Source organism: Streptomyces cucumeris, assembly GCF_024295805.1.
Lineage (GTDB): Bacteria > Actinomycetota > Actinomycetes > Streptomycetales > Streptomycetaceae > Streptomyces > Streptomyces cucumeris.
Genome location: NZ_JANCLX010000016.1, coordinates 1 through 113,841 on the forward strand (window position 1 = coordinate 1; position 113,841 = coordinate 113,841).

The window sequence follows — 113,841 nt, forward strand, 5'->3', positions numbered from 1 at the left end:
ACCTGGCCAAGACGCGCGTTGAGGAATGGCCCGACGCTGAGACAGCGCACCCCGGCCAAGGCGTGAGACAACCCGCTAAATCGCAGGTCAAGCGACCGCGATATGCCACGAGCCGCGAGATCCTACAGCTCGTCCGCTCATCGTTGATCCGGCAACAACCAGCGGTGAAACCCGTACAACCAGCTCCGCCCCTCGACGGTCACACCAGATGACCCGTACCCGTCGAACGACCCGAGTGGGGGCCTCCGTGCCACACAGCTGCCGCACCCTGACGTATGCCATCGCGGCCGCCGCCGTGGCCACTGCCGGGTTCGTGTTCCCGTCCGGCGCCACCGCCGCACCCCGTACCGCCACCAGCGACTTCAACGGCGACGGTTACGCGGACGTCGCCGTCGGCGTCCCGGACGGGACCGTCGGCGGCCGGGCCAGGGCCGGTTATGTGAACGTCGTCTGGGGCGGTCCCAAGGGCGTCGGCGCCCATGGAAGCATCCGTGTCAGCCAGGCCACTCCCGAGGTACCCGGCACCCCGGAGGCGGGTGACCGCTTCGGCGCGTCCGTGGCCCTGGTGGACCTCAACGGCGACGGCATCGCGGAACTGCTCGCCGGTGTCCCCGGCGAGGATGTCACCGACCGCGGTACGGACGCGGGCATGGTCATCGCGGTGGGCGGCTCGGCGGGCGGGCCGGGACCGGGCTCGACGGTCCTGACCGGGCGGTCGCCGTCGGCCGCGTACGGCAGGTCGGTCGTGGCGGCCGAGCTGACCGGCGACGCCAACAAGGAGATCGTGATCGGCGGCACGGACAAGGTGGTCGCCCGGGTCATCCAGGGCGAGGACAGCATGGTCACCACCGTGGTCAGCGCCCCCATGGGCGGCCGCGCGCCCGTCCTGACCACCGGAGACTTCGACAGCGACGGTACGGCGGACCTGGCCTTGGCGTACTGGACCGCGGGCAGCCCCAGCACACAGTCCCATGTGCGGCTGTGGAAGTGGGACGCCGACCGGTCCGGGATGGCCAACTTCTGGAACACGGACAACGCCGGCGTGACCGCCCTGGCCGCCGGCGACTTCGACGGCGACGGCCACGACGACCTGGCCCTCGGTGAGTGCCGTGAGATCGCCGACGAGAACATCGACGATCCGTGCGGCCCCGAGGAACTCGCCAAGGGTGGCGGCATCCACGTCCACTACGGATCCCCCGCGAGCGGCTCGTTCGGCACCCGGGCCCAGACCCTCCACCAGGACACGGCGGGTGTCCCGGGCGTGGCCGAGGACGGCGACCGCTTCGGCGCCGCCCTCGCCGTCGCCGACGTCAACCGTGACGGCCGCGACGACCTGATCGCGGGCGCTCCCGGTGAGGCCATCGGAAGCAGGGCGGGTGCGGGCGCCGCCTGGCTGCTCTCCGGCGGCCCCCAGGGCCTGCTCGACGCGGCCGACGCCGCCAGGTCCGTCTCCTGGAACCAGGACACGGTGGGTGTCCCGGGCGTCGCCGAAGCGGGCGACGCCTTCGGCGCGGCGGTCGCCTCGGCTGACCACAACGCCGACGGCGTACCGGATGTCACCGTCGGATCCCCTGGCGAGAACGCCTCCCTGGGCGCCGCATGGCTCCTCCGCGGTGGTTCGGCCGACGGCTCGACGGCCTTCTCGCCCCGCACGCTCGACCTTCCGTACCCGTCCGTGGCCCAGAAGTACGGCAAGCCGCTGAGCAGCCGAGCAGCCGTTGAACCGCCGCTGAGCGTCGGCTGAGATCCCGTACCGCCCGCCCGGGCGCCGCCGCGCCCGGGCCGCGGGCGGGGTGCTACAGCACGTCCGCGAGTTCCTCCAGCAGACGGCGCTTGGGACGGGCGCCGACCGTCGAACGCAGCGGTTCGCCGTCCCGGAACACCATCAGCGTCGGCATCGACAGCACCCCGTACGCCGCCGTGGTGCGCGGGTTCGCGTCCACGTCCAGCTCGACCACCTTCAGCCGGTGCGCCTCCTCCCGCGCGATCTCCGCCAGCACCGGCGCGAGCATGCGGCACGGCGGGCACCACGCGGCGGTGAACTCCACCAGCACCGGCACCCCGGCCGCCAGGACCTCCGACGCGAACGTCCCGTCCGTGACCGTGACCACTCCCCCGTGCCGCGCCGCTCCCGCGGTCCGCGTCCCTGGTGTCATCTCAGTCTCCTTCTCCCGTGGGGTCATCGAGTGGGGTCGTCGAGGGACAGCGGCGGTACCAGCGCGCAGCGCGGCTCGGGCGCTCCCTCCGGCGCCGTCGCCTCCGCCTCCAGCGCCGCCCGCGCCCGCTCCGCCTGGCCGAGCTGCTCCTCGACGCGTCGGCGCACACCGGTCAGCCGGGCGATGCAGTCGTCCAGTTCGGCCAGCTTGCGCCGGTACACCTGAAGTGAGGCGGGGCAGGAGTCACCGGCCGGATGGCCCGAGCGCAGGCACTCCAGGAACGGCCGGGTCTCCTCCAGACCGATGCCGAAGTCGCGCAGCGTGCGGATCTCCCGGACCAGCCGCAGGTCGTCCTCGTCGTACGCCCGGTACCCGTTGCCCGTGCGCCGCGCGGGCAGCAGCCCGAGCGACTCGTAATAGCGCAGGGTGCGGGTGGTGATTCCCGCCCGTTCGGCCAGCTCTCCGATCCGCATGCCAGGACGGTAGACCTTGACCCCGGCGTCAAGGCCAGAGAGATTCCGCGCCCGGTGTCCCGGGCCGTAGGGTGCGGACATGAGCGCACCGGAAGACGCCGCCGACTGGACCGAGTTGCTGCCCGCCACCCGCCGCGCCCTGCTGCACCGGGTCGCGGTCGCCCAGAACGAGGGACGGACCCCCTCGCTCGTGGGCGCGGTGATGCGGGAGGGGCGGATGGTGTGGTCGGCCGCGCGCAGCGGCGTGGAGGGCCTCGCTCCGGACGCCGACACCCAGTACCGCATCGGCTCGCTCACCAAGGTCTTCGTGGCCGTGCTGGTCATGCGGCTGCGGGACGAGGGGCTGCTCGACCTCGCCGATCCGCTGGCCAAGCACCTGGAGGTACCGGAGGCCGAGGGCGCGACCGTGGCCCAGCTCCTCGCCCACACCTCGGGACTGGCCGCCGAGACGCGCGGCCCCTGGTGGGAGCGGACGCCCGGCACCCTGCGGCCCGGGACGGCGGACCTCTTCGGCGACCGTCCGCTGGTCCACCCCGCCGGTCGTCGCCATCACTACTCCAACCCCGGGTTCGCGCTGCTCGGCGCGCTCGTGGAGCGGCTGCGCGGCGCGCCCTGGGGCGAGGTGCTGCGGAACGAGGTGCTGGAGCCGCTGGGGATGGCGCGCACCTCCCTGGAGCCGCGCTCCCCGTACGCCGGGGGCTGGGCGGTGCACCCCTGGGCGGATGTGCTGCTGCCCGAACCGGCCGAGGACACCGGACTGATGGCCCCGGCCGGGCAGCTCTGGTCCACCGCCGCGGATCTGGCCCGCTTCGCCGCCTTCCTCCTCGACGGGGACGACCGGGTGCTCGCTGCCGCGACCCTGGCGGAGATGCGGACGCCCGCCGTCGCCCCCGACGGCCGGGACTGGGACGGCGGTTACGGCCTCGGGGTGCAGCTCGTGCGGCGCGACGGCCGGTTCCTGTACGGCCACGGCGGTTCCATGCCGGGCTTCCTGGCCACGCTGTGGGTGAGCGCGGAGGACCGGCTCGCCGGGATCGCACTGGCCAATGTGACCGCGGGGCCAGCCGTCGGCGCCGTCGCCGCCGATCTGGTGCGGATCACCGCCGAGCACGAGCCCCGGATCCCCGCCCCCTGGCGGCCCTTGACCGAGGTGGATCCGGCGCTGCTGGCGCTGACCGGGCCCTGGTACTGGGGTGCCGCCCCCTATCAGCTACGGCTGTGCGCGGACCGGGCGCTGGAACTGTCCCCGGCCGGAGGTCAGGGGCGCGGATCGCGGTTCCGTGCCGAGGCCGACGGAAGCTGGACCGGACTCGACGGCTACCACGCGGGGGAGACGCTGCGGGTGGTGGCGGGCGAGGACGGCGGCCCCGCCCATCTCGACCTCGGCACCTTCGTGTTCACCCGGGAGCCCTACCCACGGGACGGTTCGGTCCCCGGCGGGGTCGATCCCGCCGGCTGGCGCACCCCCTGACGCAGGCTCTTTTCGTAGCCTGACCCCGCCAGTGGTACGCACGGCGGAGGGCTGGGTGCGGCGTGCGCGGCGGCGCAGGGTGGTTCCCGGACGGGCCGCCCGGCCCGCCCCCTCCCGCCTCCTCCAGGAGATCCGCCGTGCGTTCCCCGCTGCTCCGCCTCAGTACGTCCCTGCTCGCGCTCTCCGCCGTCGTGGCCGCCTCCGGGGTGGCCACGGCCCGGCCCGGCGGTCCGGCCGACGGCCGCGAACGGCCGCGCACCGGCTGGACGGCCGGATGGGCCGCTCCCGTCCAGCGCCCCAGCGCGGGCTTCGAACCCAACTGGGCCGAGACCGGTTTCGCCGACCAGACCGTGCGCCAGGTGGTCCGGGTCACCGGCGGCGGCACCGCGGCCCGCATCCGGCTCTCCAACCGCTACGGCACCGCTCCGCTGCGGGTCACGGGCGCGACCATCGCCCGTACCGCGCACGGTCCGGCCGTCCACCCCGCGACCCTGCGCGGACTCACCTTCGGCCACCGGAGGTCGGTGGAGATCCCGGCGGGCGGTGAGACGGCGAGCGACGCGGCGCCGCTGCGGCTGGCCCCGTTCGAGTCGGTGACGGTGACGCTGTACTTCCGGCGGCCGACCGGCTCGGCCACCTTCCACGCCCAGGCGTACGCCACCAGCTACCGCGCCGACGGGGACCACCGGGACGACCGCACCGGAGCGGCCTTCACCGGGCGGACCCACTCCTGGTACTACCTGTCCGACGTCGAGGTCACGGGCGGTGCGAAGGGGCACGGGAAGAGGCACGCGAACGGACACGGGAAGGGCCGCGACACCGTGGTGGCCTTCGGCGACTCCCTCACCGACGGCTTCGGTTCCGGGAACGACACCCACCACCGCTGGCCCGATCTGCTGGCCGAGCGCCTCGCCGCCGCGGGCACCCCGCGGCCGGTCCTCAACTCCGGGATCGGCGGCAATCTGCTGCGCAACGACTCGCCCTGGTACGGGGAGCGTGCCGCCGCCCGCTTCGAGCGCGATGTGCTGGACAAGCCGGGCGTACGGTCGGTGATCGTGCTGGAGGGGCTCAACGACATCGGCTTCAGCGAGGTGGACCTGCCCACCTACCGGCCGAACCCGCAGATCTCCGCCGAGGAGGTGATCGCCTCCTACCGGGAGCTGATCGGGCGCGCCCACGCCCGGGGCGTCCGGGTCATCGGCGGGACGATCCTGCCGTTCAAGGGCGCCGAGTACCACACCGCGCGCTCCGAGGCGAAGCGAGCGGCGATCAACGAATGGATCCGCACCTCCGGAGAGTTCGACGCGGTCGTCGACTTCGCGGAGATCATGGCCTCGCCGTCGGACCCGCTGGCCCTCGACCCGGCGTACGACTCGGGGGACGCCAAGCACCCCAACGCGGCGGGCTACCGGCGGATGGCCGCGGCCGTCGACCTCACGGCGCTCTGAGGCCGCCGCTTCTCCCGCTCTCCTTCAGGAGAGCGGGAGTTTGAAGCCGATGTGGCTGGCCTCGAAACCGAGCCGCTCATAGAAGCGGTGGGCGTCGATCCGGGTGGCGTCCGAGGTGAGCTGCACCAGGACACAGCCCTCGCGGCGCGACTCCGCCACCGCCCACTCGATCAGCCGGGTGCCGAGTCCGCTGCCGCGCTCGTCGCCGTGGATCCGGACCCCCTCGATGATCGAGCGGGTGGCGCCGCGCCGCGACAGTCCGGGGATCACGGTGAGCTGGAGGGTGCCGACGGTCCGGCCGTCCCGGACCGCGACCACCAGCCGCTGGTTCGGATCCCGGTCCAGCCGGTCGAAGGCGGCGCGGTAGGGCACGGGGTCGTCGGCCGACTCGCGCTGGGCGCCGAGCGGATCGTCGGCCAGCATCGCCACGATGTCGGGTATGTCGTCGGCGGTCGCGCGCCGGATCTCGAAGTCGCTCACGACCGCGAGCCTACGGCCACCTCGTGGGGCGCCCGCCGCCAGGCGGCCGGACCGGTCATGCCGGGGCCGGGGTCCACAGCCCCTCGACGGCGGCGACCAGCGGTGCGAGCTCGGGGCGCCGGGCGGCGTCCTCGAGCGCCTCGCGCAGCGCGGTGTCGTTCGTCGGCCGGGCTTCCTCCAGCAGCGCCAGACCCTCGGGGCTGACGTTGGTGTAGATCCCGCGGCGGTCGGTGGGGCAGATGTAGCGCGCGAGCAGACCGCGGTCCTCGAGCCGGGTCACCAGTCGGGTGGTGGCGCTCTGGCTGAGCACGACGGAGTCGGCGACCTGCTTCATCTGGAGATGGCCGCCCTCGCCGTCATGCTGGCCGCTGAGCACGTTGAGCACCGAGAACTCGCGGACGCTCAGCCCGTGCCGGGCCTGGAGGGCGCGCTCGATATGCGCCTCGATCCGGCCGTGCAGGGAGGACAGGGCGCACCAGCCCTGGGCGAGGGCCTGACCGGCGGCCGGGGTGGCGGCGCACGCCGGGGCGGTGGTCCCCTGCGGCTCGTCCGGCATGGAACCCCTCCTTCGTCGCTGGCTCGATGGCCCGGAGTGGGCCGGTGGCTCGGCGGTGAGCCGGGTTCCAGGATAGTCCAGCGATGAAATTGACCGCGTTTGCAAGTATTGCCGGGCTCGGCCGGGTGCTCACCGCGCGGTGCTCACCGCCGGGCGCCGCGCAGCCGCCGCCCCCGGGCCGTGAGCCCCCACGGCTTGATCACCGAGATCGCGGTGAGGAAGACGTAGACGCTCAGACTGACCGACGGGGCCGTCACCAGACTCGCGGTGGCCCCGACCTCCCGGCCCGCCGCGACATCGGCCACGGCGTCGTCGATGCCGGGGCGCAGCGCGAAGGCCGTGGCGCCGGTGGTGATCAGCGTCAGCCAGAGCTTGATGTGCACCCAGTGGTACCGGACCAGCCCCCAGGGCGTGCCCAGCGACAGCACCACCCCGCTGATCAGCGCCAGCAGACTGATGGGGATCAGGAGCCAGTCGCCGATGACGTCCATCGACCGGTACGCGGCTCCGGCGGACTCGGCCGACCCGGCCGTGGCGCCGGTGATGCCCAGGGCCAGCAGCCCCAGGGACAGGCCCAGCCAGCCGACCGAGACGATGACGTGGACGACGAGGAGGGCCCGGCGGACGGGGCGCTTGAGCTGCTGCATACCCCTCACGGTGGCGCGGCGCGGCGGATCCGGCGTCCGGCGCCGGGAGTATCCCCGGGTACTCCCGTGGGCGGTTCCGCGGCGTGTCCCTCTACCCTCGGCTCCCATGACCAGACTGCATCTGTTCGATCTGGACGGGACGCTGATCCACGGTTCGGCCGCGGCCGTCGAGATCTCGCGTCAGCTCGGCCTGGAGCGGGAGATCGGCGAACTGGAACGGGCCTTCGCGGAGGGACGGCTGAGCACGGCGCAGTTCGCGCAGCGGGCCGTCGCGCTGTGGGGCGAGCTGACGGAGGCGCAGGTGACGGCGGCCTTCGAGGGCGCGCCATGGCTCACCGGCATACGTGAGGTGTGGGCGGACATCCGGGCCCGCGGCGAGCGCTGCGCGGTGATCTCGCTGTCCCCCGGTTTCTTCGTGGAACGGCTGCTGGAGTGGGGTGCGGACGCCACGCACGGTTCGGCCTGGCCGTCGGTGCCGTTCCGGGAGCCGCTGGATCCGGCGGGCATCCTCACCCCGGCCGCGAAGGTCCGTATCGCCGATGAACTGTGCGCGAGGTTCGGGTTGACGAGAGCCGACTGTGTGGCCTACGGCGATTCGATGTCGGACGCCGAGCTGTTCGCCGTAGTTCCCCACTCGGTCGCGGTGAACGCCGACCATCATGTGAGCCATATCGCATCGTGTGCGTATACCGGACGTGATCTCTGGGGTGCTTACGAATTGACGGGCAACCAGCGGTAACTACGGGTATTACCAGAGTTGGCGGGTGTAATGGAGGCCCCCTGCTCAGGGCTTGTGCATTTAACTACGCCCGGTAGGGTCGAGTCCGGTTCCGTGCAGGACGCTGCCGCGGGGCCTGGCCGCATCCGGGCAACCCCGGCCGAACAGCCTATCGGGAACACGGTCCGTGCTTCCTGGACTTCGGTCATGTTGCCGGTGCCGAGAGCATGCGTGGCAAGCTGCTTGAACAGAGAGTTATGGAGCGGGACGTCAGGATCGATCTCACATGAACCAGCGCGCCAGAGCGGTGAATTGCGGGCACTTTCCCTCCGGGGAAGTGCGAAGACCGACAGAAAGATGTTCGAGGCGAGGCAACCATGGACGCTCCGACCACCACGTCGTCGGCCGGTAACGACGGTTCCGGCGGAAACAGTGGCGCATGGGGTTGGTTCACCCCGAGCAGGAAACCGGCCGAGGACCAGTCTCCGACCCCGGGCCACGACGGCGCTCAGGACCACGGCGCGCCCGGTCGCCCCGCTCAGGACCGGGAGGCCGAGGAGGCCGCGCCACGGCGGCCGGTGAGCCCGATACGTCCGGTTGGCACCGGAGCCGAACGCCGCACCCCGCCCCCGGCGCCCGCGCGGCCCGACGCTCCCGCGGCGGCCTTCGTGCCGCAATCGCCCGCGCCACAGCAGTCCGCGCCACAGCAGCGCGTGCCGCAACCGCCCGCGCCACCATCCTCCGCGTCATGGCCGTCCGTGTCACCGCCCTCCGCGCGGCCCGACGACTCCGCGGTGCCACCCCCCGCGGCCCCACCGGCCGAGGCTCCCCGGCGTGAGACCTCCCGGTACAAGGCCCCCTGGCGCCAGGAGCACCAGCGCCCGGCCGAGGCGCCCGCCCCCGAGAACGCCCGCCCGGCCCCGGGACCCGCCGCGCCCAGCGCCCCCGCCCCGGCGGCGACAGCTCCGGCAGGCCCCGCGCCCGCCGCCCCCGAAGCTGCAGCCGAGGCCGACGCCGCGCCGTCCGGCTCCCCGGACACCGGCGCGACCTTCACCGCCTCCGAGAGCGCCTCTCCCGACGCGATCCTGCTGCGCCGCACCATGGCCGAGATCGAGCCGGTGAGCGACAAGGTCACCGCCTACTTCTACGCGCTGCTCTTCGTCCGGCACCCCGAGCTGCGGCCGCTGTTCCCCGCGGCCATGGACGCCCAGCGCGACCGCCTCTTCCGGGCGCTGCTGACCGCCGCCAAGCTGGTCGACGACCCCGAGGTGCTCACCACGTACCTCGGCGGGCTCGGCCGCGGCCACCGCAAGTACGGCACCCAGCCCGAGCACTACCCGGCGGTCGGCGAATGCCTCATCGGGGCGCTCACCCACTACGCGGTCAACTCCTGGGGCGCGGAGACGGAGGCGGCCTGGGTGCGCGCCTACACCGCGATCTCCCAGATCATGATCGACGCGGCCGCCGAGGACGAGCGGAACGCCCCGCCGTGGTGGCAGGCCGAGGTGGTCGAGCACGAGCGGCGCACCTCCGACATCGCCGTGGTGACCGTCCGGCCGGACCAGCCGTACCCCTTTCTCGCGGGCCAGTACACCTCCATCGAGACGCCGTGGTGGCCGCGGGTGTGGCGGCACTACTCCTTCGCCTCCGCGCCGCGCTCCGACGGGCTGCTCTCCTTCCACGTGAAGGCGGTTCCGGCCGGGTGGGTGTCGTCCGCGCTGGTCAACCGGGCCCGTACCGGTGATGTGATCCGGCTCGGCCCGCCCACCGGTTCGATGACGGTGGACCACTCCAGCGACAACGGGCTGCTCTGCCTCGGCGGCGGCACCGGGATAGCGCCGATCAAGGCCATGGTCGAGGACGTCGCCGAGCACGGCCGCCAGCGGACCGTCGAGGTCTTCTACGGCGCCCGCAACGATCACGACCTCTATGACATCGACACCATGCTGCGGCTGGCCCAGGCACACCCCTGGCTCGCGGTCCGTCCGGTCGTCTCCGACGGACCGACCAACGGACTCAGCGGCAGGCTCCCCGACGCCGTGCGGGAGTACGGCCCGTGGGGAGCGTTCGACGCGTACCTCTCCGGGCCGCCCGGGATGATCCGCAGCGGGGTCGACACCCTGAGGGGCATCGGCATACCGTCCGACCGCATACGGCACGACTCGATCGAGGAACTGGTGGCGGCGGGCGGCTAGGCGCGGTGCGGATCCGCGGTCACAAGCCGCGCGGTCACGCACCGGCGGCCGGCAGCCCAGAGGTCGGCAAGAGACGGTCAACGGTGATCGGGAACGGGGGACGGCAGACGGTGGACAACGAGGGGCACCGGGTCCGGACCGGACGTCCGGGCAGCGACGGCGAACACGTCCTCCAGACGCGTCTGGGCACCGCCGACCGCGCCGACCGTTTCTACGACGAGCAGGTGCTCGACCACCTCAACGTCCGGATGCGGGAGTTCATCGGCCGTCAGGAGATGTTCTTCCTGGCCACCGCCGACCGGCACGGGGAGTGCGACAGCACCTTCCGGGCCGGGCCGCCCGGGTTCCTGGTCGTGATCGACGAACGCACCCTGGCCTATCCCGAGTACCGGGGGAACGGGGTGCTCGCCAGCCTCGGCAATATCGAGGAGAACCCACACCTCGGCATCCTCATGATCGACTTCCTGCGGGACCGGATCGGTCTGCACGTCAACGGCCGGGCCCGGGTGGTGGAGGACTCCGAGATGCGCGCGGCCCACCCCGGTCTGCCGGTCGATCCGGTCCCGGGGCGGCGGGCCGTGGTGTGGGTCGAGGTGACGGTGGAGGAGGCGTACATCCACTGTGCCAAGCACATCCCGCACCTCCAGAAGGTGCCCGCCCAGCGTCGGGACGGCGGCCACGGCCAGCGGCGCGACCGTGACCGGAACGGTGAACGGAACCAGGGCCGCGACCAGGACGCCGAATCCGGGCAGGAGCGGGCCTGGGGCACGGATGACGTCAAGCGCAAGGGTGGCGACTTCTTCGGTGCCGCGGCCGAGGCGCGCGAGGGCCGCCGGGCGGTCCCGTCGGCGCGGGAGCGGGCGGCGGACGGAACGGCCGGACCGTCGCACCCCGAGGCGTGGCGGGAGGAGGCCGAGCGGGTGCTCGCGGAGGCGCGGCAGCGGGCCGCGCACGCGGGCGGCCAGCAGCCGTTCGGCGGCTGGTTCCGCTGAGGCGCCCCGCCGGGCGGCGGGAAGGCAGGACGGAACGGGCTCAGCCGAGGTCGTCGGCGAGCAGCGCCAGCACCCCTTCGATATTGGCGTCGAGATAGGCGCGCAGCGACGGCGGCACCACCCCGACCGAGGCGATGCCCTCGCGGGTGAAGGGGACGCGCACCACCTCGTACTCCCCTCGGGGCTCGTCCACCTCCGGGCCGTGTCGCCGGGAGAGGTCCATCGAGGCCAGTCGGCAGACGAAGAAGTGCTGCACCTTCACGCCCTCCGGCCCCTCCTCCCCCTCACCGGGGTACGGGACGGTGTCCACGAAGGCGGGCACCACGTCCGTCACCTTCGCGCCCAGTTCCTCGTCCACCTCGCGGTGCAGGGCGTCGACGACGGTCGAGTCCTCGGGCTCCACCCCGCCGCCGGGAGTGATCCAGTACGGCGCCAGACCGGGCTTGGTCCGCTTGATCAGAACCATCCGGGGGTCCGGCTCGCCGTCGAGCAGGATGGCACGGGCGGTGCGCTTGACCACGGGTCGTTCGGTCATGCAGGACATCTGCCGCAGCCGTCCGCCGATGAAACCCGCTACTCACCAGTCCACAGCGGAGCGCAGCAGCCAGTCGTACGCCTTGGCGATATGCGGCAGCGCGAGCGCACCGGACCGCACCGCCAGGAAGTAGGTGCGCAGCGGTGGCACCGGCGGGTTGAGCAGCGCCACGACCTCCCCGGCGTCCAGCGCGTCCATGCACAGATAGCGGGGGAGCACACCGAGCCCGGCGCCGCGCGCGACACAGGTGAGCACGGCCCGCAGATCGGGCGCGATGATCGTGCCGGAGGTGACCGGCCGGGTGTCGAAGACCGTCGACCAGTAGCGGGTGACCAGGGGCAGGCTCTCGTGCACCTCGACGACCGGCAGCGCCTCCAGCACCCGGGCGCCCTTGGCCCGGATCACGGCAGGGCCGCCGAGCCGGGCGGCCCAGCGCGGGGACGCGATCAGCACATGTTCCTCGTCGCACAGCGGCGCGGCCTCCAGCAGCCGTCCGCGCGGGCGGGAGGTGGCGATGGCCAGATCGTGGTGGCCCGCGCCCAGCCCCTCGAACAGTTCCTCGGTGCCGCCGAACGCACAGCGCACGGCGAGCCCCTGGGCGACGAGTGCGGTGAGCGCCGGCAGCGCGCGCAGCGCGGTGAACTCCGGTGGCCCCGCGAGGTGCAGGGTGCGCAGGGGGACGTTGTCGTCGAGGCCCGCCTCGGCGACCTCCAGCAGCGCGTCCAGGTGCGGGGCGACCTTGTGGGCCAGTTCATCGCCGACGGTGGTGGGGACGACACCGCGTGCGGTGCGGAGGAAGAGCGGACGGCCGAGCTGTCTCTCCAGGGTGCGGATCTGGCCGGTGACGGCGGGCTGGGAGAGCCCCAGCAGTCCGGCGGCACGGGTGAACGATCCGGCCCGGTGCACCATCACGAACGTGCGTAAGAGGGCCAGATCCATGCGTTCCCCTCGCCTCGACGCACCTCCGCCGCATGACAACTATAAGAATGCCGATAGGCCCATGTCGCTACTGTGATTGGACACTGACGCTGAGTCAACTAGCCTTAATCAAGCGGTTCTCCCTATGGGGCACCGGGGCGTCTCAAGCCACGAGGGGGGAGGCTTGAGACGCCCGTACGCGTGTGCCCATCGGCTTTCAGCCACCCGCCGGGGTGCGGGCCGAGTCGAGCGCACGCAGCACATCGGCGATCAGATCGTCCGGATCCTCCGCGCCCACCGAGAACCGGATGAAGCCTTCGGGGACCGCGTCACCGCCCCACCGCCCGCGCCGCTCCGCGGTGGAGCGCACACCGCCGAAGCTGGTGGCGTCGTCCACCAGCCGCAGCCCGCCGAGGAAGCGCTCCGCGTGCTCCCTGTCCGGGAGCGTGAAGGAGACCACACAGCCGAAGCGTCCACCGCGCATCTGCGCCGCCGCCACCGGATGCGCGGGATCGTCCGGCAGTCCGGGGTGGCGCAGCCCGGTGATCTCAGGGCGGCCGACGAGCGCTCCGGCCAGGGCGAGGGCGGTCGCGGCCTGGCGGTCCACCCGTAGCTGGAGGGTGGCCAGCGAACGGTGTGCGAGCCACGCCTCCATGGGGCCCGGGATGGCGCCGACCGTCTTGCGCCAGGCGCGCACCGAGGCGGCCAGCTCCGGATCGCGGCAGGTGACATAGCCGAGCAGCACATCGCCGTGGCCGGTGAGCGCCTTGGTGCCGCTGGCCACCGAGAAGTCCGCGCCGAGCTCCAGCGGGCGCTGGCCGAGTGGCGTGGCGAGGGTGTTGTCGACGGCCACCAGCGCACCGCGCGCCCGGGCGGCGTCGGCGAGGCGGCGGATGTCACAGACGTCCAGACCCGGGTTGGACGGCGTCTCCAGCCACAGCAGCCGCACACCGTCGTCCAGCGCGGCGAGCTGGGCGTCGTTCCCGGTGGGCGCGGTGCGCACCGTGATGCCGAAGCCCTCCAGCCGCTCGATCAGCGCGGGCAGGAGCTGATAGCCGTCCGACGGCAGGACGGCCGTGTCGCCCTGGCGCAGCCGGGACAGCAGGACCGCCGAGATCGCGCCCATACCGGAGGCGAAGACGACCGTCTCGGCACCGGAGCCCGGCGCCTCCAGCTCGGTGATCGCCCGCTCCAGCAGGGTCCAGGTCGGGTTGGCGTCCCGGCCGTAGGTGTACGGACCGGCGGCGTCCCCGGGCAGGTGGTAGTGGGCGGCGAAGACCGGGCCCGGCAGGGCCGGCTCATACGCCTCGGCCTCGGGGAGCCCGGCCCGTACGGCGCGGGTGCCGTCGCCGGTCATACGGCCTCCTTCCCGGCGGTGGTCCCGGCGCCCGGCTCCGGGCCCGTCCCGTCGGCGGCGACGGCGGCCTCGACGGCCGCCAGCAGTCCGCCGCTCGCGCCCTCGACCATCTCCAGGCACTCCGCGAAGTCGTCCGGCCCGCCGAAGTAGGGGTCCGGTACGTCGAGGCCGCCCGGGGCATCCGGATCGGCGTCCGGGTCGTACGTGCGCAGCAGCCGCACCTTCGCGGCGTCGCCCGGGGTCGGGGCCAGGGCACGCAGCTCGTCCAGGTGGCCGCCGTCCAGGGCGATCACCAGGTCCAGCCGGTCGAACCACTCGGCACGGAACTGCCGGGCGATGTGGTCCTGCTCATATCCGTGGGCCGTGAGCACGGCCACGGTGCGGTGGTCGGCCCCGTCGCCCTCGTGCCAGGCACCGGTGCCCGCGCTGTCCACCTCGACCAGGCCGTCGAACCCGGCCTCCCGGACATGGGCGCGGAAGACGGCCTCGGCCATCGGCGACCGGCAGATGTTGCCGGTGCAGACGAAGCAGACACGGTAGGGCGGGGGGTTTGTCATGTCGTCCATCATCCCCGGCCGTGATCAGTCGTCGTCGGGCAGCACCATGTGGAGCGCCCAGGCGACTATGGAAATGATCAGGCCACCGAGTACGGCGGTGCCGAAGCCGTCGACATGGAAGGTCAGGTCCAGCTTTCCGGCCACCCAGGAGGTCAGCAGCAGCATCAGGGCGTTGATCACCAGGGTGATCAGCCCGAGGGTCAGGATGAACAGCGGGAACGCCAGTACCTTGACGATCGGCTTCACCACCACGTTCACCACGCCGAAGACCAGGGCGACCAGAATGAGGGTGAGCGTCTTGCGGCCGGTGTTGTCACCGGTGAGCGTGATGTCCTTGAGCAGCCAGATGGCGACGCCGAGGGCGCCTGCGTTCGCGAGCGTCTTGACGAGAAAATTCTTCATGGTTGAGATCGTCGCAGACAGGCCCCGCGACAGTCAGGGGCCCGGCAGGCAGGGGTGGAGAGACAGATGAAGGCGTTCCGGCTGGATGAGCTGGAGGCGGAGCGGGCCGCGAACGACGGCGCGTATCTGCAGTTCGTGCGGGAGCGGAACATGTCCGTGGGGCTGTACGCGCTGGACGCGGGCCAGAGCGACCCGCAGTCACCGCATGCCCAGGACGAGGTCTACCTGGTGCTGAGCGGCCGGGCCTCGATCACGGTGGGGATGGAGACGACCCAGGTGGCGCGCGGCAGCGTGGTCTACGTACCGGCCGGGGTGGCCCACAAGTTCCACCACATCACCGAGGATCTGCGGGTCATGGTCGTGTTCTCTCCGCCTGAGAGCTGACGGGAGGGTTCCGGTCCCGTAGGGGTCCGGTCAGGGGAGTACGGGGGACGCGGACGCCCCGCGGGCTTCCGCCCCGCCCTAGCATCGGTGGCAGGGGGAATCCCGTCCGACGGCGAAGGACCGAGCGCCGGTCGGGCCCAAGACGAAAGCAGGGATCAGCGTGACCACGAAGGGCATATTCCAGGGCTTGCCTTGGTGGGTGACCTGGATCGCGATACCGGTCCTCGTCCTGGCCGTGTTCGGCGGACTGATCCTGACCGTGCTCGGGTTCGTCGTGGAACTGGTCTTCAAGGCGCTGCTGCTGGTGGCGCTGATCGCCGGGCTGATCTATCTGGTGCGGAAGTTCAGCTCCTCCTCGTCCTCCCGCGGCGACTGGTGACCCGGGGCCGCTGATCCCGGCCCCCGGCCCCCGGCACCGCGGCCGATGCGTCCGGCCGTCGGCCCGGAGCGTTCCCGCGCGGGTACGCCGCGCGAGGGACACCGCGGGGCGGACACCGGCCCCGTGGCACCCCTCCCGTTAGAGTGCGAGTCCTCGGCGTTCTTCACCCGGCGTCTGCCTCGCAACACACCCCGGGGGTGCCTGTTGACGACAGCGAACATCGATACGGGCCGCGCACCGGCCCCGGACTCCCGCGCTCCGGCCGGATGCCGCCCGGATCGGCGTGACAAGCACGATCGCCCGCCCGCAGCGCTCCGGCCGACCGCCGCCGCGGGCTCGCCCACCGCCTTCGCCACGGCAACTCCGGCGATTTCCGTTCCCTCACATGAGGCAAACCGACTCCGCCCCGCAATCGAGTCGCTACGCTCCAGAGTCGGCCAAGCCTTCAACTCCCTGCCGATCGGCTCACACCTGGCCACTCGCAAACAACTCGGGGCGGCGAACGATGCGTGATATGCGTGACACAGTCCAGGCGGAAGTGACGATGACCTTCCTGGTCTCGCAGGACCTCTCCTTCCGGATCCCGGTGGAGCTGTCCTATGACAGCGGTGATCCGTACGCGGTGGAGATCACCTTCCATCTGCCCGGTGACGCCCCGGTGAGCTGGGCGTTCGCCCGGGAGTTGCTGCTGGACGGGCTGAGCAGACCCACAGGTGAGGGCGATGTGCGGATCGCGCCCGCCGCGCCCGAGGGCCTCTCCGACGTCTTCATCAGACTCCAAGTGGGCGGCGAGCGGGCGCTGTTCCGGGCCGGGGCCGCCCCGCTGGTGGCGTTCCTGGACCGTACGGACCGGCTGGTCCCGTTCGGTGAGGAGCCCAAGGCCTGCGATCCGGTCGGTGACCTCGACGCGGAGTTGGACCGCATCCTCGCCGAGGACCGGTACGCGGGCTAGGTCCTGTCCGGACCGGGCCCGTCCGGGCGGGGCGGCGGGGCCCGGTCCGTCCGGTGCGCCGTCCGGTTCCGTGGCCGCCGTCGCCCGGCGTCCCTGAGCGCGCCGTCGCTCAATGCGCCCGGGCCCGGCGGCGCTTGCCGCGCCCGCCCCGGCCACCGCGCGGTCCCGGCTGCCCCGGTACGTCCGCCCGTCCGGCCGGGCCCGCGCCCGCCGCCGCGCCCGGCGGGGTGCGGTCCGCGGAGACCACCAGCACGGCCAGCGCCGTGGTCACCGGCACCGAGGCCACGAGCCCGATGCTGCCCACCAGCGTCCGTACGATCTCCTCCGCGACGATCTCGCTCGTCGCCACCGTCCCCACACCGCTGTCCGCGATCGAGAACAGCAGCAGCAGCGGAAGCGACGCGCCCGCGTACGCCAGCACCAGGGTGTTCACGACGGACGCGATGTGGTCCCGGCCGATCCGCATCGCCGCCGCGTAGAGCTTCCGGCGGCTCGCCGTCGGGTCCGCGTCGCGCAGCTCCCACACCGCCGAGGTCTGGGTGACGGTCACATCGTCCAGCACGCCCAGCGAGCCGATGATCACTCCCGCGAGCAGCAGACCCCTTATCTCGATGTCCGGATAGAGGCCGTGCACCAGACCGGTCTGGTCGTCGGTGTTGCCGGTCAGACTCGCCCAGCTGATGAACACCGAACCCAGGACGCCGATCAGCAGCAGGGAGACCAGGGTGCCGAGAACGGCAACGGACGTTCTCGCCGTCAGCCCGTGGCACATGTAGAGCGCCAGCAGCATGATCGCGCTACCCCCGATGACCGCGACCACCAGCGGATTGGAGCCCTGGAGGATCGCCGGGAGGATGAACAGGGTCAGCACCCCGAAGCTGATGGCCAGCGCCACCAGCGCGAAGACCCCGCGCAGCCGGCCGACCGCCACCACGGCGAGCGCGAAGAGCCCGGCGAGCAGCGCCATCGGCATCGAACGGTCCACATCCGAGACGGAGTACTGGAGGTTCTCCGGTGCCTTGGGCGCGTACGCCAGCTTCACCTCCTGTCCCGCGCTGAGCTTCCGCGAGGAGCTGGGCTGGATGATCTCGGGGAACCGGCGGCCCTCGTCCTTGCCCGAGGTGACCTCGATGGTGGCCTTCTCACAGCGGCTGCCCTTGCCGCCGTTCGCACCGCCGCCCGCGCCGCCGCCCCCGTTCGGCGCCGCGCCGTCCTGGCCCGGTTCGCTGGGCGCCTGGGGCTGGGCCCCCGCGTCCGCGCAGTTGATCTCCTCGACCTTCACCACCCGTCCGGAGACGGTCTGTTGATCGAATCCGAGTCCGCTGCGCTCCCCCGCCGAGTGGTCGGGGGCGCCGCCCGGCCAGAGCACGATCAGCCCGGCGGCCACGGCCGCCGCGAAGGGGATGAGCACCGCGGCGATCACCTTGCGGAGCCGGGCGGAGACGGGGGTGGCCGGACCGTGGGCATGGCTGTGGCCATGGCCGTGACCAGCGCCGGACGGCCGGCCGTGGCCGTCGTCGGGGTGGTGGTCATGGGCGGGCGGCGGACCGGGCGTACCGTCCGGTCCGGCCTGGGGGTGCTGTGGCGTCGGGGTCACGCCCGCATCATCGCAAGTCGCCATGGGCAGGGTGGGCCCCCTGTTCAGTTCCGCCGGAGAACCGTTAGCGTGGGGGCACCTTTGCAAACGCGGGAGCTCGGAGCACCGGGCTGAGAGGGCGCTGACGCGACAGCTGCGCCGACCGCTGAACCTGTTACCGGGTAATGCCGGCGTAGGGAGTGGGTCTCATGACTCAGCAGGATGCACGCATGCGCGGACACGCCACCGACATCGGGTGGCACAAGGGATATGTCACGGGTTCCCGCCCCGACATCCAGGTCCCGGTCCGCCGAGTGCACCTCACCAATGGCCGCGATGTGACGCTCTACGACACTTCCGGTCCGTACACCGACCCCCAGATCGACACCGACGTCCGCCGCGGTCTCCACCCGCTGCGACAGAACTGGATCATCGCCCGCGGCGATACCGAGGAGTACTCGGGCCGTCCGGTCCGGCCCGAGGACGACGGGCTCAAACACACCTCTCCCCGGGGCGGATTGCGCAATCTCGACGCCGTCTTCCCCGGCCGTCCGCGCCAGCCGCGCCGCGGCCGGGACGGCGCCGGGGTCACCCAGCTCGCGTACGCCCGGCGGGGCGAGATCACGGCCGAGATGGAGTACGTGGCCGTACGCGAGAACGTCTCCCCCGAGGTGATCCGGGAGGAGATCGCGGCGGGCCGGGCCGTACTGCCCGCCAACGTCAACCACCCCGAGATCGAGCCGATGATCATCGGCAAGCGGTTCCTGGTGAAGGTCAACGCCAACATCGGCAACTCCGCGGTCACCTCCTCCATCGAGGAGGAGGTCGAGAAGATGACCTGGGCGACCCGATGGGGCGCCGACACGGTCATGGACCTGTCCACGGGGCGCAACATCCACACCACCCGTGAGTGGGTGCTGCGCAACTCCCCCGTGCCCATCGGCACCGTGCCGCTCTACCAGGCCCTGGAGAAGGTCGACGGCAAGGCCGAGGAGCTGACCTGGGAGATCTACAAGGACACGGTCATCGAACAGGCCGAGCAGGGCGTCGACTACATGACGGTGCACGCGGGTGTCCGGCTGCCGTACGTACCGCTCACCGCGCGCCGCAAGACCGGCATCGTCTCGCGCGGTGGCTCGATCATGGCGGCCTGGTGTCTGGCCCACCACGAGGAGAGCTTCCTCTACACGCACTTCGAGGAGCTCTGCGAGATCCTCGCGGCCTATGACGTCACCTACTCGCTGGGCGACGGACTGCGTCCGGGGTCGATCGCGGACGCCAACGACGAGGCGCAGTTCGCCGAACTGCGCACCCTCGGCGAACTCAACAAGATCGCCAAGGAGCACGGTGTCCAGACCATGATCGAGGGGCCGGGCCATGTCCCGATGCACAAGATCAAGGAGAATGTCGACCTCCAGCAGGAGATCTGCGAGGAGGCGCCCTTCTACACCCTGGGCCCGCTCACCACGGATATCGCCCCCGCCTACGACCACATCACCTCGGGCATCGGCGCGGCGATGATCGCCTGGTGGGGCACGGCGATGCTCTGCTACGTCACGCCCAAGGAGCACCTGGGCCTGCCGGACCGTGACGACGTCAAGACCGGCGTGATCACCTACAAGATCGCCGCGCACGCCGCCGACCTGGCCAAGGGCCATCCGGGCGCCCAGGAATGGGATGACGCGCTGTCCGACGCGCGGTTCGAGTTCCGCTGGGAGGACCAGTTCAACCTGGCCCTCGACCCGGACACCGCACGCTCCTTCCACGATGAGACCCTCCCGGCCGAACCCGCCAAGACGGCGCACTTCTGCTCGATGTGCGGGCCGAAGTTCTGCTCCATGAAGATCAGCCGGGATATCTCCGAGCGCTTCGGCTCGGACGGGGCCTCGATGGAGGAGGTCGAGGCGGGGATGCTCCAGAAGTCCCAGGAGTTCGCGGAAGCGGGCAACCGCGTCTATCTGCCGATCGCGGACTGACCTCCCGGGGGACCGGCCGAGCGGTGGAGGCCGCCACGCCTCCACCGCTCAGTGCGTTGCCGCACCCTGCCGGAGTGGACGGTCGGCTTCAGGCGGTCCGGACCTGGCTCCGGAACGGCATCGGCCGGCGGACCGCGGTGAACAACCGGGCCAGCGTGGCCGATCGGCCGCTGTCCGCTGTGTGGGGCGTGATGGCGTTGACGCCCTCCGTGATCCACCGCTCCCAGTGCGGCCGGTCACTGGGCGACAGACGGCCGTGCGCGACGGCCATGTCGAGGATCGTCTTGCCGATCTCATGAGCCATGCTGCCGCCGTTGTACCGGAATCGGCTCTCGATGACGTCCAGATGGCAGACATTCACCGTGCCGCCGGCGAGAGCGGTCGAAATGTTGAGAAACGCTTCAACACCGAAGTCGGCCGGCAGGGGGTGCTGGATGCGTGAAGTCCGAATCGCGCGGAATCCCGTCAGGGAGTTGGCGCCGTGGAAGCCGACTTCGGGAAAGAGTTCAGCGGTGAGGGGTTCATAGATCGTGAACGTGGCGCTCAGTATCGTGCCCGGGTAGTCGTACTCGTAGTCGCCTATCACATGGTCGCCGTTGCCGGATGCCGCCGCTTCGCGGAGCGTGGCCGGTACGTTGGTCTTCGACGAGACCAGGTCGGAGTCGAGAAAGCAGACCCACTCGGTCGTTACGCCGGCAAGAGCGGCGTTCATGGCCGCGCCCTTGCCGCGCGGCCCGAGCAGGACCTCCGCCCCGGCCCTGGCCGCTTCCTCCGCGGTTCCGTCGGTCGAAGCGCTGTCGACGACCAGTACGCGGTCCCCGGGTTGCGCGGCGATGCGTGCCTGCTCCACGATCGATGCCACAGTGGGCTCTTCGTTGTATGCGGGTATGACGAAGGTGAACATCACTTTCCTTTCCCCCGAACAGACTTACGAAGAGTAAGTGTATTGGAAAATGATCTTTGTGACGACGCGGAATATTTCCGTGGGAGGCGGTGTCGGTTGCCGTCAAGGACCGTCGTCCATCGAGGACTTCGCGCCGGAAAGCGCTGTGCGCTCAAGAGGTCGGCCTGACCGTCGATGGCGGACCGTCGATTGCGGACCGGCGTCGGCGGTGGCTTTCACGCGGATTCAGGAGGGTCCGGTGCGGGCCGTCCCGAAGGGGACGTCGATGAGGTAGCGCCAGAAGCCGTCGGGGCCGCGGCGGGCGACGTCGGTCGCCGTGCCCTCGATACGGACCTCGCTGCCGTCGGCCGCGGTGCCCTCCACGGTCCAGTCCACGATCAGGAGGGCCACGTCGCCGACGATGTAGGTATGGCGGGGGGCCACCCGGATCGGCACCCGCAGCCGCTGGAACTCCGCGTTGGCGCGCCGCCGTTCGGCTCCGGTGACGGTACGGCCCGGTTCGGGGGCGAAGGCCGCGCCGGGTTCGTAGACCTGGTCGAGGGCGTCGGGGTCGTAGGTGTTGAAGGCGTCGGCGAAGACATGAGGGTGCGCGGCGGCCTCGGTCGCCAGCCGCACACTGGGAGGATGCGTCATATGGCCAGCCAAGCCCCCGCCGGAGTGGGTCACCAAACGGAAACCCACGCCGATGACCGGGACGACGGGGGTGACTGGGACGACGACCTGGTGCCGAGCCGCTCGGGCCGTACCCGCCGGCCCGAACCGGACTGCCCGGTCGAGGCGGCGCTCGCGGCGGTCTCGGGGCGCTGGGCGACCTTGCTCCTCCGCGAGCTGATGGGCGGTCCGCGCGGCTTCACCGAGCTGCGGGCCCTGCTGCCGGAGCTGTCGCCGAAGGTGCTCAGCGACCGGCTGCGCGCCTTGCGGGAACGCGGGCTGGTGGCGGTGGAGCGGCAGCCCGGCTTCCCGGTCCGTACCCGCTACACCCTGACCGAGGCGGGCCGGGCGCTGCGGCCCCTGCTCATCGAGCTGTATGCCACCGGAGAGGTGCTGCTGCGGCTCACCTCCGCCGCGGCACCGCCCGGTCCGTCGCCGGTCAGGCGGCCTCCAGCCGGTGGACCACCGCTTCGGCCACCGCCTTCGCACTGCCCGGGTTCTGACCGGTGATCAGCCGCTCGTCCTCGACCACATAGGTGTCGAAGGGCCTGGCTGCCGTGCGGTAGTCGGCGCCCAGCTTCGTCAGCTCCTCCTGGAGGCTGTACGGCACCGCGTCCGCGCGCGCCGCCAGTTCCTCCTCCGGCCAGGAGAAGCCGGTCACCCGCTTCCCCCGCACCAGCGGCTGTCCGTCGCTGAGCACCACGTTCAGCAGACCGGTCGCGCCATGGCAGACGGTGGAGACCACCCGGCCGGTCTCGTAGAACCGCGCCATCAGGTCCTCCAGGTCCTGGCTCTGCGGGAAGTCGAACATCACCCCGTGGCCGCCGGTGAGGTAGATGGCGTCGTAGTCGTCCAGGTTCACCTCGGAGACCTTCTTGGTGTCGTCGAGGAGGTCCATGTACTCCCGGTCCGCGTAGCGCTTGCCGGTGCCCAGCTCGCCCAGTACCTCGTGGGACAGGCTCTCCGGGTCGATCGGCACCTTCCCGCCGGACGGACTGGCGATGTCCATGGCGTAACCGCCCCGCTCGGCGACATCCCAGAAGTGGGTCAGCTCGCCCAGCCACAGCCCCGTCCGCATCCCGGTCTTCTCGTACTCGTCCACATTGGTGACGACGACCAGGATCTTCTTCGTCGCAGGCATCCCATTGCCCCTCGTGTCGATGTCATCGATAGAGGCGCGCCTATGGTCAATTCGAGCCTAGACCCGGCGGATTCGGGCGGCAACGCGGCCGGGTGGCCGCTCTGCCGGGGCGGCGTCATGCTGGAACCGTGTCCACATCCGCATGCACCGCCGGGCACCCATGACCGGGCCGGGGGCGACTGCCGGTCGTCTCGAGGGGCGGGTCGCGATCGTGACCGGAGCGGGATCAGGGATCGGACGGGCCACGGCGACCGCGTTCGCGGAGGAGGGCGCGCGGGTGCTGGGGGTCGGGCGGCGGGCGGAGGCCCTCGCCGAGACCGCGGCCTGCCATCCGGGCATCGCCTCGCACCCCGCGGACGTCACCGCGGACGGCTCCGCCGAGGAGGTCGTCCGGGCCGTGCTGGAGCGCTGGGGCCGACTGGACGTCCTGGTCAACAATGCGGGGGTATTCGCGGCGATGCCGCTCGCGGAGGTCACCTCGGCCCGGGTGGTCCGGCTGCTGGACGTCAACGTGGTCGCGCCCAGTGTGCTGGCGGGCGCGGCGCTGCCGTCGCTGCGCACGGCGCGGGGCGCGATCGTCAATGTGTCCAGCACCTTCGGACACCGTCCGCTCGCCGGTGCCGCGCACTACGGTGCCGCCAAGGCCGCGCTGGAGGCGCTGACCCGGAGCTGGGCGCTGGAGCTGGCGCCCGACGGGGTCCGGGTCAACGCGGTGGCCGCCGGTCCGACCGAGAGCGAGGCACTGGCCGCCTCCGGTCTGCCGTTCGCGGTGATCGACCAGATCACCGCGGACGAGGAGGCCCGTATCCCGCTGGGGCGGCGCGGGGACCCGGACGAGGTCGCGGGGTGGATCCTGCGGTTCGCCGACTCCGGGGCGGCCTGGCTCACCGGCCAGGTGCTCACGGTGGACGGCGGGCTGGAGCTCACCTGAGCTCCAGCCCGGCACGGGACACGACGCCGCCCGGTCAGTCCGGCTGGTGCTCCGGGCCGCCGTAGTCCGGGCTGGAGTAGTCCGGACTGCTGTAGCGCGGGCGGGCCTTGGGGCCCTCGTCGTCCGTGCTGAAACCGGGGCGGCTGTACCCCAGGTGCGGGGTCCGGCCGACTGCTTCCGACCGGCTCGGGACATAGGCGTCGGACGCCTTGGCCGGAGCCGACGGATTCGCCAGCGCCTCACGCAGGAAGGGCAGCACACCGCGCTCCATCAGGGCCCGGCGCCACACCTCCCGCGCCTGGTCCAGCTCCTCGAGATCCTCACTGCGCGCCCCGCCCCTGATCGCGCTGGAGCCGTTGCGCAGCGCGGTCAGCAGCAGACCGACCGCGGCGATCAGCATGGCCGCGGCGGCGAGCGCGGCGAAGAACCAGCCCGCGGTGACCATGGGGTGGGCGATGGACGGCGTGGGGTCCAGGACGCTCAGCACATAGCCGACCAGCAGGAAGATGATCGCGGCCGTCCCCGCGAGCACCGGGGCCAGCACGGCGAGCATGGCCACCAGCCCCGCCCCCGCGGCGTCCTGCACCGCCCCGGCCAGGCCCGTGGCGCCGTCCTCCGCCGCCGGGTCCGCGAGCCCCGCGAGGGGACGGGCCGGGGCGGGCTCGCGCAGCCGGGCGCGCGCCGCCACGAAGTCCTGGTACTCGGGCGCGGCGCAGGCCGCTATCGCGGCCGAGGCGCCGAGCGCCATCGTGCGGAGCTGGTCGGCGGTCAGCCGTCCGGTACCGGTAAGGTCCGGATGGAGGTCCGCGGTACGCAGCGCCTCGTCGAGGACGCGCTCGAACTCCGGGCGGTCCTCGATCAGCAGGTGCGGAGTGCTTTTCATGGTGCATCCCCCGATACTCCGTAGGGCCTTGTGACCCGGCGTACACCGGGCCGTCCGGCGGAAACGGAGGAGAGCCTGCGACGGATAGGCCGATGGTAGAGCCGATCCGGCACGAGGTGACAGCAAGTTTCGCGAATTGCTTCCGCGTCGGTGAAACCCTCTATCTTCCCGCGTAAGCGCTCGCTGAACCCTCAGTCGTCCAGCGGAAGTTGCACGACCAGCAGTTTCCCGGCCATCGTGACGCCGCCGTCCATGGCCACGGCGAGCTGATCGGCATAGACATGCGGTCCCTCGACGACCGGCGCGCCGCCGTCCTCGTCGTCCTCGGAGCCGACCTCGCCGAGCAGATACGGAATCGGGCTGTGGCCGTGGACGATGCGCTGTCCGCCGTAGGCGTCGAGCAGTTCGCGGGCGGCCAGCGGACCGGAGTCCTCGTCCCGGAAGGCGAACCGCTTGGTGAACTTGCGGAACATGTCCCAGCACTCATCGGCGTCCCCGCGCTGGAGCGCCTCGGTCACGGCGTCGTTGACCGCCTCGATCGAGTCGCCGTACTCCAGATAGGCGGTGGTGTCGGAGTGGACCAGCAGATGGCCGTCCTCCTCGGCCATCGCGTCCAGCCGGGACATCCACTGGAGGTGGTGGTCCTCCAGCCGCTCCATATCGCTGCGCTGGCCGCCGTTGAGCAGCCAGGCGGCCTGGAAGGAGGCGGTGCCCGCACCGGAGTTGACGGGGGTGTCCCCGAACCGCTTGGCGCCGAGCAGCAGCAGCTCGTGATTGCCCATCAGCGCCTTGCAGTAGCCACCGGCTGCGGCGGCCTCGGCGGAGAGCTGCATGACGAGGTCGATGACCCCGATGCCGTCCGGACCCCGGTCGGTGAAGTCGCCCAGGAACCACAGGCGGGTGTTGCCCGCGGACCAGTTGCCCTTGGCGTCGATCAGGCCCTCGGCGGCGAGTGCCTCGCGCAGCTCGTCGTAGTAGCCGTGGACATCGCCCACGACATACAGCGGGCCGGGCCCCTCGTCCTCGGCGAGCGGCCCCTCCTCGGGCTCGGGCACCGGGGTGAAGGCCACGGTCGGCCGGTCCTGCGGGGGGACCAGCGGGGTGTCCGGGATGGTGTGGCCCGGGCCCATGATGGGCAGCCGCTCGGTCGGTGTGTACTCGCGTGGCGGCGGCGCCTGGGCGGGCGCGGCCGGGGCGGGCTCCGGTGCGGACGGCGCGGGCGCCGGGGAGGCGGGCGCGGGCGCCGGGGCGGGCGCCGGTGACTGACCGCGTGGCACCCGCCCGTGCGCCACGGGCACCGGCGGTGCGGACGGCCCGGACGGCACCGGAACGTGGCCCCCCGGCACGGATGGCAGGGGGGCGGGCGGAACCGCTCCGGGCGGCGTGGACGCCCCGTACGCGGGCACGCGCGGAGTCGCCGCCGTGTTCCCTGCCGTGGCTTCCAGACCGGCCCCCTGAGTCATCGACCCCTCCACCATTGCGCCGCCGTGCCACCTTGTGGACCTTGCCTGGTCGACGGCGGTCCGCGGTGTCGTCCGCCCATCATAGGAATGACGGTGAGGGCTTGTGACGCACCAGGGGGCTGTCAATCGGTACTCGATCCTGCTCGGGCGGACTTTTATCCCGGATTGGCCCGGTAGGGGAAGTCCATTGGCCCCAGGTCCTGCTCGGGTCATCCTTGAGTCGCTCTCAGATCAGCCTCCGGCACGGCTGCGCGGCGCGCTGACCGTCGTACGGGGCGGGCGGCGCTGTGACGACGCCCGCACCATCAATTCCGTGGGTATGACCTGCTCCACCGGTTGGTCGGTGTCGACCCCCTCGATGGCGTCGATCAGCAACTGTACGACCGCGGTGCCGATCCGGCGCGGTTTGAGGGAGAGCGTCGTGACGGGCGGCTCGGTGGTCCGGTAGACCGCGGACTCGCTGCAGCACACCAGCAGCAGGTCCTCCGGGACGCGCAGACCGTAGCGGCGGGCGGCGGCGAGCAGATCGGTGCCGTTGGGGTCGAAGAGGCCGTAGACCGCGTCGGGGCGGTCGGGCCGGGCGAGCAGCCGGTCGGCGGCCACGGCCCCGGCACAGGGGTCGTGCGCGGGGTACTCCTCGTAGACCGGGTCCTGGCCCACGCGCTCGCACCAGTCCAGATAGGCGGTGGTGGAGAGCCGGGTGTAGGTGTCGGTGGAGGTTCCGGTGAGCAGACCGATCCGGCGGGCCCCGGCCTCGGAGAGGTGGTCCAGCAGCCCGAACACGGCGGCCTCGTGGTCGTTGTCCACCCAGGCGGTGACCGGGAGGGTGCCGGCCGGACGGCCGTCGCTGACCACCGGGATGCCCTGGCGGAGCAGTTCGGTGACGACCGGATCGTGGTCGGAGGGGTCGATCACCACCGTGCCGTCCAGCGCGACGTTGGACCACACGTCGTGACGGGAGGTGGCGGGGAGGATGACGAGGGCGTAGCCGCGGGCCAGCGCGGCGGAGGTGGCGGCCCGCGCCATCTCGGCGAAGTAGGCGAACTCGGTGAAGGTGAAAGGTTCATCCCCGTACGTGGTCACGGTCAGGCCGATCAGGCCGGACTTTCCGGTACGGAGGGTGCGGGCCGCGGCGGACGGGCGGTAGCCCAGCCGCTCGGCGACTTCGCGGACATGGCGGCGGGTGGCGTCCGGGAGCCGGCCCTTGCCGTTGAGCGCGTCGGAGACGGTCGTGATGGAGACCCCGGCGGCGGCGGCCACGTCCCGGATGCCCGCCCGCCCTAACCGGCGGCCGGTCGACCGGCTCACCTGGTGCTTCCCTGCTGCTGTCATGGCCAGCCGATAGTAGGGCGCGCGCGGGGAGTCTGCGCGAATTCGCCATCGGTATTCGGAAGGCACGTTTCTGCATGAGCGCTTTCCTCAATCCCCTTGGAAGTGAAGCCAGTTGAGGGATTCGGAGGATTTCTCATCGCCTCTGGCATATCCACGCCTGCTGATTGCTCCATGTCTCGAAGAGGTCTCAACTCACCTTCACGGGTGACGCGCGCCACGGCGCTCGCCACCGGCGCGCATCCAAAAACGGGGCGCTCCCCCCGTTCACCGCGCGGGCCCGGGCGGCGGCTACGCGGACCGCTCCGGCGGGTACGCGGGACGGGGGAATCCTCATAAGGTGTGCAGTATTGCCGTGCGCGCCCGCTGCGCACGGGACGCGACGGGATGGGTCGAGGAGGACTGTCGGTGACCGAGAAGAGCCCCAAGCTGCGCGCCGCGCTGGATGACGTTCCGACGTACAAGCCCGGCAAACCGGCTGCCGCGGGCGGCCCGCGCGCCTTCAAGCTGTCCTCCAACGAGAACCCGTATCCGCCGCTGGCCGGGGTGCTGGAGTCCGCGGTCGGCGCGGCCGCCTCCTTCAACCGCTACCCCGACCTGGCGTGCACCGGGCTGATGGCCGAGCTGGCGAGCCGGTTCGACGTGCCGCTGGACCACCTGGCCACCGGGACCGGGTCGGTCGGCGTGGCCCAGCAGCTCGTCCAGTCCACGGCCGGACCGGGGGACGAGGTGATCTACGCCTGGCGGTCCTTCGAGGCCTATCCGATCATCACGCAGATCGCGGGGGCGACCTCGGTACGGGTGCCGCTGAACGAGGCCGAGGAACACGATCTGGACGCGATGGCGGCCGCGATCACCGACCGGACACGGCTGATTTTCGTCTGTAACCCCAACAATCCGACCAGCACCGTGGTGCGCCGGGCCGAGCTGGAGCGCTTCCTGGACCGGGTGCCGTCCGATGTGCTGGTGGTGCTGGACGAGGCGTACATCGAGTTCATCCGGGACGACCGGGTGCCGAACGGCATCGAGCTCTACCGGGACCGGCCCAATGTCTGTGTGCTGCGCACCTTCTCCAAGGCGTACGGCCTGGCCGGGCTGCGGGTTGGCTTCGCGATCGCCCATGAGCCGGTCGCCGCGGCCCTGCGCAAGACGGCGGTGCCCTTCGGCGTCAGCCAGCTCGCCCAGGACGCGGCGGTGGCCTCCCTGCGCAGCGAGGACGCGCTGCGCGAGCGGGTGGACGCGCTGGTGGCGGAGCGCGCCCGGGTGCGGGAGGCGCTGACCGGCCAGGGCTGGACGGTCCCGGACTCACAGGCGAACTTCGTGTGGCTGCGGCTGGGGGAGCGGACGGCCGATTTCGCGGCGGCGTGCGAGGCGGCGGGTGTGGTGGTGCGGCCGTTCCCGGGTGAGGGGATGCGCGCGACCATCGGTGAGCGGGAGGCCAACGATCTCTTCCTGACCGTCGCCGAGCGGTTCCGCAAGGAGCTCTGAGCCCGGCGGTCCGGGCGCCCGGACCCGGCGCTGTCAAGGGGTTCACCGGCCCCTGACCGAAGCGCAAAGGATATCCCTACGTACCCCCTTCGCCCCCTACCACCCCCAGGTGGGAGGGGGCGAAGGCATGTGCGATGATTGCTTGTGAATGTGAATACGTTCACAAGCTCCCCCCGGGGGTGCAGGCAAGACCGTAAGGAGAGATCCGTGAATCTGGCTCTGGCGCCGGAGTCGCTAGCGCGATGGCAGTTCGGAATCACCACCGTCTACCACTTCCTCTTCGTCCCGCTGACGATCTCTCTCGCCGCGATCACCGCCGGTCTGGAAACCGCCTGGGTCCGCACGGGCAAGGAGAAGTACTTCCACGCCACCAAGTTCTGGGGCAAGCTCTTCCTGATCAACATCGCGATGGGGGTCGTGACCGGCATCGTGCAGGAGTTCCAGTTCGGTATGAACTGGTCCGACTACTCGCGCTTCGTCGGTGATGTCTTCGGCGCCCCGCTGGCGATGGAGGCGCTGCTCGCCTTCTTCTTCGAGTCCACCTTCATCGGGTTGTGGATCTTCGGCTGGGACAAGCTGCCGAAGAAGATCCACTGCGCCTGTATCTGGATCGTCTCGCTCGGCACGGTGCTGTCCTCGTACTTCATCCTGGCCGCCAACTCCTGGATGCAGCACCCCGTCGGCTACACGATCGACAAGGCCACCGGGAAGGCGCAGCTCACCGACATCTGGGCGGTGCTCACCCAGAACACCACCCTGGTCGTGGTCTTCCACACGCTCACCGCGGCCTTCCTCACCGGCGGCGCCTTTGTGATCGGTATCGCCTCCTTCCACCTGTGGCGGGCCAAGCGCGCCACGCTGCGCGGTGAGCGGCTGAGCGAGAAGCGCACCCAGCAGATCGGCGCCATGCGCAGCTCGCTGCGGGTGGGTCTGGTGATCGCCGTCATCGCGGGGCTCGGTACGGCGATCAGCGGTGACCAGCTCGGCAAGGTGATGTTCGAGCAGCAGCCGATGAAGATGGCGGCGGCCGAGGCGCTGTGGGAGACCCAGGCGCCCGCCCCCTTCTCGGTCTTCGCCGTCGGCGATGTCGGTGAGGGCCACAACAGCGTGGAGCTGGAGGTGCCCGGACTGCTCTCCTTCCTCTCGCACAGCAACTTCACCGACGCGGTGCCCGGGATCAACGACATCGCCCGCCAGGAGGCCGCCGCCTACGGCGGTGAGCCCGAGGACTACATCCCCAGCATCTTCATGACCTTCTGGGGATTCCGGCTGATGATCGGCTTCGGGATGACCTCGTTCGCCGCCGGACTGATCGGACTGTGGACGACCCGCCGTAAGCGATGGCTGGACCCCGCGTTCCGCACCGGTGAGTACGAGGTGCCGCGGCTGATGCTCACCAAGAAGCGCGAGATGAGCCCGCTGTTCACCACCTGGTCCTGGCGGATCGGCATCCTCACTATGGGCTTCCCGCTGATCGCCAACTCCTTCGGCTGGATCTTCACCGAGATGGGCCGCCAGCCCTGGGTGGTCTACGGCCTGATGAAGACCTCCGACGCGGTCTCCCCCGGGGTCGGCCAGACCGAGGTGCTGATCTCACTGGGCGTCTTCACCCTCCTCTACGGGGTGCTCGCGGTGGTCGAGATACGGCTGCTGGCCAAGTACGCCAAGGCTGGACCGGACACCGACGAGAAGCCGCCCGCGAAGGACCCCAGGCTGCGGCTGCCCTCCGGCGGCCCGGGCGGCGGGGCCGCCGACGCCGAGGCCGACGCGGATGCCGACAAGCCGCTGACCTTCGCGTACTGACGGACCGCTGACGGATCGCGCGGACGAGACGAGTGGAAGAGAGCTGAGAGAGCCATGTCACCGGACCTGCACGACATCTGGTTTGTGCTGATCGCCTTCCTCTGGACGGGCTACTTCTTCCTCGAGGGCTTCGACTTCGGCATCGGTGTGCTGACCAAACTGCTGGCGCGCGACCGCACCGAACGCCGGGTGCTGATCAACACCATCGGCCCGGTGTGGGACGGCAACGAGGTGTGGCTGATCACCGCGGCCGGGGCGACCTTCGCCGCCTTCCCCGACTGGTACGCCACGCTCTTCAGCGGTTTCTATCTGCCGCTGCTGGCCGTCCTGGTCTGTCTGATCCTGCGCGGCGTCGCCTTCGAGTACCGGCACAAGCGGCCCGAGGAGCGCTGGCAGCGCAACTGGGAGAACGCGATCTTCTGGTGCTCGCTGCTGCCCGCGTTCCTCTGGGGTGCCCTCTTCGCCAATCTGGTGCGCGGGGTGCCGATCGGCTCGGACAAGAACTACACCGGCGGGCTGATGGACCTGGTCTCCCCGTACGCCGTACTCGGCGGTGTGATGACCCTGGTGCTCTTCACCTTCCACGGCGCCGTCTTCGCTGCGCTCAAGACGACCGGTGACATCCGGGTCAGGGCGCGGCGCCTGGCGGGTGTGCTCGGCCTGGCCACCGTCGCGGTCGCCCTGCCGTTCCTGGTCTGGACCCAGGCCCACAGCGGTAACGGGCGCAGTCTGGTGGCCATGGTGATCGCCGTTCTGGCCCTGGCCGTGGCGCTGGTGATGAACCGGCGTGGACGGGAGGGCTGGGCGTTCGCCCTGTCCGGGGTGACCGTGGCGGCGGCGGTGGCCATGCTCTTCCTCGCGCTCTTCCCGGACGTCATGCCGTCCTCGCTCGATCCGCGGTGGAGTCTGACGGCGGCCAACGCGGCCTCCAGCCCCTACACGCTGAAGATCATGACGTGGGTCGCGGTCATCATGGCGCCGCTGATCATGGCCTACCAGGCGTGGACGTACTGGGTGTTCCGCAAGCGGATCGGTACCCAGCACATCCCCGAGCCGAGCGCTCACTGAGTCTCGCGGGAGGGCGTGTTTCACGTGAAACCAATCGACCCCCGGCTGCTGCGGTACGCACGGGCCACCCGGTTCTTCCTCGCCGCCTCGGTGGCGCTGGGCCTGGCCGGAGCGGGTCTGGTCATCGCGCAGGCGATGCTGATCGCCGAGGTGGTGGTCGGTGCCTTCCAGCGCGGTGCGGGCGTGGACGCGCTGACCCGCCCGCTGATCCTGCTGGCCGTGGTCGCCACCGGCCGGGCGGCCGTCTCCTGGCTCACCGAGCTGGCCGCCCACCGGGCGAGCGCGGCGGTCAAGTCGGAGCTGCGGGTACGGCTGCTGGACCGGGCGGTCCGGCTGGGGCCGGACTGGCTGGACTCACGGCGTACCGGTGAGCTCACCACCCTGGCCACCCGGGGGATCGACGCGCTCGACGACTACTTCGCGCGCTATCTGCCGCAGTTGGGTCTCGCGGTGGTGGTGCCGGTGGCGGTGCTCGCCCGTATCGTCACCGCCGACTGGATCTCCGCCCTGGTGATCGTGGTGACGCTGCCGCTGATCCCGCTGTTCATGATGCTGATCGGCTGGGCCACCCAGGGGCGGATGGACCGTCAGTGGCGGCTGCTGTCCCGGCTCTCCGGGCATTTCCTCGATGTGGTCGCCGGACTGCCGACGCTCAAGGTCTTCGGGCGGGCCAAGGCCCAGGCCGAGTCGATCCGCACGATCACCGCCGACTACCGGCGGGCCACCCTGAAGACCCTGCGGCTGGCCTTCCTCTCCTCCTTCGCCCTGGAGCTGCTCTCGACGGTCTCGGTCGCGCTGGTCGCGGTGGGCATCGGAATGCGGCTGGTCCACGGCGAGATGGAGCTGTACACCGGGCTGGTGGTGCTGGTGCTGGCGCCCGAGGCGTATCTGCCGCTGCGGCAGGTCGGCGCGCAGTACCACGCGGCCGCCGAGGGACTGGCGGCGGCGGACGAGGTGTTCGCGGTGCTGGAGCGTGAACCGTCGGCCGGGGGGCGGACGAGTGCCCCCGATGCCCGGGAGGCCACGCTCACCGTCGACGGACTGGTCGTCCGCCATCCCGGACGCGGTGAACCGTCCCTGTCCGCGACGTCGTTCGCGCTGCGGCCCGGGGAGACGGTCGCCGTCGTCGGCCCCAGCGGCGCCGGGAAGTCCACCCTGCTGAACGCCGTGCTCGGTTTCGCGGAGCCGTCCGCGGGCCGGATCCTGCTCGGGGGGCAGGATCTGAAGTCGCTCGACCCGGAGAGCTGGCGGCGGCAGATCGCCTGGGTGCCGCAGCGGCCGTACCTCTTCGCCGGGACGATCGCGGAGAACGTCCGGCTGGCCCGGCCGGACGCCGATGACTCGTCCGTACGGGCCGCCTTGCGGGACGCGGGCGCGCTCGACTTCGTCACCGCGCTCCCGGAGGGGACCGCGACCCGCCTCGGTGAACTGGGTTCCGGTCTGTCCGCGGGGCAGCGCCAGCGCATCGCGCTGGCACGCGCCTTCCTCGCCGACCGGCCGGTGCTGCTGCTGGACGAGCCGACGGCCAACCTCGACGGGGAGACCGAGGCGGCGGTCGTGGCGGCGGTCCGCCGCCTGGCGGCCGGCCGCACGGTTCTGATGGTGGTCCATCGCCCGGCCCTGCTGCCGCTGGCCGACCGCGTGCTGAGCCTGCCGGGCGGGGACCTGGCGGCGGGCATCGGTGAGGCGTCGGCCGCCGTGGCCGTCGGTGCGGTGGCGCATGACGCGGACGTGGTGGAGGACGCGCGCGGGTCCGGTGCGGGCGACGCGCTCGGGCGGACCGGCCGCGACGCCGATGGCGCCGCGGGCGCCGTACCCGCCGCAGGGGCGGCCGGGTCCCCGCGTGACGAGACACACGGGGTGGCGGACGGCGCGGCGGCGGGGGCCCCAGCCGCCACCGGGGAACGGCCCGGCACAGACCGCGCCGTCGCGTCCGGTGTGCTGGCGCGGGTGCGGGCGACCGCGCGCGGATCGCGGGGGAGGTTCGCGCTCGCGCTGCTGCTGGGCAGTCTGGCGCTGGCCAGCGCCGTGGGGCTGATGGCCGTCTCCGGCTGGCTGATCTCACGGGCCGCGCAGCAGCCGCCCGTGCTCTATCTGATGGTGGCGGTCACCGCGACCCGGACGTTCGGGATCGCCCGGGCCGTCCTCCGCTATGCCGAGCGCCTCGTCTCGCACGACGCCGTGCTGCGCGTCCTGGCCGATCTGCGGGTCGCCGTCTACCGGCGGCTGGAACGGCTGGCGCCCGCCGGGCTCGGCCGGACGCGGCGCGGCGATCTGCTCTCCCGGCTGGTGGCCGATGTGGACGCCGTGCAGGACTACTTCCTGCGCTGGCTGCTGCCCGTGGCCACCGCCGTGACGGTCGCCGTGGCATCCGTCGGGTTCACCGCGTGGGTGCTGCCCGAGGCCGGGGCGGTCCTGGCCGCCGGGCTGCTGGTGGCCGGGGCCGGAGTGCCCCTGGTCTCCGGGGCGTTCGCACGGCGGTCGGAACGGCGGCTGGCGCCGGTGCGCGGCGCGCTGTCCGCCGAGGTCGTGGATCTGCTCTCCGGAACCGCGGAGTTGACGGTCGCGGGCGCGCTGCCGCGCCGTCTGGACGCGGTGCGCAGGACCGACGGGGTACTGACCCGGATCGCCCGGCGCGGTGCTGCCGCCACGGGTGTGGGCGCCGGGCTCTCTGCGCTGGCCTGCGGACTGACCGTCGCCGCCGCGGCGTGGGCGGGGGTGGGCGCCGTGGCGGACGGGCGGATCCAGGGGGTGTGGCTGGCCACCGTCGTCCTCATTCCGCTCGCCGCGTTCGAGGCGGTCGCGGGCCTGCCGCTCGCGGTGCGGCACCGGCAGCGGACGCGGCGGGCCGCGGAGCGACTGTACGAGGTGATGGACGCCCGGCCGCCGGTGCGCGAGCCGGACGCGACGGTCCGGCAGGAGGCACCGGACGCGCCCTTCCCGCTGGTGCTGCGCGGGGTCACCGCGCAGCACCCGGGGCGGCGGACGCCCGCGCTGGACGGTTTCGACCTGGAGCTGACCCCGGGCCGCCGGATCGCCGTCGTCGGCCCGTCCGGCGCGGGCAAGACCACGCTGGCCCAGGTGCTGCTGCGGTTCCTGGACACCGGATCCGGTACGTACACCCTGGCGGGACGGGACGCGACGGCCCTGGACGGGGACGCGGTACGGCGGCTGGTCGGGCTCTGCGCCCAGGACGCGCACGTCTTCGACAGCTCGCTGCGGGAGAACCTGCGGCTGGCCCGCCCCGGGGCGGACGACGACGCGCTGCGCGCCGCGCTGGCCGCGGCCCGGCTGCTGGACTGGGTGGACGGACTCCCGGACGGCCTGGACACGATGGCCGGTGAACTGGGCGCCCGGCTCTCCGGCGGCCAGCGGCAGCGGCTCGCCCTGGCCCGTGCGCTGCTGGCGGACTTCCCGGTCCTGGTGCTGGACGAGCCCGCGGAACATCTGGACCTGCCGACGGCCGACGCCCTGACCGCCGATCTGCTCTCCGCGACCCGCGGCCGGACCACGGTACTGATCACGCACCGGCTGACCGGTCTGGAGGCGGTCGACGAGGTGATCGTGCTGGACGGCGGCCGGGCCGTACAGCGCGGCACCCCGCATGAGCTGGCCACCGCCGACGGCCCCTTCCGCCGTCTGCTGGCCCGCGAAGCCGCGGAGGCCCGCCTCGCGGCGGGCCCGGAAGCGAAGACGCGGCGGATCCCGGTACCCACCCCCGTCTGACCCACATCGCGCCCGCCCCGGGCGGGCCCCCGCGCTGTGGGGGTTCCGCCCGTGCCCGCGGGTCGTGCACCCCGGCGGGGGCCGAGGCCCGGGCCCGCATGCCCCGCGCCGGACGCGCGGTTCCGCGCCCCCGGAGCCGATACCGCCTGACTTCGTGGCGGGCCCGTCGGCCCCGACGGGCCCGCCACGGCGGCGTGAGCCCGTGCTCCGGGGCTGAAGGCACCCGGCGTCTGGGCAATCGTCGCGCCGACGTACGGCCTGTGCGTGCAGCTTCGGCCGTGGCCCGGTGGCGGGCCGGGGGTGCGCGCCGCGGGCGATGTGACCCCGTGCCTCGGGGCGGATGCCGCCCGGCGCTCTGGACGACCGTCGTGCCTGCATACGGCCTGCGCGCCTGCTGCGGCCGCTGTCCTGTGGCGGGCCCGGGGGCGCGCCGTGGGCGGTGAGGTGTCCCGCCGGCGGGCCGGGGCGCTCGGGGCCGTCCGCCCAGCGGCCCTGCCGTCCGCCCGGCCCTGCCGCCCGGCGGCGGGGTCGGGCGGCATTCATTACGCTCGATGCATGGTGGCCGCAGCCCCCACTCCGGATCCCCTGGAGGTCGCCGCGGAGGCGACCCGCGGGCTCCGGGGCCTGTCCACCGAGCTGACCGCGCGGCTGCCCCGGCTGCTGGAGGCGATGCGCTCCATCGGCACCGGGCTGGAGCTGCGCACCGTACTGGACCGGATCGCGGAGACCGCCGCCGAGCTGGCGGCGGCGCGCTGCGCCGTGATCGGGGTGAACGACGCCGCGGGCCAGGGGCTGGCCGGAGTGGTCAGCTACGGCGCCACCGAGGCGGACCGGGAGCGGTGCGGGGCGCTGTTCGCCGGGCTGCCGCCGGGGGCGCATCCGGCCGGGTTCCTGCTGGACCACCCGCTGCCGCACGCGTTCATCGGGGTGCCGATCCGGGTCGGGGAGGAGACCTTCGGCCATCTGTGCCTCGCCGAGAAGCGGGGCGGTGGCGAGTTCACCGTCTCCGATCTGCACATGGTCAAGGTGCTGGCGACCGAGGCCGGGATCGCGATCGGCAACACCCGGTTCCACGAGGCCACCCGGCAGCGCGAGCGGTGGATCGAGGGCTCGGTGGCGGTCACCCACTCCCTGCTCTCCGGCGACGCCGAGAACGCGTTGGCCGTCGTCGCGGAGAAGGCCCGTCAGCTCGCGCGGTCGGCGGCGGGGGTGGTGCTGCTGCCCGAGGCGTCCGGGGGGCTGCGGATCGTGGCGGCGGACGCCGATGATCCGTCGGCGCTGCTCGGCACCGTCCTCCCGGCCCGGGCCCCGGCCGTACCGCGGCTGCTGGCCGGGAAGCCGGTGTTCCTCGACGACCCGTCAGCCCGTCCGCGGCTGATCACCGGGGTGCTCGGCCGGTACGGACCGGCCATGATGCTGCCGCTGAGCGGTGGTGACCGGGTGCTGGGGGTGCTGGCCACTCCACGCGCGCCCGGCGCGCCTGCGTTCACGGCCGCGGAGCGCACGCTCGCCGTCCAGTTCGCGGCGCAGGCCGCGGTGGCGCTGGTGCTGGCCGAGGCGCAGCGCGACCGTGAGCGGGTCGCGGTGCTGGAGGAGCGCGACCGGATCGCGCGGGATCTGCACGACCTCGTCATCCAGCGGCTGTTCGCGACCGGGATGACGCTGGAGAGCGCCCAGCGCCGGTCGGCCGCGCCGGAGGTGCGGGAGCAGATCGAGCGGGCCGTGGAGGAGTTGGGCGCGGCCATCCAGGAAGTGCGGACGGCGATCTTCACACTGCGTCAGAACCCTTCGCAGCCGCCCGCCGGGCTGCGCGCCCGGGTCCTGCGGGAGGTGGGGGCGGCCGCGGTGCCGCTGGGGTTCCAGCCGTCGCTGAGTTTCGTGGGAGCGGTCGATACGGGGGTCGGCGAACCGGCCGGGGCGAATCTGATCGCGGCGCTGCGTGAAGCGCTGTCCAACGTCGTCCGGCACGCCCGCGCGGGGCGTGTCGAGGTGGTCGTGGACGCGACCGCGCGGCTCGCGCGGGGACGGGCCGGGGTGCGGCTGAAGGTCGCTGACGACGGGGTGGGTACTCCGGCGGGCGGACGGCGCAGCGGCTTGGCCAACTTGGCGCGCCGGGCCGAGTCGTTGGGCGGTGCGAGCCGGGTGGGGCCGGGGCTCGGTGCGGACGGCGGTGGCACAGCGGTGGTGTGGGAGGTCCCGCTGTAGCCGGATCGGCGGTACGACACGGCCGGGTAGCCCGGCCAGTGGAAACCCTCACCTGTCAGGCGCAAGCCGCGCTTCTCCGGAGTGCGGTGTCCCCCGGCCGACGGTGGGATGAGGCTCGCGGGCCGTCCGGCCCTCACGTATCCCCACCCACTCCGTGACAGCGGGCGGCGCCGAGCGCCGTCGGGCCGGCACGGGGAAGGAAGTCATCACGTGAAGAGTCAGAGCTCAACTCCTCAGCGTTCCCGGACCTGTCGTCGGGTCCTCTTCGCCACTGCCGCCGCGGTGCTCGCCGCCTCCGGCCTGACCCTGGCGCCCGCCGCGCAGGCCGATGACGGTGCGCGCGGCGGCGGTCATCCCAAGCCCCCGAGGCCGCCGGGCGATGTCAGTGGTGTTCAGGAGTTCACCGAGGACGGGACGTTCATCGCTCCCCCCGGCGTCACCTCGGTCCACGTCCAGGCATGGGGCGCGGGCGGCGGTGGCGGCGGGGGCGGCGGCGGTGCCAGCGCCACGCTGACCGGCACCGGCGGCACGGGTGGCGGCGGCGGGGCCGGTGGCTTCACCTGGTGCGTCCTCAATGTCACGCCCGGACAGGCCTACACCGTGGACCTCGGCGAAGGCGGCACCGCCGGTACCGCCGGGCCGGGTGGTCCCGTGGGCGGCAACGCCGGTGGGAGCGGTGGCACCGGCGGGAGCGGGTCGGCCACCTCCGTGACCGACGCCGGTGGTGACATCCTGCTCGCCGCCACGGGCGGCACGGGCGGCACCGGCGGTGGTGGCGGCGGCACCGCTCCGGGCATCCCGGGCACCGGCGGTGACGGTGGCGCGGGCTCGTGCGACAGCCTCTCCGCGGTGAACCGCACCGGTGAGGACGGCGAGGACGGCGCTCAGGGCGGTGAGGGCGGCGACTCGGCCGACGGCGCCGTCGAACTGCCCACCGATGACACCGCCGAGGGCGGCGACGGCAGCGCCGGCGGCCCGGGCGGCGGCACCCCCGGCTCCAACGGTCCCGCCGGGGAAGCGGGCGGCGACGGTTACACGGTCATCTACTGGTGATCCCGCGCGGATCATCCCGTCCGGCTGACCGCCCCCCGGCCCTCGGGCCGGGGGGCGGTCGTGTGACGGCGGGGGGCGGGTGGTTCCCGAAACGTTCCGGGTGGTTCCCGAAACGTTCCCGCAAACAGCTTCTAGCCCGCGAGGATCCGCTCGATGACGGCGGCGACGCCGTCATCGGTGTTGGCGGCGGTGTGATGGGTGGTCGCGGCCAGGACGTCCGGGTGGGCGTTGGCCATCGCGTACGAGGTGCCCGCCCAGCTCAGCATCTCCAGGTCGTTGGGCATGTCGCCGAAGGCCACGACCTCCTCGGCGGTGATCCCGCGCTCGGCGCAGCACTGCTCCAGGGTGCTGGCCTTGCTGACACCGGTACCGCTGATCTCCAGCAGGGCGGTCGGGCTGGAGCGGGTGAAGGAGCCGTGCTCGCCCGCGGCGGAGCGGCCGAGCGTGAGGAAGGCGTCCGGGGCCAGCTCCGGGTGGTGGGCGAGCAGCTTGATGATCGGCTGGTCGGCGTGGGCGAAGCCGTCGTCGAGCAGCTTCTCGGCGGGGGCGTGGACCGCCCCCGGGTCGAGGTGGAAGGGCGGGTACTCGGGCTCGTAGAAGATGCCCTCGGTCCGCTCCACGGCGAATGAGGTGCCCGGGGCCGCCGCCCGCAGCGCCGTGACGGCGGAGAGCGCCGCGGCGGGGTCCAGCGGGCGGACCTTGATCAGCCTGCCGCCCTGGTGCAGATCGACCACGGCGGCGCCGTTTGCGCAGATCGCCAGGCCGTGGCCGTGCACATGGGCGCTGACGACATCCATCCAGCGGGCCGGGCGGCCGGTCACGAAGAAGACCTCGATGCCTGCCCGCTCGGCAGCGGCGAGCGCCTCGACGGTGCGGTCGGAGACCGTCTTGTCGTTGTGCAGCAGGGTGCCGTCGAGGTCGGTGGCGATCAGCCGGGGCCGGGGTGAGCCGGTGCCGGAACGGTCTGTGGCCGGATTCCCGGGCCGCTCGGTTGCTGGAGTCACGGCAACCATCCTCCCGCATAGGCCGCTCATCGGTGTGCGAAGGGGCTCGGGTGCGTACGTATGCCCGGTGGCGCGGGCCCCTACGCCCGTCCCTCCCCGGCCCGGCGGCCGAAGGCCCTCCTGGTCGTCGGCGTGCGGAGCTGTCCGCGGGACCGCTTAGGCTCGTCGGTATGCGACTGAGCACCGTGATCCTTCCCGTCCAGCGCTGGTCCGAGGGCGGCCGGGAGCTGTGGCGGCGCGCCGAGGAGCTGGGCTTCCACGGCGCGTACACCTATGACCACCTGTCCTGGCGGGTGCCGTTCCGTGACGGCCCCTGGTTCGGCGCGGTGCCCACGCTGACCGCCGCCGCGGCGGCCACCTCGCGGCTGCGCCTCGGCACGCTGGTGACCTCGCCCAACTTCCGGCACCCGGTGACGCTCGCCAAGGAGCTGATCACGCTGGACGACATCTCCGGCGGCCGGATCACGCTCGGGATCGGGGCGGGCGGCTCCGGCTTCGACGCGACGGCGCTGCGCCGCGCCGATGAGGAGGCGTGGACCCCGCGGGAGCGCGCGGACCGCTTCGGTGAGTTCGTGGAGCTGCTGGACCGGCTGCTGACCCAGGACGCGGTGACGTACGAGGGGAAGTACTACAGCGCGCTGGAGGCGCAGAACATCCCGGGCTGTGTGCAGCGGCCCCGGCTGCCGTTCGCGGTGGCCGCGACCGGTCCGCGCGGGCTGCGGCTGGCCGCGCGCCACGGCCAGGCGTGGGTGACCACGGGGGATCCGAAGGTGGCCGCCACCGGTACCGCGGCCGATTCGGTGGAGGCCATCGCCCGCCAGGTCGAGGCGCTGGGCAAGGCGTGCGCGGAGGCCGGACGGGACGCGGGCGAGCTCCGGAAGATCCTGCTCACCGGGTTCACCCCGGACGGCGCCGGTCCGCTGGCCTCGGTGGACGCCTTCGTCGACTTCGCCGGGCAGCACGCGGCGCTCGGCTTCGACGAGATCGTGGTGCACTGGCCGATCCCGGACTCGATCTTCGCGGCGGACCAGCGGGTCTTCGAGCGGATCGCCACGGAGGGCGCCGCGCAGCTCGGCACCGGCTGAGCCACGGCCTTGCACCGTCCCGGAGCCCCCTCGCCGAGGGGGCTCCGGGACGGTCAGGACCCGCACAGGCGGTGAAGACCGGCATAAGGGGCAGAATCGGGTATAGAGGCTTTCGCTGCCGCAGTCCCGTGGAGGCATCCATGGCGCGTACCCGATACGCCCCGGACCGGGGGCTGACCGCCCGCATGGTGACCACGATGTTCTTCATCGGTCTGCTCTACGTGGTCTTCGTCGGCGTGCTGCTGGCGCTGGTGCGGGGCGCCTGGCCACTGATCCTGATCATCGCGGGCGGACTGTTCGTGGCGCAGTTCTGGTTCAGTGACCGGATCGCGGCCTACAGCATGGGCGCGAAGGAGGTCACCGCGGAGCAGGCGCCCGAGCTGCACGGTGCGGTGGACCGGCTGTGCGCCCTCGCCGATATGCCCAAACCGCGCGTGGCCATCGCCGACACCGATGTGCCCAACGCCTTCGCCACCGGGCGCAACCAGCGCAACGCCCTGGTGTGCGCGACGACCGGTCTGCTGCGGCGGCTGGAGCCGGACGAGCTGGAGGGGGTGCTCGCCCATGAGCTGTCGCATGTCGCGCACCGCGATGTGGCGGTCATGACCATCGCCTCCTTCCTCGGGGTACTGGCCGGGATGATGACCCGGGTCGCGCTGTGGGGCGGGCTGACCCGCGGCGGCAGCCGCGACAACAACACCGCGATCGCGGTCCTGCTGATCCCGCTGGTCAGCGCCGTGGTCTACGCGATCAGCTTTCTGCTGACCCGGCTGCTGTCCCGCTACCGCGAGCTGAGCGCCGACCGGGCCGCCGCGCTGCTGACCGGGCGGCCCTCGGCGCTCGCCGCCGCCCTGACCAAGGTGACCGGGCAGATGGCCAGGATCCCCACCCGCGATCTGCGCAAGGCCGAGCCGTACAACGCGTTCTGGTTCGCCCCGGCGCTCTCCGGCCGGAGCATGAGCCGGCTGCTCTCCTCGCATCCGACGCTGGAGCAGCGGCTGGACCAGCTCGGCCGGATCTCGGCACAGCTCGGCCAGGCGGGAAGGGGCTGAGCGGCGTGGGGTTCTGGGACGCCGTGCTCGGCCGCAGCAAGCCCGTACGCCCCGACCTCGACCGGCTCTTCGGGCTGCCGGGGGCGGCGGTCACCCTGGAGGCAGCAGCGGGGTTCATCCCCACCGGGCTGGGGTCGGTGTGCTTCGCGAGTGTGGAGGGCGGGGCCTTCGCCCGGCTCCGCCAGGATGTGGAGGAGCTGCTCGACGCGGACACGGGGGCCGGACGGGACGGGGTGCCGGTGGAGTTCAGCCGGGACGCGTACGGCTACACCTGGCTGCTGGCGCGGCAGCCGCCGGACGATACGGCCGCCCTGGTGAACGATCTGCACGCGGTCAACACCCTGCTCCAGGACGGGGGGTTCGGCCCCCAGCTGCTGTGCTCGCTGCTGGGGTTCCGGAACGCCTCCGACGGCCGGTCACTGGCGCTGGTCTACCTCTACAAACGCGGCACCTTCTATCCCTTCGCGCCGCTGCCGGGCGGTGCCGAGAAGCGTGACAACGGACTCGAACTCCAGGTGCGGGCGATGCTCGGGGACGATCTGACGATCGAGGAGGACCTGGGTCGCTGGTTCCCGGTGTGGGGCGCACCGGGCCTGTAAGCCCTGTCCTGCCGGTCTTCGCGCGTCCACGAAGATCGACAAGACACGGCCTGGCGCCGCCCCGGACCGGCGCCGCCCCCGCACCGCTTCACGGCCTCACTTGGGGCGGCGCCCCAGCCGGGCGGCGGCGCGCAGCGCCACCGGGGCGACCCGGGACAGCACGGCCGCGGCCTTCGCCTCCGGGGTCACCGGCACCACCGCCGCGTCGCGCAGCACGGCCCGCAGGATCGCGTCCGCGACCTTCTCCGGCGGGTAGGCCCGCGGGGCCAGCCGCCTCAGCGGCCGGTCGTCCCGGGTGCGGGCGTAACCGGGGCAGATCACCGAGACGCCGATGTCCCGGTCCGCCAGCTCGGCGCGGAGCGATTCGCTCAGCCGCACCACGGCGGCCTGGGAGGCGCCGTACGCGGACAGCGACCGGGACGGCCGGAAGGCGGCGGCCGACGCGGTGTTGACGATGTGGCCGCCCTGGCCGCGGTCGGCCATCTGACCGCCGAAGGCCCGGCAACTGTGGACCACGCCCCACAGATTGGTGTCCAGCACCCGGCGCCAGGCGTCCGCCGAGGTGCCGAGGAAGGAGCCGGACAGCCCCTCCTCGGCGCTGTTGACCAGCACGTCCACCACGCCGTACTCGGCGGAGACCTTGTGGGCCAGCTTCTCCACGGCCGGCTCGTCCGCGATGTCCACCGCCTCGGCCCAGGCGTGCGGCGCCCCGGCCGAACGCGCCAGCGAGGCGGTGTGCGCCGCGGCCTCCGCGTCCTGGTCCACGGCGATCACCCGGGCGCCCGCCTCGGCGAACGCCACGCAGGTGGCCCGGCCGACGGCTCCGGCCGCGCCGGTGACCAGCACCAGTTGGCCGCCGAACCGCTGGGCGTACGGACCGGGTGAGGCCGAGCCGGGGCGCGGGGCGCCCTCCGTCACGGAGGTGATGAACTCGGTGATCCACGCGGAGAGCTGATCGGGCCGGGAGCGCGGCATGAAGTGACGGGCGGCGAGGGTGCGCCGGGTCAGATCCGGCACCCAGCCCTCCAGATCGTCGTAGAGCCGCTGGGAGAGGAAGGGGTCCCGGGTCGGGACGATGAGCTGGACCGGGGCGTGGGCATGGGCGTCCTCCCGGGGGTGCAGCAGCCGCTCGCGCACATTGTCCCGGTAGAGCCAGGCGCCGTGCGCCGCGTCGCCGGGCAGCGAGGCGGTCGGATAGCTCTCGCTCGGCACCCGCTCCAGCCGCTCCAGGACGCCCGGCCAGGACCGGCCGAGCGGACCGCGCCACAGCGCCTCCGGCAGCCGCGGGGTGTGCAGCGCGCCCACGTACCAGGAGCGGGCGGACTGGCCCAGGAGCTGGGCGACCCGGCGCGGGGTGGGCCGGGTCATCCGCTTCCTGATCCAGTGGCCGAAGTGGTCCAGGCCGGGGCCGGACAGCGAGGTGAACGAGGCGATCCGCCCCTGGGCGCGCGGGACCGTGACGAACTCCCAGCCCTGCACCGAGCCCCAGTCATGGCCCACCAGGTGGACCGGCTTGCCCGGCGAGACCGCGTCGGCCACGGCCAGGAAGTCATCGGTGAGCTTCTCCAGGGTGAAACCGCCGCGCAGCGGCTCCGGGGCGGTGGAGCGGCCGCAGCCGCGCACGTCGTACAGCACGACATGGAAGCCCGATCCGCCCGAGGCGAGGCGGGTGGCGACCTCCGACCACACCTCCTTGCTGTCCGGATAGCCGTGCAGCAGCACCACGGTGGGCCGCGCCGGATCGCCGAGCTCGGCGACGCACAGCTCCACCCCTCCCGTACGGATCGTGCGCTCGGCCGCTCCCGCGATCCCGTCCCTCACCCTGTCCTCCCCTTCCGCGCGGGAATCGGCTTCCGCGCATGAATCCGGCGTCGTCCCCGCAGGAGACGGCGTCTTCACGGCGTCTTCCACGCATGAACCCGGCGAACCGTGCCCAGGACGACCATGCGCGGCGTTCGAAATCGCCGTCAAGAGGGCCTTCTCCTCCTGTGGATACCACGGGTAACCCCCTACTGGGGGTGCCGTTCCCCTACGGGCGCCTCCGACCCGAGGACTACGTAAATCCAGCCATCAGGACTGACGCCGGATGTGGCTCAGCCCACTACGGTCGAACACGTGACTGTGATCGCCACCGAAAGCCTGAGCAAGCGGTTCCCCAGGGTCACCGCCCTCGACCGGCTCACCGTCGACATCACACCGGGCGTCACCGGCCTGGTGGGTGCCAACGGTGCCGGCAAGTCAACCCTGATCAAGATCCTGCTCGGTCTCTCCCCCGCCACCGAGGGCCGCGCCACCGTGCTCGGCCTCGATGTGGCCAAGGACGGCAGCGCCATCCGCGAGAGCGTCGGCTATATGCCCGAGCACGACTGTCTGCCGCCCGATGTCTCGGCCACCGAGTTCGTCGTCCATATGGCGCGCATGTCCGGGCTGCCACCGTCCGCCGCCCGTGAGCGCACCGCCGACACCCTGCGCCATGTGGGCCTGTACGAGGAGCGGTACCGGCCCATCGGCGGCTATTCGACGGGTATGAAGCAGCGGGTCAAGCTGGCCCAGGCGCTGGTGCACGATCCGCGGCTGGTGCTGCTGGACGAGCCGACCAACGGTCTGGACCCGGTCGGCCGGGACGACATGCTCGCCCTCATCCGCCGTGTGCACACCGACTTCGGCATCTCGGTCCTGGTCACCTCACATCTGCTCGGCGAGCTGGAGCGCACCTGTGACCACGTGGTGGTCATCGACGGCGGCAAGCTGCTCCGCTCCAGCTCCACCAGCGACTTCACCCAGGCCACCGCCTCCCTCGCGGTCGAGGTCACCGACACCGCGGACCACCCGGACGGCACCGGGGTGCTGCGCGCCGCGCTGGACCGCGCGGGGCTCACCGTCCAGCCCGCCGGACGCGGCGCCGACGGGGCGCCCGCATCGGACCACGTCCTGCTGGTCGACGTGGCGGGGGACGAGACCTACGACACCGTCCGCGACGCCATCGCCGAACTCGGCCTCGGTCTGGTCCGCATGGAACAGCGCCGCCACCGCATCGCGGAGATCTTCCGCTCCGACGACGAATCCGCCGGCGTCCCCGCCAAGGGCACCGGCACCGACGCACCCGGCACCGACGGAACCGGCGCCCACGGGAAGGGAGGTGCCGTCGATGCCGCCTGAGACCGTGCCCCAGCAGCGCGCCGACGTCATCCACAACATCGGCTACCGGCATTACGAGGGCGCCCGCCTGGGCCGCGCCTACGCCCGCCGCTCACTCTTCTCGCAGAGTCTGCGCGGCGCCTACGGCCTCGGCCGCTCGGCGAAGTCCAAGGTCGGGCCGATGCTGATGCTCGCCGTGATGTGCCTGCCCGCCGCGATCATCGTCGCGGTGGCGGTCGCCACCCAGGCGAACAAGCTCCCCGTGGAGTACACCGGTTACGCGATCATGCTCCAAGCCGTGATCGGCCTCTACACCGCCGCCCAGGCACCCCAGGCCGTCTCCCGCGATCTGCGTTTCAAGACGATCTCGCTGTACTTCTCGCGTCCCATCAAGACGGTGGACTACGTGGTGGCGAAGTTCGCCGCACTGGTCTCCGCGATCTTCTTCCTCACCGCGCTGCCCCTGCTGATCCTTTACGTCGGAGCCCTGCTCGCCAAGCTGGACTTCGCCGAACAGACGAAGGGCTTCGCACAAGGACTGGTCTCCGTGGCTCTGCTCTCGCTCCTCTTCGCCGGTCTCGGCCTGGTGCTCGCCGCCATGACACCGCGCCGCGGCTTCGGTGTCGCCGCCGTCATCGCCGTACTGACCATCTCCTACGGCGCGGTGAGCACCGTTCAGGCCATCGCCTGGGACCAGGGCAGCACCGACGCGATCAGCTGGCTCGGCCTCTTCTCGCCGATCACCCTCGTCGACGGGGTGCAGACCGCGTTCCTCGGCGCCACCTCCGCCTTCCCCGGCGAGTACGGGCCGTCCACCGGGACCGGTCTCGTCTACCTCCTCGTCCTCCTCGGCCTGACCGCCGGCTCGTACGGCCTGCTGATGCGCCGCTACCGAAAGGTCGGGCTGTGACCACGATCGCCATCGACAATGTCTCCCGCTGGTTCGGGAACGTCGTGGCCGTCAACGACGTGACCATGACGATCGGCCCCGGGGTCACCGGCCTTCTCGGACCCAACGGCGCGGGCAAATCCACCCTGATCAACATGATGGGCGGCTTCCTGGCCCCCTCCACCGGATCGGTCACCCTCGACGGCGACCCGATCTGGCGCAATGAGCAGGTGTACCGCCGGATCGGGCTGGTCCCCGAGCGGGAGGGGATGTACGACTTCCTCACCGGCCGCGAGTTCGTCATCGCCAACGCCGAACTGCACGGGCTGCCCGATCCGCGCGCCGCCGCCCGCAAGGCGCTGGACACCGTCGAGATGGACTACGCCGGTTCGCGGAAGATCTCCACCTACAGCAAGGGCATGCGCCAGCGGGTGAAGATGGCCTCCGCCCTGGTGCACGAACCGTCGGTGCTGCTGCTCGACGAGCCGTTCAACGGGATGGACCCGCGCCAGCGGATGCAGCTCATGGACCTGCTGCGGCGGATGGGCGACAACGGCACGACCGTGCTGTTCTCCTCGCACATCCTGGAGGAGGTCGAGCAACTCGCCTCCCATATCGAGGTGATCGTCGCCGGACGGCACGCCGCCTCCGGTGACTTCCGCAAGATCCGCCGGCTGATGACGGACCGTCCGCACCGCTATCTGGTGCGCTCCAGCGACGACCGCGCCCTTGCGGCGGCCCTCATCGCCGATCCGTCGACCACCGGTATCCAGGTCGACGCCGGTGATGGCGCGGACGGCGGACTGCACATCCAGGCCGTCGACTTCACCCGCTTCACCGAACTGCTGCCCCGGGTCGCCCGCGACCAGGGCATCAGGCTCCTCACGGTCTCGCCCTCCGACGAGTCCCTGGAAAGCGTCTTCTCCTACCTCGTCGCGGCCTGAAAGGAGCCCTCAGCGATGTCCTCGCTCTACCACCCGACCGTCGCCCGGCTCACCTACCGGGCCCTGCTCGGCCGCCGCCGCGCGCTGATCCTGTTCTCGCTGCCCGCGCTGCTGCTACTCATCGCAGTGGCCGTACGGCTGCTGACCAGTGCCGATGACGCCACGGCCGATGGCATCCTCGGCGGTTTCGCCATCGCCACCATGGTCCCGCTGATCGGCGTGATCGCCGGTACCGGGGCGATCGGACCGGAGATCGACGACGGTTCGGTGCTCTACCTGCTGGCCAAGCCGGTGAAGCGGTCCACCATCGTGATCACCAAGCTGATCGTCGCGATCGGCGTCACCGCCGCCTTCTCGGCGATCCCCACCCTGCTCGCGGGCTTCATCCTGAACGGCAACGGCCATCAGATCGCCATCGCCTACGCCGTCGCCGCCGCGGTGGCCTCCGTCGCCTACAGCGCGATCTTCCTGCTGCTGGGCACCGTCACCCGGCATGCGGTGGTCGCGGGCCTGGTCTACGCCCTGGTGTGGGAGGCGCTGTTCGGCAGCCTGGTGTCCGGGGCGCGCACGCTGAGCGTCCAGCAGTGGGCGCTGGCCCTCGCCCAGAAGATCGGCGAAGGGGATCTGATCACGTCGGACGTCGCTCTGCCCACTGCCGTGGTGCTGCTGGTCTCCGTGACGCTGGCCGCCACCTGGTACGCGGGCAGCAAGCTGCGCAGTCTCACCGTCGCCGGTGAGGAGTGAGCCGGCACACGCACTCCCTCTCGTCACCGGTGGCGGCGGTCGTGATCACGGCCGCCGCCACCGGTGTTGACACCCGGCCCCGGCATTGCCTTGGCTCACCTCCGTGAAATCCGACCGGCTGCTCTCGATACTGCTGCTCCTCCAGACCCGCGGCCGGGTCACCGCCGTGGAGCTCGCCGAGCGGCTGGAGGTCTCGACCCGCACCATCTACCGGGATGTGGAGTCCCTGTCCGCGGCCGGAGTGCCGGTGTACGCGGAACGCGGCCGCCACGGCGGGATCACCCTGCTCCCCGGCTACCGCACGGATGTCACCGGGCTCACCTCGGACGAGGCGCGGGCGCTGTTCGTGCTGGTGGCGCAGAGCACCCATGCCGCGCTCGGCCTCGACAGCGCCCTCGGCTCCGCCCTGCGCAAGGTGATGGCCGCGCTCCCCGCCGCGCACCGTCCCGCCGCCGAGCTCACCAGCCGCCGGATCCTCGTCGATCCTGGGCGCTGGTGGTCCCGCCCCGCGCCGGAGGCCGATCTCGAGGTGCTCCAGACCGCCGTGCTGACCGACCGCAGACTGCGCATCCGCTACCGGCACGGCGGGGAGACCGCGCTGCACGACTACACCGTCGATCCCTACGGGCTCGTCGCCAAGGCGGGCATCTGGTACCTGGTCGCCGACCGTGACGGCACCCCGCGGCTGTTCCGCGCCGACCGCGTCGACGCGGCGTCCCTCGTCGACGAGCCGGTGCGGCGCCGTCCCGGTGCAGAGCTGAAGGGGGTGTGGGAGGAGCTGCGGCGCGGAATCGAGGAGCGGCCCATGCCGCTGCGGGTCCGGGCCAGGGTGCGGCGCACCAAGCTCGACCGGTTTCTGCGGATCGTCGGCGCGCTGGTGGCGCGGCCGCAGGAGGTCGGTGGCGACGCGGAGTGGGCCGAGGTGGAGCTCGCCTATCCGACGCTGGCCGCGACACGTCAACTGCTCCAGTTCGGCGGGGAGGTGGAGGTGCTGGAGCCGCCGGAGGTGCGCGCCGAACTGGCCGCCGTCGCCGCCTCCATCACGGGTGTGTACCGCTGACCGCCGGACCCCGCTCCCGCCCCGGCGGCGGGCCGTCCGCCGTCAGCTCCGCCTCCACCGTCTCGGCGAACTCCACGGCCACCGGACTCAGCGCGTCCCACCGCCGCACCGCCCACCCCGCCGCCAGCGGGGGCAGCGAGGGGATCGGTATCAGCCGCAGCGCGGGATACGCCGCGACCGGCTCCCGCCACCCCGGCAGCGCGGGCACCACGGCGTGCCCCAGGCCCAGTTCGGCCAGCAGGATGGCGGTGTCCCAGTCGGCCACGCTGGTGGTGGAGACGGGTTCGGTGCCCTGCCGGGTGAGGTGCTCCTCCAGCCGGTGCCGGGACACGGAGTTCTCCGGCAGCCGGATGTGGCGGATGGACGCCAGCTCCCCGGGGCCGATCTCGGTCCGCTCGGCGAGCGGGTCCCCGGCCCGTACGGCCAGCACCCACGGCAGCTCCAGCACCGGCCGCAGCTCCACACCGCGGGCCGGGGAGCCAATGGTGATCCACGCCAGGTCGGAGGTGCCCGCGGCCAGCGCCTCGAAGCAGCGGCGGCTGGAGTTCTCCGTCTGGAACTCCAGGTTCACCCGTGGCCGGTGCCGCCGGAAAGTCACCACCCCGGCCGACATGAAGTGCCGTACGGTCGTCGCCCCGGTGGTGACGCGCACCGTACCGGCGCCGCCGCGCTGGATGTCGCGCAGCCGCCGCAACGCGTGGTCCAGCCCGACCAGACCGTCGGCCGCCGCCCGGTGCAGGATCCATCCGGCCTGGGTCGGCGCCACTCCGCGCGGCCGCCGCTCCAACAGGGCGATGCCCAGCTCCCGTTCCAGCCGCTTCACACGCTGGCTCACCGCCGACTGGGTACAGCCCAGATCGCGGGCGACGGCACTGAGGCTGCCGGAGTCGCAGACGGCCGTGAAGGCCCGGAGGTCGTCCAAGGTCATCAACCCAAGCTACAGCTAAGGGGTTTGGAAGAAATCCCGAGGATTGACTAGGAGGTGGGCCCGGGACGACGATCTGAGTGGCGCCCAGGGCGGCAACCCGCCCCCGGCCACGCCACCGGATCCGGACCGGACGGCGTGCCCCGGGGGCGGGTGCCGACCCGCCCTCTTCCGTCGGGTCTCCGCTGTGCGGAGCCACCGTCCGGATCTGCTCCGCACCCCAACATGGCTCGTGGCAGGGCTGGTTGGTAGGAAGCTCTGAACTCCGGATGGTTGAACTCTGTTCATCCAGACGACTGTACGGATCTTGACCCTTGTCAGGAACCTGCCCAACCTGGGGCAAGCGCTTCCCCCCACAGATCGCGCCATCGTCCGGCACCCACACGGATCGTGATGGCGCGTCGACAACCGAAGACGGAGGAAACCCCTCACATGCGTCGTCTTGCCACAAGTCTCGCCACGGCCGCCGTCGCCGCAGCCACCGCCGTCGCCCTCGCCTCACCCGCCCAGGCCGAACCGGCGGACAAGGCACAGGTGCTCTCCAACTGGACCCAGACCAGCGCCGACAGCTACAACACCTGGCTCTCGGCCCGCAACGACCAGGGCCCCTGGGCCGATTACGCCTTCGACTGGTCGACCGACTACTGCAGCTCCTCGCCCGACAACCCGTTCGGCTTCCCCTTCCAGACCGCCTGTGAGCGCCATGACTTCGGCTACCGCAACCACAAGGCGATGGGGATCTTCGACGCCAACAAGGCGCGGATCGACAGTGCCTTCTACGAGGACCTCAAGCGCGTCTGCGCCAACTACGACGGTGCCTCCAAAACCGCCTGCGACAGCACCGCGTGGACGTACTACCAGGCGGTGAAGGTCCTGGGCTGAGCCCGGGAGCCACCGTCCTGGCGCACCGGGTGGTCCGTCACCGGGCCACCCGGTCCGCCGTGTGGCGGCCGGACCTACGCGGCGGCCGGAAAGAGCCGTTCCAGGACCACCGCGATCCCGTCCTCCGCGTGGGAGGCGGTGATCTCGTCGGCCACGGCCTTCAGCCCGTCGTGCGCGTTGGCCATCGCCACTCCGTGGCGCGCCCACTCCAGCAGCGGGATGTCATTGGGCATATCGCCAAAGGCGATCGTGTCGGCCGCCGTCACCTTCAGCCGCCGGGCGGCCAGCGACAGCCCCGTGGCCTTGGTCAGCCCCAGCGGCAGCAGCTCCACCAGACCGGCGCCCGCCACCGTGACGCCGATCAGACCACCGGCGGCGATCCGGGCGGCGTCCGCGAGGGCGTCGTCGTCCAGCCGGGGGTGCTGGATGTAGAGCTTGCTGATGGGTGCGGTCCAGAACGCGTCCGGGTCGGTGACGGAGACCTGCTCCATGTCGTAGCCCATCCGGTACCCCGGCCCGAACAGCACCTCGCCGTCGAGACCGTCACGGGCCGCGGCCAGCGCCAGCCGACCGGTCTCCGCCTCGATCTTCTCCAGCGCCAGCGCCGCCACCGTGCGGTCCAGGGTGACGGAGGTCAGCAGCCGGTGCTCACCCGCGTGGTAGAGCTGGGCGCCCTGTGAACAGACCGCGATCCCGCGGTAGTCGAGGTCGTCCAGTATGGGCCGGGCCACCGGGACGGTCCGCCCGGTGACGACGATATGCGCGGCGCCCGCCGCGGTGGCCGCCGCGAGCACGGCGCGGGTCCGCGCCGAGACGGTGTGGTCGGGGCCCAGCAGGGTCCCGTCCAGGTCGGTGGCGATCAGGCGGTACGGCAGCGGTCCGGTCGCCGCGGGGGCGTCGCTCACCGGGTGACCGGTTCGAGGACCTCGCGTCCGCCCAGGAACGGCCGCAGCGCCTCCGGCACCCGCACCGAACCGTCGGCCTGCTGGTGGTTCTCCAGGATCGCGACGATGGTCCGGGTGACCGCGCACAGCGTGCCGTTGAGCGTGGCCAGCGGGCGCACCTTCTTGTCCTCGCGCATCCGGATCGACAGCCGGCGCGACTGGAACTCGGTGGTGTTGGAGGTGGAGGTCAGCTCGCGGTACTTGCCCTGGGTCGGGATCCACGCCTCGCAGTCGAACTTCCGCGTGGCCGAGGAGCCCAGGTCACCCGAGGCCAGGTCGATCACCCGGAACGGCAGCTCCAGCGAGGTCAGCCACTGCTTCTCCCACTCCAGCAGCCGCTGGTGCTCGGCCTCGGCCTCCTCCGGGGTGGTGTAGACGAACATCTCCACCTTGTCGAACTGGTGCACCCGGAAGATGCCGCGGGTGTCCTTGCCGTACGAACCGGCCTCGCGGCGGAAGCAGGAGGAGAACCCGGCGTACCGGCGGGGCAGCCGGTCCGCGTCCAGGATCTCGTCCATGTGGTACGCCGCCAGCGGCACCTCGGAGGTGCCCACCAGGTAGAGGTCGTCCTTGTCGAGGTGGTAGACGTCCTCCGCGGCCTGGCCGAGGAAGCCGGTGCCCTCCATGGCCTTCGGCTTGACCAGCGCGGGGGTGAGGATGGGGGTGAAGCCCGCGGCCGTGGCCTGTGCCATCGCCGCGTTCACCAGGGCGAACTCCAGCAGCGCGCCGACGCCCGTCAGGTAGTAGAAGCGGGAGCCGGAGACCTTGGCGCCGCGCTCGGTGTCGATCGCGCCGAGCAGCTCGCCCAGCTCCAGGTGGTCCTTGGGGGTGATGCCCTCGGCCGCGAAGTCGCGCGGGGTGCCGACCGTCTCCAGGACGCGGAAGTCGTCCTCGCCGCCGACCGGGACGTCCGGGTGGACCAGGTTGCCGAGCTGGAGCAGCAGCCGCTGGGTCTCCTCGGCGGCCTCGTCCTGCTCGGCGTCGGCCGCCTTGACCGCCGCGGACAGCTCGCCCGCCTTCTTCAGCAGCTCGGCCTTCTCGTCACCGGCGGCCTTGGGGATGAGCTTGCCGAGCGCCTTCTGTTCGGCGCGGAGCTCGTCGAAGCGGACACTGGAGGACCTGCGCCGCTCGTCGGCGGTCAGGAGCGCGTCGACGAGGCCGACGTCCTCTCCACGAGCGCGCTGGGAGGCGCGCACACGATCGGGGTCCTCACGGAGCAGGCGAAGGTCAATCACCCCACCAGGTTACCGGTGTGGCCTCGCCCCCTCGACGCGATATTCCTTTGTGTCCTTATTTGCCCGTTTTCGCCAGTGTGGGAAACCGGGGGAATTTCTGTGACGCCCACCGTCAAGGAATAGGTGCGCATTCCCTGAAAAGGGGCAAAGAGGTGGGCCCGGGGTGACGGTTTTCCTTGCGGGCGGGGCGAGTTGGCCGCAGGTTGTCCACAGGGGCGGATCGAACCCTGAGAGTTATCCACAGCCTGTGTGTGAGATCTGTGGATGTCGGGGTGATCATTCGGTCCGGCGGAGTGCTCGGCGATGGATTCCCCTATCAAACCTCGTTCACACACTCCTTGAGAGGGGAATGCCTCACTCCAAAGAGTTGGCCAATCGAATTGGGGTGACGGGCACCCTCTGTCCGATAATGGTGAGAAATTGGCTCGCTGTACGGATCTGTCGACAATGTCGTGTTGGTCTGTCGACTTATCCCCAGCACCTGACCGCAGCCTGTGGATAACTATCCCCATCACCCTGGGGACAACGCCGGGTGACGCGGTCGTCAACCGGCGTCCGCCAGGTTCAGGCTCGTCCGTCCTGGCAGCGCGCCAGCCACTCCGACGCCTCCGTGAACGCCTCGTCCGATGTGCCGTGCCGCAGCGGGGCGATCTCCGACGCGGTCACCCCCGCCCGCGGATACGAGCCCAGGAAGCGCACCTTCGGGCAGATCCGCTTGAGCCCCATCAGCGCCGAGCCCACCCGGCGGTCGGTGATGTGCCCCTCACAGTCGACCGAGAAGCAGTAGCGGCCGATGCCCTCACCGGTCGGACGGGACTCGATCCGCATCAGGTTGACCCCGCGCGCGGCGAACTCCTGGAGCAGCTCCAGCAGCGCGCCCGGGTGGTCGTCGCCGAGCCAGATCACCACGGACGTCTTGTCCGCGCCGGTGCGGGCCGCGGGCCGCGCGGGACGGCCGACCAGCACGAAGCGGGTCATCGCGTTCTGCGCGTCGTGGATATCGGTGACCAGGGGCTCCAGACCGTACTTCGGCGCCGCGAACTCACCCGCGAACGCCGCGTCGTACCGCCCCTCCTGCACCAGCCGGGCCCCGTCCGCGTTGGAGGCGGCCGACTCCCACTGGGCCCCGGGCAGATTCCCCGCCAGCCAGTTGCGCACCTGCGGCTGGGCGACCGGATGCCCGGTCACCGTCTTGACGTCCGCCAGCGAGGTACCCGGCCGGACCAGCAGCGCGAAGCTGATCGAGAGCAGCACCTCGCGGTAGATCATCAGCGGTTCGCCGGTGGCCAGTTCGTCGAGGGTCGCGTTGACCCCGCCCTCCACCGAGTTCTCGATCGGCACCAGGGCGGCCGCCGCCGCGCTGGTGCGCACGGCGTCCAGCGTGGCCGGGACCGAGACCATGGGGACCAGTTCGCGCGTGGCGGCCTCCGGCATGGACCGCAGCGCGGCCTCGGTGAAGGTGCCCTCGGGGCCGAGGTACGTATAGCGGCTGGCCGACATCACGGTGGCTCCCTGTGATCAGACGAGGACCGCCACGATACCCAGCGGGGCGCACCCGGCGCCCATGCCCGGGGCCCGCCCCCGGTCCGGGCGGGTCCGGCGGTTCCGGGGGTCCTGGCGGGTCCGGTGGTTCCCGCGGTCCTGGCGGTCCTGGTGGTTCCGGCGGCTCATCCTTCCAAGAGTGCCTGACCGACGTACTCTCCCGGACCGGCGCCGCCGGGGACCGCGAACAGCGCGCTCGCCTCGTGCCGCAGGAAGCGCGAGAGGTCGTCTCCCAGGTCCAGCTTGCGCTGCACCGGTACGAACCCCTTCATCGGGTCGGCCTGCCAGGCGACGAAGAGCAGTCCGGCGTCCGGCGCCCCGTCCTCGCGGAAACCGTCGTGGTAGGAGAACGGCCGCCGCAGCATGGCCGCGCCCTGGTTCGACGCGGGCGCCGCCACCCGGACGTGCGCCGCCCCGGCGATGGCCAGCGAACCGTCCCCGTTCACCTTGTCCAGCCGGACCGGGGTGTCCTCCGTACCGCCGGACAGCGGGGCGCCGTCGGACTTACGGCGTCCGATCACCTTCTCCTGGCGCTCCAGGGAGAGGTGGTCCCAGGAGTCCAGCAGCATCCGGATCCGCCGGACCACCGCGTAGGAGCCGTGCGCCATCCAGGCGGGCTCGCCCTTGGCGGGTACGAAGACCCGCCGCTGGAAGGACGCGTCCGACGGCTTGGGGTTGTTGGTGCCGTCGATCTGGCCCATCAGGTTGCGGGCCGTCATGGGACGGCCGGTGGCGCCGGGTGTGCGGTTGAAGCCGCTCATCTGCCAGCGCAGCCGGGCGGCGCCGCGCGCCTCGCGCTGGAGCGCGCGCAGCGCGTGGAAGGCGACGAGACCGTCGTCGGCGCCGATCTGGATCCACAGGTCGCCGTTGCTGCGCCCCGCGTCCAGGGCGTCCGAGGCGAAGTCGGGCAGCGGGGCCAGCGCCTCCGGCAACCGGTCCTTCAGCCCCGTCCGGCCGAAGAAGGTCCGGCCGAATCCGAAGGTAACGGTGAGCGAGGAGGGACCCGCGTCCAGCGCGATCCCCGTGTCGTCCGGCGGCGCCTCGCCCTCGGTGAGCTGCCCGGCCGTCCTGGACCAGCGGCGCAGCAGCGCCGCGGCCGCCCTGCGGTCCGTGCCGGGGGCCAGGTCGAAGGCGGCGAGATGGCCATGGGCCTGGAGCGGGGTGGTGATCCCCGCCTGGTGCGTGCCGTGGAAGGGCACGGCCGTGCCGCCCACCGAAGTGAGCGGCTCCGGCTCGGAGCGGGTGGCCCCGGCGGCGTACGCACCGGCGGCACCGCCCGTCACCAGACCGGCCGCGCCCGCGGCGCCCGCCGTGCCCAGCAGCCGGCGCCGGGAGATCGGCGAGCCGGTCTCCTGCGCCTGGTCCTGCGATGCGTCCGTCCCGGGGTCGCCCTTCGCGTCGTGCCCCGATTCCTTCCCCGGGTTCCGCCGGGTGTGCTGTTGCTGAGTGCTCATTGCGCGATCTTCACGGTCTTCGTCTCCGTCACCTGGTCGATGTCGGAGGTGCGTACGGTCAGGGAGATCTGCCAGGCGCCGCCCAGGGGCAGCCGCACACTCTCGGTGCTCCAGTGTCCGGTGGACAGATGCCTCAGCGGTACCCGGAGCGGTCCGATCGCCTTCTCCTTGAGGGTCAGCGACAGCTTGACCTCCTCGGCGTCCACGGGCCGGTCGGCCCGGTCCAGGAGGAAGACATGGAGCGAGTTGTCCCCGGGGAGCGCCGGGTCCAGCATGACCACGGCCTTGCCGCGGCCGCTCTTGTTCCCGGTGTCATAGGGGATCTCCACGCTCACCGGCTCCACGCCCAGCGGATCGGGCGCCGCCGCGGCGGCGGGCTGTGCGGTCTCGGCCCGGCCGGGCTGGGTGCCGCTGAGCACGGTGGCCACCGCGAGCAGCACCACGGCCACCACGGTCTCGGCCAGCACCGAGCGGCGCAGTCCGCCGCGCACCGGGTCGGCGTCCCGCTCGCGCAGGGCAGCGGTCCTGTCGACGGCGGCGCGCTGCCGGGCGAGCTGGGCGCTGCGCACGGGATCGGCCGCGGTGCCGGATCCACCGTCGGATCCGGCGTCGTCCTCGGCCGGGTCCTCCCCCTTGCCGCCCGATCGGGCGCTGACGGTACGGCCCGCGGGAGCGGCCGACGCAGCCGCCGCGACCTTGGTCTTGGCCTTGGCCTTGGCTTTGGTCTTGGTCCCGGCCTTCGGCCCCTCGGCCGGGGCGGACTCCCCGGCACCGTCCTCGGCCGCGTCCAGCAGCCGGCCCGTCCAGCGGCGCGACACCGCGGCGAGACCCACCAGCACCGCCATCAGACCGACCTTGACCAGCAGCCACTTCCCGTATTCGGTGCCGGTCAGCGCCTTCCATGAACCCACCTGCCGCCACGACTGGTAGAGGCCGGTGAGCACCAGCACCACCACCGAGGCGAAGGCCAGCCGGGAGAAGCGGCGGACCGCCGTCCGCCCGACCGTTTCGCCCGCGCGCAGCGCCACCGCCAGTGACACCAGTCCGCCCAGCCATACGCCGACCGCGAGCAGATGGAGCACATCCACCGGCATGGCCAGTTCCTTCTGGATGCCGACGGAGGCGTGTTCGGCCATCGCCCAGGTCGCGGCCAGTCCGATCGCGACCACCGTGCCGCCGAAGCCGAGCCCGAAGGCCAGGTCCTGGCGGCGGCCGTGGTCGATCTCGGCGTACTCCTCGTCGTCACCCGCGGCCTCCGCCGCCTCGGCCTCCTCGGTGCGCCGGGTGTACGTACCGAAGAGCACCGCCAGGAAGACCGCCGCCGCGCCGAGCAGCAGCAGCCGCGACAGCATCGCCGCGCCCGGTTTGGTCGAGAGCACATCACCGAGCCTGCCGAGGTCGAGGACCGCGCCGATGCCCTCGCCGTCGGTGTAGGGACCGCGCAGCAGCAACAGCACCAGGGTGGCCGCGAAGAGCGTCACCCAGCCACCGACGGCGATCTTGCGGACCGACCGCGAGGAGCGGCAGACCCCGGCGAACACGCTCGCGCCGACCAGCGCCGCGAACCCGCCGTAGGCCACATAGCGCCCGATCCCGTACAGCGTGCCGACGGTGCTGTCGGACTCCCCGGCCTGGGAGACCGTGACGCTGGTCTTGGACGGGGCGCCGATGGAGAACGTGACCGCGCCGTTGATCGGGTGGCTGTCCTCCGAGACCACCTTCCACGCCACCGTGAACGTGCCGTCCGGCAGCCCGGAGTGCAGTCTCACCGCGGCGGTCGAGGTCTTGCCGCCCACATGGCCGGGCTTTCCGGAGTCCACCCGCTTGCCCTTGGGGTCGAGCACGCGCACCGAATCGTCGGAGAGCAGCACGCCCTCCGAGAAGTTCAGCGTGATCTCCGTGGGCGCGGTCTGCACCACCGATCCGTCGCGCGGGTCGGTCGAGGTGAGCGTGGCGTGCGCGGACGCCGTGTTCGCGCCGACGGTCAGCGCGCACAGCAGCGCGGCCAGCAGGGCCGCGCAGACCGCCGTCAGCCGCCGGGCGGTGACGGAGCGGGCGGTCCCGGCGGGCGCCGGGGAGGTCAGCGAGGGCATCGGGCGTCAGTCCTTGGGGCGGTACGTCGTCGGCTCGACCGGGACTTTGATCTCGATGGGGTCGGAGTTCGCGAAGCGCAGGGTGAACTCGACCTTCTCACCGACCTTCGGCCGGTGGCTCAGTTTTGTCAGCATCAGATGATCGCCACCGCTGGCCAGCTCAAGCCGCCCGTTCGCCGGGACGTCCAGCGAACTCACCTGCTTCATCCGGTTGCCGACGGTGTGGTGCAGGGTGACCTCGGCGGCCAGCGGAGTGGAGACGGAGGTCAGCCGGTCCGCGCCGGCGCCGGCGTTCCGTACGGTCAGGAAGCCCGCCGCCATGTCGTCCATCGACGGCTGGGGGAGGTACGCGCCGCTGACGGAGAGCTTCGGACGGCCGCCGTCCTTCTCTTCCCCGCCGCCGTCACCGTCACCGGGGCCGCAGGCGGCGACCGCCGTGGACAGACCGAGGACGAGCGCCGCGGCGAGGGCCGTGCGGGAGGACGCGCCGCGGGTCACGGGTTCTGTCCCTTGACGATCTTCGGCAGGTCCTTGGCGTACTGCTCGGCGGTGGTGCCGGTGGTGTAGATCCAGTGGCCCTTGTCGTCCTGGGGCGCGTAGCCGACCACCTCGGCGCCGTGGCCGACGGTGATGCTGCCGTCCTTCTCCTTCTTGGGCTTGTCGACGTAGATGCCGAGCGTCCGGGCGGCGGCCTGGATGGTGTCGAAGCTGCCGGTGAGACCGACGAAGTCGTTGCCGCCCTGGGCGTTGAGCCAGGAGCGGATCCGCTTGGGCTTGTCGCGCTCGGGGTCGGTGGTCACGAAGACGACGCGGAGCTTCTTCCGCTCGGCCGCGGAGAGCTTCTTCTCGGCGATGCCGAGGTTGCTCATGGACAGCGGGCAGACGTCCGGGCAGTGCGTGTAGCCGAAGAAGAGCAGGGTGGGACGGCCCTTGGTCTCCTCGATGAGGTCGTACTTCTTGCCGTCGGTGTCGGTCAGGACGAGGTCCGGCTTGGCCTTCTCCTTGCCCTTGTCGAGCGAGATGGCCTTGCCCGACTGCTGGCCCCCCTTGACCTCGGCGGTGGCCGCCTTGTCGCCGTCGCCGCCGGAGCCGCCGCAGGCGGTCAGGGTGAGCGCGGCGGTGGCGACAACAGCGGTGCCCAGGATGGTGGTGCGCATGGAGCTGTTCTCCCGTGAGACGAGTGGATCGGTGCGGCGTGCAGGAGGTCCGGGCGTGCGGGCGGCGGGCCGGAGGGGCCCGCCGCCCCGGGCGGACCGCGCCGTCGGGTCAGGACGTGCGGTCACGCCGTGGGATCACGCCGCGGATGCCGGTGGGTCAGGCGGAGCGGCGGCGGCTGGCGAGGACGCCGAAGGCGACGCCCGCGATACCGACGACGATGCCCGCGACGCCCAGCACCCGGGCGGTGGTGTCGCTGCTGTCGCCGTCGGAGTCGTCGGCGGCGGTCTTCTCGCCGTCCTCGCCCTCGCCCTTGTCGTCGTCCTTGTGACCGGAGGCCGCGGCGCCGTGCGCGTCCGAGCCCTCGGCCGGGGCGACCAGCTTGAGGACCGGCGCCGGGTTCTCCGGCTCGTCCTCACCCTCCTTGGGCTCCTCGATCCAGCGCACGACCTCCTTGTTGTCGTACGTCTGGAGGGCCTTGAAGACGAGCTGGTCGGCGTCCTCGGGGAGCTGGCCGACGGAGAGCGGGAACTGCTGGAACTGGCCGGGCTCGATCGAACCGCCGGTCCAGGTGACCTTGGTGACCGCCTCGGTGATCTTCTCGCCGTGCATCTCGATCGGCTTGTCCAGCTTGCTCTTGGTGACCTTCACCTTCCAGCCGGGCACCGGCTGTGGCATCACCGAGGCGAGCGGATGGTCGGTCGGCAGGGTGACTTCGAGCTTGGTGGTCGAGGCGTCGTCGCGCTCGTTGGGCACCTTGAAGTTGACGGTGCTGTAGCCGCCCTTCTCGGCCTCACCGGGCTGCACGCTGACGTGCGCGAAGGCGGGGCCCGCGGCGAGCAGCACCAGGCCGCCCGCGGTGAGGGCTCCGAGAACCGGCAGACGACGAAGACGCATGGCGTTCATGGGGTACTCCAGGGATCCGAAACGGATGATCAGTGGGTGGCGCGCGTACGGCGAGGCCGCGGCCGCCCTCCGGAACCGCTGGAGGGGCGTCGCGTCGGTCAGGCCGCGAGGTCGTGACGCGGCGGACCCCGTCTGATCACGCTGTGCTGGAGTACGAGGGCCGTGACGGCCCCCTCGTCACGCTCGTCCCGGCGCGGCCGCAGGGGCCCGGCCGGGCGCAGTCCGGCCAGTCCGGTCAGCAGGGTCCGCACCAGCCGCAGCACGGCGCGCAGACCCCGGACCAACGCGACCTCGGCCACCTCGCGCGCCCCGCCCACCGAAAGCCGCACCACCCGCCACACGGCCACCTCGCCGCGGCGCAGCAGCCAGCCCATGGCGACGGCGGCCAGCAGATGGCCCAGCACCATGGGCAGTGACGGCAGCAGGCTGTCCACGGCGGGGACGTGCACGGCGGCCGACGCGGGGGTCAGCGGCACGGAGTGCATGGCGTGCGCGGCGTGCACATCCCCGACCGAGGAGGGGTCGATGCCCGCCCGCTCGACGATGCGCTGTGCGGTGGCGCTGTCCATCCGGCCGGGCACGGGGGCGCACAGCAGGTGCGCGGCCAGACTCATGACCCGGCTCTCGTGTCCGTCGGCCCGCAGGGCGGCCGCCGCCTGCTGCTGGCCGAGCCCGAACACGGTGTGCAGGACGAGCTGGCCCACGGCGAGCAGCCCGGCTATCCCGGGCAGCGACCGCTCGCGCCCGGCGAGCGGCACGGCCACCGAGAACAAAGCCGCAGCTCCGACGCCCACCGTCCACAGCGGCACGGTCGCGCAGGACGCGATGACATGCCCGGCCGCGGACAGCACGACGCAGACCGCGGTGAACACCGCGGCCCGCAGCATGCGGAGGTCGGCGCCCGCACGGGCGACAGGGGAAGCCATGGCGGCGCCATCATCCCACCGCGCACATGCGTTACCTACGGCGGGTAGGGCGTAACGGCGCACACCGGGACAGCCCCATACACCGGTGCGCCCGCCGTGCGCGTCCGCCGAATGAGCGGAGTCACGTCAATCGCACGCTTACGGACCATGGACCCAGGCAATACGTAACGGTATGTCGAGCCGCGGCCGGGAGGCTGGAGCATGAGCATCTGGTGGTCACTCCATTTGCCCCGCGAGGCGGCGAGCGTTCCCCTCGCACGACGACTACTCCTCGGCACGATGGAGACGGCCGGGGTGGACCCGGAGATCTCCTACGACCTGTCGGTCGCCCTCTCCGAGGCATGTGCGAACGCGGTGGAGCACGGCGGAGCCGACGGTACGGACGGTGATTACCGGGTCACGGCCTTCATCGACGGTGACACCTGCCGGATCGAGGTCACCGACTCGGGGCCCGGATTCACCCAGCGCGGCACCGTCCGTCGCGGACCGCGCACCCGCAGTGAGCGGCGCCCCGCCACCCCGCGCAGACCGCAGCACCCACAGGGTCCGGCACCCGCGCAGGCCGAGCACGGGCGGGGGCTGTTCCTGATCGAGGCCCTCACCGACCACGTCCGCTACCGCGACCGGCCGGGCCGCGGGGGTGTGGTGGTGAGCTTCGACAAGATCCTCAAGTGGCGCGAGGACTCCCTGCTCCGGGCGTCCTGACCGCCCTGACCGTCCTGGCCCCTCGGACCGTCCTGGTCCGGACCGTCGCTCAGCCGGTCCCCGGGGCCGGCTGCTCGGGCGGCAGTGCCCGGCACAGGGCGTCCAGCGCCGCCGGGAAGGCGTGCTCGGGCGGGGTCGCATAGCCGACGACCAGCCCCTCCAGCGGGGGCGTGGTCGCGTCCGGGTGCCGGTAGCCCGCGAGACCGTCGAGGGCCAGCCCCTGCCAGGAGGCGGCCTGGACGGCGGACCGTTCGGTGCCGGGCGGGAGTTCGAGCACCGCGTGCAGCCCGGCGGCGATCCCGGAGACCCGGATATGCGGGGCGCGTTCGGCGAGCGCGGCCACCAGCGCGTCCCGGCGGCGCCGGTAGCGCAGCCGCATCCGGCGCACATGACGGTCGTAGCCGCCGGATGCGATGAAGTCCGCGAGCGTGAGCTGGTCGAGCGCGCTCGCCCAGCCCTCCCGCTCGCCCTTCACGGACAGCACGACGTCGACGAGGTGGTCCGGCAGGACCATCCAGCCCAGCCGCAGCGCCGGGGAGAGGCTCTTGCTGACCGAACCCAGATAGAGCACCCGGTCCGGGTCGAGCCCCTGGACCGCGCCGACCGGCTGGCGGTCGTAGCGGAACTCCCCGTCGTAATCGTCCTCCAGGACGAGTCCCCCGCCGGCGCGCGCCCAGTCCACGGCCGCGGCGCGCCGCTCGGGGTGCAGCGGCCCGCCGGTCGGGAACTGGTGGGCGGGGGTGAGCAGGGCGGCCCGTACTGTCCGCAAGCCCGGATGGGAGGTCAGCTCCTCGGTACGGGCGCCGCAGTCGTCCAGCGGCAGCGGGACCGTGCGGACCCCGGCGGCGGACAGCAGGGAACGGTGGAAGGCCAGTCCGTACGACTCGACGGCCAGCGCCGGGCGCAGCACCTTGGTGCCGCTGAGCAGCCGCAGGGCGTGGGCGAAGCCCGAGCAGACCACGATCCGGTCCGGGTCGGTGCGCACCCCGCGGGCCCGCGCCAGGTAGTCGGCGAGCGCATGGCGCAGCTCGGCGCGGCCGTGCGGGTCACCGGGGCCGAACGCCTCGTTGGGCGCGGCGGTCAGGGCGCGGCGGGCGGAGGCGAGCCAGGCGGTGCGGGGGAAGGCGGAGGCGTCCGGCTGGCCCTGGAGCAGATTGTGGGCGGGGCGCGGTGGCGGCGCGGCCCGGCGTCTGCGGCCGGTGGGAGCCGCCGGGGCGGGGCGTCCGCCGCGCTCCCGGCCGGTGTGCCGCGGCGGGGGCGGCGCGGTCCGGGCGGCCACCCGGGTGCCGGAGCCCTGGCGGGCGGTGAGCCAGCCCTCGGCGACCAGCTCGGCGTAGGCGTCGGCGACCGTGTTGCGGGCGATCCCGAGGTCGGCGGCGAGCGAGCGGTAGGGCGGCAGCCGGGTGCCGGGGGCGAGCCGCCCGCCACGGACGGCCTCGCGCAGCGCGCTCATCAGCGCGGTGCGGCGGCTGCCCGCGCGGGTCAGCTCCAGATGGAGGTCACTGCCGAGGATCTCCGCCGAATTGACCCGCGATTCCGCCATGGAAATGCACCCTACAACCTGTCACATCGAGGCTTAGATTCGTCGTCATGACCACAACGACCGAGACGACCACGACGACGGACGCCGAGACGACCGCCGAGACGAGCACCGGGGGGACGCGTCCCGCGCGGGTGGACTTCGCCAAGGCCGCCCCCAAGGCTTTCAAGGCGCTCATCGGACTGGACGCCGCCGCGCGGGAGGGCCTGGACCCGGCCCTGGTGGAGCTGGTGCAGATCCGCGCCTCCCAGCTGAACCACTGCGCCTACTGCCTCCATATGCACACCACCGATGCCCACGCGGCGGGCGAGAGCCCCGAGCGGATCAACCTGGTGGGCGTCTGGGAGGAGGCGGGCGAGGCCGGGTTCTACACCGCGAAGGAGCAGGCGGCCCTGGCGCTCACCGAGGCGGTCACCCTGCTGCCGGGCGGGGTCCCCGACGAGGTGTACGAGCGGGCCGCCCGGCACTTCGAGGAGGCGGAGCTGGCCCGGCTCATCGCGCTGATCTTCACCATCAACGCCTGGAACCGGATCGCGGTGACCACCCGCAAGGTGCCCGGCAAGGGCTGACGCGGCTGACGGCCCGCGGTGTGCCCGGCCGGGCTCGCGACAGCGGAACGGGGGAGCGGCGGGTGCCGCTCCCCCGTGGGGTGCGTGTGGTGCGGCCGGAGGACCGGAGGGTCAGCCGGTGAGGCGGGCCATCCACGCCTCGACCTCATCGGCCCGGCGCGGCAGCCCGGCGGACAGATTGCGGTTCCCGTCCTCCGTCACCAGGATGTCGTCCTCGATCCGGACGCCGATGCCGCGGTACTCCTCGGGCACGGTCAGATCGTCGGCCTGGAAGTACAGACCCGGTTCGACCGTGAGGCACATCCCCGGCTCCAGGGTGCCGTCGACGTAGGTCTCGGTGCGGGCCACGGCGCAGTCGTGCACATCCAGGCCGAGCATGTGGCCGGTGCCGTGGAGGGTCCAGCGGCGCTGGAGGCCGAGCTCGAGCACCCGCTCGACCGGACCCTCGACCAGGCCCCACTCCACCAGCCTGGTGGCCAGCACATGCTGGGAGGCGTCATGGAAGTCGCGGTACTTGGCACCCGGCTTGACCGCGGCGATGCCCGCCTCCTGCGCCTCGTACACCGCGTCGTAGATCTTGCGCTGGAGCGCGCTGTAGGTGCCGTTGATCGGCAGGGTGCGGGTGACGTCCGCGGTGTAGAGGGTGTCGGTCTCCACCCCCGCGTCCAGCAGCAGCAGATCGCCGGAGCGGACCCGGCCGTCGTTGCGCACCCAGTGGAGGGTGGTGGCGTGCGGTCCGGCGGCGCAGATGGAGCCGTAGCCGACGTCGTTGCCCTCGACCCGGGCCCGCAGGAAGAACGTGCCCTCGATATAGCGCTCGGAGGTGGCCTCGGCCTTGTCCAGCACCTTCACGACGTCCTCGAAGCCGCGGACCGTGGAGTCCACCGCCTTCTGGAGCTGGCCGACCTCGAACTCGTCCTTGACCAGGCGCTGCTCACTGAGGAAGACGCGCAGCTCCTCGTCGCGCTCACCGGTGACCTTGTCGGTCAGCGCGGCCTCGAGACCGGCGTCGTGGCCGCGCACGATGCGGACCGGTCCGGTGGCGGCCCGCAGGTCGTCGGCGACCGTGCGGACGTCCTTGACCGGCACGCCGTACAGCCGCTCGGCCTCGGTCAGGCTGTTCCGCCGACCGACCCACAGCTCACCCTGGCCGTCCAGCCAGAACTCGCCGTTCTCCCGGTCGGAGCGCGGCAGCAGGTAGAGGCTCGCGGTGTGGCCCTCGCCGCCCGCCTCCGGCTCCAGGACCAGGACGCCGTCCTCGGTCTGGTCACCGGTGAGGTAGACGTACTCGGTGGCCGCGCGGAAGCGGAACTCCGTGTCATTGGACCGGGTGCGGAGCTTGCCCGCGGGGATGACCAGGCGTTCGCCGGGGAAGCGCGCGGAGAGCGCGGCACGGCGGCGGGCGGTGTGCGGAGCCTGCTCCACGGGCTCCAGGTCGTGCAGCTCGGTGTCCGCCCAGCCGGACCGCATGTTCTCGGCGAGCTCATCGGAGACGCCCGGGTACAGGCCGTTCTTCCGCTGCTGGATGGGCTGCTCCTCGGCCTCCGGGGTCTCCAGGGCTTCAGGAGTGGGCTCCTCGGTCACGACATCCTCCTCGAACTGGACCTCTCCCATGGTAGGTGGGGGGACACGGCCGCCGGGAGGGCGGAGAAGGCCATGCCGCGACCGGGCCGCGGCGGGCGGCGCGGCCCGGCGGCGCGGCCCGGCGGGGGCGGTCCGGAGCGGGCGGCTCAGTCGAAGCGGACCGCGAGCAGGACCAGGTCCTCGGTGCCGTCCCCGGTGTCCGCGCCCCCGGGCAGCACCGTGCGCAGCACATGGTCCAGCAGCGCGTCCACGTCGTGGCGGACGGCCTTGGGCGCGCTCGCGGCGGCCGCCTGGAGCCGGGCGAAGGCGCGGTCCATGGGTTCCCCGGTGCGGTGCAGCAGCCCGTCGCTGTAGAAGAGGAGCGTTTCTCCACAGCCGGGCTCCAGCTCCACGCTCGGGGCCTCCCAGCAGGAGAGCATCCCCAGCGGCGCGGACAGCGTGGTCTCCACGAACTCGGTGCGCCGGTCACCGGTGATCAGCGGTGGGCAGTGCCCGGCCCCGGCCAGCACCACCCGGCGCGGACCGGGCTCGCAGTACGCGAACAGGGCGGTCGCGGAGCGGGCGGGTTCGGTGAGGCGCAGCAGCAGTTCGAGGTCGGACAGGACGGCGACCGGATCCTCCCCCTCCATCACCGCGTACGCGCGCAGGGAGGCACGCAGCCGTCCCATCGCGACCACGGCGCTGGGGCCGGTCCCGGTCACCCCGCCGACGGAGATCCCGAGCGCGCCGTCCGGCAGCGGCAGCGCGTCGTACCAGTCCCCGCCGCCGTACGGAGCGGGGTGGTGGCGGACGGCGAGCCGGACGCCGGGCACCCGGGGCAGCCGGGTGGGCAGCAGCTCCTCCCGGACGGTCGCCACGGCGGCGTGGGCGCGGCGCAGTTCCAGCAGCCGGGCGAGGTGGGCGGCGGCGTAACGGCAGTACAGGCCGATCAGATGACGCTGCCGCTCACCGGGTTCCGCGGGTTCGTCGTAGAGCCAGGCGGCGGCGCCCAGGCGTCCGGCGGGGCGGTCGGCTCCCACGGCCGTCACGGCGCCCGGCGCGCCCTCGGGAGCGGGGGCCGTACCGGGGCGGCCGGGGCCGGGGCTGCTCGCATCGTCCGCGGCGGCCGGGCCGGCGGTGGCGACGGAACCGGCGGCGGTCTCCGCGCCGGGGCCGGGGGAGGGTGTGACCAGCCCCGGCGGGGTGACGGCACCGGACCCCTCGGCGCCGGAGGGGGTGTCCAGCGGAACCGCGTAGCTGGCGGCGAACCCGAGCCGGGCCGCCACCTCGCGGTGGCGGGGGTCGAGATCGGCCTCGCTCGCGATGTCCGGATGCCTGACGTCGGCGCGCCGCTCACCGTCCGGTTCGGGCAGTCCGTCGAGCAGATGGCCGGCGGAGGCGGAACCGCGCGGGATCGTCTCGATCTGGCCGAGATCGGCATGGCCGAGACCGAGGCCGACGGTGGTCACCGGACCGAGGCCGTCGGACGGCTCCAGCGCCACGAGACCGCGCTGCGCGCCCACCAGGGCGGCACCCGCGCGCAGCAGCTCGTGCAGCGCGCCGTCGAGCGTGTCGGTGCGGATCAGCCGCTCGGTCAGCTCATGGAGGGTGGTGAGGTCCGACACCCATTCGGCGAGGCGGTCCTGGACCCCGGGACCGAGATCGGGACCCGGGTCCGGCGCCGCGGCAGGGGGCGTAACGGGGTCGGCAGTTTGCGTGGGCGCCGGGAGGGAAGAATCGATTCCAGCCACTTTCGGCAGGTGGGGCGCGTTCATGGCCCGCTGCTTTCGCCCGCCGCGTCCGGCTCGCTCAATAGCATCGCAAACCCCCTGTCGTGCTGCGCCGCTACTGTGCCGCTACTGTCTCCAGATGTACACGCACCGAAGAGGCGATGTCCAGCATTGTCCCGGTGGTCTTGTTGGTGTCTGGGGGGAATTCAACTTGGCTGAAAAAAAGTCGTTAGGCTGTCAATTTGGGGTCGACTGACGTCAGTCGGCAGCGCGTCGTCTCCACCGCGGCGGGTACACATCGGAGAGGAGCCGGGGGCAGTTCGCATCGCCCCGGAACCCCGTGGCCGGTCCAGGCGTCATAGACGACAACGGCCGCGCCCATCCCCGAGTGACGAGGAAACGCACCACAGGACGGTAAGCGCCATGCGCGCGCCACCCCTCGCCACGTTCCACGCTCGGCCTGCGGCGTGATGCGCTGCCTCGTACGCGCAGTGACTTGTGATCCACGTGCTGTCAACGGCCGAACGATGCCGTGCAGCGCCACGTAGTGCCTTGTAGAAGTGCCATGAAGTGCGACGGATACAGCCCTCGGCGTTAACGGAAAGGAACGAGCGCTCATGCGCGAGATCCTCGGAAGGCGACGCAAGTTCTCGCTGCGGCGCGGCGCACGGTCGCCGCTGCTCCGCGGCGCGCTCACCTGCGCCACCGAGTGGCAGTGGCCCGTACTCCCGGGCATCGGGCTCCAGCCCGGCGGTGGACGCGTCCGGGTGTGCGGCTGTCCCGACCCGGACTGCGCGGTGCCGGGCGGTCACCCGTTCGAACCCGTGCTGCTGGCCGCCACCACCGATCCGCGCATGGTGCGCTGGTGGTGGGCCAACCGCCCCGCTGCCCCCCTGCTCCTGGCCACCGGGGGCCGCGGGCCCTGCGCGGTGAGCCTGCCGGCCGTCGCCGGGGCACGGGCGCTGGCCGTGTTCGACCAGGCGGGGGTGCGGCTCGGTCCGGTGGTCGCCACCCCCACCCGCTGGTCGCTGCTGGTGGCTCCGTACTCCCTGGAGGAGCTCGGCGAACTGCTGAACCGCCAGGACTGGGTGCCCAGCTCGCTGCGGTTCCACGGTGACGGCGGCTATCTGGCGCTGCCGCCGTCCCAGACCGGACCGGGCCGGGTGCGCTGGGAGCGCGCCCCGCAGCGGCGCGGCGGACAGCCCTGGCTGCCGGAGGTGTCCTCGGTGGTGGACGCGCTGGTCGAGGCGAGCAGCAGCGCACCCGACGGCGGCAGCCGACTGGCCTACTAGGCCGGGCGGCTCCGCGCGTTCCCGCGCGGCTCTCCGCATCGGCGTTCATGCATATTCATAGATCCGCATATCCGCAGAAGAAGAAGCGCGGTGGGGCAGAGCCCCACCGCGCTGTCGTGTGGTGCGCGGGATGCGGTGTGCCCGCCTTCTCTTGCCTTCATATCCCCGCGTTCATGTCACCGTGTCTGCGAGGCGCCTTCGCGGCGCCTTCTGGGCGGCCTGAGGGCGGCTGGGGACCTTGGGGCCGTACGGGTCCGGATCGCCCGCCACGGAGCAACTCCCGCGTCTGCGGGGCGGATTGATCATTCGTCGGGCCGTACCGTCCGGCCGGGCTCCGCGGCGTCGCGCGTCTCGTCCGGCTCCGGACATGGAAGCGCCCGGTCGCTGGCGACGGGGGATGCACCAGCGACCGGGCTTTTAGAACCGTAACAAGAGATCGGCCGTTAGCAAATTCGATCGCGGATTTCCGGACGCGGATTTCCAGGCCGTAACGGTGAGTTGTGAGCAGGGTCACGTGTGCCGGGCGGGGTGGGACCGCCCGGCCGCGACGGTCAGCTCAGGGTCACCTGACGGTTGGTGAGACCGCCGCGGGCACGCCGCTGCTCGGGCGTCAGCGGGGTGCCGTCGGCGAGCGCCTCCGCGAGCCGCTCGGCCAGCTCCTGGGCGGGCTTCTCGGTGTCCTCGGCGGGCATCCCCTTGGGCAGGTCCCACACCGGGACGGTGAGCCCGTGGGCCCGGAAGGAGCCCACCAGACGGGTGTTCTCGCCCAGCGAGGAGGCGCCCGCGGCATGCAGCCGGGCGAGCGCGTCCAGCAGCTTCTCCTCCGGGTGCGCCATCACCCAGCGCAGGTGGTTCTTCTCCGGGGTCTCGCACCAGTAGGCGGCGTCCACACCGGCGAGCCGGGCGGTCGGGATCGCGGCCGCGTTGGCCCGCTCCAGGGACGCGGCGACCTCCCCGCTCGCGTTCGCCGCGTCCTCGAGCCAGAACTCGAAACCCTCGTGCAGGGTCGGCGTGAAACCGCCCTTCGGGTCGAGCAGGTCCTGGAGCCGCGGACCGTCGCCGGGCGCCCGCTCGGCGGAGACCGGAGTGCCGGGCTCGGCGGTGAGGGCGCGCCGCAGCGTGTCGGCGAGGTCGCGGCTGATGTCGCCGGAGGGGGTGTCGTTCTGGAGGCCGATCAGCACCGCGCCGTTGTCCCGGCGCAGCGCGGGCCAGGCCATGGGCAGCACGGTGGCGAGGGTGACCGACGGCACGCCCTCGGGCAGCCCGTCGGCCAGGTTCAGTTCGACGGTGGCGGCGGGCACCAGCTCGCGCAGCGCCACCCAGTCGCATTCGCCGGGGAGCCCTTCGAAGGGGCGCTGCACCAGCTCGGTGACGGCGTGGGCCGCCTCCCTGCCGTGACAGGCTTTGTAACGACGGCCCGAGCCACAGGGGCAGGGCTCGCGCGCGCCCACCACCGGGATGTCGCCCGTTGTCGCCCGGGGGGCTGCGGCCTTCGTCTGGGGGCGGCGCTTCTTGGCCATGGTGTGGCTGTCTCCCGATCGTGCGGCAGGGCTTGCTCGTACGGGCGGGAGCCTAGCCCGTTGGCCGAACTTCGTCGGCTCGATGGGCCGCGTCGGCTACGCGAGCTCGTCCAGATCGGCGAAGTCCAGCTCGCGGTCGAAGTCGGGATCGATGTTCGTCTCGGGGGTGTTCGTGTCCGGTTTCGCCGCCGGCGGGTCCGGCTGCTGCGGGATTGCCACGGGGGCGGTCCGCTCGGACTCGGTGCGGCCGGGCCGGGGTGCGGGGTCGGTGCCGAGCCCGGCGGTGGGTCCGGCGGCCGGTCCGGGGATGAGCCCGGTGGCCGGTCCCGAGGTGAGCCCGGCGGTGAGTCCGTCCGTCAGACCCGCGGTCAGCCCGGGGTCCAGATCGGTCAGCCCGGGAGCCAGATCGGCCGGGATCGTGACCCGCTTCATAAAACCGTCATCGGCCGGAAGCAGTGCCCAGACCGTGACTTCGCCGACGCCGTCCCGGACGCCCCAGTCATCGGCCAGGGTGCGGATGATGTGGAGTCCCCGGCCACCGCGTGCGGTGACAGAAGGTTTGGCCGGAAGGGGCCTTGTGGGTCCGCCACCATCGGTGACCTCGACGGTCAGCCGCTCATCCTCGTCAACGCTCCACGCCGCCCGGACCGTGTCATCACCCTGGTCGGAACGCCATGGGCGGCCATGACGCCATGCGTTGCTGAGCAATTCCGAAAGGATCAATACAGCGTCGTCTATGACCGATTCCGATACCCCAGTCCTGCCCAAATCGCCACGCATCCAATGTCTTGCCGCGCGGACACCCGCAGGACCATGGGGTACGGCCATGGTCGACGACGTCGGCACCTGCCGTGCCACCACCAACGCCACCCCCGAGACCTCCTTAGCCCCACGCCACGGGATGGATGCCCCAATGGGCTGGAGCGGAAACAGGCCAAGTGGCATCGTGTGACGCACTCGCCACGATCGAATGCGTACCGAACGCGCCGGTGCACGCCGTGTCATGACCGTTATGTACGCCCGAGTTGGGACAGCACCTGTTTGGGACGATTGGTAATCACCGCGTCCACGCCGAGCTGGGCACAGAGCTCCACGTCCTCCGGCTGGTCGACGGTCCAGACGTGCACGCGGTGCCCCGCGCGCCGCAGCCGGGCCACATAGCCCGGGTGGTTCCGGACGATCCGGATGCTGGGCCCCGCGATGCCCACTCCCGGCGGCAGTTGCCCGTCCCGGTGGCGGGGCAGCAGGAACTGCATCAGGAAGACCGTGGGCAGGGTGGGGGCCGCCGCCCGTACCCGGTGCAGCGAACGCGCCGAGAAGCTCATCACCCGCACGGGCGAGGGCCCCTCGGGCGGCGGTGTGTCCAGGCCGTACCGCCGCAGCAGGGCGAGCAGCCGCTCCTCGACCTGACCGGCCCACCGGGTGGGATGCTTGGTCTCGATCGCCAGTTCGACCGGCCGTCCCGCGTCCCGGACCAGCTCCAGCAGCCGCTCCAGGGTGAGCACCGAGGTGGAGTCGCGGTGGTCCCGGTCCGGCTCCTCCTTGTCGGTGGCCTGGCCCTTCCAGGAGCCGAAGTCCAGTGCGGCCAGATCGGAGAGCTCCAGTGCGGAGACCGCGCCCCGGCCGTTGGAGGTGCGGTTGATACGCCGGTCGTGGACGCACACCAGATGGCCGTCGGCGGTCAGCCGGACGTCGCACTCGAGTGCGTCCGCCCCGTCCTCGATCGCTCTGCGGTACGCGGCCAGCGTGTGCTCGGGGGCATCCTCGGAGGATCCGCGGTGGGCGACGACGGACACGGTGTGCGGACCGGGGCGGATGTCCCGGGCAGGGCGCGCATAGGTCACCGCGTTATGGTGCCACCGCCCGGTGTGAGCCGTCGGACGCGGCCCCACCGATCGTTGCCCGGAATGGCGGCAGGGCGATTTGTCCGGGATAAAGGGTGGTAGTCCACGGGGCCACCGCTCCTTACGGCGGTCTGACGCGCCGTGGGAAAAGCTGATGACGGTAATGCGTACGCGTGGGCCGTCATGGAAGAACTGTCGTGCACCTGAGGAGACAGCTGTGAGCACCGAGAACGAGGGCGCTGCCGTACCGCCTGCGGCCGGACCGCACCCGGCCCCTCCGGCGCCGCAACAGGACCCCGCGGTGCCTCCGGCCCCGGAGTTCGAGCCCGCCGTGGGCGCGGCCCCGGAGCCCTCTTCCGCACCGTCCGCGCCGATAGCCGCGCCCCCGCCGACCGCGCCCCCGGTCCAGCCCCCCGCCGCGTCCGCCTCCGGCGGCACCGGTGCGGACGGTGCCGGACAGGGCGCCGGACCCGGTGGCGGGGCGCCCGGTGCTCCGGGCCCCGGCCCGGGCGGCGACCCCGCCGCGGGGCAGTCCGCCTCCTGGTGGACCGCCGGCGGCGGACAGCCGCAGGGCGGCTCGGGCGGCGGACCGGGCGGGCCGTGGGGGACCGCTCCGGTACCGCCGTCCGGGGCGCCCGAGCGCAGGCCCCGCGGTCTGATCGCCGCCGCGCTGGCCGCCGTACTGGTCGCGGGCGGTATCGGCGGGGGCATCGGCTACCTCGCCGCCGACCGCGAGGACAGCGACTCCACCACCGTCTCCGCCTTCGGCAACCCCAAGTCCGAGAGCCGCGCCCCGGGATCGGTGTCGAACATCGCGGGCCGGACCCTGCCCAGCGTCGTGACCATCGAGGCCAAGGGCAGCAACGGCCAGGGCGGCACCGGCACCGGCTTCGTCTACGACAAGCAGGGCCACATCCTCACCAACAACCACGTCGTCGCCTCCGCCGCGGAACGCGGCAAGCTCACCGCGACCTTCTCGAACGGCAAGCGCTACGCCGCCCAGGTCGTCGGCCGCGCCCAGGGCTACGACGTCGCCGTGCTCAAGCTCAAGAACGCGTCGGGCGCCAAGCTGAACCCGCTGCCGCTCGGCAACTCCGACAGGGTCGCCGTCGGCGACGCCACCGTCGCCATCGGCGCCCCCTTCGGCCTCTCCGGCACCGTCACCACCGGCATCGTCAGCGCCAAGAACCGCCCGGTCGCCTCCAGCGACGGCGGCGGGGGCAGCTCCTCCTACATGTCCGCCCTCCAGACGGACGCCTCCATCAACCCGGGCAACTCCGGCGGCCCCCTGCTGAACGCCGACGGAGGCGTCATCGGCATCAACTCCGCCATCCAGTCGGCCGGTAGCGGCAACGGCCTCGGCGAGTCCCAGCAGTCCGGCAGCATCGGCCTCGGCTTCGCCATCCCGATCAATCAGGCGAAGAACGTCGCCCAGCAGCTGATCAAAACCGGTCAGCCGGTCTACCCGGTGATCGAGGCCACGGTGAACATGAAGGACACCGGCGGAGGCGCCACCATCGCCTCCAACGGCGCCGGCGGCAGCCCCGCGGTCGTCCCCGGCGGCCCGGCCGACAAGGCGGGTCTGAAGTCCGGTGACGTCATCACCAAGCTCGATGACACGGTGATCGACAGCGGACCCACTCTGATCAGCGAGATCTGGACCCACAAGCCCGGCGACAAGGTCACGCTCACCTACAAGCGTGACGGCAAGCAGTCCACGGCGGATGTCACCCTGGGGCAGCGCAAGGGTGACAGTTGACGCGCTAGGCTGATCCCCGCGTCACCCTGAGGGCGACGCGGGGAGGCTTGCCCGAGCGGCCTAAGGGAACGGTCTTGAAAACCGTCGTGGCAGCGATGTCACCGAGGGTTCAAATCCCTCAGCCTCCGCCGAGGCCAGCGGCATAGCTGGTCAGAAGGGGTGCCCCTGGTTCAGGGGCACCCCTTCTGCGTGCTCGCTGTCTCACCCTGTGCCGCCCGAATCCCACCGTTGACCAGCGCGTGTGGACCAGGCGTGGACCAGATCTCTCCTTAGGTGCGCCCTTGATCAGGCACTTCAGGAGTAGGGCTTCAGGGTGATGGGTCCTTGCCGGGTTGTTGGCGCACCCACTGCGGATGCAACTGGGCGGCCCGGTTCGCTGCCCTTCGTATGTGGTCGGTGTCCGAGCCAGGGTCGAACAGCGAGGTCATAAATTCTGTGCGAGCGTCTGCGGCTGCGCGTACCTTCCGCGCGTTCAGGACACCGAACTCGGTCACGCTCATGCCCGCCTCGTAGGCGCCCTTGATGGCAACCTTGACGCACTCGAACAGGTAGTCCTCGCCGCCGCAGAGTTCGAGTTGGCCGCGTCGCTCAAGCTCTGCGGCGACTTGCGGCACGCCTACCGGCCTGCCCGCTCGGTGTAGATCCCCCACCACCTGGTAGATCAGAGCGTTCCGGCTGCTGATGAAAGCGCTGGGCATCAGGGTTGGGCGGGCTTCGTCGGATGACGGCTCACCGGAGCCTGCCGACCGTTGCTTGGTGCCCTTGGTCGCGGCTGCGAAGGGAGGACCCGAGGCATGCGCCCGGTCCCACAGATCCTTGAAGCGGTTGACCTCAGAGTCAGCTGCAAGACGGGGTCTGGCCAACTGGGCTAGCTGCTCCACAACGACTTCAACAACGCCCCATGACGGCAACGTTGGCTTTACGAATGCATGGTGGATGTTCGTATGGCTGACAGCCTTCCCTACGGCCAGGTAGAGCTTTCGGGCTGATGGATACCCCGCTTTGCTGTGCAGCGCGTGCAGTTCACGGTTGAGGACCCGGAGTGGGCCTTCAGGAAGTCTTGGCCTAAGCCACTGTGGCATGTCGTACCCCCGGCTACCTCTCCCGCATGACCTGTCCATGATGTCACCTAGCGTCATGAACTGTCAGGAGCTGTAAGAGATTGCGAATGGGCTGTCAGGAATCGTCAACTGAGGCTGACCGCTGCTGACGCTGGTTCCCAGGGCACCTACTTGGAGGTTCAAATGGACCAGATCAGCACCCGCACTCTTCTGCTCATATTCGTTGGGGTCTTCACGGCCTACCTGGTCTTGGAGCACCCGGCGGTAGGAGCAGCGCTCGGAACGGCCGTCGCAGTGGTGACTCTCATGCACGAGCTTCTGCGGAGGTAGTCCGCGTAGCTGCGGCCTGGATGGTCTGGCTCAACGCCGCCGTGAGCCAATCATGGACACGAGGACGCCACCTCGCCCAACGTGGGCAGAGGTGGCGCCGTTGTAGCGCAATCTGGACTAATCCTCGTTGGCAGCGCCAAGCGCCGTCTCAATCTGCTCGTTCGAGCGTTGCTGATTTCGCTGGATCACCTTCGCGTAGAACCGGAACAGGACGGCGACGCTGTGCCCGGCCCGCCGGGCGACCTCGGCGGGGGCAACTCCCGCTTCGATCCAGAGGGATACGCCAGCCGCTCTGGCCGAGTACGGCTTCTCGGCCATGGGGGTCTCGAACTCATCCGGAGACAGCACAGCGAAGCGTGCAGCCCGCCAGAGCTCGCCGTACTCCTTGGACAGCACGTGACCGCCCCGGTGAGCCCGGAACAGGCGTCCGTCCTTCGTGGTGCCGTACGTGTCGATGTGGTGCCGCAGCATGCGGACCAGCACCGGAGGGATTGGCACGGCACGTGTTGCCTTCCTCGCGCGCCGTTTGAGCCCCCTGGTGTCGAACGACTCTCCGCTGTCGGTCCAGACGGAGCCGACGCGGGGAGTGCTTCCGGACAGCAGCAGTTCGCCCCACCCTTCCTCTGGCAGCGTGCAGGCGCCGACCCGGAGGTCTGTCGCTTCGGCTGGCCGCATAGCCGCGTAGTAGAGGCAGCCGAAGAAGGCACGAAGGCGCCTGCCTCGCTCGCCCTGCTCGCCGACCGCCGCTATCAGGCTCTTGGCCAAGCCGGGGCCGGGCACATACCGGAAGTCGATTTCGTCGTCCGCCTCCGGCGCCTTCCAGTCCACCTTGTCGAGCGGGACCGAAGCCAGCAGCCCACGCTCCACCGCATACCGCAGACAGTTGCTGAACACCGGCCGCTTTCGACGGATGGTGTTCTCCGCAGCACGCTGCCCGTCGAGCCTCAGCGTCAGTGCATCGAGCGCGTTCCGGAGCACGGAGGGCGTGGCCAGGTCCGTGGCCTTCACGGACTTCCGGGCCACCCAGGCGAGTGCCGCCGCGACCTCTGCTGGAGGCTCTTCGACCTCTCTGCGCGACTTCAGCTCCCCGTCGACCACCCGGAAGTTGAACGCCCATGTGTACAGCGCCCGACGCAGTACGCGCCTGTCCGGGGCGCCACGCTCGTCCACCACCAGCTTGGGAGTGATCGTGGAGAGCGTGTCCGCGATGCTCGCCCGATGCTTGGCTGACGCGTCGGGCCACTTCATGGCCGCATAGGAGCAGGCATGTTCGAACCACGTCGGTGAGAACTGCTCGATCAACTCAGAGGCGGGCAGCCCGGTCTCCACATCGAACTGTTCCCGCTGACGCAGAGCAGTCAGGAGCTCGGCGCGGCGGCCATCCGCCTGGGCCTTGAGGGTGTAGCTCTTGGAGTGAGGCCTGTGACCGACCCGCCAACGGAGTTGGTACGGCTTGGCTCGGTTCACTCGCTTGCGGATGCTCCAGACCTGAACGTCGTAGGTCAGCACGCGGGCACCTCGCAGTCGTCCAGCCACCTGTTGAGGTCCGAACGCCGGACGCGTATCTGCCCGTTGGGCAGCTTGAGACAACGGGGTGCCAGGCCACGGGCCCGCATCCGGTAGAAGGCGGCCCGCGAGACCTGGATCTCTTCGAGCACCTCTCCCAGTGTCAGCGTGTCGGGACGGGCGAAACGTGACGTGCTCACAGCCAGGGGTCCCCTTCTGTCTTGCGGCGGTCGGTGAGGGCGGTTTCGTGGCGTACCTGGGCGGCGAGGAGTTCTTCGCCGGGGCTGTAGCCGGAGGCGAGGTACTGCCAGTGGGAGACGACGAGGGTGCTTTCCTCGTCCAGCTCGGGCCCGTCGGCGGCGGCGCGGGTGCGCTCGGTGTGCCAGGCGCGGCGGGTGTCGCGGAGGGCGCCGAGGGTGGTGGAGTAGCGGCGGGATTTGCTGGAGAAGTGGCCTCGGAAGCCGAGCATGTGGGCCCACTTCCAGAGCTTGAGTTCGGCGAACTCGGGCAGGTGGCCGAGGTCCCAGGCGGTGCGGATCATCTGGCGGACGTGGCTGTGCACGGGCAGGTCCGTGATGGGTTCGGACTGGCCGGTGCCGTCGCACGGTTCGCACAGGTCCCGGAAGCCGTCTGGGCCGTGTCGGTAGCCGCGTCCGGTGCAGTGGGGGCAGCGCAGGGAGCGGTCGACCGTGCCGGAGTCCTCGGCGCTCTTGGTGGCGTACTTGGCGACGTAGGCGGCAACTTTCTGGTCGGTGAGTTCGCCGTCTCCCAGGGCCGCGATTTCGCGGATGTCGAGTTGATCGCCCCAGCTGAGTTCGCGTTCGCCGATGGCGTCGGAGGCCACGGTGAGCACGGCGCGTTCAGCCGCCTTCTTGACCGCGTAGGTGAGTGCGTCGGCGGTGGCCCACTGTGGCGGGGGTTCGTTGCTGCCCTCGGGGCCGTCGAGCCGGATCACGGCGTGGAAGTGGACCAGGCCGCGCCGCTGGTACTCGGCGACCTTGGCGAAGGAGACGCGGACCGCCGCGTTGAGTGCTTTCTGTGTCAGGCCGAGGTGGGCGGCCAGTTCACGGCGGAGGTAGGTGGTGAAGCGGGCCCACAGGGCTCCGGCGTGGGCGTTCCAGAGCACGGCGCCGGTGTAGTCGTAGGTGGCCGGGGAGAGCGGGGTGCCCAGGGCGGGGTCATCGGTGCGGTGGCGGTCGCCGCAGCGGCAGGCCAGGCTCTCGCCCGCGTCGGTGGTGCGGCGGTTGTGGACCGGGCCGAAGGAGGGGGCGGTGAGGGTGACGAACAGGCGCGGGTGTGTGCGGACGGTGTCCGGCACGGTCTTGCCGCCGGAGAGTCCGGCCCGGATGAGGTGGTAGGTGTCGGCGGCGTAGAGGCGTGAGCAGGCCGGGCAGCGGGAGGAGCGGCGGTTGCCGCAGGTGGTGAGCAGTCGTCCGGTGGGTTCGTCGGCGGTGCTGTACGAGCGCAGGATCGCGTCCGTCGCGGTGTCGCGGGTTTCGGTGGAGCCGACGAGTTGCACGGGTCGGGTGCAGCCGCGGACCTGGCTGATCTGGTCCTGGACGCGGTCGAAGTCGGGGAGGTGGGCGAGGTGGATGAGGTCCCGCAGGGCCAGGCTCGCCACGTGGCGGAGGTCCAGGGGGGCTTTCACGACGGTGTCCTTTCTGGTGCCAGGCCCGGGGCAGCACTGGGCGAGGGGCGCGAGTGCTGCCCCGGGACATGGCGGAGGGAGCCCGGTTGGGGCTGGGGAATCTGGATTTGGCGGAACGGCCGGCCGGATGCTCAGGCGGAGAGTTGGGCGTGCGCGGCGGCGGCCAGTGGCATCGCGATGCCGAGGCGGGTCCGGAGCTGGGCTGGGGTGATGGGTTCGCCGTGCTCGGCCTGGTGGGCGGTGGCGATGGTGCGGGCCGCGTTCAGCAGCGGCGCGGGCACGGTGACCGCCGGGGCGGCCTCCGGTTGGGGCGTGACCGGCGGTGCCACCGGTTCGGGGGCCGGGACAGGCTCAGGCTCGGGAGCCGGTTCCTGCTCGGCCGGGGCCGGGGTGGTGTGGGCCACGGTGTGGAAGTGGCGCAGGAGTTGGGGGCCGACTGCTCCCCAGCCCAGGAGGAGGAGCGGGGCGACCGCGTCCACGGCGGCGCGGCCGTAGTGCTTGGCGACGATGGGTTCGGCGATGTTGAGGGCCAGGGTCAGCAGCCCGGACAGGTGCATGAGCCGGGTGGCGCCCTTGATGTGTTCGGCTGGAACGCCGTGCAGGGACAGGTAGCGCAGGGCCACCAGGAGGCCGACAACGGACAAGTCCACCATCGGTGCGATCAGTGGCGCGATCGGTCCGGGGACGCCCAGGCGCAGGGCCAGGGCCCAGACGTTGCCGAAGGAGAAGACGAAGGCCAGGCCAGCGATGATGCTCATGATCACGGTCACGGTGCGCTGAGTGATCCGGTCCTCGGACATAGGGGGATTCACCTCCTTCCAGGGCGCGTAGGGGAGACGCCAGCGGGTCAGACCGCGACCATCATCGTGAGCGGATCGGTTCGGCCGAGGGCGGAGACCGCGAGCTGTTCCAGCAGCTCGGCGGGGTCGCGGGTCAGGTGGGCGGTGTCGGTGGCGATGCGGACGGCGTCGGCGTCGGCGACGTAGGGGGTGCGGATGCGGGTGAAGCCGGGGCGTCCCTGGTGGGCCATGGACGCCACGCCGACGTAGGCGGGGTCCTGGAGGGCCGTGGGGTTGGCGTCCGGCCAGTTCCGGATGTCCTCGCCCAAGGCGGCAACGGAGGCGTCGGCGGTCTTCTGTGCGAAAGAGAGGCCGACCGGGCACACGTCGCGGATGAAGGTGGGGATGGCGTCGCCGGTCCCCTTCTGGGTCGCGATGATCACCAGGATGCCGACGCTGCGGCCCTTCTTCACCAGGTCCTCGACCAGCCGCGCGTTCTCCGCCGCGAGCGCGGCGAGCTTCTTGGACTGGGCGTCCGATCCCTTGTGGTCGCGGAAGTAGGTGTGCGCTTCGTCGATGATGAGCACGGTCAACGGCCATGCGGCCGTTGGGCCGAGGTGCCACATGTTCTTGACGCCCAGCAGGGCGCGGATGGCCGCCGAGCGGTTCCGCCGCAGTGTCACCAACTCTTTGAAGAGTTGGTTCGCCTCCGCCAGATCGTCACCGGCGAACGCGAACGTCCGGCCCACCAGATCCGCGTAATCGCCCTCGTCGGGCGAGGTCACCTTGCCGTCGGCCACCGCGTACTGAATCGCAGGCGAAGGAGCCGTGTCACAGATGAACCTGTTGACCAGCGACGTCTTGCCGAAGCCCGGCAGCCCGGCCACGGTGACACCGGGCACGTTGGCCAGGCTGACGCTCACCGGCTGCGCGTACTCGTCCAACCCCAGAGCCCACGCCGTCAGTTCCTCCGGCACGGCCCCGGTGGGGGTGTGCTCGGTCGGGACGGTCAGCGGGTCCATCCGCACGCCTCGGATCACCAGCTGACCCGGTGTACCAGGGAGGACGGAGACCCGGGTGCACCGCCAGGCGTCCGCCAGGTACGGCGCGGCCTTCTGGAACTCGGCCAGGCCCACTTTGGGCAGACACCCGGCGCGGACCAGCACCCCGTACCGGTCGGATGCGACCCGGATCTTCGGGATCAGTACCCGTGGCTTGGGCACCTTCCCGTCCGGCGCCACGATCACGGCGGGCGGAGTCTTGTCGGTCACCGACAGCCCGGCCATCGGAGCCAGCCGACGCCAGCCCCAGCGCACCCGTATCGCCTGCCGGATGCTTGCCCGCGTCATCGCATCGGCACGTATGTAGCGCACCAGCCACCACACGGCCCATATGGCGATCAGGGCCAGGGCCGCCCCGGCAAGAGCCGGGGCAGACCCCATCGCGTCGCCGATGGTCACTTGCCCACCGCCGCGAGCTCCAGCTTGGCCGCCCGGTAGGCCACACCGTCGGACAACTGGCCGTTGAAGACCCGGGCCCACGGGGTGGCGAACAGGTCCGTCACCCGCACCGGCACACCCGGCTGAATGCCGTCCGGCAGACCGCTCTCCGGAACCGTGATCTTCATCTGCTCCGCACGGCCCTCTTCCATGAGGAAGACGGTCAGGGTGTGCAGGGTCTCGCCGGTGTCCCGGTCCGTGGCGAGAACCCCGGTCTCGGGGTCCTTCACCTTCGGCATCGGCAGCGTGCCAGCGATGAACTGCGTGGAGGGCAGCAGCCCCACGCGGATACGGGTCATAGCCATGCTTCTTGCTCCTTTTCGTGGCCAACCGCTCGTGCGGCCGGGCCACCACTATGACCTAGCTGAGCTAGCTAGGTCAACAGAGCTAAATCTCTTTGTTTGAGGGAGTGCCTGTGATAGGTGAGCTAACACGGCTACCCTTGGACCATGACGCCCCCGACGCACGACGCCCGCCCGCCGTATCAGCAGGCAGCCGAGGCCATCCGGAGCGAGATCGCGGCGGGCAAGATCAAGCCGGGGGAACAGCTCCCCTCGCATCGGAGGCTGCAAGAGCGGTTCGGGATCGCCAACATGACCGCCCGCAGCGCACTGCGCGTACTCCGCGACGAGGGCTTGATCTACACCGTGCAGGGGCGCGGTAGCTACGTCGCTGACTTCGTCATGCGGGACAAGGACGGCACGGTCGTGATGGCGGTCGAGGCCAAGGGGTCCCCGTCCAGGCAGACGGCGGCCGGAGGCCCGGCAGGCATGGAGGCCGCCGGGAGCCTCACCGAAGCACTCCTAGCCGTCCGGGAACAGCTCCGCACCCTCAACGCGGAGGTCCAATCCCTCAAGCAGGAAGTCGCCGAACTCAAGGCGCGTCAGGACTCGTAGCCGGTCCTCGCCGAACCTCCGCCACCTCCGCACGTATCTCCTCCAGCTCACCGCGCAGACGCTCAGCCATGGCCGCGATCTCCGCCAACAGCACCCGCTCCCGCCCGGTCAGCACCAGTTCCCTTGTGTCGTCTGCGCGTTGGCTGCGCGCATCCCGCATTGCAATCCTCCGGTGCGAGCTGTTCAGAGTTTCTTTACTGGATCAAGGCGGTCCGCTGGCGCGGGCCGCGCGCGCTGGCGGCCCGTGGCCGCCGCCCGCTCCTGTCTGCCGCCCCGCTCAGCGGCGCCCCCGGTCCCCTCAGCGCGCCAGACCGCAGCAGCGCTCCGCAGGACGCAGTAAGCACTCCGCGCAGCCGCCGGGGCCGCGGTGGGCGATGGGCTCCGATCGAGCAGCACGACCAGGACCACGCGCCCGACTGCCGGGCCGCTGTGGGAATCCGCGGTGACGCCGTGGTGAGGGCCGGGGCCCGGTGGCTGGTGGCGGCCGGCCGGAGAGTCTTGAGGCACCTCCCCGGTCCGGGTCCCGCGTCGGGCAAGGCCAGGGGGCCACTCGTGCTTATTGCGGGCAGGTCCAAAGCCTGCCCGAGTTGCCAACGAGCGTACGGCCCCCTGACCATGCCCGACCCCAGACCGGGCAGGACACCGCCCCAACACTCTCCGGCCGGCCGCGTGCCCACAGCGCGCCACTACCCGGGCTGGCCACCAACGCACCGTCCCCCGTCCGCCTCGCATCACCACGAGCCTTCCTGTTGTCCCTGAGCGATCCGTGCCAGACGGGCGGGCAGTCCTCGAACGAGCGAACGACGACATCCCCGGTACCATCGGCACCGGGGTCCTGAACAGGGACTCTCAACCGGACTACCCCACGCCTGCCAGGGTTTGAGGGGTGGTCCGGTCTTGCGTCTGCGGTTGTGGTGCGCGGCCCGGCCCCCGCCCCGCGGATCGTCAAGGGCACGAGACGGGGGAGCCGGGCCGCTGGCGGCGGACGGTGCAGTGTCCGCCGCCCATCTGGGAGTGGTGGTGACATCTGCGATCCGGCGAACGGGGCGCTGTCCGCCGCACAGCCACCACACCCAGGGGTGTGAGGGCGGGAGCCGCGAGCCGACCCACGGACATCAGCTCCCGCCCGGTCTTCACCTCACTGGTCGGACTCCGGAGTGAGTCCGGAGTTCTCCAGGAGGAACTTGCAGGAGTAGCCCAGGCTGCGCACGTGGTCATCAGCGGACTGCAACCCCGAGCCGAGACCCCGGGCCACCTTGTGCGGGATGGTGTTCAACCGGCACCGCCGGTCGTACCAATCCACCGTGCCCCGGTCCATACGCTCAACCCGCGCCTCAGCCAGCGGTAACAGCGTCCGGATATGCCACCGGAGCGTCTGGTGCAGCTCCACCAGCTCGCTGTACGGAGGAAGCCCCGTCCGCATCACCAAGGCGCGCTTGATCGCCTCTCCGATCTCGTCAACGTCTACCTGGTCGACACCCACGGCCGTGCAACCTCCCCAGAGTCAGGCGGGCTTGATGGGGAGACCGTAGAGACAGAAGGCGGGGTGGACCCGGAAGAAAATTCCGAGTCCACCCCGCCTTTGCGCGAAGTCAGCGGCTAGTCGATCGCTCCGAGGCCGAGGGCGAGTTCACGCACGTCACGGCGGGGGCTCCGCTTGTACAGCCGACGTGCCAGGTCGCGAGCGAAGCCGTGCGCCCGCATCTGCTCAGGGGCGTTCTTGTAAGCCCGCTTTAGGTGATCAATCGCGTCGTCGGTCCGCCCTGCTTCCCCGTAGGCCCGCGCGACATCCAGACGTGCCCGAGCGCGCCGTTCCAGGGGGAGTCCTGCTGGCTTCACCCGTGGCGCTATGTCGACGGCCAGTTGTACGTCTTCAAACTCCAGCGCCAGGGCCAAGCGATGGATCTCGACGTTGCTCGGGCCGAACGAGGTCCACATCTCGTTGGCGTCGCGCCCGAGACGATCAGCCGCCTTCTCAGCCCTCGCGATCATGCCTTCCGCGAGCGGCCGGTCACGCAGCCGCGCAGCCGCGACGGATCCGTTCAGGAGCAGGGTTCCGTACAGGGACAGCGATACGGCCGAGCTCTTCCACCAGTCGTCCGGCAAATCCGCGGCCGCATCCTCGGTGACGCTCACGGCATCGGCCGCCAGCCCGGCACCGAGCTGGACGTGCGCGACGCACCGGCGGAGCGCGACCACGGCGGCCAGGTCTCCTGAAGCGCTGGCCGCAACGTCGCCTTGATCCGCTGCCGTCCAGGCGAGGTTGATCTCGCCCAGCTTCCGGAGGAACGCCGCCGTGACATGGCACGTCAGGGCGAACAGCCGCAGCGCTTCAGCCCTGTCCGTCCCCTCGGAGTACTCCTGCGTGGCAACGCGGGCATCCGCCACCAGGGACGGAAGGCGCGATGCGAGCTGTGCGTACTGGGCGTGCTGATACAGGTTCCAGGCCGTATCGACTTCCACGGCGAGACGCTCCAGGCGCAGCGGCTCCCGGTCGTCGTACAGGGATCCGGCCAGCCGACGCGACCGCATCAGCGCGGCCCGGATGGCGGGCACGCTCGCGGCGTGATCGTCGTGATCCTCCAGGAGCGTCGGAGCCCCCTGAAGGTCTTCCACGTGGACTCGGAGAGCATCCGCCAGGTCCGCCAGCATCTTGACGTTGTTCACCGGGATCAGCCCGGCCTCAACGCGGTACACCCAGTCCTCGGAACGGTTGAGCAGTTCGCCGAGCTGCCACTGATGAAGGCCGCGCCGCTTCCGGTAGAACCTCACGCGCTGGCCGAACGAACGGCGGTCAGTCATGCCACGCACCGCTGTGATCACCTCACTCTGCTCAGCCGAGTCTCACGCGCTGAGCATCTTCCTGTTAGGCGGGTCGGCCCGCCCCCAGGTTGCCAGGACTCCGGCCAGTAGGCTCGCGGCATGGCTGAAAACGAGCACGAACAGCGGATGGCGCGCCCGCGCATGGCGGCGGGCGCCCTGTTCTTCGACGCCCAGGGCCGCGTCCTGCTCGTCCGCCCCTCGTACAAGCCCAAGTGGGAGATCCCCGGCGGCTACATCGAGACGGGGGAGTCCCCTCTTGCCGCGTGCCGACGCGAAGTCGAGGAGGAGTTGGGCATCACGCCTCCCATCGGCTCGTTGCTCGTCGTGGACTGGGCACCGAACGAGGCCGAGGGTGACAAGGTTCTGTATCTGTTCGACGGCGGGGAGCTAAGCCCCGAAGCCACCGCGTCGATCAAGCTCGCCCCTGACGAGTTGCTGGCCGCCGAGTTCCACACGATGGATGACCTCGATCAGCTCCTGATCCCGCGACTCGCCCGCCGCGTGAAGCAGGCTGTAAACGCGCGTGTGCAAGGCCGCACGAAGTACTTGGAGCATGGCGAACCGCCTGAATAGTCCACACCGCCTCTTAGCAGAATGGAACTAGGGATTCGTGGTGCAGCCATGGGATATACATCACTGCAGAGGGCGGATGCCGTTTTGCAGTTCCTAAGTGAGCCTGTGGCGCGCTGGCTGCTGATGTTGTGCAAATTTCCTGTAGCGGCTGCGGATCAGGGCGGTGTCGATCGACGACGCTGCAAAAGTCGATTCGCCCAGCTCTTTGGGGGCATTGAATTGTTCATTAGGCGCTGGGTGCGGCCGCGCGTTTGATTCTTTGTGTCGCTGTTTTCAGTCGATTGGGTCATGTGATTCGTGTTGGCATCGCATGCATTCGGCTCGCCAAGTTCCCCAAGTCTGGATGCTTCGCCCCGATTGACAAGTTCAGTAGCAGGTTCGTGTAACTCGTTTTCTTGAACATGAGTGAGTACGAACTGTGGACCGTCGTTCGCGTCGGCGACGACGGACCTTCTCAGGGAAACCCATATATAGTTTCCGTCGCACTGAAGTAGACGTAGTTCGGCGCGACCTCCCTGAAGTGGAGTTTGCAGCAAGGTTTCAAAGTCATCAGGGTGGACAAGATCTTCAAACTGGTAGCGGCGTAGTGCGGTTTGCGATCGACCAAGCAAGCGGCAGAAGGCATCGTTCACTCGCAGTAGGCGGCCAGGCGTATCGCCTCTTACCTCGGCAATGGATATCCCTGAAGGGGCGAATTCGAATGCCTGGCGGAATGATTCTTCGCTGGCGCGCAGAGCCTGTTGCTCTCTGTCGATTCTAATTAAAGCACGTTGCATGTTGGATCGTAGTCTGGCGTTGCTAATTGCAATCCCAGCGTGGTATGCGTACCTTCGTAGATACTCGCGCGCCAGGAGGTCGGGTCGAGGGCGTCCCGATGCCATGTCGACCGAAATGATCGCTATTAGCTCATTCCGTAATCCGGCATGTATCGGGGCATATAGGCGATCCTGTGGGTGCCAGTCATCTTTGGTGCGCTTTCGAGTGTCTTGCGACAGCCATTCTGGAACGTCATCGTCGATCTGCGCGCCCCCGCTGTGGGGTATAAAGCGGAGTCCACCCCAGTCTTCCGCCATTGACAGTCGGCGTTCCCAGGACAAGCGAGAGCCAACCCGGCCAGCCAAGGCGGCCTCGGCCTTGGTGCTACCGGCGAGAGAGGCGACGACAAGGTTCCCGTCGGGGCGAACAAGATTTACGACTGCAAGTTTATAGCCTAGGCTTTTCACAATCCCGTCGGCTATAACTTGCAAAGTGTCTGTCAAGCTGCGCCCACTGTAAAGATCGGCAATTGCTTGATCTGTCGCGTGAGACCATTCGGCCTCCGAATCTCTGTTCTTGTGGGGTGCGTCTGGCTTTGGTGAGTAGGCTGCATTTCTGACAAAGGCGATTTGGCCGAGTTGATTTCGACATAAACGTTGAGGCTCTGGGCGCTCCCGGGTGACCAGGTGAGTGCGCAGACGAGTAAAGATTGAATCTAGTGTCAGGAGTTGCTCGTCTCCTGGAATTCCCTCTTGGAGGATCGACATCCATTCGCCGGTGAATGCCGTGAGTGGTTCACCTGGTGGAGAAAGCGCAACGGCCGTTTCCGCTGCTGCTGCGAGTAGGTAGGTGCCGTCCAGCTCCAAGGCTGGTGCCGTTGACTGGGCACCGAACGCGCGAGCGCTATAACAACAGTCGAGGACAACGATCCGGCGAAGTGCCGCGCTCCCCTCTACTTCGTAGCGAATCCAGTCGTAGGGTACAGAGGAATCATGGACCGAACCTGGATCACTGCTCTCAATCGCTAGATGTAGTTTTCCCGTCCTCGGCTCGATCAGTCCATGCCCAGCGTAGTAGACCAGCAGAGTTTCTTTCGCTTCTCGTGAGGCTTTCCCGATAGCGCGCGAAACATCGCGAGGTAACGCCGGGTCGGAGATAATTGTGCAATGGTCGGATGGCAGTCTCCATTTTTCTCGGAAGAAGTTAGCCATGACGGTAAGATTTCCGTCAACTGCAGGCAATGGGTCGAGTATGGAGAATGAACCCGCACCGATCAGCACGATACGAGTTCTAGCAGGGTCGGGCAGATTGCTCACCGTTGAAGAACTCACCCTTACTCGCCGAGCGCTCGCTGCAGTAATTGATGCGCTTCCTCATCCGAGGGACCACTGATCTGGATCATGACGCCGTCGGACCGTACCACTGTCAGGTTGGGGCGTTGAGGGCGAGTGGAGCGCCACGTCGCTATGGATGCAGCCAGGGAGGCAGCGCTGAAACCGCTACTCAGGACTAGCGACAAGATGTCGATGCTGTTTCCTTGATGGCCAGCCTCTTTTGGTCTAGCGCTTCCTAGTTTGGCACGGACGGATGGGCGTAAAGTCCGGTCGATGCCAATCCAGGCAGCGAGTGAACGTAGTTCCGCCTCAGCTTCACGACTCGTGCAGCGGACGAAGATGTCCAAGTCCCCCCCCAGACCAGCACAGATGATGCACCGCTAGCAACATTCCGTATGTCAAGCACAGCCTACGCCTAACCTCCCGTTTCGCGCCGTTAGGCGTAGGAATTGTGCTCCCGAAATTTACTGTGGCGATGGTTCACTTGGAAGGGCTCTGAGATCAGCGCTGGCATCCACGATGGCATGCGACGCGTGTCGACATGCTGGCTTGCCCCCAGCCGGATCGCCGTTGAGGGCTGTGCCAGAGACCTGCCCGACCCTCGGATGAAGCGGTCCAGCGACAGAGCAGGCCCCTGTCCCGAACCTACCGATCAAGAGGTCGAAGGCAAGTCCCGGGTGAGGTGACCGGTCTAGGGTTCGCTCGCTGGTGGACGGGGCGCGGAGGGGCCGCGGCGATACAGAACTCGTTGGCCGAACCGACCGAGCGCCTGGTGCGTGGACCCTTGGTGGACCACAGGGTCTTACACGGGCAGTGAGAGGGGTCCTCCATACAGGTCAGGGCCCTAGCCGTCGTTCCGGCCACAGCCCTCTTGAAAACCGTCGTGGCAGCGATGTCACCGTGGGTTCAAATCCCACAGCCTCCGCCGAGGCCGGCGTCATAGCTGGTCGGAAGGGGTGCCCCTGGTTCAGGGGCACCCCTTCTGTGTGGGTGCCGACCGTCAGTCGATGGAGACGCTCCGGCCGAACTCGGAGATCGTCTGCTCGCCCGGCGGGACCTGGTCGACGATCTGGCCCTGGCAGCCCGAGTCGGAGAACACCAGGGCGAAGCCGTCGGTGTCGTTCGTCACCGTCAGCGGGTACCGCTGGCCCTCGTAGCAGCCGCTGGGATCCTGGTGCGCCGTACCGTCGACGATCAGGACTCCCTGCGCGGCCGCGGCCGTTCCGGCCGAGGACAGGGCCAGACCCACCGCACCGATCACCGCTGCCGCCGCGATTCCCATTCGACGCATCACGTACCTCCTGCGCAATCATGTGCCGACGAAGACGCCAACCGCCTTCCGGCCCATGGCTATCCGCGGTTGCTCGATTTCCGCTCACCGTCGGCCTGAGTGCGGGGTGGGGTGGTTGACGGGTGACGCCGCTGGTCGTGGGCGGGGCGGAGCGCGGTGGCTCGCCTTCCGAACGGACGGCTGGTTCCCCGTACTTCGACGTGGCGGGGAATTCTCCGAGGAGGGCCGGAGGAGGAGGTCCGGGAAGCCTTCTCCGAGGGAATCCGAGGAGGCGTCGAACGAGGAGCGAGAGGGGCACGAGCCCTCATTGCTGTCCTGTGGCGCGTCCGGCGTCGGGCCGGGGCAGTGGGCCCCGGGACGGGCGTCCGGATCCGGAAAGGAGCCTCCATGGCAACCCTTCGCGTTGGTTCCGGCAAGACCTCACCAGGACAGGGCTGGCAGCTCTACGGGCAGGAGGGGGTCTTCCTCGACGTCGACACCTCGTCGGCCCGTTTCGCGGGCACCCCCGTCTACACCGCGTCCCTGAACTCCACCGGCGGCAGCCAGCTGTGGGCGGTCGGGACGAGTTCCGTGTACAGCGCCACCGCCACGGGATTCCGTATCTACCTGCGCTGGGTGGACGACGCCAAGCGCGGCGGACGTCAGCTCACCCCCGAGACCGCCGAGCAGTTCGGCTTCTACCTCACCTGGATCGGGGTGGACGAGCCGTAGGCCGAGCGGTGAGGAGCACCGGAGCCCCGGCGCGGTGAACCTCCCCCGACCGTCGCCGCCCGGTCCGGCGTCCACAGGACGGCGCCGGATCGGGCGGCGATCTGGCCGAAAACCTACGGTGTGGTCGTTGATGCAGGTCAGAGCCGTCGGGTCCGCCGAGTGGCGGGCAGTTGAGATGCGGGACACGGCAAAGAGGGCTTTTAGTTGTAGCTAAAGGTGGGAACCTGTGAGGGAAGGACGAGTGAGGCTCGTCGACTGGGTGTGACAGGTGCGGCTGGGAGTGATGTGCATGCCGTGGAAGGGCAAGGGCCCGAAAGGGGAGACCGCGGAGCTCGCCGGAGCCCGGCTGGCCCGTCAAGCCACCGTCGAGGTCGCCGGGTTGCTGGGCAAGCGGGATATGAGCAGGGCGGATCTGGCCAGGCTGATGGATGTGAGCCCGGGGCGGGTCAGCCAAATACTGTCCGGCGACGAGAATCTGACGCTGAGAAGTCTGGCCGCGGTGGCGGACGCGCTGGAACTGGACGTCAAGATCAGCTTTGTTGAGCCCAAGGACGACGGCGGACGCCGTGCCATCGGCCGCGGCGACGACTCCTTCGTCTACGCCCCATGAGGCGGTCCCCTGGCCGGTGAACGGCCGTGTGGGGCAGGTGTGTCAGCGGGCCCGAGGTGCTCGGCGCGCTCAGGGATGCGACGCGCCGCCGGCTCCCACCGTCTCCAGCGGCTCTTCCGCCAGCGCCTGGTCCCGCAGCCGTACGAGATCGCGGTCGGCGCTCCGCTTGCCCGTCCGGTAGCCGAACTCCAGCATCTTCACGCAGGCTTCCTTGGCCATGGCCAGTGCCTGACGGCGGTCCTCCGACTCTTCCCGGGTGGCGCTGTGGAGTTCGACGGGGAAGTCCTGGAGCTCCCGCTGCCGGCAGAGCGAATCGATCTTCGCCTCGACCTTGGCGGCCTCGTCCAGGTACTGGTCCACCTCCTCGTACAAGGTGTTGATCGCCGTCCGTTCCTTGGTCACCGGGGTGGAGCCGCGCAGATATCCCCGGGCATCGAAGGCGAACATCCGCAGTTCGGCCACGGTTCCGAAGTCCCGGACCAGCCGGTGGCAGTGGCAGTACATGTCATGGGCGAGCCGTCGCTCCAGCCGGTCCAGCAGTACCGCGATACCCAGCGTGATCACCGCGACGAAGGGCGGGGTGGACTGCTGGTTCTGCTGCTGACGGACGCGCGGGGCCAGCGCCCCGCCCGCGGCCGCCGCGGCCACGGCGGGCGGGACGTCGGCCGCGTGCGGCAGCAGCAGGGTGATGGTGATCAGCGCCGCCGCGCAGGTGCAGCCGGTGATCGCCGCGCACAGCGTCGTGGACCGCGCGGTCCCGAGCAGCCTGCCCTTGTCGGCGTAGCGGTGGATCAGCGAGATCCAGGTGACCAGCGCGCAGGCGGCGAGGGGTAACGCGATCTGCGCGAACCACTGCTGTGCGTAGAGCTCGTGCACTGCTCCCCCTGCCCGCGCCTCGCTGCCGGTGCGCCGGAGGCGAGCGGCCGGTCACGGGGAGAGCGGGAGTCCCAACGCTGTCCGCCCGGAGGGCGGAAGGACCGGCGCGTGGTGTGCGGTGCGTACACGGAGCGCCTCGTCGCGTGGTCACGATAGTGCCCTCCGCTCGCGTGATGCACGGATCACGCTCCGCTTACCACCGGATCGCGCCGACCTCGCGCCGCGCCCCGGGCCCCGTCGACCGCGGCCGGGCCGTGTCGCACCGCCTGTCAGACGGGCCCGGGCGGTGGCGGCCGGACGGCCGGGGGCTGGAGGTGACGGGCGTACGAGCGCGCGGCGGAGGCGACCGTGGCCCGCGCCTCGCGACAGGTCAGCCCGGTGTCGACGGCCGCCTGGACCAGGTCGGGCGTGAGTTGTGCGCCCGCCCCTGTCTCGTACGCCCGGCAGGCAGCCCAGAACAGCCGGGTGTTGCGCTGACCCTCGCGGGACTCGCGGACGAACCGTACGAGGGCGGTGAGCGCGGCGGGACGCGGCTCGGGCGGGCGGCTGGCGCCCGGCGCGAGCGGCCGCCGGGCAGAGGCGGGCGGCCGCAGCAGCCGCAGCAGCGCGGGCGGGACGGGGGCGGGGGTCCAGACGGGGGAGCCGGGAGCCAGCCGATAGCCGCCGCGCGCCGCGGTCGAGCCGGGCCCGACGAGATAGCCGCCCGCACCGCGGATGTCGACGCCGGGGGCGAGACGGCCCGCCGAGTTGGGGACGGTGAGGCCGGGCGGACCGCTCAGCCACAGGTGGCGGCCGCCGCCGGGGGTGAGCACGGTGACGGTGCGCGGGACGGTGAAGCCGTGTTCACGGGCGAGCCGGGCGAGGGCGGCGGGGCCGTCCGTACGGGACCGGCCCGCAAGGCCGTGCGGGACATGCGGGCTGTCGTGCGGGACGTGCGGGGTGTCGTGCGGGCCGCCGTTCGCGCCCTGTGAGGTGTTCGGGCCGTGGGGCCGGACATCGAGATCGACCCCGATGAGGTGGTGCGGAGCGCATCCGCACGCGATGCCGTACGCGGTCGCCCAGGGGGCTGCCGCGAACAGTGCGCGGACGGTCCCGGGGTCCGCGGAGGCGTCGTGGATGCCGTGGCCCATCAGGCCGCAGGTGCCGCGGCAGGGCGGGGATCGGGGGTCGCGGTGGTGCGGGGAGCGCACGGCGGGCAGCTTCGCGCGGGTCAGTGGGATCACGCGGAAACCGTGCTCCGCGGCGGCGAGGGCATGGGCGAGTGCGGTGGTCGCCATGTCTCCCATGTTCGGACAAGTGTTCGGTCATGGGAAGGGGGCCGGGGAACCTGTTGAGGATGGCCGAATCTATGCGGAACCGCTTCCCTGCCCTTGCCGGACGGCTCGTCGGGTGGGGGCGGGGTGGCGCGTGGGCGCGCTCCCAAGGAGCGGGGGCGCTCGGCACGTTTAACTCCGGTTCCTCATGCTTACGTGGTAATTGAGGTGTCCGGTGCGGTTGTTCCGGGATGCGGTGGGGCAACTCTGCTTCCGCAAGGGTTGCCGAGCGTTCGGATCGGAGGGGCGGGATGGCCGGGACGTACACCATCCGCACCGGATGGAGGTCCGGGATCGTACCCAGGCCGCATGGAGGCAGGTCGCCACCGGGGAGCGGGGCGTGACGAGGGGATGGAAGCGCCGGGGGGCGTCATGGGGGGGCAGGGCTGGTGTCCGGAGCGGAACGAGAGCGAACAGTGGTGATTCATTGACTCCAGGGGACGGGTGAGGTCGTACGGTCGCGCGGTGGCAGCTCGATGCCGCCGCGCGGCCGTACGTGCCGTCGTGTCTTGACAGTCTCAAATTATCTGACGGATAGTCAGAAAGCTCTTCGCTGAGGCCAGTCACACCACCCCGACCTTCCAAGGGGGCCCACTGCCCATGACCGGTGAGAGGACGGCCGGGGAAGCCGCGCCCGGCGAGCCACCGAAGCCACCAGAGCGACGCGATCCGCAGGAACAGCATCGGCTGGACGAACGGCTGAAGTCGTTCGAGGGCCGGACGGCCGTGGCGGACGGCGAGGGCCGGGACCCCGTCAACGAGCCCATGATCAGGCACTGGTGCGAGGCGATGGGTGACACCAGCCCCGCCTATCCGGAGATCGCCCCGCCCACGATGCTCCAGGCGTGGACGATGGGCGGACTCGCGGGCCACCCCGTCGGTTCGACCCGGACCAGCGCCTACGACGAGCTCTTCGGACTGCTCGACGACGCGGGTTGCACCTCGATCGTGGCCACCGACTGCGAGCAGGAGTACCTGCGCCCGCTGCGCCCCGGGGACCGCGTCCGCTTCGACGCGGTGATCGAGTCCGTCTCCCCGCGCAAGAACACGGCGCTGGGCTCCGGGTACTTCATCACCACCCGGATGGACATCCGGGTCGGCACCGACCTGGCCGGCACGCACCGCTTCCGCGTCCTCAAGTACGCCCCCACCCGCCGGAGTCCGCGGCCGGAGCCGTCACCCACCGGCGCCGCGAAGGCGGCGCGTCCCCGTCCCGTCGTCAACCGGGACAACGAGGGCTTCTGGGAGGGCGTCGCCGCGCACCGGCTGCTCCTCCAGCGCTGCACCGGCTGCGACACCCTCCGCTTCCCCTGGCTGCCCGGCTGCGGCCGGTGCGGTTCACCGGAGTGGGAGACGGCCGAGGCGTCCGGCCGCGGCACGGTGTTCAGCCATGTGGTGATGCACCATCCGCCCTTCCCCGCCTTCGAACCGCCCTACGCCGTGGGGCTGGTCGAACTCGTGGAGGGCGTGCGCATGGTCAGCGGCATCACCGGGGTCCCTTACGACAAGGTGCGCATCGGCATGCCCGTCGAGCTGGAGTTCCTCCGGGTCGAGGACGCCAAGGGTTCCATGGAGCTGCCCGTCTTCCGGGCGACGGCGGAGGAGGCCGTATGACCGTCCGCGCGGGCGACGCCCTGCCACCGCTGCGCGTCCCGATCACCCGGACCCTCATCGTCGCCGGTGCCCTCGCCTCCCGGGACTACCAGGACGTGCACCACGATGCCGAGGCGGCCAAGGAGAAGGGCTCGCCGGACATCTTCATGAACATCCTGACCACCAACGGTCTTGTCGGCCGCTACGTCACTGATCACTTCGGGCCGCGGGCACGGCTGCGGAAGGTCGCGATCCGGCTCGGCGCGCCCAACTATCCGGGTGACGAGATGGTGTTGCGGGGCGAGGTCACCTCGGTCGCCGACGGTGCGGTGGAGGTCGCGGTGACGGGTGCCAACGGCATCGGCAACCATGTGACCGGCACGGTCACCGTGCGGCTGCCGGACGCCGACGCGCCGCGCACAGATGTCCCGGCCGCGTCGTCCGCCGGGCCGGCCGTGTCCGCCGCGCCGGCCGAGGATCCCCGGTGAGTGCCCGCCGGACCGGCACCCTGGGCGGCGCCGCGGCCGTCGCGGGCATCGGCGCCACCGCGTTCACCAAGGACTCCGGCCGCAGTGAGCTGCGGCTCGCGGCCGAGGCCGTGCGGGCCGCCCTGGCCGACGCCGGGCTCACCCCGGCCGATGTGGACGGGCTCGTCACGTTCACGATGGACACCAGCCCCGAGATCACCGTCGCCCAGGCGTGCGGGATCGGTGAGCTGTCGTTCTTCTCGCGCGTCCACTACGGCGGGGGCGCCGCGTGCGCCACCGTCCAGCAGGCCGCCCTCGCCGTCGCGACCGGGGTCGCCGAGGTGGTCGTCTGCTACCGCGCGTTCAACGAGCGCTCCGGGCGGCGTTTCGGGGCCGGGGTGCAGCACCGCGAACCCTCGGCCGAGGGGGCCGCGCTCGGCTGGGTGCTGCCGTTCGGTCTGCTCACCCCGGCGTCCTGGGTGGCCATGGCCGCACAGCGCTATCTGCACGTCCACGGGCTGACGCCCGAGGTCTTCGGCCATGTGGCCGTGACCGGCCGGCGGTACGCGGCCACGAACCCGGCCGCGTACTTCCACGGCCAGCCGATCACCCTCGCCGAGCACGCCGCCTCGCGCTGGATCGTCGAACCGCTGCGACTGCTCGACTGCTGCCAGGAGACGGACGGCGGTCAGGCCATCGTGGTCACCAGTGTTGAGCGCGCCCGTGACCTGCGTCATCCGCCCGCGGTGATCACGGCCGCGGCGCAGGGGGCGGGGCGCGGCCAGGAGCAGATGACCAGCTTCTACCGGGACGATCTCACCGGGCTGCCGGAGATGGCCGTGGTGGCGCGGCGGCTGTGGCGGGACAGCGGGCTCACTCCGGCCGAGATCGATGTCGGGATCCTCTACGACCACTTCACTCCGTTCGTCCTGATGCAGCTGGAGGAGTTCGGCTTCTGCGGGCGCGGTGAGGCGCCGGGGTTCGTCGCCGAGGACGCGCTCCCCCTGAATACGCACGGAGGCCAGCTCGGCGAGGCGTATCTGCACGGGATGAACGGCATCGCGGAGGGTGTGCGGCAGATCCGCGGCATCTCGGTGAACCAGGTCCCGCACGCCGCGCGCGTCCTGGTCACCGCGGGCACCGGAGTACCGACATCCGGGCTCCTCCTCGGCGCAGACGGCTGAACCGCGCGCGTGTCTGCGGGCCCGGTCGTCCTCCGTCCCCCTTCATTTGTCATATGAACCGAAGAATGCAGAGGGGCTGGACGGTCACGAGCTGTACCGCGGGTCTGGCCGTGGCGCTGGCCGCCTCGATCGCCGCTGCCGCCCCTGCCTCGTCCGACGGTGCGCCCACCGGCTCGTCCCCGGCCATGCGTTCCGCGTCGTCCGGGGGCGGCGGCTTCGCGTCGGCGCCGTCCGCGCTCCCCGACCCCCGCACCCTGGGCGCCGAGGTCTTCACGGGCTGGGCCTTCGACACCTGCCACACCCCGCCCCTCAGCACCCTGCGCGCCTGGCACGGCTCCCGCTACCGGGCCCTCGGCGTCTACTTCGGCGGCCGTGGCCGGGCCTGCCCGGTCCAGCCGCATCTCACCGCCTCCTGGCTGCGCGGCGCCGCGGACCTGGGGTGGCACGCACTGCCCGTCTACGTCGGTTCCCAGTCACCGTGCGTCCGCAACATCGACAAGACACGCGTCCCCATCGGCCCCGCCCCCTGGGCGCAGGGGCGCGCGGAGGCGCTGGACGCGGTGTTCCGCGCCAAGGCGCTGGGCATGAAGGAGCGCAGCGCGCTCTACCTCGACATGGAGGCGTACGACCGGTCGGACGCGGACTGCGCCGCCACCACGCTCTCCTTCATCCGCGCCTGGAACCGCGAAGTCAGCGCGCGGGGCTACTTCCCCGGGTTCTACAGCAGCGCGGATTCCGGGGTGCGCCATATGGAACAGGCGCGGCGGGCGGGCGTCGACGACCTGCCCTCCATCCTCTGGTTCGCCCGCTGGACCGGAAAGGCGTCGCTGCACGGGGAGCCGGCCGTGGCCGAGGCCGCCTGGCAGCCGCACCGCCGCATCCATCAGTACCGTGGCAATGTCGATGTCACGCACGGCGGCCGGACGCTGCGGATCGACCGCAACAAGGTGGACGCGCCGGTCGCGATCGTCGACTGAACGGTCCCCGCCCCCTCCGGTGGATCCCTGATGCTCTCCACACCTCCTCCCCCCTCAGGAGGTGGTGGCAGCCCCACCCCTACAACCAGAGGCGGACGCGGCTTCGGCACCTGGGGCCGATCCGGGATGACCTGCGCGCTCATAGCGTGGAGACATGACCACGACCGTGTGCACGGGCGCATCCACCGCCGCGTTCCCGTCGTTCTCCTCGTACGTGACGGCACGGGGGCCGGTTCTGCTGCGCACCGCCCGCTCGCTGACCGCCAACGCCTTCGACGCCGAGGACCTGCTCCAGACCGCGCTGGCCAAGACGTACCTGGCGTGGGAGCGCATCGAGGACCACAAGGCGCTGGACGGCTATGTGCGGCGGGCGCTGGTGAACACCCGTACCTCGCAGTGGCGCAAGCGCAAGGTCGACGAGTTCGTGTGCGAGGAGCTGCCCGAGCCGGATCCGGTGCCCGCTCCCGACCCCGCCGAGCAGCAGGTGCTCCGCGACACCATGTGGCGCGCGGTACTGCGGCTGCCGGACCGCCAGCGGGCCATGGTCGTCCTCAGGTACTACGAGGACCTGAGTGAGGTCCAGACCGCCGAGGTGCTCGGGGTGTCCGTCGGCACGGTCAAGAGCGCGGTCTCGCGGGCCCTGGGCAAGCTGCGCGAGGACCCGGAGCTCTCCCGCGCGGCCTGATCCGCGGCGGCGGCGCCCGTATGGACGGGGGCGCGGGCGGGACCAAGGGGTGCGGGGCAGCGCGGAAGGGTGACGCTGTGCGGCGCGGAACAGGGGTTATCCACAGCGGAGTTATCCACAGGGGATGACATACCAGCCGGTCGGCAGCAGAATCAGCGGCACTTCTACCCGCGCGTAACCGGAACCCTGGAGGCCCCGGTGCTCAGCACGATGCAGGACGTACCGCTGACCGTGACCCGCATCCTCATGCATGGGTCGGTCGTGCACGGCGCGGCCGAGGTGACCACCTGGACCGGCGAGGGTGCGCCCCAGCGCCGTACCTTCCGGGAGGTCGGCGGACGTTCCGCCGCGCTCGCCCACGCGCTGCGCGATGAGCTGGAGGTCGAGCGCGGTGAGCCCGTGGGCACCCTCCTGTGGAACAACTGCGAGCATCTGGAGTGCTATCTCGCGGTGCCGTCCATGGGCGCCGTGCTGCACACCCTCAACCTCCGGCTGCCCGCCGAGCAGCTCAGCTGGATCGTGAACCACGCGGCGGACCGCGTGATCATCGTCAACGGCTCGCTGCTGCCCCTGCTCGCCCCGCTCCTCCCCGGCCTGGGCTCCGTGGAGCACCTCGTGGTCACCGGTCCGGGCGACCGCTCCCTCCTCGACGGCTGCGGTGCGCGGGTCCATGAGTACGAGGACCTGATCGAGGGCCGGCCCACCGCGTACGACTGGCCGGAGCTCGACGAGCGCGAGGCCGCCGCGCTCTGCTACACCTCGGGGACGACCGGGGACCCCAAGGGCGTGGCCTACAGCCACCGTTCGATCTATCTGCACTCCATGCAGGTCAACAGTGCCGAGTCATTCGCGGTCTCCGGGCGCGACACCCTGCTGCCGGTGGTGCCGATGTTCCACGCGAACGCGTGGGGCACTCCGCACGCCGCCTTCATGGCGGGCGCCTCGATCCTGATGCCCGACCGCTTTCTCCAGCCCGAGCCGCTGGCCGAGATGATCGAGAGCGTCCGCCCCACCATCGCCGCCGCCGTGCCGACCATCTGGCACGGGCTGCTCGCCGAGCTGAACGCGAACCCGCGGGACGTGGCCTGTCTGCGGAATGTCTACATCGGCGGTGCGGCCTGCCCGCCCGCCCTGATGAAGGAGTTCGAGGAGCGCCACGGCATCCGCGTGGTGCACGCCTGGGGCATGACGGAGACCTCGCCGCTGGGCACCATCGCCCAGCCGCCCGCCGGTGTATCGGAGGAGGCGGCCTGGCCGTACCGCGTCAGCCAGGGCCGTTTCCCGGCCTCCGTACAGGCCCGGCTGACCGCGCCCGACGGCAGCCGGGTGCCGTGGGACGGCGTGACGGCGGGTGAGCTGGAGGTGCGTGGCCCGTGGATCGCCGGGTCGTACTACGGAGGCGCGGCGGGTGAGCCGTTCCGCCCGGACGACAAGTTCACCGAGGACGGTTGGCTGAAGACCGGTGACGTCGGCACCATCACGCCCGACGGCTATCTGGTGCTGACCGACCGCGCCAAGGACGTCATCAAGTCCGGTGGTGAGTGGATCTCCTCGGTCGAGCTGGAGAACCAGCTCATGGGGCATCCGGAGGTCGCGGAGGCGGCGGTCGTCGCCGTTCCGGACCAGAAGTGGGGCGAGCGCCCGCTGGCCACCGTGGTGCTGAAGGAGGGCGCCACCGCCGACTACGGGACGCTCCGGGCCTTCCTCGCCGAGCGGATCGCGCGCTGGCAGCTCCCCGAGCGCTGGGCGCTGATCCCGGTGGTGCCGAAGACGAGCGTGGGCAAGTTCGACAAGAAACTGCTGCGGAAGCAGTACGCGGACGGGGAGCTGGATGTGACCGAGCTGGACTGAACCGGTCCCGGCCGGAGCCGGGTTCCGGTCGGAAACCGGCCTTGGTCGGAAACCGGGCCCGGGAGCGGTGGCGCGGGGCGGGGGCACGTTCGCCCCGCCCGCCGCTCCACCGGCCGGAGCCGCCGACCGCTGTCGTCAGTTGGTGCCGATCTTCGCCAGCAGGTCCACGATCCGGGCCTGCACCTCGTCGCTCGTCGAACGCTCCGCGAGGAACAGCACGGCCTCGCCCGACGCCAGCCGCGAGAGCTGCCCCGGGTCGATGTCCGCCGAGGTGTAGACGACCAGCGGGGTGCGGTTGAGCAGACCGTTGCCGCGCAGCCAGTCCACGATCCCGGCCCGGCGGCGGCGCACCTGCATCAGGTCCATCACCACCAGGTTCGGCCGCATCTGGCCCGCGAGCGTCACCGCGTCGGCGTCCGTCGCCGCGCGGGCCACCTGCATCCCGCGCCGCTCCAGCGTCGCCGTCAGCGCCGCCGCGATCGGCTCGTGCTCCTCGATCAGCAGGACGCGCGGCGGATGCTGCTCGCTGTCGCGCGGGGCGAGCGCCTTGAGCAGGACGGCCGGGTCGGCACCGTATGCCGCCTCACGTGTCGCCTGGCCGAGCCCCGCGGTCACCAGCACCGGCACCTCGGCGGCGACCGCCGCCGTACGCAGCGACTGGAGTGCGGTGCGGGTGATCGGCCCGGTCAGCGGATCCACGAAGAGCGCCGCCGGATACGCGGCGATCTGCGCGTCCACCTCCTCACGGGAGTTGACGATCACCGGGCGGTAGCCGCGGTCGCTCAGCGCCTGCTGCGTGGACATGTCCGGTGCGGGCCACACCAGGAGGCGGCGCGGGTTGTCCAGCGGCTCCGGGGGCAGTTCGTCGTCCAGCGGCGGGGTGCGGTCGTCGACGACCTCGATCGCGCCGTTCGGTCCGTCCAGCGGCTCCGGCCCCTCGGCGCCGTCGTCCGGCGCGCCGATCGCGAAGGCGCGGCCCGAGCTCTGCGGCCCCGGTGCGCGATGCGGCTGCGCGCCGCCCGCACCGGGCTGCGGACGCGCCGGTGCCGCGGGCTGGGCCCCGGACTGCGGCTGTGGTGCGGGCGTCCGGCCCGCGGCCGCCGCGCTCTCCGGGACGGGCCCGTCCTGCTCCGGCTCCTGTACGTCGGGCCGGGCGGCCAGCTTGCGCCGCCGGCCCGAACCCGCGGTGGCCGTACCGCCGGAGGGCGTCTGGGGCTGGGGCTGCGCCGTCGGCTGCTGCCCCGGCGGACGGCCGCCCTGCGGCTGGCCCAGACGCTGGACCCCGGTGGGGTGCTGGCCGATGGGGTGCTGTCCGGTCGGATGCTGACCCGTGGCGTGCTCACCGACCTGCTGGGCGAACGGCACACCCTGCCCGAGCGTCCGCACGCTGAACGCCCGGCCCTGGGTGGAGTCCGCGCCCGGCGCCGCCTCGGCGGGCAGCGGCTGGGAACCCGGTCGCGCGGGGGCACCCGGCGCGCCCGTAGCCCCCGGCCACTGGCCGGACGGCGGACCGCTCTGCTGCGGACCGTCCTGCTGGGGCGGTTCCGGCTGCTCCTCGGACAGTGGCCGACGCGCCCGGCGGCGGCCGGTCGGCTGGGCCTGCTGGTCATGCGGCGGAAGCTGTTCATGCTCGGGTCCACGGGCGGCGGGCAGCGCGGCCATGGCCGACTCCCCCTGCCCCGGAGCACCGCCCGGCGGTACGGGCTCACCCCGGACGGCCAGACCGCCACCGGCCTGCGGCTGCGCGGCCCCACGGGGACCGTGCTGCGCCGGGACCAGTCCGGCCGGTCCGGCCGGGCCCAGCTCCGGCGGCAGCGTCCCGGAATCCGGTGTCCGGTCGGCCGCGGCGGGCGGCAGTGCGAAGGGGGACCGGGCGGCACCGGGCTCCGCCGCGGGCTGTCCCTGTCCCTGTCCTTGTCCCTGGGCCTGTTCCTGCTCGGGCGAGAGCCGCTCCGGGGCCTCGGCCAGCGCACGGCGGGCGCGGCGGCGGCCCGTGGGCGCGGAAGCCCCGTCCGGCTGGCCGCCGTTGGTGTCCCGCGGGGCCTGGTCCCACGGCGCCTGCTGCTGCTCGTGCGGCGGAACCTGTTCATGCGGCGGGAGCTGTTCGTGCTCGGGTCCGCGGGCGGCGGGCAGCGCGGGTACGGCGCCCGGCTGCGGCTGCCGGCGCGGGGCCGGGCCGGTGGCGTCGGCCGCCGCCGGGGGCAGCGCGAGCGCGGGCCGGGGGGCGGCGCCGTTCTCCTGCGCGGGGGCACCGCGCCGCCGCCCGCCGGGAGCGTGTCCCGGGGCGGCCATGCCCTGCGGCGGCACCACGCCCATACCGGCGGGGCCGACCGGTCGCGGAGCCGCCTCCGGACCCTCGTCGGCGTCGGCGTGGCGGTGGTGACCGGTCCCGTTGCCGTCGGTGTCCTGGGTGGCGGTGCCGGGGGCGGGGGTCTCGTCGGGGTGCGGACGGGCGCGTCGGCGTCCGGTGGGCCGGGGCTCGTTGTGGTGCGCGCCGGTGTCATCACCGTCGGCGGGGGGCTGTTCGGCCGCCGGGGCGCCCGCGCCCTGCTCGCCGGTCTCCGTCCCGTTGCCGTCGGTGTCCTGGGTGGCGGTGCCCGGGGCGGGCGTCTCATCGGGGTGCGGACGGGCGCGGCGCCGCCCGGTCGGGGTGTGACCGGTGCCGTCCCCGGCCGTGCCACCGCCCGACGTACCGCCACCGGAGGTGTCAGCGGCGGACGCGGCACCGCCCGCGGTGCCCTGCCCCCGCGTACCGTCGGTCCCGTCGCCCCGCTCCGCGCCCGGCGCGGCGTCCGCGCGCTCCTGGTCCGCGGCGGCGGCCGAGATCGGCACCTCCAGGACATAGGCGTGTCCGCCCATGCCCGGCATCTCATGGGTCTGCAGCACGCCTCCGTGCCGGCGCACGATCCCGCGCACGATGGGCTCGTGCACTGGGTCGCCGCCCGCGTAGGGGCCGCGCACCTCGATCCTTATGACGTTCCCGCGCTTGGCCGCCGCGACCACGATCGTCGAGTCCCCGGTGGGGGCGCCGCCCGAGGCCGCCTTGCCGGTCGAGTCGACCCCCGCGACGTCGGCGACGAGGTGGGCCAGCGCCTGGGCCAGCCGCTCCGCGTCCACCTCGGCCTCGATCGGCGGCGCGTGCACGGCGAACTGTGCCCGCCCAGGACCGATCAGCTCGATCGCGCCCTCGACACCGGCCGACACGACCTCGTCCATGGAGACCACGCGCCGGGCCAGCTCCTCCCCGTGCGCGTCGAGCCGCTGGTAGCCCAGGACGTTGTCCACGAGCGTGGTCATCCGGGTGTACCCGGCGGCGAGGTGGTGCAGGATCTGGTTCGCCTCCGGCCACAGCTGCCCGGCCGGGTCGTCGGCGAGGACGCCCAGCTCGTGGCGGAGCTCCAGCAGCGGACCGCGCAACGACTGGTCGAGCACGGCTAGCAGCTGGGCGTTCCGGTCGGTGAGCGACTCCAGCCGCTCCGCGTACCGCTCGCGCTCCCCGGTCAGCTCCTCCTGGAGCTCCTCCACCGCCTGGGTGTGCCGGGCGTTGAGCTCCTCGATCTCGGTCGCGTGCCGGGCGGCGAGGGCCTCCAGCTCCTCGGTGTGCCGCGAGGTGAGCCCCTCCACCTCCTCGGCGTGGGACGTGGCCATGGCATGTTCGGCCCGTCGGTCGGTGAAGGTCATCACGGCGCCGACGAGTTGCTCACCGTCCCGCACCGGCGCCGTCGTCAGATCGACCGGGACCTGACTGCCGTCCTTGGACCACAGCGTCTGGCCACGCACCCGGTGCTTGCGGCCGGACCGCAGGGTGTCGGCGAGCGGCGATTCCTCGAACGGGAAGGGGGAACCGTCCGGGCGCGAGTGGTGTACAAGAGAGTGAAGCTCCTGACCGCCCAGGTCGCTGGCCCGGTAACCGAGGATCTGCGCCGCGGACGGGTTGACGAGGACCACCTTGCCCTCGGTGTCCACGCCGACCACGCCCTCCGCCGCCGCGCGCAGGATCATCTCGGTCTGGCGCTGCTGACGGGCGAGTTCGGCCTCGGTGTCGAGCGTCCCGGTCAGGTCGCGCACGATGAGCATCAGCAGCTCATCACCGGTGTAGCTGTACTGATCGGCGTAGGGGGTCCGGCCGTCCTCCAGATTGGCGCTGGTCACCTCGACGGGGAACTGCGCCCCGTCGGTGCGCCGGGCCATCATCCGGGTCGGCTTGGTGCCGCTCGTCTGCTCCGCGTCGGTGGGGCGCCGCATCGACCCGGGAATGCGATTGGGATCGAAGGAGGGGAGCAGGTCGAGCAGACCACGACCGACGAGCGCGGTGCCCGGCGTCTCGAAGGACTCGAGTGCGATGTGGTTGGCGTTGACGACCGTGCCGTTGCAGTTGACCAGCAGCAGCGCGTCCGGAAGGGCATCGAGTATCGCTGCGAGGCGAGCAGCGCCTCGGGATGGCCTGCTGCTCACGACGACGCTTCCTCCCTGACTACCGCACCTTGCTGACACTCGCGGTCGTTCTGCTTCCCCGTCTGCGGAGTGTCTCTAGGGGAGTCTACGGGCACCGGCGCCGGGCGCGACGGCAGATGAGAGCGAGCTCGCAGCACGACGTACGCGTCTCGACGCACGCCCGGACAAACCTCTCCGGGGACCGGCCCTTCTCCGTCCCGGGCCAATCCCCCGGTCGTCTCCCATCACCACGCATCAGCTGCCATGCATGCGCAAAACCACGGAGAACCGATCCCACCGGGCGATTTCACACCCGTTGGAGCGGTCGAAGCGCGCGTCGACCGGCCGCCCCGCCCAGTGCCCGGTCACCCGCGCGGTAGCCGGCCCCCCGTACACCCCCGTGCACATCGCCGCGGGCGACACCGGGGCGAAGGGGTCCCGCCCCCACTCCGTCTGCGAATCCAGCTGCCCGCACGCCGCCCGCGCCCGCGGATGCGTGCCACCGGTCGGGTGGCAGGACAGCACGTACCGTGCGGCATCCGCCGGGCCCCCGCTCTCGCTCACGGTGATCACCAGACGGTCGGCGCTCTCCCCGTCGATCGGCAGGGGCAGCGGCAGCGGTGTCCCCCACGCGGGGGCCAGTGCGGCGACGGAGGCGGCGGTCGTGACGGCGGCGGTGACGGCGAGACGGTGCAGCAGGGCCATGGGGGCACTCCTGGTGTGATCGATCCGGGGCGCGCTGCCCCTGCCCCCTCTAACGCGCCGCCCCCGCGCGCGTTGCGCCGCCAATAGGGCTTTGCGGTGGTGCCCGCCCGCCGAGTACCGTAGGGCGCGATTGGTGACATCCCGCTGGGCTGTGACATCATCTGCACACACCACATCGCGCTCGCGTGATGAGACTGGTGTGCTGGAGGCTTCGCCTAGTCTGGTCTATGGCGCCGCACTGCTAATGCGGTTTGGGCCTTAAAGCCCATCGAGGGTTCAAATCCCTCAGCCTCCGCTTCCTCAGGAGCCCCGGCCGAAATCGGCCGGGGCTCCTGCGTTTGTGGCGGCCGACGCGCCCTGCCCGGCGACGTAACCATATGCGCCCGCCCGTATGCGCTATGTGTCGACGGGTGAATCGATCATGGCCCCGACCTCGGTCTCCTGCTGTCTCCCCGATGGGTTCCGATGCCGGGCGGACCGACCCTCAAAAGTGGAGTTTCCGCAGGTCAGGGGTGGTGTGGGAAACGGATTTCGCGTGACGCCGCAGGTCATGTAATGTTGTCCCCGCAACGCCGACCGGCAAGAAAAACCGCCGGGAAGCCAAGCGCTCGTAGCTTAACGGATAGAGCACTTGACTACGGATCAAGAGGTTGCAGGTTCGAATCCTGCCGAGCGCGCAGTCTAGGGAATGATTCCCGCCCAGGTCAGGGCCTTGTTTCACTCAGGTGAGACGGGGCCCTTGGTCTTTTTCTAGGGGTCGTCGTCTCACGATTTCTCACATTCGCTGTCTGATCTTGCTAGCCGAGGACCTTCTGCATGTGGTCCGCGCCCGCCCTCAAGTCCTCAGCATCCGGGTGCACATACACCCGCTTCGTGAAGCTGAGATCCGAATGCCCAGCCCACGCCGACACGATGACGTCGGGCACGCCCGAAGTCGCCATCCACGTCAGGCACGCGTGCCGAGCGTCGTACGGGCGCACCTTGCGGACCCCGGCCGCCTCCATGAGCTTGTAGACCCGGCGACGCAGCCAATCGGTCTTGGCCGCCTCGCCCAGCTCATCGACCACCACGCGGCCGCTGTCGGTGTACCCCTGGCCCGCGGCCAACTTCTCCTTGGCCTGCGCGGCCTTGGCTGCCCGCAGCGCGCCGAGCACGACCGCAGGAAGGGGGAGCGTCCGCTTCCCTCGCTCCGACTTCGGGTCCTTCTCCACGACCTTGCCCCGGACCATGGTCCGCGTCGTCTCGACCTGGATTGTTCCTGCCGTCAGGTCTACGTCCTCGGACCAGCGCATGCCGCAGACCTCGGCGGGCCGTAGCCCGAGGAGCAGCAGGAGCATCGCGGCATGGAGCCGGTGTCCCTGGCACTCGGCGAGGAACACCTTCACCTCCTGCTCTGTCCACGGCACCCGCTTCGCCCTCTTGGCCTTTGCCTCCTGGCGGGCCTGGCGCGGGATGGTGACGTGCTCGGCCACGTTCCGCGTCACCAGCTGGCGCCGCACGGCGAGGTGGAGCGCGGACCGCAGACGGCCCAAGGTGAGTTGCACCGAGCGGAGTCCCAGGCCGGTGCCGGCCTTCCCGCCGCGTACGCGGCCGGAGGTCAGCATCCAGTCGATGAGGCTTTCGACGTCGTCCTCGGTGATTTCCTGGAGCGGCTTGTGTCCGAGATGGACGCGGACCGGCCGCACTGCATCCTCGTAGTTGGCCGCGGTGCCTTCCTCGACATCGCGGGTCGCGGACTTCAACCAGTCGTTCAGCAGCTCGTCCACCGTCATCTTGCTGGGCGGTACGAGGGTGCCGTTCGCGCGCTGGTGCAGGATTCGGGCCCGCTCGTTCTTCGCCTCAGTCTTGGTGTCCTTGGTGACGGTGAGCTGTTTCCGCTTGCCGTTGGCGTCGTGGCCGATGTCCACGACGAAGCGGTACCGGGTGGTGCCGTCCTTGAGGGTGATCTTCTTGATTGGATCGCCCATCGAACGCCCCCCTTCTTGATCTATCTCAGGGCTGGTCTTAGCCAGCCCGGCCTTGGCGCGCTGGCGGCAGGAACCCCCGCCTGCGCGCCTCTTGTACCCACCGCCGGGCGGTCGCGACTGGTACGCCAGCCTCTTCAGCCAGAACGGGGGCGATTGCAGAGGTCTTGCGGAGCACGTCCATATACGCCTCCGCCACCTGTCGGTAGAAGAAGTCCGGGTCCCGCCCGTCGGGTCGCTGAAGCGGCTGACGCTTCACTTCGGCGCCCATGAACCGCTCCGCTGGTTTCGCGGTCATCTCATCGATGACCAGCTCCAGTTCCGCGAGGACCAGGCTCATCCGGTCCGTGTCGGTGTTGGACTCATTGAGGTGCTCTCGCGCTTCCGGCGCGTTGGCCACCCCTTCGAGCCAGCCGATCGGCAGACCCTTGAGCGTCCCAGAGTCGACGTGCTCCCTGGATCGGACCACCAGGTCCACGATGACCCGTCGTCCGTCGCGTTCCTCCACCCGCGCCAGGACGCGGTAGGGGCGGTCAGCCCAAGACACGCGCAGCCACTTACCGCCGCCGAAGAGCAGCACTTCCGGTTCATCCACGGCCCTCACTATCCATGCCGCTGGTTGATCGGTCAAGTCCCGTTACTTCTCCGATTAACTCGTTCCTGCTTGACCGTTCCCGTTGCTGCGTGCCATCGTGTTGGCCATGGCCGATTAAGGCGCGAAGCTGTATCGGTCAAGAATCGGAGGTTCATCGTGGTCAATGCCCCGAGGCGTCCCCTTGCCAGTGCGCAAGAGGTAGCCGACTACCTCGGCGTGCCGATCAAGACTCTGTACGGCTGGAAGCAAAAGGGCACCGGCCCGAGGCTCATGAAGGTGGGCAAGCACCTCAAGGCCCGCTGGAGCGATGTTGAAACGTGGCTCGACCAGCAGTCTCAGGACAAGGGCGCGGCGGCGTGACTACTCCCACGCTCGCTGACGTGAAGGGGTGGCCGGCAACGGTCGGCGTGGCTCAAGCCGCGTCCGCCCTCGGCGTCTCCCGGAGTCATCTCTACGCCTTGATCAAGAGCGGTGATGCCCCCGTACGGGTGCTCCCGCTTGGTACCAGCCAGCGTGTCGTGACGGCCTCCCTGGTGGCCGTCCTCTCACAGGCCGCATGAGAACGGCCCCCAGCAGGCGCGCCAACGCCTCGCTGAGGGCCTACCCGAACCCCAGAAACGCCGAAGCCCCGGGCTCATCGCTCGGCAGCGACCCAGGGCTTCAACAGAGAACGGACTGAGCCCATGATGGCACACACCACCGCCACGATCCCGGCGCTTGACCTGAGGCCCACTGGAAAGCTCCCCGCGGCCGTCTCCGAGGCCGCCGAGCAGGAGGCCGTGCGCCGCTCCGTCGACGCGCAGTTCCCGGTCATCGCCGCCTTCCTCGCCGATGCCACCCCCAAGGTCATCGAGCCGAACCCGGGTGCCCCGATCTTCTCGGCGGCGCTCAGCGAAGACCTCGGCGCCGTCGTCCTCTGCCTCAACGAGGACGTCAACCTCGAGACCCCCGAGGCCACCCGCGACGCCGCCCGGCAGGCCGCCGCGTTCGTCACCAGCCTGAACACGCTCGCCGGGCAGCAGGCCGGGACCACCGCGCCGCTTGCCGGGGCACCGGTTCGGCCGGTCAGGATCACGGGCCCGGGCAAGTCCGCCGCGCTGATCGTCGCCGATCTCTACACCAGCGACGACCCCGACAATCCGAGGACCGTCGCCGCGATCCGCAGCGAATCCTGCTCGGATGTCGACACCGACTCGGCTGGGGCCCGGCAGACCGCCGCCAACCTCCGGGAAGGCGCGGACGCCCTCGACGCCCTCGCCGACCAGCTCGCCGCCATCGAGCAGAGTGCCGAGACCGGCCCGGCTTCGGGGCGCTCCGAACACGTCGCCACCAGGGCGGATGCGCAGCCGCGCACCTTCACCATCCCGATCCGCGGCGGCGGCATCCTGACCGAGACTTGCCTCCGCGACTGCACCATCGACCACCAGCCGCAGACTGACGGCGAGCAGCACGCCGAGGACATCTGGCACCACATCGGCGACGAGCCGTCCGTGACCCTGCCCGTCTTCGACCCCGAGCAGGGCACGGTCGAGGACAACTTCCTCACTGCTCAGATCATGGTCGCCCCGCACTCGAAGGACCCGCGGCTCCAGGTGCCGCACGTCGGCGTCGACATCGCCCAGAACTACTCGGTGATGGAGGGGCTGACCCCGGACGAGTTCGCCGCCGTCATCGACCAGCTCGCCGCGCACGTCGACCAGATGCGCGCCGTCCACGCCCGCCTTGTCCAGGCCCGCGCCGAGTGGGACGCCCGGTGACCAGTACCACCAACCGCCCCCGCCTGGCCGACGCCGGGCGGGGGCGCCCCCTGCGCGCCGTACCCCACAACGCCATGGCCGGAGACATCACCGCGCTCCGCGCCGAAACCCAGGTCGCGGCCCTCGCCGTCACCGAATGGCCCGCATACGGCACCGTCGAATGGCTCCAGCTCGACCCCCGCGACCCGCGCTGCTACGCGGCCACCCTCGAAGCGGCCGAGCTCCACCGTCGTGCCGAAGCTGAGCGGGCCCGCCTCGACCAGCTCGCCGAGGACGACCCCGAGGCGTGGTTCGGCGAGGTGACCGCCGCGGCCAACGCCGCCGCGGCCCGCATCGCCCCGGCCCTGGCCCGACGCAAGACGAATGCCGAGCAGCGCGCCGCCCGCGACTACCGCCCGGCGCACCGGCTCCGGGTCACGCCCGGGTGGCCCCCGATCGCCATCCCCGGACAGCCCGGCAAGTACCTGACCCCGGAGACCACTTCGTGACGACGTACGACGACGCGGGCCTACCGCCAGCCGACGTGCTGACGGCGGGCCTGCGCGGCTCCACACCTATCCTCGGCCCGGTCGCGGACGATCTGCCCCCGATGTGGCCGAACGACCAGGCCGAGGACGACCAGCCGCAGCGCGCACTCGTTCTCAGGCCCGCGTCCAAGATCCGCATCCGGCCCGTCCGATGGCTGTGGGACACCACCCCCGAGGGCGCCCCACCCACCTCGCACGGCCGCATTCCCATGTACTCCCTCGTCATCGCGGCCGGCGGTCCCGGCCTCGGCAAGTCCCAGTTCGCCGTCTGGATGACCGCCCGCGTCACCACTGGGACGCTCCCGGGCGAGCTGTGGGAGAAACCGCGGGCGGTCATCTATGCCGCCGCCGAGGACTCGTGGACGTACACCATCGCGCCCCGACTCGTCGCGGCCGGCGCGGACATGGACCTCGTCTTCCACGTCACCGTGCGAGACGACGAACAGCCACACGCCCGGCTCACGCTGCCGTACGACACCACGCTCCTCGGCCAGGAAGCCGAACGGCACGGCGTCGCACTGCTGGTGATGGACCCGCTGCTCTCGTACATCGACAAGGGCATCAACGACTACCGGGCAGCGGAGGTCCGCCAGGCGCTCGAACCGCTGGTGGCCACCGCCGACCGGCACGGCTTCACGATCCTCGGCCTGGCCCACTTCACCAAGGCCGGGTCCGCCGACCCTCTGTCGCGCGTCGCAGGGTCCGGTGCCTTCGGCCAGCTCATCCGCTCGCTCATCGCCTTCGCCCAGCAGGAAGCCGAGGACGGCACCGCCCAGTTCGTCATGAGCCTGGAGAAGAACAACCTCGGCCGCCTCGGCCTGCCCTCGCACCTCTACACCATCCAGCCCGTGACGGTGGACACCGAGGAAGGCCCCTCGTACGTCTCCCGGTTCGTCCTCGGCCCCGAGACGAACACCTCTGTCCGCGAGGTGATGCGCGAGGAGTCCGGATCGGACAGCGGGCGGGAGGAGGCGAACGAAACCGTCCAGTGGCTCCGCGGGTACCTCACTGATGTGGGCGGCGAGGACATCGCCGCAGACATCAAGAAGGCCGCACGCAAGGACGGCATCAGCGAGTCCTCCTTGCACCGCGCGCGCCGGAAGCTCGGCCTCGTCACGCGGCACTCCGGCTTCGGCAAGGACCGCCGCTCTCAGTGGTGTCTGCCTGGAGCCGTCACGGACCAGGAGGACGACTGATGCACGGCCACCCCACCACGCGCACGGCACGCATGGCACGCATGGCAGACATGGCCCCGACCAGCACCGTTACGGATCAGGCGCGATGACACACATGGCAGACATGGGTGACACACATGAGCCCCCATGCCTGCCATGTGTGCCATGCCTGCCACTCGTGTCACCCATGTCTGTCACTACAAGACCGCAGGTCACTTCCATGTTTGCCATGTATGTCACTACTTCCCCTTTACGTAAGGAGACGACGTGAACGCTCCCGACCGGACCGACCTCGTAGCCGGACCCGCCAGACTCCTCGCCGCCCTCGTCAGCAACTACCGCTGCGGCCACTGCACCGGCGAAGTCACCGAGCTGGCCGCCAACGAGGAGACCGGCACCCTTCACGCCCGCATCCAGCACGACGACGGATGCCCGGTGCTGGCCGGCGCCATCTCGACGCTCCCCGACACACTCCGCGCTGCCACCCCCGACACCTTCCGCCCCTGATGGCCACTACACCTGTAGTGATCCGCCGGGGGGGTAGGGGAGTCTGGATCGCTGGCCAAGATCGCTAAGGGCCCGGCGCGGTCAACTCGGCGCACGCCAACGGCGTTCAGAACCGCTTTTGGAGAGGAAGGCTCATGCCCGCACGACGCACGGACCCCAAGATCCCCGAGGGGTTGAAGATCAAGACGTCCATGCCCGCGCTGCGCGTCGCGAAGGAAGCCGAGATCGGCGGCTTGGGGCTGGACTGGTCGAACCGCCCCGGAGTGCTGGACGACGCCGGGCTGACGGAATGGGACCGGTTGGCCGAGGTGTACGCCATGGACGCCACCCGGTTCCGCGAGGGCGAGCGGGCCGCGCTGGTGGCCTACTGCTCGTGGTGGTCGGCGTTCGCCTCGGCCGCGGCGGACGTACGGGACCGGGGCCCGGTGGTAGAGGGCCGGTCGGACATGGACCGCGGGCGGATGGTGAAGAACCCGGCCACCGTGGCGATGCGCGAAGCGTCGCAACAGCTCCGGTACTGGGCGCGCGAACTGGGACTGACGACGGACGCCCGGGTCCGCATCGGCCTGGCGGACACCGACGACCAGGGCCGGGACGACGACAACCCGTTTGCGTGAGGAGAGAGGCATGGACGAGGACGACCAGGCGCCCGCCGCCGGGCAGGACTGGCACCGGCCGCGGGCGGCGCGGGTGCCGATGGGGCCGGCGCGTGTGGACGGGCATCAGGAGTTCGCCGAGGGCGACCCGATCGACGTGCAGGACTGGGACTACAGGCTGTGGGGGCGGACATGAGGGTAAAGCCGGTGGACGGACGGCGCGCCGCCGGGGCGCGGTTGCTCGCGGTTGTGATGCAGCATGCGGAGCTGGCCGCGTTGCCGCCGGGGGTGTGGACGTCGGAGGCGTCGGAGGGGCGGCTGATGGACGCCGATGGCGGTGTCTGGTTCATCGAGGACGGCGGCCGGGCGGTGCAGCGGTTGCGTTTCCTGCTGTGCCGGTGCGGCTGCGCGGAGTTGACGACGTACCGGGACGGCCGTGAGCTCTCCCGCGAAGTCGGCGGTCCCCGGTAGAATTGGGGCAGGTTGATCGACGGCCAGCAGTAGGGACCGCGAGCGACCAGTCCGTGAGCGCGGATGCGAGGGGCGTGGCGGCGGCCACCGGTAACCAATCCGGCCGCCAAGTCGCCCGTCCCGAGCAGACCCCCGCGGAGTGGCGCCGCCAGCTCTTCGGCCCGCTCAGTTCGGCGCCGCCCGGACCACCGTTGCAGGCCCGCCTACCGCGTCAGCGGGGCCACGCCGCCGGCCGTGCCGGGAAGACACCACGACTTTCCGAAGGACACTGGCATGGATATCAAGGCGAAGCGCGCGCGGCTCAGGGAACTGATCGAGAAGGCCCGGCCCATCCTGGATGGGGCGGCGGCCGAGAATCGGGAGCTGACCAAGTCCGAGGCGGCCGACGTGAAGTCGGCGATGGACGAGGCCCGCGAGCTGGGTGCGGAAATCCGGGCGGCCGAGCAGGGCACCGAGATGCGTAAGACGCTCGCCGAACTTGGCGATGCGATCGCGGCCCCATCGTCGCGGAAGTCGGAGATGCACCCGCGGGTCAAGGCGTCGGGTGGCTCCGGCTGGGCTGACAGTGTGCTCAAGGCCGTGTCCGGCGCGGACGGCTTCAAGGGCATTCTGGCGTCCGGTACGGTCGCGGTCGATGTGCCGCTCGAACCCGAGCCGGTCCACCAGGACGTGCCGGTCCTGGCGGTGCGCCAGCTCATGCCGAACGTGCAGAACACCACGGGCCGGTTCGCCTACCTGCGGCAGAACACCCGCACCAACAACGCGGCCGTGGTCGCCCCGGGCGCGAAGAAGCCGACGAGCACCTACCAGCTGGAGCGCATCGACGACCGGGTGCGCACCATCGCGCACCTGTCGGAGCCGATCGCCAAGCAGGACTTGGACGACGTTCCGCTCCTGCGGCCGTTCATCGACCAGGAGATGCGCCTCGGGCTGGACCTGGCGCTGGAGAACGAGATCATCAACGGCAGTGGGTCGGGCGAACACCTCACGGGCCTGGCGAACGTCTCGGGGTCGCAGTCTCAGGCGTACACCACGGACGTCCTCACCACGGCCCGGAAGGCGGTCACCAAGCTGGAGCGGTACGGCTACATCGGCCGGGCCGGGTGGCTGATGTCTCCGGAGGACTGGGAGGCGTTCGAGCTCACACAGGACAACGAGGCCCGGTTCTACTACGGCGGGCCGGTGGCCGCGGTGAACACCGCCTCGCGTCGTCTGTGGGGGGTGCCGGTGGTCGTGTCGGAGGCTGCGACGGACGGCACGGCGTACCTGGCGGACTTCTCGCAGATGAAGTTGCAGGTGCGGCAGGATGGGGTCTTGGACTGGTCGGAGAACGTGTACGACCCGAACGCGCTGGGCACCGGCAGCGGGGCCTCGGACTTCGAACGGAACATGCTGCGCTTCCGGTTCGAGGGCCGGTTCGGTCTCGAGATCCTGCGCCCGTCGGCGATTGTCGAGGTGGACCTGACCGCGTAGCCGGCCGCGCGGGTCGGGCCCGTACGACGGGCCACGGCGACAACGCCCCTTCGCTCCGTACTGTGGGTGAGGGGGCGTTCGTCGTGTCAAGGAAGCACGACGGCCCCCACCGAGGTGAGGGCCGATCAGCCGTACCCCCGGAGCCGACCGCGGGTACCGTTCTGAGTGTCTACGTCAGAACGGAGCTCAGTATGCCCGAAATCTTTGGCGTGCCGGAGAGCGCACAGACGAATGGCCAGAGGCTCGCCCGTCTGCGGATGCGCCGCCGATGGGATCAGCGCAGGCTGGCCCAGGAGAGTGGCTACTCTCTCTCGTCCGTGAAGAAGTTCGAGCAGGGCAAGCGGTCGCTGGACCGGGCCGACGTGATCCTCACGTTCGTCAAGGCCCTCGACTGCCACCCCACCGAAATCACTGGTCAGCCGTACACGCCGACTGACTCGGACCTCGACGGTCAGGCCGCGGTCGCTGCCGTCGCTGCGGTGCGGCGTGCACTCCTACGTCACGGCCGCCCTACCCGGCCTTCTGATCAAGAGGCCGCCGAGGTAGACCTTCTCGAACTCCGCGCGCGGGTCTCCGAAGCGAATCGGTACCGGCAGACTGCCGCGCTCGCGAAGAGCGGGAACCTGCTGCCGGCGCTGCTACGTGACCTGCAAGTCGCCGTCGACGTCTCCACAGGAGACGAACGCCGGGCGGCATACGATCTGCTGGCGTCCGGCTATGAGTGCGCCATGCAGTACCTGTACAAGCTCGGCCGTAGCTCGGATGCGACCCTCGCCACCGAACGGGTTGTGTGGTCCGCGGAGCAGACGGACGACCCGCTGCGTGCGCTGTCTGCCCGCTGGTATGACGCTGGCGAGTTCCTGAGTATCGGCGAGCATGACGAGGCTGGCGCCATCATCGACGAAGCCCTCACCAAGCTGGGGCGCATCGGCAGCGAGCAGCCGGAAAAGGTCTCCCT

General features: G+C 71.2%; 104 protein-coding genes, 3 tRNA genes and 2 pseudogenes (1 of these 109 only partly in view). 54 read left to right on the forward strand and 55 right to left on the reverse strand.

Features of this window, described 5'->3' with window-relative positions; all coding sequences use genetic code 11:
• The first annotated feature begins 247 nt into the window (after positions 1–247).
• Complete coding sequence (locus tag NMK44_RS22695; RefSeq protein WP_254745915.1) at positions 248–1,744, forward strand: FG-GAP-like repeat-containing protein; 1,497 nt, start codon at positions 248–250, stop codon at positions 1,742–1,744.
• A gap of 52 nt (positions 1,745–1,796) precedes the next feature.
• Here NMK44_RS22695 and trxA read toward each other — a convergent pair whose 3' ends face one another.
• Positions 1,797–2,156, reverse strand: coding sequence for a thioredoxin (trxA, locus tag NMK44_RS22700; protein ID WP_302888515.1), 360 nt, complete (start codon positions 2,154–2,156; stop codon positions 1,797–1,799).
• Between the two features lie 23 nt (positions 2,157–2,179).
• Positions 2,180–2,629, reverse strand: coding sequence for a MerR family transcriptional regulator (locus NMK44_RS22705; protein ID WP_254745917.1), 450 nt, complete (start codon positions 2,627–2,629; stop codon positions 2,180–2,182).
• Between the two features lie 79 nt (positions 2,630–2,708).
• Here NMK44_RS22705 and NMK44_RS22710 point away from each other — a divergent pair, with 79 nt between their 5' ends.
• Positions 2,709–4,100: a serine hydrolase domain-containing protein gene (locus NMK44_RS22710; RefSeq protein ID WP_254745919.1), complete on the forward strand. Its 1,392-nt coding sequence runs from the start codon at positions 2,709–2,711 to the stop codon at positions 4,098–4,100.
• A 137-nt stretch (positions 4,101–4,237) separates the two neighbouring features.
• Positions 4,238–5,548 (forward strand): SGNH/GDSL hydrolase family protein, encoded by a 1,311-nt coding sequence (locus tag NMK44_RS22715; RefSeq protein WP_254745921.1) that lies wholly within the window; start codon positions 4,238–4,240, stop codon positions 5,546–5,548.
• 24 nt (positions 5,549–5,572) lie between these two features.
• Here the strand turns inward: NMK44_RS22715 and NMK44_RS22720 are convergent, their stop codons facing one another.
• From NMK44_RS22720 to NMK44_RS22730, 3 genes are all read right to left on the reverse strand, one after another.
• Entirely contained in the window at positions 5,573–6,028 is a 456-nt protein-coding gene (locus NMK44_RS22720; protein ID WP_254745923.1) for a GNAT family N-acetyltransferase, read from the reverse strand.
• Between the two features lie 55 nt (positions 6,029–6,083).
• Positions 6,084–6,584, reverse strand: a complete 501-nt coding sequence (locus NMK44_RS22725; protein ID WP_254745925.1) for a MarR family winged helix-turn-helix transcriptional regulator — start codon at positions 6,582–6,584, stop codon at positions 6,084–6,086.
• 143 nt (positions 6,585–6,727) lie between these two features.
• On the reverse strand, positions 6,728–7,231 hold the full coding sequence (locus tag NMK44_RS22730; RefSeq protein WP_254745927.1) for a DUF2269 domain-containing protein: 504 nt from the start codon (positions 7,229–7,231) through the stop codon (positions 6,728–6,730).
• A gap of 106 nt (positions 7,232–7,337) precedes the next feature.
• On the opposite strand from NMK44_RS22730, the gene NMK44_RS22735 reads away from it, so the two are divergent.
• The 3 genes from NMK44_RS22735 (at position 7,338) to NMK44_RS22745 (ending at position 11,136) form a co-directional block, all read left to right on the forward strand.
• Positions 7,338–7,970 carry an HAD family hydrolase gene (locus tag NMK44_RS22735; protein WP_254745929.1) on the forward strand — a complete coding sequence of 211 codons (633 nt, stop codon included), beginning with the start codon at positions 7,338–7,340 and terminating at the stop codon, positions 7,968–7,970.
• Positions 7,971–8,743: 773 nt separating this feature from the next.
• Positions 8,744–10,144: a globin domain-containing protein gene (locus NMK44_RS22740; RefSeq protein ID WP_428849363.1), complete on the forward strand. Its 1,401-nt coding sequence runs from the start codon at positions 8,744–8,746 to the stop codon at positions 10,142–10,144.
• A 182-nt stretch (positions 10,145–10,326) separates the two neighbouring features.
• Complete coding sequence (locus tag NMK44_RS22745) at positions 10,327–11,136, forward strand: pyridoxamine 5'-phosphate oxidase family protein (RefSeq protein WP_254746219.1); 810 nt, start codon at positions 10,327–10,329, stop codon at positions 11,134–11,136.
• 40 nt (positions 11,137–11,176) lie between these two features.
• Here NMK44_RS22745 and NMK44_RS22750 read toward each other — a convergent pair whose 3' ends face one another.
• The 5 genes from NMK44_RS22750 to NMK44_RS22770 form a co-directional block, all read right to left on the reverse strand.
• On the reverse strand, positions 11,177–11,671 hold the full coding sequence (locus tag NMK44_RS22750) for an NUDIX domain-containing protein (RefSeq protein ID WP_254745933.1): 495 nt from the start codon (positions 11,669–11,671) through the stop codon (positions 11,177–11,179).
• Between the two features lie 42 nt (positions 11,672–11,713).
• Entirely contained in the window at positions 11,714–12,610 is an 897-nt protein-coding gene (locus NMK44_RS22755) for a LysR family transcriptional regulator (RefSeq protein WP_254745935.1), read from the reverse strand.
• 196 nt (positions 12,611–12,806) lie between these two features.
• On the reverse strand, positions 12,807–13,946 hold the full coding sequence (locus tag NMK44_RS22760; protein ID WP_254745937.1) for a cystathionine gamma-lyase: 1,140 nt from the start codon (positions 13,944–13,946) through the stop codon (positions 12,807–12,809).
• A complete protein-coding gene (locus tag NMK44_RS22765) occupies positions 13,943–14,503 on the reverse strand; it encodes a low molecular weight protein-tyrosine-phosphatase (RefSeq protein ID WP_254745939.1) in 561 nt (186 codons plus the stop codon). Before NMK44_RS22765 ends, NMK44_RS22760 begins: the two co-directional genes overlap by 4 nt.
• Positions 14,504–14,527: 24 nt before the next feature.
• The gene (locus NMK44_RS22770; RefSeq protein WP_254745941.1) at positions 14,528–14,905 is read right to left on the reverse strand and encodes a phage holin family protein; all 378 of its coding nucleotides are present in this window, start codon (positions 14,903–14,905) and stop codon (positions 14,528–14,530) included.
• Between the two features lie 66 nt (positions 14,906–14,971).
• Between NMK44_RS22770 and NMK44_RS22775 the strand changes: the two genes are divergently transcribed.
• The 3 genes from NMK44_RS22775 (at position 14,972) to NMK44_RS22785 (ending at position 16,620) form a co-directional block, all read left to right on the forward strand.
• Positions 14,972–15,289, forward strand: a complete 318-nt coding sequence (locus NMK44_RS22775; RefSeq protein WP_254745943.1) for a cupin domain-containing protein — start codon at positions 14,972–14,974, stop codon at positions 15,287–15,289.
• 160 nt (positions 15,290–15,449) lie between these two features.
• Positions 15,450–15,668 (forward strand): DUF5326 family protein, encoded by a 219-nt coding sequence (locus tag NMK44_RS22780; RefSeq protein WP_254745945.1) that lies wholly within the window; start codon positions 15,450–15,452, stop codon positions 15,666–15,668.
• Between the two features lie 514 nt (positions 15,669–16,182).
• On the forward strand, positions 16,183–16,620 hold the full coding sequence (locus NMK44_RS22785; RefSeq protein WP_254745947.1) for an SsgA family sporulation/cell division regulator: 438 nt from the start codon (positions 16,183–16,185) through the stop codon (positions 16,618–16,620).
• A gap of 109 nt (positions 16,621–16,729) precedes the next feature.
• Here NMK44_RS22785 and NMK44_RS22790 read toward each other — a convergent pair whose 3' ends face one another.
• Positions 16,730–18,241, reverse strand: a complete 1,512-nt coding sequence (locus NMK44_RS22790; protein WP_254745949.1) for a YibE/F family protein — start codon at positions 18,239–18,241, stop codon at positions 16,730–16,732.
• A 164-nt stretch (positions 18,242–18,405) separates the two neighbouring features.
• Between NMK44_RS22790 and thiC the strand changes: the two genes are divergently transcribed.
• Entirely contained in the window at positions 18,406–20,172 is a 1,767-nt protein-coding gene (thiC, locus tag NMK44_RS22795; RefSeq protein ID WP_254745951.1) for a phosphomethylpyrimidine synthase ThiC, read from the forward strand.
• A gap of 88 nt (positions 20,173–20,260) precedes the next feature.
• Here the strand turns inward: thiC and NMK44_RS22800 are convergent, their stop codons facing one another.
• Positions 20,261–21,076, reverse strand: a complete 816-nt coding sequence (locus NMK44_RS22800) for a glycosyltransferase family 2 protein (protein ID WP_254745953.1) — start codon at positions 21,074–21,076, stop codon at positions 20,261–20,263.
• Positions 21,077–21,301: 225 nt separating this feature from the next.
• A complete protein-coding gene (locus NMK44_RS22805) occupies positions 21,302–21,709 on the reverse strand; it encodes a YybH family protein (protein WP_254745955.1) in 408 nt (135 codons plus the stop codon).
• Here NMK44_RS22805 and NMK44_RS22810 point away from each other — a divergent pair, their 5' ends adjacent.
• Positions 21,710–22,237: a winged helix-turn-helix transcriptional regulator gene (locus tag NMK44_RS22810; RefSeq protein ID WP_254745958.1), complete on the forward strand. Its 528-nt coding sequence runs from the start codon at positions 21,710–21,712 to the stop codon at positions 22,235–22,237.
• On the opposite strand, the gene NMK44_RS22815 is transcribed toward NMK44_RS22810, so the two are convergent.
• Positions 22,167–22,868, reverse strand: coding sequence for a type 1 glutamine amidotransferase domain-containing protein (locus NMK44_RS22815; RefSeq protein WP_254745960.1), 702 nt, complete (start codon positions 22,866–22,868; stop codon positions 22,167–22,169). The two genes, NMK44_RS22810 and NMK44_RS22815, sit on opposite strands and share 71 nt — an antisense overlap.
• A gap of 211 nt (positions 22,869–23,079) precedes the next feature.
• Here NMK44_RS22815 and NMK44_RS22820 point away from each other — a divergent pair, with 211 nt between their 5' ends.
• The gene (locus NMK44_RS22820; protein WP_374215322.1) at positions 23,080–23,799 is read left to right on the forward strand and encodes an SDR family NAD(P)-dependent oxidoreductase; all 720 of its coding nucleotides are present in this window, start codon (positions 23,080–23,082) and stop codon (positions 23,797–23,799) included.
• A 34-nt stretch (positions 23,800–23,833) separates the two neighbouring features.
• Here NMK44_RS22820 and NMK44_RS22825 read toward each other — a convergent pair whose 3' ends face one another.
• The 3 genes from NMK44_RS22825 to NMK44_RS22835 form a co-directional block, all read right to left on the reverse strand.
• Positions 23,834–24,682, reverse strand: coding sequence for a hypothetical protein (locus tag NMK44_RS22825; protein WP_254745964.1), 849 nt, complete (start codon positions 24,680–24,682; stop codon positions 23,834–23,836).
• A 191-nt stretch (positions 24,683–24,873) separates the two neighbouring features.
• Positions 24,874–26,145: a metallophosphoesterase gene (locus NMK44_RS22830; protein ID WP_254745966.1), complete on the reverse strand. Its 1,272-nt coding sequence runs from the start codon at positions 26,143–26,145 to the stop codon at positions 24,874–24,876.
• Positions 26,146–26,376: 231 nt separating this feature from the next.
• The gene (locus NMK44_RS22835) at positions 26,377–27,477 is read right to left on the reverse strand and encodes a LacI family DNA-binding transcriptional regulator (RefSeq protein ID WP_254745968.1); all 1,101 of its coding nucleotides are present in this window, start codon (positions 27,475–27,477) and stop codon (positions 26,377–26,379) included.
• A 405-nt stretch (positions 27,478–27,882) separates the two neighbouring features.
• Here NMK44_RS22835 and hisC point away from each other — a divergent pair, with 405 nt between their 5' ends.
• The 6 genes from hisC to NMK44_RS22865 all read left to right on the forward strand — a co-directional run bounded on the left by hisC (position 27,883) and on the right by NMK44_RS22865 (position 38,817).
• Positions 27,883–28,962 (forward strand): histidinol-phosphate transaminase, encoded by a 1,080-nt coding sequence (gene hisC, locus NMK44_RS22840; RefSeq protein WP_254745970.1) that lies wholly within the window; start codon positions 27,883–27,885, stop codon positions 28,960–28,962.
• Between the two features lie 207 nt (positions 28,963–29,169).
• The gene (locus tag NMK44_RS22845; RefSeq protein WP_254745972.1) at positions 29,170–30,765 is read left to right on the forward strand and encodes a cytochrome ubiquinol oxidase subunit I; all 1,596 of its coding nucleotides are present in this window, start codon (positions 29,170–29,172) and stop codon (positions 30,763–30,765) included.
• A gap of 54 nt (positions 30,766–30,819) precedes the next feature.
• Positions 30,820–31,833, forward strand: coding sequence for a cytochrome d ubiquinol oxidase subunit II (gene cydB, locus NMK44_RS22850; RefSeq protein WP_254745974.1), 1,014 nt, complete (start codon positions 30,820–30,822; stop codon positions 31,831–31,833).
• Between the two features lie 24 nt (positions 31,834–31,857).
• Positions 31,858–35,559 carry a thiol reductant ABC exporter subunit CydD gene (gene cydD, locus NMK44_RS22855; RefSeq protein ID WP_254745976.1) on the forward strand — a complete coding sequence of 1,234 codons (3,702 nt, stop codon included), beginning with the start codon at positions 31,858–31,860 and terminating at the stop codon, positions 35,557–35,559.
• A 555-nt stretch (positions 35,560–36,114) separates the two neighbouring features.
• Positions 36,115–37,764 (forward strand): sensor histidine kinase, encoded by a 1,650-nt coding sequence (locus NMK44_RS22860; RefSeq protein ID WP_254745978.1) that lies wholly within the window; start codon positions 36,115–36,117, stop codon positions 37,762–37,764.
• A gap of 210 nt (positions 37,765–37,974) precedes the next feature.
• The gene (locus NMK44_RS22865) at positions 37,975–38,817 is read left to right on the forward strand and encodes a hypothetical protein (RefSeq protein WP_254745980.1); all 843 of its coding nucleotides are present in this window, start codon (positions 37,975–37,977) and stop codon (positions 38,815–38,817) included.
• A 131-nt stretch (positions 38,818–38,948) separates the two neighbouring features.
• Here the strand turns inward: NMK44_RS22865 and NMK44_RS22870 are convergent, their stop codons facing one another.
• Positions 38,949–39,830 (reverse strand): Cof-type HAD-IIB family hydrolase, encoded by an 882-nt coding sequence (locus NMK44_RS22870; protein WP_302888517.1) that lies wholly within the window; start codon positions 39,828–39,830, stop codon positions 38,949–38,951.
• Positions 39,831–39,991: 161 nt separating this feature from the next.
• Between NMK44_RS22870 and NMK44_RS22875 the strand changes: the two genes are divergently transcribed.
• From NMK44_RS22875 to pspAB, 3 genes are all read left to right on the forward strand, one after another.
• Positions 39,992–40,906 (forward strand): LLM class flavin-dependent oxidoreductase, encoded by a 915-nt coding sequence (locus NMK44_RS22875; protein ID WP_254745984.1) that lies wholly within the window; start codon positions 39,992–39,994, stop codon positions 40,904–40,906.
• Positions 40,907–41,046: 140 nt separating this feature from the next.
• A complete protein-coding gene (htpX, locus tag NMK44_RS22880; RefSeq protein WP_254745986.1) occupies positions 41,047–41,958 on the forward strand; it encodes a zinc metalloprotease HtpX in 912 nt (303 codons plus the stop codon).
• Between the two features lie 5 nt (positions 41,959–41,963).
• Complete coding sequence (gene pspAB / locus NMK44_RS22885) at positions 41,964–42,557, forward strand: PspA-associated protein PspAB (RefSeq protein WP_254745988.1); 594 nt, start codon at positions 41,964–41,966, stop codon at positions 42,555–42,557.
• Positions 42,558–42,653: 96 nt separating this feature from the next.
• Here pspAB and NMK44_RS22890 read toward each other — a convergent pair whose 3' ends face one another.
• A complete protein-coding gene (locus NMK44_RS22890; protein ID WP_254745990.1) occupies positions 42,654–44,378 on the reverse strand; it encodes an SDR family oxidoreductase in 1,725 nt (574 codons plus the stop codon).
• A gap of 267 nt (positions 44,379–44,645) precedes the next feature.
• On the opposite strand from NMK44_RS22890, the gene NMK44_RS22895 reads away from it, so the two are divergent.
• The 5 genes from NMK44_RS22895 (at position 44,646) to NMK44_RS22915 (ending at position 49,332) form a co-directional block, all read left to right on the forward strand.
• Positions 44,646–45,716: an ABC transporter ATP-binding protein gene (locus NMK44_RS22895; protein WP_254745992.1), complete on the forward strand. Its 1,071-nt coding sequence runs from the start codon at positions 44,646–44,648 to the stop codon at positions 45,714–45,716.
• Positions 45,706–46,605, forward strand: coding sequence for an ABC transporter permease (locus NMK44_RS22900; RefSeq protein ID WP_254745994.1), 900 nt, complete (start codon positions 45,706–45,708; stop codon positions 46,603–46,605). The genes NMK44_RS22895 and NMK44_RS22900 overlap by 11 nt, the downstream gene beginning before the upstream one ends.
• Positions 46,602–47,528, forward strand: a complete 927-nt coding sequence (locus NMK44_RS22905) for an ABC transporter ATP-binding protein (RefSeq protein ID WP_254745996.1) — start codon at positions 46,602–46,604, stop codon at positions 47,526–47,528. The genes NMK44_RS22900 and NMK44_RS22905 overlap by 4 nt, the downstream gene beginning before the upstream one ends.
• Positions 47,529–47,543: 15 nt before the next feature.
• On the forward strand, positions 47,544–48,272 hold the full coding sequence (locus NMK44_RS22910) for an ABC transporter permease subunit (RefSeq protein ID WP_254745998.1): 729 nt from the start codon (positions 47,544–47,546) through the stop codon (positions 48,270–48,272).
• 103 nt (positions 48,273–48,375) lie between these two features.
• Entirely contained in the window at positions 48,376–49,332 is a 957-nt protein-coding gene (locus NMK44_RS22915; RefSeq protein ID WP_254746000.1) for a helix-turn-helix transcriptional regulator, read from the forward strand.
• Here NMK44_RS22915 and NMK44_RS22920 read toward each other — a convergent pair.
• Positions 49,313–50,260 (reverse strand): LysR family transcriptional regulator, encoded by a 948-nt coding sequence (locus NMK44_RS22920; RefSeq protein ID WP_254746002.1) that lies wholly within the window; start codon positions 50,258–50,260, stop codon positions 49,313–49,315. The two genes, NMK44_RS22915 and NMK44_RS22920, sit on opposite strands and share 20 nt — an antisense overlap.
• A 429-nt stretch (positions 50,261–50,689) precedes the next feature.
• On the opposite strand from NMK44_RS22920, the gene NMK44_RS22925 reads away from it, so the two are divergent.
• Complete coding sequence (locus NMK44_RS22925) at positions 50,690–51,139, forward strand: phospholipase (RefSeq protein ID WP_254746003.1); 450 nt, start codon at positions 50,690–50,692, stop codon at positions 51,137–51,139.
• Positions 51,140–51,213: 74 nt separating this feature from the next.
• Here the strand turns inward: NMK44_RS22925 and NMK44_RS22930 are convergent, their stop codons facing one another.
• The 10 genes from NMK44_RS22930 to NMK44_RS22975 form a co-directional block, all read right to left on the reverse strand.
• Entirely contained in the window at positions 51,214–52,044 is an 831-nt protein-coding gene (locus NMK44_RS22930; protein ID WP_254746005.1) for an HAD family hydrolase, read from the reverse strand.
• Positions 52,041–53,318 (reverse strand): serine--tRNA ligase, encoded by a 1,278-nt coding sequence (serS, locus tag NMK44_RS22935; protein WP_254746007.1) that lies wholly within the window; start codon positions 53,316–53,318, stop codon positions 52,041–52,043. The genes NMK44_RS22930 and serS overlap by 4 nt, the downstream gene beginning before the upstream one ends.
• Before the next feature lie 564 nt (positions 53,319–53,882).
• The gene (gene pheA, locus NMK44_RS22940; RefSeq protein ID WP_254746009.1) at positions 53,883–54,818 is read right to left on the reverse strand and encodes a prephenate dehydratase; all 936 of its coding nucleotides are present in this window, start codon (positions 54,816–54,818) and stop codon (positions 53,883–53,885) included.
• Between the two features lie 18 nt (positions 54,819–54,836).
• Positions 54,837–54,989 carry a hypothetical protein gene (locus tag NMK44_RS22945; protein WP_254746010.1) on the reverse strand — a complete coding sequence of 51 codons (153 nt, stop codon included), beginning with the start codon at positions 54,987–54,989 and terminating at the stop codon, positions 54,837–54,839.
• Positions 54,986–56,314 carry an iron uptake transporter deferrochelatase/peroxidase subunit gene (gene efeB / locus NMK44_RS22950; protein ID WP_254746011.1) on the reverse strand — a complete coding sequence of 443 codons (1,329 nt, stop codon included), beginning with the start codon at positions 56,312–56,314 and terminating at the stop codon, positions 54,986–54,988. The genes NMK44_RS22945 and efeB overlap by 4 nt, the downstream gene beginning before the upstream one ends.
• Positions 56,311–58,407, reverse strand: coding sequence for a copper resistance CopC/CopD family protein (locus tag NMK44_RS22955; protein ID WP_254746012.1), 2,097 nt, complete (start codon positions 58,405–58,407; stop codon positions 56,311–56,313). Before NMK44_RS22955 ends, efeB begins: the two co-directional genes overlap by 4 nt.
• Before the next feature lie 6 nt (positions 58,408–58,413).
• Positions 58,414–58,905, reverse strand: coding sequence for a copper chaperone PCu(A)C (locus NMK44_RS22960; protein ID WP_254746013.1), 492 nt, complete (start codon positions 58,903–58,905; stop codon positions 58,414–58,416).
• Positions 58,902–59,564, reverse strand: coding sequence for an SCO family protein (locus tag NMK44_RS22965; RefSeq protein WP_254746014.1), 663 nt, complete (start codon positions 59,562–59,564; stop codon positions 58,902–58,904). The genes NMK44_RS22960 and NMK44_RS22965 overlap by 4 nt, the downstream gene beginning before the upstream one ends.
• A gap of 157 nt (positions 59,565–59,721) precedes the next feature.
• Positions 59,722–60,468 carry a YcnI family copper-binding membrane protein gene (locus NMK44_RS22970; protein ID WP_374215323.1) on the reverse strand — a complete coding sequence of 249 codons (747 nt, stop codon included), beginning with the start codon at positions 60,466–60,468 and terminating at the stop codon, positions 59,722–59,724.
• Between the two features lie 98 nt (positions 60,469–60,566).
• Positions 60,567–61,394, reverse strand: coding sequence for a hypothetical protein (locus NMK44_RS22975; RefSeq protein ID WP_254746015.1), 828 nt, complete (start codon positions 61,392–61,394; stop codon positions 60,567–60,569).
• Between the two features lie 201 nt (positions 61,395–61,595).
• Here NMK44_RS22975 and NMK44_RS22980 point away from each other — a divergent pair, with 201 nt between their 5' ends.
• The gene (locus tag NMK44_RS22980; protein WP_254746016.1) at positions 61,596–62,099 is read left to right on the forward strand and encodes an ATP-binding protein; all 504 of its coding nucleotides are present in this window, start codon (positions 61,596–61,598) and stop codon (positions 62,097–62,099) included.
• Between the two features lie 49 nt (positions 62,100–62,148).
• Here NMK44_RS22980 and pdxR read toward each other — a convergent pair whose 3' ends face one another.
• The gene (gene pdxR, locus NMK44_RS22985) at positions 62,149–63,642 is read right to left on the reverse strand and encodes a MocR-like pyridoxine biosynthesis transcription factor PdxR (protein WP_254746017.1); all 1,494 of its coding nucleotides are present in this window, start codon (positions 63,640–63,642) and stop codon (positions 62,149–62,151) included.
• 47 nt (positions 63,643–63,689) lie between these two features.
• Between pdxR and NMK44_RS22990 the strand changes: the two genes are divergently transcribed.
• Positions 63,690–64,208 (forward strand): carboxymuconolactone decarboxylase family protein, encoded by a 519-nt coding sequence (locus NMK44_RS22990; protein WP_254746018.1) that lies wholly within the window; start codon positions 63,690–63,692, stop codon positions 64,206–64,208.
• A gap of 111 nt (positions 64,209–64,319) precedes the next feature.
• On the opposite strand, the gene NMK44_RS22995 is transcribed toward NMK44_RS22990, so the two are convergent.
• On the reverse strand, positions 64,320–65,792 hold the full coding sequence (locus NMK44_RS22995) for an aminopeptidase P family protein (RefSeq protein WP_374215324.1): 1,473 nt from the start codon (positions 65,790–65,792) through the stop codon (positions 64,320–64,322).
• Positions 65,793–65,938: 146 nt separating this feature from the next.
• Positions 65,939–67,546, reverse strand: coding sequence for a PP2C family protein-serine/threonine phosphatase (locus NMK44_RS23000; protein WP_254746021.1), 1,608 nt, complete (start codon positions 67,544–67,546; stop codon positions 65,939–65,941).
• A gap of 572 nt (positions 67,547–68,118) precedes the next feature.
• Here NMK44_RS23000 and NMK44_RS23005 point away from each other — a divergent pair.
• Positions 68,119–68,793: a bifunctional DNA primase/polymerase gene (locus tag NMK44_RS23005; protein WP_254746023.1), complete on the forward strand. Its 675-nt coding sequence runs from the start codon at positions 68,119–68,121 to the stop codon at positions 68,791–68,793.
• A gap of 551 nt (positions 68,794–69,344) precedes the next feature.
• Here NMK44_RS23005 and NMK44_RS23010 read toward each other — a convergent pair.
• The 3 genes from NMK44_RS23010 to NMK44_RS23020 form a co-directional block, all read right to left on the reverse strand.
• Positions 69,345–70,313: a DUF5926 family protein gene (locus NMK44_RS23010; RefSeq protein WP_254746025.1), complete on the reverse strand. Its 969-nt coding sequence runs from the start codon at positions 70,311–70,313 to the stop codon at positions 69,345–69,347.
• Positions 70,314–70,409: 96 nt separating this feature from the next.
• Positions 70,410–71,141, reverse strand: a complete 732-nt coding sequence (locus tag NMK44_RS42725; protein WP_374215329.1) for an ATP-binding protein — start codon at positions 71,139–71,141, stop codon at positions 70,410–70,412.
• A 182-nt stretch (positions 71,142–71,323) separates the two neighbouring features.
• The gene (locus NMK44_RS23020; protein WP_254746027.1) at positions 71,324–72,157 is read right to left on the reverse strand and encodes a glycerophosphodiester phosphodiesterase; all 834 of its coding nucleotides are present in this window, start codon (positions 72,155–72,157) and stop codon (positions 71,324–71,326) included.
• 217 nt (positions 72,158–72,374) lie between these two features.
• On the opposite strand from NMK44_RS23020, the gene NMK44_RS23025 reads away from it, so the two are divergent.
• On the forward strand, positions 72,375–73,916 hold the full coding sequence (locus NMK44_RS23025; protein ID WP_254746029.1) for a S1C family serine protease: 1,542 nt from the start codon (positions 72,375–72,377) through the stop codon (positions 73,914–73,916).
• Positions 73,917–73,957: 41 nt separating this feature from the next.
• Positions 73,958–74,044 (forward strand) — tRNA-Ser (locus tag NMK44_RS23030).
• Positions 74,045–74,224: 180 nt separating this feature from the next.
• Here the strand turns inward: NMK44_RS23030 and NMK44_RS23035 are convergent.
• The 7 genes from NMK44_RS23035 to NMK44_RS23065 all read right to left on the reverse strand — a co-directional run bounded on the left by NMK44_RS23035 (position 74,225) and on the right by NMK44_RS23065 (position 81,044).
• Positions 74,225–74,998, reverse strand: coding sequence for a DnaB-like helicase N-terminal domain-containing protein (locus tag NMK44_RS23035; RefSeq protein WP_254746031.1), 774 nt, complete (start codon positions 74,996–74,998; stop codon positions 74,225–74,227).
• 426 nt (positions 74,999–75,424) lie between these two features.
• A complete protein-coding gene (locus NMK44_RS23040; protein WP_254746033.1) occupies positions 75,425–76,816 on the reverse strand; it encodes a tyrosine-type recombinase/integrase in 1,392 nt (463 codons plus the stop codon).
• Positions 76,810–77,013: a helix-turn-helix transcriptional regulator gene (locus tag NMK44_RS23045; RefSeq protein ID WP_254746035.1), complete on the reverse strand. Its 204-nt coding sequence runs from the start codon at positions 77,011–77,013 to the stop codon at positions 76,810–76,812. Before NMK44_RS23045 ends, NMK44_RS23040 begins: the two co-directional genes overlap by 7 nt.
• Positions 77,010–78,461 carry a replication initiator gene (locus NMK44_RS23050; RefSeq protein ID WP_254746037.1) on the reverse strand — a complete coding sequence of 484 codons (1,452 nt, stop codon included), beginning with the start codon at positions 78,459–78,461 and terminating at the stop codon, positions 77,010–77,012. Before NMK44_RS23050 ends, NMK44_RS23045 begins: the two co-directional genes overlap by 4 nt.
• Positions 78,462–78,592: 131 nt before the next feature.
• On the reverse strand, positions 78,593–79,261 hold the full coding sequence (locus NMK44_RS23055) for a DUF2637 domain-containing protein (protein WP_254746039.1): 669 nt from the start codon (positions 79,259–79,261) through the stop codon (positions 78,593–78,595).
• A 47-nt stretch (positions 79,262–79,308) separates the two neighbouring features.
• A complete protein-coding gene (locus NMK44_RS23060) occupies positions 79,309–80,682 on the reverse strand; it encodes a cell division protein FtsK (RefSeq protein WP_254746223.1) in 1,374 nt (457 codons plus the stop codon).
• 14 nt (positions 80,683–80,696) lie between these two features.
• A complete protein-coding gene (locus tag NMK44_RS23065) occupies positions 80,697–81,044 on the reverse strand; it encodes an SCO3933 family regulatory protein (RefSeq protein ID WP_176181947.1) in 348 nt (115 codons plus the stop codon).
• Positions 81,045–81,188: 144 nt separating this feature from the next.
• Here NMK44_RS23065 and NMK44_RS23070 point away from each other — a divergent pair, with 144 nt between their 5' ends.
• Positions 81,189–81,635 (forward strand): GntR family transcriptional regulator, encoded by a 447-nt coding sequence (locus tag NMK44_RS23070; protein ID WP_254746041.1) that lies wholly within the window; start codon positions 81,189–81,191, stop codon positions 81,633–81,635.
• A gap of 1,138 nt (positions 81,636–82,773) precedes the next feature.
• Here NMK44_RS23070 and NMK44_RS23075 read toward each other — a convergent pair.
• The gene (locus NMK44_RS23075; protein WP_254746043.1) at positions 82,774–83,118 is read right to left on the reverse strand and encodes a DUF6415 family natural product biosynthesis protein; all 345 of its coding nucleotides are present in this window, start codon (positions 83,116–83,118) and stop codon (positions 82,774–82,776) included.
• A gap of 116 nt (positions 83,119–83,234) precedes the next feature.
• Positions 83,235–84,437 carry a helix-turn-helix domain-containing protein gene (locus NMK44_RS23080; RefSeq protein WP_254746045.1) on the reverse strand — a complete coding sequence of 401 codons (1,203 nt, stop codon included), beginning with the start codon at positions 84,435–84,437 and terminating at the stop codon, positions 83,235–83,237.
• Between the two features lie 120 nt (positions 84,438–84,557).
• Here NMK44_RS23080 and NMK44_RS23085 point away from each other — a divergent pair, with 120 nt between their 5' ends.
• Complete coding sequence (locus tag NMK44_RS23085) at positions 84,558–85,031, forward strand: NUDIX domain-containing protein (RefSeq protein ID WP_254746047.1); 474 nt, start codon at positions 84,558–84,560, stop codon at positions 85,029–85,031.
• 305 nt (positions 85,032–85,336) lie between these two features.
• On the opposite strand, the pseudogene NMK44_RS23090 reads toward NMK44_RS23085, so the two are convergent.
• From NMK44_RS23090 to NMK44_RS23100, 4 genes and pseudogenes are all read right to left on the reverse strand, one after another.
• Positions 85,337–86,317: pseudogene (locus tag NMK44_RS23090) on the reverse strand (PAS domain S-box protein); the annotation flags it as partial.
• A gap of 162 nt (positions 86,318–86,479) precedes the next feature.
• A pseudogene (locus NMK44_RS42900) lies at positions 86,480–87,118 on the reverse strand (caspase, EACC1-associated type); the annotation flags it as partial.
• Positions 87,119–87,120: 2 nt separating this feature from the next.
• The gene (locus tag NMK44_RS42730; RefSeq protein WP_374215325.1) at positions 87,121–87,468 is read right to left on the reverse strand and encodes an effector-associated constant component EACC1; all 348 of its coding nucleotides are present in this window, start codon (positions 87,466–87,468) and stop codon (positions 87,121–87,123) included.
• 653 nt (positions 87,469–88,121) lie between these two features.
• On the reverse strand, positions 88,122–88,412 hold the full coding sequence (locus NMK44_RS23100; RefSeq protein WP_254746049.1) for a hypothetical protein: 291 nt from the start codon (positions 88,410–88,412) through the stop codon (positions 88,122–88,124).
• A gap of 387 nt (positions 88,413–88,799) precedes the next feature.
• On the opposite strand from NMK44_RS23100, the gene NMK44_RS23105 reads away from it, so the two are divergent.
• Together NMK44_RS23105 and NMK44_RS23110 are read left to right on the forward strand one after the other, a co-directional pair.
• Positions 88,800–89,123, forward strand: coding sequence for a hypothetical protein (locus NMK44_RS23105; RefSeq protein WP_254746051.1), 324 nt, complete (start codon positions 88,800–88,802; stop codon positions 89,121–89,123).
• Between the two features lie 289 nt (positions 89,124–89,412).
• Positions 89,413–89,733 (forward strand): helix-turn-helix domain-containing protein, encoded by a 321-nt coding sequence (locus tag NMK44_RS23110; protein ID WP_254746053.1) that lies wholly within the window; start codon positions 89,413–89,415, stop codon positions 89,731–89,733.
• Positions 89,734–89,802: 69 nt separating this feature from the next.
• Here the strand turns inward: NMK44_RS23110 and NMK44_RS23115 are convergent, their stop codons facing one another.
• Together NMK44_RS23115 and NMK44_RS23120 are read right to left on the reverse strand one after the other, a co-directional pair.
• Entirely contained in the window at positions 89,803–90,609 is an 807-nt protein-coding gene (locus NMK44_RS23115; protein ID WP_254746055.1) for a hypothetical protein, read from the reverse strand.
• Between the two features lie 269 nt (positions 90,610–90,878).
• Positions 90,879–91,886 carry a bifunctional DNA primase/polymerase gene (locus NMK44_RS23120; protein ID WP_254746057.1) on the reverse strand — a complete coding sequence of 336 codons (1,008 nt, stop codon included), beginning with the start codon at positions 91,884–91,886 and terminating at the stop codon, positions 90,879–90,881.
• Positions 91,887–92,522: 636 nt separating this feature from the next.
• Here NMK44_RS23120 and NMK44_RS23125 point away from each other — a divergent pair.
• The 6 genes from NMK44_RS23125 (at position 92,523) to NMK44_RS23150 (ending at position 98,679) form a co-directional block, all read left to right on the forward strand.
• Positions 92,523–93,536 carry a bifunctional MaoC family dehydratase N-terminal/OB-fold nucleic acid binding domain-containing protein gene (locus NMK44_RS23125; protein ID WP_254746059.1) on the forward strand — a complete coding sequence of 338 codons (1,014 nt, stop codon included), beginning with the start codon at positions 92,523–92,525 and terminating at the stop codon, positions 93,534–93,536.
• Positions 93,533–94,003, forward strand: coding sequence for a MaoC family dehydratase (locus NMK44_RS23130; protein ID WP_254746061.1), 471 nt, complete (start codon positions 93,533–93,535; stop codon positions 94,001–94,003). The genes NMK44_RS23125 and NMK44_RS23130 overlap by 4 nt, the downstream gene beginning before the upstream one ends.
• Complete coding sequence (locus tag NMK44_RS23135; protein WP_254746063.1) at positions 94,000–95,166, forward strand: lipid-transfer protein; 1,167 nt, start codon at positions 94,000–94,002, stop codon at positions 95,164–95,166. Before NMK44_RS23130 ends, NMK44_RS23135 begins: the two co-directional genes overlap by 4 nt.
• Before the next feature lie 65 nt (positions 95,167–95,231).
• Complete coding sequence (locus tag NMK44_RS23140) at positions 95,232–96,143, forward strand: DUF1906 domain-containing protein (RefSeq protein WP_254746065.1); 912 nt, start codon at positions 95,232–95,234, stop codon at positions 96,141–96,143.
• Positions 96,144–96,297: 154 nt separating this feature from the next.
• The gene (locus NMK44_RS23145) at positions 96,298–96,828 is read left to right on the forward strand and encodes a SigE family RNA polymerase sigma factor (protein WP_254746067.1); all 531 of its coding nucleotides are present in this window, start codon (positions 96,298–96,300) and stop codon (positions 96,826–96,828) included.
• A 198-nt stretch (positions 96,829–97,026) separates the two neighbouring features.
• The gene (locus NMK44_RS23150) at positions 97,027–98,679 is read left to right on the forward strand and encodes a long-chain fatty acid--CoA ligase (RefSeq protein ID WP_254746069.1); all 1,653 of its coding nucleotides are present in this window, start codon (positions 97,027–97,029) and stop codon (positions 98,677–98,679) included.
• Positions 98,680–98,814: 135 nt separating this feature from the next.
• On the opposite strand, the gene NMK44_RS23155 is transcribed toward NMK44_RS23150, so the two are convergent.
• Together NMK44_RS23155 and NMK44_RS23160 are read right to left on the reverse strand one after the other, a co-directional pair.
• Positions 98,815–103,134 (reverse strand): hybrid sensor histidine kinase/response regulator, encoded by a 4,320-nt coding sequence (locus NMK44_RS23155; RefSeq protein ID WP_254746071.1) that lies wholly within the window; start codon positions 103,132–103,134, stop codon positions 98,815–98,817.
• Between the two features lie 234 nt (positions 103,135–103,368).
• Positions 103,369–103,818 carry an SSI family serine proteinase inhibitor gene (locus NMK44_RS23160; RefSeq protein WP_254746073.1) on the reverse strand — a complete coding sequence of 150 codons (450 nt, stop codon included), beginning with the start codon at positions 103,816–103,818 and terminating at the stop codon, positions 103,369–103,371.
• A 204-nt stretch (positions 103,819–104,022) separates the two neighbouring features.
• Between NMK44_RS23160 and NMK44_RS23165 the strand changes: the two genes are divergently transcribed.
• A tRNA-Ser gene (locus NMK44_RS23165) sits at positions 104,023–104,113 on the forward strand.
• A 309-nt stretch (positions 104,114–104,422) separates the two neighbouring features.
• Positions 104,423–104,495: transfer RNA gene (locus NMK44_RS23170), tRNA-Arg, on the forward strand.
• Between the two features lie 120 nt (positions 104,496–104,615).
• Here the strand turns inward: NMK44_RS23170 and NMK44_RS23175 are convergent.
• Positions 104,616–105,785, reverse strand: a complete 1,170-nt coding sequence (locus NMK44_RS23175) for a site-specific integrase (RefSeq protein WP_254746075.1) — start codon at positions 105,783–105,785, stop codon at positions 104,616–104,618.
• Between the two features lie 37 nt (positions 105,786–105,822).
• Positions 105,823–106,377, reverse strand: a complete 555-nt coding sequence (locus NMK44_RS23180; RefSeq protein ID WP_254746077.1) for a hypothetical protein — start codon at positions 106,375–106,377, stop codon at positions 105,823–105,825.
• Between the two features lie 216 nt (positions 106,378–106,593).
• Here NMK44_RS23180 and NMK44_RS23185 point away from each other — a divergent pair, with 216 nt between their 5' ends.
• The 10 genes from NMK44_RS23185 to NMK44_RS23230 form a co-directional block, all read left to right on the forward strand.
• Positions 106,594–106,737, forward strand: coding sequence for a DNA-binding protein (locus NMK44_RS23185; RefSeq protein WP_308358488.1), 144 nt, complete (start codon positions 106,594–106,596; stop codon positions 106,735–106,737).
• A gap of 323 nt (positions 106,738–107,060) precedes the next feature.
• A complete protein-coding gene (locus NMK44_RS23190) occupies positions 107,061–108,134 on the forward strand; it encodes a DUF6907 domain-containing protein (protein ID WP_254746079.1) in 1,074 nt (357 codons plus the stop codon).
• The gene (locus NMK44_RS23195) at positions 108,131–108,622 is read left to right on the forward strand and encodes a DUF2742 domain-containing protein (RefSeq protein WP_254746081.1); all 492 of its coding nucleotides are present in this window, start codon (positions 108,131–108,133) and stop codon (positions 108,620–108,622) included. The genes NMK44_RS23190 and NMK44_RS23195 overlap by 4 nt, the downstream gene beginning before the upstream one ends.
• Positions 108,619–109,857, forward strand: coding sequence for an AAA family ATPase (locus NMK44_RS23200; protein WP_254746083.1), 1,239 nt, complete (start codon positions 108,619–108,621; stop codon positions 109,855–109,857). Before NMK44_RS23195 ends, NMK44_RS23200 begins: the two co-directional genes overlap by 4 nt.
• Positions 109,858–110,103: 246 nt before the next feature.
• Positions 110,104–110,343 carry a hypothetical protein gene (locus NMK44_RS23205; protein WP_254746085.1) on the forward strand — a complete coding sequence of 80 codons (240 nt, stop codon included), beginning with the start codon at positions 110,104–110,106 and terminating at the stop codon, positions 110,341–110,343.
• Positions 110,344–110,477: 134 nt separating this feature from the next.
• Complete coding sequence (locus tag NMK44_RS23210; RefSeq protein ID WP_254746087.1) at positions 110,478–110,960, forward strand: phage terminase small subunit P27 family; 483 nt, start codon at positions 110,478–110,480, stop codon at positions 110,958–110,960.
• 10 nt (positions 110,961–110,970) lie between these two features.
• The gene (locus NMK44_RS23215; protein ID WP_254746089.1) at positions 110,971–111,135 is read left to right on the forward strand and encodes a hypothetical protein; all 165 of its coding nucleotides are present in this window, start codon (positions 110,971–110,973) and stop codon (positions 111,133–111,135) included.
• Positions 111,132–111,410 (forward strand): hypothetical protein, encoded by a 279-nt coding sequence (locus NMK44_RS23220; RefSeq protein ID WP_254746091.1) that lies wholly within the window; start codon positions 111,132–111,134, stop codon positions 111,408–111,410. The genes NMK44_RS23215 and NMK44_RS23220 overlap by 4 nt, the downstream gene beginning before the upstream one ends.
• 273 nt (positions 111,411–111,683) lie before the next feature.
• Positions 111,684–112,883, forward strand: coding sequence for a phage major capsid protein (locus tag NMK44_RS23225; protein ID WP_254746093.1), 1,200 nt, complete (start codon positions 111,684–111,686; stop codon positions 112,881–112,883).
• A gap of 191 nt (positions 112,884–113,074) precedes the next feature.
• Positions 113,075–113,841, forward strand: the 5' portion of a protein-coding gene (locus NMK44_RS23230; protein WP_254746095.1) for a helix-turn-helix domain-containing protein. It continues 469 nt past the right edge of the window; the window shows 767 of its 1,236 coding nt (coding positions 1–767); the start codon lies at positions 113,075–113,077; the stop codon falls past the right edge of the window.

Bases quoted from the DNA above. Each gene is read 5' to 3' on its own strand.
- trxA (WP_302888515.1), bottom strand. From the start codon at position 2,156: ATGACACCAGGGACGCGGACCGCGGGAGCGGCGCGGCACGGGGGAGTG.
- NMK44_RS22705 (WP_254745917.1), bottom strand. From the start codon at position 2,629: ATGCGGATCGGAGAGCTGGCCGAACGGGCGGGAATCACCACCCGCACC.
- NMK44_RS22710 (WP_254745919.1), top strand. From the start codon at position 2,709: ATGAGCGCACCGGAAGACGCCGCCGACTGGACCGAGTTGCTGCCCGCC.
- NMK44_RS22725 (WP_254745925.1), bottom strand. From the start codon at position 6,584: ATGCCGGACGAGCCGCAGGGGACCACCGCCCCGGCGTGCGCCGCCACC.
- NMK44_RS22730 (WP_254745927.1), bottom strand. From the start codon at position 7,231: ATGCAGCAGCTCAAGCGCCCCGTCCGCCGGGCCCTCCTCGTCGTCCAC.
- NMK44_RS22735 (WP_254745929.1), top strand. From the start codon at position 7,338: ATGACCAGACTGCATCTGTTCGATCTGGACGGGACGCTGATCCACGGT.
- NMK44_RS22750 (WP_254745933.1), bottom strand. From the start codon at position 11,671: ATGACCGAACGACCCGTGGTCAAGCGCACCGCCCGTGCCATCCTGCTC.
- NMK44_RS22755 (WP_254745935.1), bottom strand. From the start codon at position 12,610: ATGGATCTGGCCCTCTTACGCACGTTCGTGATGGTGCACCGGGCCGGA.
- NMK44_RS22760 (WP_254745937.1), bottom strand. From the start codon at position 13,946: ATGACCGGCGACGGCACCCGCGCCGTACGGGCCGGGCTCCCCGAGGCC.
- NMK44_RS22765 (WP_254745939.1), bottom strand. From the start codon at position 14,503: ATGACAAACCCCCCGCCCTACCGTGTCTGCTTCGTCTGCACCGGCAAC.
- NMK44_RS22770 (WP_254745941.1), bottom strand. From the start codon at position 14,905: ATGAAGAATTTTCTCGTCAAGACGCTCGCGAACGCAGGCGCCCTCGGC.
- NMK44_RS22775 (WP_254745943.1), top strand. From the start codon at position 14,972: ATGAAGGCGTTCCGGCTGGATGAGCTGGAGGCGGAGCGGGCCGCGAAC.
- NMK44_RS22785 (WP_254745947.1), top strand. From the start codon at position 16,183: ATGCGTGACACAGTCCAGGCGGAAGTGACGATGACCTTCCTGGTCTCG.
- NMK44_RS22790 (WP_254745949.1), bottom strand. From the start codon at position 18,241: ATGGCGACTTGCGATGATGCGGGCGTGACCCCGACGCCACAGCACCCC.
- thiC (WP_254745951.1), top strand. From the start codon at position 18,406: ATGACTCAGCAGGATGCACGCATGCGCGGACACGCCACCGACATCGGG.
- NMK44_RS22800 (WP_254745953.1), bottom strand. From the start codon at position 21,076: ATGTTCACCTTCGTCATACCCGCATACAACGAAGAGCCCACTGTGGCA.
- NMK44_RS22805 (WP_254745955.1), bottom strand. From the start codon at position 21,709: ATGACGCATCCTCCCAGTGTGCGGCTGGCGACCGAGGCCGCCGCGCAC.
- NMK44_RS22810 (WP_254745958.1), top strand. From the start codon at position 21,710: ATGGCCAGCCAAGCCCCCGCCGGAGTGGGTCACCAAACGGAAACCCAC.
- NMK44_RS22815 (WP_254745960.1), bottom strand. From the start codon at position 22,868: ATGCCTGCGACGAAGAAGATCCTGGTCGTCGTCACCAATGTGGACGAG.
- NMK44_RS22825 (WP_254745964.1), bottom strand. From the start codon at position 24,682: ATGAAAAGCACTCCGCACCTGCTGATCGAGGACCGCCCGGAGTTCGAG.
- NMK44_RS22830 (WP_254745966.1), bottom strand. From the start codon at position 26,145: ATGACTCAGGGGGCCGGTCTGGAAGCCACGGCAGGGAACACGGCGGCG.
- NMK44_RS22835 (WP_254745968.1), bottom strand. From the start codon at position 27,477: ATGACAGCAGCAGGGAAGCACCAGGTGAGCCGGTCGACCGGCCGCCGG.
- cydB (WP_254745974.1), top strand. From the start codon at position 30,820: ATGTCACCGGACCTGCACGACATCTGGTTTGTGCTGATCGCCTTCCTC.
- NMK44_RS22860 (WP_254745978.1), top strand. From the start codon at position 36,115: ATGGTGGCCGCAGCCCCCACTCCGGATCCCCTGGAGGTCGCCGCGGAG.
- NMK44_RS22870 (WP_302888517.1), bottom strand. From the start codon at position 39,830: ATGGTTGCCGTGACTCCAGCAACCGAGCGGCCCGGGAATCCGGCCACA.
- NMK44_RS22875 (WP_254745984.1), top strand. From the start codon at position 39,992: ATGCGACTGAGCACCGTGATCCTTCCCGTCCAGCGCTGGTCCGAGGGC.
- htpX (WP_254745986.1), top strand. From the start codon at position 41,047: ATGGCGCGTACCCGATACGCCCCGGACCGGGGGCTGACCGCCCGCATG.
- NMK44_RS22900 (WP_254745994.1), top strand. From the start codon at position 45,706: ATGCCGCCTGAGACCGTGCCCCAGCAGCGCGCCGACGTCATCCACAAC.
- NMK44_RS22910 (WP_254745998.1), top strand. From the start codon at position 47,544: ATGTCCTCGCTCTACCACCCGACCGTCGCCCGGCTCACCTACCGGGCC.
- NMK44_RS22920 (WP_254746002.1), bottom strand. From the start codon at position 50,260: ATGACCTTGGACGACCTCCGGGCCTTCACGGCCGTCTGCGACTCCGGC.
- NMK44_RS22925 (WP_254746003.1), top strand. From the start codon at position 50,690: ATGCGTCGTCTTGCCACAAGTCTCGCCACGGCCGCCGTCGCCGCAGCC.
- pheA (WP_254746009.1), bottom strand. From the start codon at position 54,818: ATGTCGGCCAGCCGCTATACGTACCTCGGCCCCGAGGGCACCTTCACC.
- NMK44_RS22945 (WP_254746010.1), bottom strand. From the start codon at position 54,989: ATGAGCCGCCGGAACCACCAGGACCGCCAGGACCGCGGGAACCACCGG.
- efeB (WP_254746011.1), bottom strand. From the start codon at position 56,314: ATGAGCACTCAGCAACAGCACACCCGGCGGAACCCGGGGAAGGAATCG.
- NMK44_RS22955 (WP_254746012.1), bottom strand. From the start codon at position 58,407: ATGCCCTCGCTGACCTCCCCGGCGCCCGCCGGGACCGCCCGCTCCGTC.
- NMK44_RS22965 (WP_254746014.1), bottom strand. From the start codon at position 59,564: ATGCGCACCACCATCCTGGGCACCGCTGTTGTCGCCACCGCCGCGCTC.
- NMK44_RS22970 (WP_374215323.1), bottom strand. From the start codon at position 60,468: ATGAACGCCATGCGTCTTCGTCGTCTGCCGGTTCTCGGAGCCCTCACC.
- NMK44_RS22975 (WP_254746015.1), bottom strand. From the start codon at position 61,394: ATGGCTTCCCCTGTCGCCCGTGCGGGCGCCGACCTCCGCATGCTGCGG.
- NMK44_RS22980 (WP_254746016.1), top strand. From the start codon at position 61,596: ATGAGCATCTGGTGGTCACTCCATTTGCCCCGCGAGGCGGCGAGCGTT.
- pdxR (WP_254746017.1), bottom strand. From the start codon at position 63,642: ATGGCGGAATCGCGGGTCAATTCGGCGGAGATCCTCGGCAGTGACCTC.
- NMK44_RS22990 (WP_254746018.1), top strand. From the start codon at position 63,690: ATGACCACAACGACCGAGACGACCACGACGACGGACGCCGAGACGACC.
- NMK44_RS23000 (WP_254746021.1), bottom strand. From the start codon at position 67,546: ATGAACGCGCCCCACCTGCCGAAAGTGGCTGGAATCGATTCTTCCCTC.
- NMK44_RS23005 (WP_254746023.1), top strand. From the start codon at position 68,119: ATGCGCGAGATCCTCGGAAGGCGACGCAAGTTCTCGCTGCGGCGCGGC.
- NMK44_RS23010 (WP_254746025.1), bottom strand. From the start codon at position 70,313: ATGGCCAAGAAGCGCCGCCCCCAGACGAAGGCCGCAGCCCCCCGGGCG.
- NMK44_RS42725 (WP_374215329.1), bottom strand. From the start codon at position 71,141: ATGGCCGTACCCCATGGTCCTGCGGGTGTCCGCGCGGCAAGACATTGG.
- NMK44_RS23035 (WP_254746031.1), bottom strand. From the start codon at position 74,998: ATGCCACAGTGGCTTAGGCCAAGACTTCCTGAAGGCCCACTCCGGGTC.
- NMK44_RS23055 (WP_254746039.1), bottom strand. From the start codon at position 79,261: ATGTCCGAGGACCGGATCACTCAGCGCACCGTGACCGTGATCATGAGC.
- NMK44_RS23060 (WP_254746223.1), bottom strand. From the start codon at position 80,682: ATGGGGTCTGCCCCGGCTCTTGCCGGGGCGGCCCTGGCCCTGATCGCC.
- NMK44_RS23065 (WP_176181947.1), bottom strand. From the start codon at position 81,044: ATGGCTATGACCCGTATCCGCGTGGGGCTGCTGCCCTCCACGCAGTTC.
- NMK44_RS23070 (WP_254746041.1), top strand. From the start codon at position 81,189: ATGACGCCCCCGACGCACGACGCCCGCCCGCCGTATCAGCAGGCAGCC.
- NMK44_RS23080 (WP_254746045.1), bottom strand. From the start codon at position 84,437: ATGACTGACCGCCGTTCGTTCGGCCAGCGCGTGAGGTTCTACCGGAAG.
- NMK44_RS23085 (WP_254746047.1), top strand. From the start codon at position 84,558: ATGGCTGAAAACGAGCACGAACAGCGGATGGCGCGCCCGCGCATGGCG.
- NMK44_RS23100 (WP_254746049.1), bottom strand. From the start codon at position 88,412: ATGCGTCGAATGGGAATCGCGGCGGCAGCGGTGATCGGTGCGGTGGGT.
- NMK44_RS23105 (WP_254746051.1), top strand. From the start codon at position 88,800: ATGGCAACCCTTCGCGTTGGTTCCGGCAAGACCTCACCAGGACAGGGC.
- NMK44_RS23110 (WP_254746053.1), top strand. From the start codon at position 89,413: ATGCCGTGGAAGGGCAAGGGCCCGAAAGGGGAGACCGCGGAGCTCGCC.
- NMK44_RS23120 (WP_254746057.1), bottom strand. From the start codon at position 91,886: ATGGCGACCACCGCACTCGCCCATGCCCTCGCCGCCGCGGAGCACGGT.
- NMK44_RS23125 (WP_254746059.1), top strand. From the start codon at position 92,523: ATGACCGGTGAGAGGACGGCCGGGGAAGCCGCGCCCGGCGAGCCACCG.
- NMK44_RS23130 (WP_254746061.1), top strand. From the start codon at position 93,533: ATGACCGTCCGCGCGGGCGACGCCCTGCCACCGCTGCGCGTCCCGATC.
- NMK44_RS23140 (WP_254746065.1), top strand. From the start codon at position 95,232: ATGCAGAGGGGCTGGACGGTCACGAGCTGTACCGCGGGTCTGGCCGTG.
- NMK44_RS23145 (WP_254746067.1), top strand. From the start codon at position 96,298: ATGACCACGACCGTGTGCACGGGCGCATCCACCGCCGCGTTCCCGTCG.
- NMK44_RS23160 (WP_254746073.1), bottom strand. From the start codon at position 103,818: ATGGCCCTGCTGCACCGTCTCGCCGTCACCGCCGCCGTCACGACCGCC.
- NMK44_RS23175 (WP_254746075.1), bottom strand. From the start codon at position 105,785: ATGGGCGATCCAATCAAGAAGATCACCCTCAAGGACGGCACCACCCGG.
- NMK44_RS23190 (WP_254746079.1), top strand. From the start codon at position 107,061: ATGATGGCACACACCACCGCCACGATCCCGGCGCTTGACCTGAGGCCC.
- NMK44_RS23210 (WP_254746087.1), top strand. From the start codon at position 110,478: ATGCCCGCACGACGCACGGACCCCAAGATCCCCGAGGGGTTGAAGATC.
- NMK44_RS23215 (WP_254746089.1), top strand. From the start codon at position 110,971: ATGGACGAGGACGACCAGGCGCCCGCCGCCGGGCAGGACTGGCACCGG.
- NMK44_RS23220 (WP_254746091.1), top strand. From the start codon at position 111,132: ATGAGGGTAAAGCCGGTGGACGGACGGCGCGCCGCCGGGGCGCGGTTG.
- NMK44_RS23225 (WP_254746093.1), top strand. From the start codon at position 111,684: ATGGATATCAAGGCGAAGCGCGCGCGGCTCAGGGAACTGATCGAGAAG.